The sequence below is a fragment of the Paenibacillus sp. JCM 10914 genome (assembly GCF_001315105.1).
Lineage (GTDB): Bacteria > Bacillota > Bacilli > Paenibacillales > Paenibacillaceae > Paenibacillus_AQ.
Map to the genome: position 1 here is coordinate 1 of NZ_BAZR01000018.1, position 100,837 is coordinate 100,837.

Consider the following 100,837-nt stretch of genomic DNA (forward strand, 5'->3'; position numbering starts at 1 on the left):
TCTTGACCTTTACGGCAATCGGGACAAAGAACATGTACCATAAAACAAAAAAAGCCGCTAAAATAGCGACTTTTAACGGGATGATGTTCCGTCCCTCGACCACTGCCTCTTTCATTTAACCTACTTATTTTTCATCCTCGATTGGATATAAATCATTTAAACTCCCCATTTCTTTGCTTCCAAGTATCGTCTTATTTCCATTACTGGAAATGTATCCATACTGGGACTGCCCTGAATGTCCCGAGATGTTATAAAAAAATAACCGTTCATTGATTGTAGGTCGTTGTCCTACTTCACTTGATATGCCGCTATTGGTTACCCAAAATTTATTTTGATTTCCACCGACTTTTCCACTCCATATAAGCCATGACGCATTTGATTTAACCTCGTAATAATTGATAATACCGTTCTCTATCGTAAAGAATGCATTTGATTTTCTTTCAGGAAAAAGCAATTGAAAGGAACCAGCACTACTTTCTCCCGAAGTAAGCTCTTTTAAAGTAGAAATTTTCGGAATATTAATCGCAGCAACACGGGCCTTAGTTAAGTCCTCTGAATCCAAATCAGCTTTAGTCTTGTCATTTATCTTGGCTACATGGACAGTTTTTGTATTAGGATTCCAAGCTACATCACTATTAAAATTCTCTGCAATAAAGCGAATGGGAACCATTACGCGATTATTTCTAATTAGCGGTGACTCCGATTGATTTTGGTTATTTACACGAAACGTCATGGACTGGCTAGGATCTGCAATAACAAGTGTTTTAGTTTGGTTGTTCCAGCTTTTTATCGCAAGTCCTTCAATCTGTTCAATACTTCTCAACGGAACAAACGTGGTGCCATTTTTAACAAAAGGAGCAACGTCTGTTTTAACCATATTGCCATTAACAACTATTGATATTGGTGTGGCTGCTTGTACCGTTGGCACTACAAAAAAACATGGTAATAAAACAAGTGAGAAAAACGGATCTCCACTTCAAATGGATCAACCTCCTTGGTTAATTTCAAATTTCACTTGATTTACTATAGACGTAAGATAAATGTAAAAAGTTTCTTCTAATGTCGAGCTCACGATGGATAGTTGCCATAGCACCGTTAGATTCTACGTCAATAATAAAAAGACACGGACATTCCTTTCCGTGTCTTGGATCTGAATTTTATAGCTCCTAGTGCCAGATCCGATTTATCACATCGCACATCTACTTCTTAATTAAACTGATTGAATGTCGATGGACATGCGATAAATTCATTTGATTCCCTCCGCCAATCCCCAAATACTTCCCTCTGGCCCGCGACAATAGCAATACCTTGGTTTCAGTTAGACCTTCTGGAGCAGGTGGTAGCTTATGATTCGTCCGCGCTCGGGCCGTATATCCCCGGAACCGGTAATCCGAGCAGGCGGAGATAGACCGTCAACTGTCCCCGATGATGATAAACATGATTGAACATCAGCGTGCGGGCCATCTCGATCCGAGGCGTTTCCAAGACGGTCTCCCCCATGCTGACGAGCCTCCAGGTATCTCTTAAGGCGTCTTCCCCCCATGCCCGAAGCTTACTCTCAGCGAGTGATATGCTCCTTTCCAGTGCATCGAGCAATTCTTGACGGTTAGTCGGCTCTGGCAATGGTACGACCGGGACTTCGCTGACCGAATCGTCCAACAATAGGGCCAGCCCTCCGGGTACTCCGGCAACATGCAAGGCTAGCTGCCCCAATGACATCGATATCGGATGCGGTCTCCAAGAGAATTTGTCTTCCGGGAGCTGTTCGAGAAGCGCCCGCGTCGATTCTGCTTCCCTCTTCAACTCGCTGATCCAATCTTCAATAACACTCATGGTGATCTCCTCCTCCGGCCAATGCCGTTCATCTCCTTCACCTTATCATCCCAAGCGCGTAAACGTTTCTTACGGATTGCTGAAAATGCGTACAACGGCGTTCGAGATGATATGATTGTCTTTAAGATCGGCCACTCCATAAAAGATATTCACTGACACCATAAGCGAAACAGCGGTGAACTAAATTTAAGAATGCCGCTGTTTTCTATTAATCTAAAGTTACCCGTTGGAGCGTAACTACTGGATGGTCTTAGCGACTTCGTATGGGACCTGCTAGCCTCTGGCGTCCGCTTCATTATCTTGGCTTTCATCCGACTTTGTTCGAAAAACAGTTTGGTTAAGGATGATTAACCCGATCAGCAGCACCGCACTGACCACACCGACGACTTGGATTCCTGCAGAGAAAGCCTCTCTCGCCGCCTCCATCAGGTAAGGATAGCTTGGATCGGTAAAACTTTCCGTCGCCGCAACAGCTCCAGCCAAGGAGTCACCGACCGCTTCCGCCATCTCCGCAGGGGTGTTCTCCGGAATAGCTCCGGCAATTAGACGCCGGTAGGTGGCAGTCCCTACGGTTCCCAAGATGGCTATCCCCAGCGCCATCCCCATTTCACTGCTCATTTCCGACAAAGAGGAGGCAGATCCGGTCTGCTCCGGCGGAACCGAAGCAACGACTCTATCTGTACTGAGCACCATTAACGGACTGAGACCAAGCATGATGAGAATGCTTCCACTAACCATAACCGCAAGTCCGGGCAGCGACAGCCAGACTGCAATGTTGTAGAAAAGAAAGCCAAAGCTGGCCAATGCCAAGCCAAGGGCGATCAGCTTGGAAGCAGACATCCGGTTCGCCAAACTCGGTGTCATCATCGCACCGACAATATTAGCGAGGGCATACGGGATCATCCATAGGCCTGCCTTCAACGGGGTCAAGCCTTCCACCAGTTGCAAGTACTGTGCAAAAAACAACACGAAACCGCCAAGCGCAAAAACGGAGATCAACAGACCGATTAACGCGCCGTTAAAAGTCCGGTTGCGAAAGAAGGTCAGATTCAAGAGCGGCTCCTGCACAAGCTGCTGCCGGCGGATAAAGATATACCCGGATCCAATACCAAGAATAAGCATAGCGATGGGGAAGGGTTGAATGCCGTAGCTGGCTATTTCCTTCAAAGCATAGATGACCGACAATACAGCCACTAGCGAAATAACCACGCTCGGTAGATCCAATTTCCCGGCTTGCGGGCTGCGAAATTCCGGCAGCAAAAAAGGAGCGGTCAGCAGTAGCACAAGCATAACCGGAACACCTAATAGGAAAACAGAGCCCCACCAAAACCACTGCAGCATCAACCCGCCAATCAGTGGGCCAATCGCGCCTCCTGCTGAAAAACAGCTGAGCCATACGGCTATGGCTATTCCCCGCTGTTTCGGCTTGCGAAACATATTTCCGATTAACGATAAGGTAGATGGCATCAAGGTTGCTCCTGCCATCCCCAAGAGCGCTCTTGTGATAATAAGCATCTCGGCCGACACCGAATATGCTGCTGCAATGGAGCAGAGTCCAAACAAGGCCGCACCAATCATCAACAGCCTTTTGCGCCCAATCCGGTCGCCGAGCGTCCCCATCGTAACGAGGAAACCAGCGAGCATAAACCCGTAAATGTCCAAAATCCATAACTGCTGAGTACTGCTAGGCTGCAGATCGGCAACCACATGTGGAAGCGCTAGATGCAGGACGGAAAAATCCAGCGCAAGCAGCAGAGTAGCAAGCGCTAAAACACCTAACCCCAGCCATTGCCGCATCCCTGCCGTTTCAGGTACAACGGCCTCTTGATGATGTTCTGACATATTCCTCACCTCATTGATCCAATCGGACTTGATGTCAACACTTTGCATAAGTTCAAGCGAAACATGTAATATGCAAAATGCTCGATTTGTATAGCTCCAGCGTAATACAAATCCTGTGGCAAAGGATCAATCGAGTGTCTGAACTTCAAGGTAAGACTTTAGTCGTAAGAAAGCTAAGACTCAAACCATTTATTTCTTAGCGCATAGACCGCTGCCTTTGTACGGTCCGGTAGCTCCAGCTTGCCAAGTATAGAGGTGATATGGGTTTTGACTGTCTTTTCCGATATAAACAATCGGTCGGCAATTTCTTTGTTACTCTCCCCTAACGTGATATGGTAGAGCACTTCTTTTTCTTTTGCCGTCAACTGCTCCAATTCATTGACCGCTTCCCTTTCTCCTCGAACATTAAGCACCAACTGGTTGGTCGCTTCCGGATGAAAAGTACGATTGCCCTGCATGACCGCTATCATTGTATCCACCAGCACATCTGGTTCCACATCCTTAAGCTGATAGCCCACCGCCCCCTCACGAATAGCGGGGATTACGGAATCCCGGTCCGAGAAGCTGGTCAGCATAATGACTTTGACTTCCGGATATCTCTCCGTAATCTGTCTTGTCGCCTCAATGCCATCCATACCAGGCATCTGAATATCCATCAGCACAACATCAGGCATAAGCTGCTCTATCTTCTGTAAAGCCTCTGCTCCATCACGGGCTTGTCCGACAATTTCAATCTCATCATGAACCTCGAGAAAGTACTGAAGTCCTTTCAGTACAACCAAATGGTCATCAACCAGCAATACTTTAACTACCATCCTCGCTTATCCCCTCCTTGCAAAGGTAGCTTCACCTCAATGACTGTTCCCCGGTCTTCTTCACTTGCAATTTCCAGACTGCCGTTCAGCTGCCGGACCCGTTCCCGCATTCCAATCAGGCCCAGTGTGCCAAAGGTGGGAGCAGATAGTTTAAAACCGCGGCCTTTGTCTGCTATTTTCATCCTAACTTTGTCCTGTTCATTGATGATTTCGAATTCCACATGTTCCACCCCGGCATGCTTTTTCACGTTATTCAGAGCCTCCTGGCCAATTCTCCAAAGAGCTTCCTCTATACGGGGAGAAAAACGCATGTTCTCTCCCCGCTTCATATTCATGCTTAAGCCAAGCTTACCGGCATAGTCCTTTAGCAGTTCAGCAACTGTTCTGTGGTCTTCCTCAGGACGTAGCCCCCAGATGAGCGATTTCATCTCAGCCAAAGCCTCCTGGGCAAGCCCGCCAATTTCGAGAAGCCCCTCCTGGGCAACCGAATTATCCTTGTCTACCCTCATCCTTAAGCCTTGTGATACCAAGGAGAGGGAAAATAGCTTCTGATTCACCGAATCATGCAGGTCTCTCGCCAAGCGGCGACGTTCTTCCTCCAGCACCAACTGCTCGTTCTCTTCATAAAGCGTTACGTTATCGATCGCTAACGCTACGTGCTCTGCCAGGTCATGGATAATCCCTATTTCACAAGAATCAAAGGCCTCATCTGCTCTACCGATGAGCAGCACACCGATGATTTCATCGCGATTGGTTAGGGGAATGGCGAGCCAATGGAGCCGTTGAAACGAGTGAACTGTCTCGGCCGAATTGTTTAAAACGGGGAAGCTGTGCAGCTTTCCTTCGTTTTGCACGGCTTTCTGCAGCTTTAAAGCGTCTGTAACGACATCAGCTATTGTTGCTTTTTGGCTGGGTACCTGATCTTTATTTGCAGCTCCTTTTATGTCGTCCAGATTAATCGACTCATCCACATAGTGGAGCTCTTTTTGACTATAAAAGGTGTTCAGATGAAGGAAGTGGTTCCGTTTAAGGAGAATTGCGGCCGTATTCCAGCCAAAATGAAGCCCGATTTGTTCAGCGAAGGTTTGTAGCAGCTCGCCCGTTCCTCTAATTCTCCATGTACTACGAATAACTCTCCCGATTGTGGCATAATATTCCGCTACTCTTTTTTCCTGCTCGTACAGGTCCATGTTCCTTTCCTCCTTTTACACCGCGGCAAATGACTTCGTTGTCTCATGTCGTCATCGCTTCTTTGAACGATTGTTATAAGATTCAAAATAGAGAGCGGCGCTACTTGCCCGCCTGATGGGGTGAAATCGTACTGCTAAATCATAGAATGAACATTTATTAATTGAGCTTATGAAGTGTACCGTTCTTATGTTCCTCGAGCAGCTTTGAGAAAAGCTTGCTAGAGTAATCAATTCTACGTTCAGGAAACTCGCCTGTAAGTACAATTTTTAACATATGAAGCAGACGTTTACCCTTTAGTTCAGTAGGCCCGAGAGACCATTGTCTAATGCTGGGATATAAGTATATCAACCCAGAGTAACGAAATGCTGCCCTCAATCTTTCATAAAAATCATCATAGCTAAGTGATACACCGTTGGCTATTAATTCGTTGTAATAAAGTTTGGCATCCTCAAAGTTAAAATAACTAGCTAGGTCAATATAAAATGGCGCATAATAGCACCACCCGAAATCAATAAAATAGGGTTTTTCATTATAATAATGTATGTGCGAGCCATCGACCGACTGCAAGTCTCCATGGGTGAGAGTCAAGCTGTTCTTCTCATCGTACAAAGCCGCCATATCATCTGCGAATGCGTTGGCTTTTTCACGTAGTGTGGGTAGATAAGCGCGAAATTCCCTGCAAAATTCGGGGGTTTGCTCCATAAACGTTTCAAAATGGTCCACAGACACTTTGGTAACTAAATAATCTTTCCAATAATGACGGTCAGCATGGGGGAGCCACGGCATCTGCGAACCTCTACGCATATTACGGGCATGGATTTTGGCTAATGCCTCTGCAATCCTGGGTGACCAATCTACACCAGGCGGAGGAAATTTAACACTTCCCAAATCTTCTATCGCCATCCATCTAGGCTCATCTGTTTCTATATCCAATGAATAAGTGGCGGGCGTGTTCTGATGGCCCTGGTCAGTTAACGTTTTCATCGCCATACGCTCTTTTAGAGCAGCTTCTTTAAATATCACGCTCTCCTTTTGACCATTTTCATAAGTAACTTCTATACGACGTACATCCGCACCAGACCACCCACGTTCAGCATCTGTCATAAAGCCTTGCTCTAATTGACATACCTTTCCGCGTTGAAGTACGTCGGCTAAACCTTGAGCAATGATTATCATATTGTGTTCCAAATTAATCTACCCCCGTCTATTGTCGAAATAACTGTTCACAAATCGGTCAAGTAATAGTTTTATTTAATAAACTTGAAATCGCGTTCAATTTTACCCATATTAAGACAAATTCCTAAATATTGTTGACAAATATTCCATCTCTATATTATCCTTAATTTAACATAGATTCCAAAGAATTTAACCCTGCAGCATCAAAACTTACCCTTACATACGCAGATGAACATCTGTTATATAACTCCCCACCCTATGTACTATATAGCTGCCAATCATTGTTCCGACCGTACTCCGCCGCTTACGTTTCCCTCTTCTAGACATACAACCTTCTACCATGATCGCATCAGCACACTAGCCAATCCATTCCCAACAACTAGATTTCTTTCTATTATACCCTCCATTTTGTCTACTCTATGGTTTTTTTGGTTTAGTTTCACATGGCTCTGGCCATCATATTCATTTTGCTAGATTGGAAGAACTTCGCGAATATAATAGAGAACGCTTACAACATATGTAACAAAATAAGACTGAAAGGGGGTGATCCGCCTGCTGGTTGCAAGTTATGAATAGGGTCCTAGATTTAAAAATTTAAACTAAAAAGGAGATTTTGTGATGAACAACCATCGTGCTCGCTCTGCCCCTTCGTTTGGAAAGATCGTACTGCTCTTCTTCTTGTCCTTCCTCCTCATCGCTTCAAGCCTTGTAGTTGGACCCGCTAAGCAGGCTGATGCCGCCCCACTCCCTAAGAAAATCATGCTTATGTAGCCGGCTGGGCCAACTTAACCGCGAATGATATTAAGGCAGAGCAATTGTCCCATATCAATTATTCCTTTGCCTTGATCTCCAACGGCAGAGCCACTATTACGAACAATGATCGTACGAAATTGCAGACTATGGTGGGGCTGAAATCCAGAAATCCGGATCTAAAGGTGTTATTATCTGTCGGAGGCTGGGGTGCGAATGGTTTTTCTGACGCAGCACTTACAGACGCTTCCCGCACAATTTTTGCAGACAGTCTTGTGCAACTGGTGACCGCCAATAATCTGGATGGCGTGGATCTGGACTGGGAGTATCCGACTAACCCAGCCGGAGGGACAACAGCGCGTCCGCAAGATAAGCAGAATTTCACGCACCTGCTCGCCAAGGTTCGCGAGAAGCTGAATGCTCAAGGACAAATCAACGGCAAGCAATACCTGCTGACCATTGCTGCCGGAGCTAACAGCGGATATATTAATGGAGTTGAGCTCAATAACATCACGCCTTTGCTGGATTGGATTAATATTATGACCTACGATTTCCATGGTAGCTGGGATTCCACTACAGGCCATCACTCCAATCTGTCTGGTAGAGATATCAGCGTAACCTCTGCGGTTAATCTGTTCAGAAATGGCGGCGTTCCAGCGAGCAAGCTGGTCATTGGCGGCGCTTTCTACGGTAGGGGTTGGACAGGCGTTCAGAACGGGAATAACGGTCTTGATCGGCCAGCTTCTGGCGGCTTTGAAACCGATTACAATACGATTGTTGCCCAATACTTGAACAAAAACGGATATACACGGTACTGGGACAGCAGCGCACAGGCTCCTTACCTGTTCAATGGCAATACTTTTATCACATATGATGACCCGCAATCCCTCAGCCTCAAAGCCCAATATGTGAAAAACAATAATCTGGGCGGCATTATGTTCTGGGAGTACAGTAATGACAGATCCGGCGCATTGCTTCAGTCTATTTATACAGAGATTACCTCAGGTGGAGGCGGGCAACCGCCAATTCCAAGTGGCTACTCTTATCTGGTCGCCCAAGCGAATCAGCAAATTGTCTCTGCTGATAATTACGGTAATGATCCGCTAGTCGCCAATCGAACAACGGCAGGAGATTGGGAGCTTTTTGAATTGATCACGAACTCCGATGGCACCGTGTCTCTCAAGTCTAAAGTCAACGGTAAGTATGTCACAGCAGATCTCAATGCCAGTGGTGTACTGGTGGCGAGAGCCACAAGCATTCAGCAGTGGGAGAAATTTAACCGGGTGAATTTGAGTGATGGCACGATTGCACTGCAAGCACTCGCCAATAATCTGTACGTGACCTGTGAAGTCAATAACGGAGGCAGACTGATTGCCAACCGCACTGCTGTGGGCGGGGCATGGGAAGCTTTCCGGGTGCAAAACAATTAACCGCGGAGCCAAGGAGAGACAACATTCACTTTTATAAACGGTGAGTTTCTCCAGGATCTGCTCACAGAACGGAGCTGTTGTTCGCAAATACAACCAAAGCCAGCGGGTCTCTAATACACGAGACTCGCTGGCTTTATTATGACAAACGATTCGAAAGTTTGAAGTTTCCTTGGGGTAAGCCGTTCATGCCGAATTGGTCGTTCATGCTCCCCGGGTTGTCAACCTCCAGTCATGACGGAACAGGAGGTGACTATGCGGTTAACTCGTCTTTGCGAGTTTCGTGCTGCGAACCGATGCCGTAGCATATACGACGAGCGCTGTCCAGATGAGCGCGAAGCCGATGAGCAGAACCGGCGAGACCGATTCTTTGAACACAAATACGCTCAGTAACAGCATGATCGTCGGCCCGATGTATTGTACGAAGCCGAGCGTGGACAGCGACATCCGGGCGGCGGCCCGCGCAAAGAAGAGCAGCGGTAGCGCCGTTACCACGCCGGAAAGAAGCAGTACGACGAACATGGGTGTAGGCAGTGTCCATGCCGTCGTCTTTCCCACGGCGGCCAAATAGATCCAGTAGCCGAGCGCGACGGGCAGGATGATAGCCGTCTCCGATAACAAGCCTACAGAAGCGTCTTGTACGATCTTCTTCTTCGCGAGGCCGTACAAGCCAAACGAAACGGCCAGCGAAATCGCGACCCATGGGAAGCGCCCGTAGTCGATGGCGATAATGAGCACCGCGGCGCCAGCGATGGCAATCGCGAGCCATTGCCCCCTGTTTGGTTTCTCACGAAGGAAGACGACCGCTAGCAGAACGTTCAGCAACGGGTTCAAATAATAGCCGAGACTTGTCTCGACAACATGGCCGTTGTTGACAGCCCAGATAAAGATGAGCCAATTAGCCGCGATCAGCAGTCCACTGGCGGCAAGTGACAGCAGAAGCGAGCGGCTAGCCGCAATCCGCTTCATGTCACCCCACCGGTGCTGGACGGCGACGAGAATCCCCATGAAGACAAACGACCAGACAACCCGATGTGACAGAATTTCGCCTGCCGGCACATCGTCAAACAACTTCCAATAAAGCGGGAGAACCCCCCACATGATATACGCGATAATAGCGTTAACCAACCCATTGTTCATAATTATTTTCCCTCTTCTCGCTCTGATGTCTGAATGGATTATACGCCTGGATCCTCGCATAGTAAAGGATTATAATTGAACCGCTGGCTGGCAGTCATGCTTTGTTCGGCTGTCGTAGTATTTGAAGTTATAGTTCATCAATCGCTTGTATAGTTAATTCCAAGGATTTAATTCTTCGTTCTAAAAGCGTTCTTTGGGGACTACCAGCCTTTAATTTGAAGTAACTGTTCTCAATTGACGGAAGTAAACCAGTAAGAACACTGTGAGCTTCTATTAAATCTTCCTGAGTGAAATGGTGGGGTCTTTGATTCCAAACATCCTCTAATACAGCTAAGCCTATGCAAGCGGCTTTGAGTCGTTTCTTTACCAAGGTAGTAGTTGCGCCTTTCTCAGTCATCTGGGACAAGGCCTTTTCGAGTTTACGGATTGTAGATTGTAAAGATGTGATGGATTCCAATTTATCTACATTTGATAAGTGTTCCATATTAGTGATGTCCCTCCTGCCTCGTTTCCCTTCATACGAACTTTAACTACGCTCGGGGTCGTTTCTTATGTTCAACAATATGAGGTTAGGTGAGGAATCCCATGAGCCTAAGCCATGATTTTTTGCCACTTGCGATTATTCAAATGATTGGAATTAGAAAATATAGAAGATCAGACCTTTGCCCTCGGATACGGTTTGGCTGTAGAAACGCCGGATTTCGTTAAAATGCTGAAGCATGTAGGCAAAGAATGCCTCCTCATCTTTGTCTGAAACAATGTCAGGCTCAAGAGGATATACTTCGTCCTTGATCATGGTCGGGAAATCATACCGCAAACGGAGCTGCGCCTCATCCAGCTCAGACATAGCCTGAAGCGCTGCTTCAACTTGCTCGGCGCGTAAGGAAAACGCCCCGAATGAGCCAAAATCGATGCCTTTGTCTGACGTTAGCGGAACAACATAACCAAGAGGAGGCTCTCCATCGGAAATATCTCCACAAAGCAAGTAATGAATCGCCTCCCAGGTTCTATCAATGTCCAGTCCGGGATAATCGTCAATTTTCAAACTCTTTAATGCAATGTCGCCTGCTGCGATTTGCTGCACCAGGTTGTCTTCCATAGCAACGTAATATCCACGCATTCCCATGTTATCAGCCTTCTTTCCATTATATAGAAGAGACTATACAGCCCTATTAAAATGTAACATCTGGGAATTGTATATTTCAAGGAACATTAAACAGACCTTCTCGTAAATAATACGACAAAGGTCTGTTTGTTCTCTTTCCTGGATCGTCGAACTAATCGTTGTTGGTCTTCAACCAGAATTTCATTCTATTACTTGGCAATCTGCCATAATCTCCGGTTTAAAACACATACTGTCCGCTCCCGTAATTTTTCGAATTACCTTACATGGTACGCCTGCTGCCAACGAATCCGGCTCAATGTCATGGGTTACGACGCTTCCGGCCCCAATTACACATCGATCTCCTATGGTAACGCCGCCGCATATCGTTACGTTAGCTGCAATCCATACATCGTTTCCGATTGTAACCGGCTTAGCATAGCACAGAGACTTGGGATGACCGTGCTGATCCATCATGAATCGACGTTCTGAAGCAACCAGTGGATGAACAGGAGTTACGATGGTCACATTGGGACCAAAACTTACATGATTCCCGATCTTCACCTTGGCATCATCCTGTACGGTGAGGTTATAGTTTCCAAAGAAGGAATGGCCGATCTCGGTATGAATACCGTAATGAAAGAAAACAGGACCCTGTATGAAGCAATTCTCTCCCTTTTGACCAAGCAGATCCTTCAGTATGGCTTCTCTCTCTTCCGTTTCATCTTCAAGTGTACGGCTGTATAAACTGCTAAGATTGTGAGCCTTCTGCTTGATTTCACGCAGTTCAGGATCAGCCGGACTAAACAAAATACCCTTAAATATCCGTTCTTCCTCTCTCATTTGCGCCTCTCCTTATGCTTGCAATATTAGGCCGAATCCGTCACCACTCTACCTGGTCAAAACGCATCGATTTGTAATAATATTCTTTGTCATGACTGGTAATTTCACGAAGGACCCTGCACGGATTTCCGACAGCAATAACATTCGCTGGGACATCTCTGGTTACGACGCTTCCGGCACCGATAACGCTCCCTTTTCCTATCGTCACGCCAGGCACGATAATGGCTCCGCTGCCAATCCAAACTCCGTCCTCAATGACAACGGGCAAAGCAAACATTCCACCTTCTTTACGCATTTCCGGATGTACTGGATGATTGGTTACGGCGATTGTGACGTTTGGCCCAAACATCACATCATTGCCAATCGTGACCTTATAATCGTCTACTACGGTCAAATTGAAATTGATGTAAACGTTGCTGCCGACAGTCGTATTCGATCCATAAGACATCCGAATGGGAGGTTCCATCCATACATTTTCACCAATACTCGCAAATAATTCCTTCATTAAAACCTTGCGTTTGTCTAAATCGTCAGGATGCAAGTTGTTGATTTCGTAACATAGCACCTTGCCGCGTTGACGCGCACGTGCCAACGTGGCCGCTTCTTCAGGATAATTGGCATCACGATCGGTAAATAATTGACGACTTGCCATTCTCTCTTGGATATTCATTCATCATTCTCCTCGTATTTATTTAGTCAGTAAAATTTCTTGTAATATTGTTCAGCCATTTATATTGGCGATACCGGATAAACGCCAGAGGCAGTTTAATCAGCTCATCCAGCTAATAACGGCATACAATAATATTGGCGGTATACGCCAGACAAAAGCGCAGAGATAACTCAGCGGCAAGATAATGCCCCACATGACAACAGTATCGCACCAGAATCCGAACTTGGAATCTCCTCCAGCAGGAAATATGCCCGCGATGGTAGCGGCATTTATGGACTTGGCAATGCAATAATAAGCGCAAATTAAAAGCATCCCATCAAGATAACTTTGGGCATCTGCATTTAAATTCACAACGGAGAAGACTAGCGGCTTTATCAGCAAAATCGTAATGCCTGCCAGCGTGCCGAAAATTAATGCGTATACCGTTATTCGATTGCCTGCTTGTTTAGCTTTCTCCATTTCGCCATTCCCTAAATATTTACCGACCAGCACGGCCCCTCCGGTAGCGATGCCTCCGCACAGTACAATCGCTAAGTTTTTTACCACTGCGGCAACAGAGTTAGCTGCAACCATATCCACGCTTACATGTCCGATAATGGCTGCTGATGCAGTCAAAGCACCCCCCCATACGATAAAATTGCCCAAGACAGGCATCGTATACTTCAAGAAATCTTTTAGCAAATTGAGCTGAACGCTATCCCGTAGTGGCAGTTGAAAACGCACCTGACCCCGCGTAATAGAATGAACCACGCAACAACCGAGTTCGATTAAACGCGCACAAACCGTCGCAATCGCAACCGCCGTGATGGCCTGTTCCGGGTTCCCGGGAAAAAAGACAAATATGCAGAGTGCATTAAACAAAATATTCAAAATCAAGCACACCGAACTGATCCATGCGCTTAAACGGGCATTTTCCATGCTTCTTATTACGCTAAAGTACATTTGGGAAAGGCCCATTGCAAGGTATGAAAAAGAAAGCGCTTGAAGGAATCTTGCACCGTACTGTATGAGTTCTACATCATTTGTAAAAAATCGCATCAGCAGTTCCGGGTTCAAAACGGAGAAAGCAAAAAAGAGTATGGATATAAAGAAAGAAAATATGCAGGCAAGACTTAGCACGCGCTGTATCGTCCGTACATCCCGTTTCCCCCAATACTGCGCCGTAAGAATGCTTGCGCCTGTTGCCAGCCCCATATAAAACAAGGTCAACATAAATGTAATTTGACCTGCCAGTGATACGGCTGACATCGCTGACTGACTGATAAGCCCCAGCATGACAACATCTACGGAAACAACCAAAGCCGAGATCAAATTCTGCAAAGCAATGGGAATGACCAAAGAAATTAACTCTTTGTTGAAAGTCCGATTTGACGCTGTCACCTCCCGTGCATTTTTCAGCATTTCACAACTCCCTTCTTACTTTCCGCTATATAATAAAAGATCACTTTAATATAAATATAGTTAACAAATATTGTTCTATCTATAAAAATTGACTATTATAATATAAGAATCGTACATCATTGAGAAAGGCGAGTTATATGAATAATGGACTTCAATTGTTTTCTGATCTATCTGAACAGGTAAATTACAATTATTCCGGCTTTCCCCTTTATGTTCGTAAGGGACATTTGAGCCAATTTCACAATTACACCGCAGCTGCCATCGTCACCCTGATCTTGAATTTATTATGGTTCTTGATGGATCAATGAATTTTTTTATAAACGGAGATACTGTGATTCTTAATAAAGGCAATGGAATTTTTGTGAATAGCAATCGTTTACATTTTGGTTATTCCGAAGACATGAAGGATTGCACTTTCATTGTCATCGTTATTCATCCTGAGCTTCTTAGTAATAGAGCTTCACTTGCAATACAGTATTGGGATAACAAATTCGGGTCAAACAAGGATGATTATGTATTACTTACCGATCAAATGGTCTGGCAGCAAGAAGTATTGATTGCGATAAAAAATCTGTACGATGAGATGCACTCTGCCTCAAAACAAAACCCGCTTCGTCTTCTTTCACAAGCTACAGCTCTGTGTGCAATTATGGGCGATCATCTATCGGAAAAAGCTGAACAATATAACCGCGATCAAATATGGACGAACATTTGGAAGATGACCGCGTTTATTCATCAGAACTATGAATTCAAAATCACCCTCGATGATATCGCAACCGCAGGCGCTGTATGCCGGAGCAGATGCTTCCAGTTCTTTAAGGAATATGTAGGACAAACGCCAAATTCTTACTTAACTCGATACCGAATTCAAAAAAGCCGCGAGTTGTTAACAGAAACCAAACGATCCATTAGTGAAATTGCGATAGCCTGCGGCTTTCAAAGCGCAAGTTATTTCACGCTGACTTTTCGCAAAGAAACAGGGCTGACTCCACAGGCTTACCGCAAGCAACTCCTTCAAAATAGCACTCAAGTTTAGAACGTTATGTTGCTATGTACAATGAACTTAATTGAAAGCGGGGACGAGCAGTTGCCGTCCCCCTGATGGTAAATCCATTTAATCAATGAACGCATCATTCAGTAGCTTAGTTAAATCCAAAAAGTTCCCAAGATAATAACCAAGAGAATAAATAATACGAGGACGGTACCTACAGGCGATGGACGATGACAATGACTAACATGACTCATGATAATTCCTCCTTTTTGTTATTAGGTACATTCTATGTACACCAGAGGTCCTAGGGTAGTCATTAAGCCTATTTACGGTAAAATGTGCGTGTGTCTTGAGATCAAAAGAAAAAAGCACCCTATAAAGAGTGCTCAAAAATGAATTTCGTTCTTCAATCCATCATAGCGCTGTACTATTATCCCACCCGCTATCGTTGCCGTTGATGTATTTCTGAATGATGGTATTCAATATAAAGCTAAACACCATTGTGCTGCAACAGATCAAGCCGATTGCCATACAAATCCTCGAATACAACTTCTATGCCCCAAGGAACTTCGCTCGGCTCGCCATGGAAAATCACACCTTTCGCTCTCATCTGTTCATAATCTCGTCTGCAGTCGTCTGTCTCAATGACCAGACTGACATGATCCGCTACTTGGCTGCCGACTCGCGATTCCTTTTCAGTCGTGTCTGCCTTAACAAAAACAATCCCCGTCTGGCTCTCTTTGGAAGGAGCAACCGCAACCCACCGCATGCCGCCGCCGAATGCATTGTCCGCCAACAGCGCAAACCCTGCCTTCTCCGTGTAAAAAGCAATCGCTTCATCGTAGTCTCTCACCAGCAACGTAATGTGTCCGATGTGTTTCATCATCTTCGTCTCTCCTATCATCTATGGATTTCTTCCAGTGTAACCGCCGTGCTTGCTCGCGTATTGTATAAATCCGACAACAGATTCTTCTCGCGAAAATAATCCGACGGCGTCATTCCAACCATCCGCTTAAAGCGATGGATGAAGTGCGCCTGATCATAAAAGCCGGCCTGCAACGCATAGTGCAGCATCCGCTCGTGCCGAAGCTCCATCTGTTGTAGCACGAACTGCATGCGCTGAATATCTGCAAACTGCTTGGGTGTGACGCCGAGACCTGCCTTGAATGCGCGCTCCAAAGTGCGTTCAGTCATCTGCACTTGCTCCGCTACCTGCCGTACAGGGACCAAACCATGATGCCCAATGATAAATGCTGCGGCAGCCTCGGTTTCCGGGCGAAAGGTCGGCTCCGGCTGGAGCATGTTGATAAGCCATCCTTCCAGTGTGCGGAACTTGGCTGAGATACTCTCTGCATCCACTAGCCTCTCCCCTAGCTCTAACACCTGCGGTCCCAACAGCTCATCCATATTCCTGATCCCTCCGGTAATCTCATGAACCGGATTCCTCAACAGCGCAGAAAATCCGAGCGGCCGAAACATGACGCCCAACATCTCCACCTGGCCTGACCTGGCAATATCCACGTAGTCCGACTGATGTGCATTGACATGGGTTCGTTTGCTGGAGACGAGGTTACCCTCCCTATCCAGGTAGCTGTGGGCATCGCCAAGATTAATCACCAAATGATAAAGCCCATCCGGTATCATTCGTGGTGATGCAGCCGCCGCCTCATTCTCATCTTGCGCGATGTACCATAATAGTTGGACATATGGTTTGATACGCGCCGAGCAAGGAAGATGGGTTAGGTAAATCATATCGTGCCCCCCTCGCTCAGATCCATCCTAAGGTTTTAAGGGTTCTAAGAATCGCTGTTACTGCCTGCACACGCGTCACTTCCCGTTCAGGCTCAAACCTGGTTGCACTCATTCCAATCATGATCTCTTTTCGTATCATGCGTCAACACTATCGGCATAGCTTGAATTCACATTGCTTCTATCCTCATAATGTTGCAAGCCAGTGGCATTGTTTTTTCCCATATCTGGAGCATGAGCATCTCCCCACTCTACTTCTTCAAACAGTAGCCCTGCCATTTCCTGTCTAGTAAGTGGCTGATTCGATCCTTCATCATGCTTTGCGTATTCTTTGCCGAGCGCTCTAAATAACATAGCGATGAAATCCTTCTTTGTTACAGCTTGACTTGGTGCAAATTGATTCGCGCCAATACCATGAACCAGACCTTTAGCTGCAGCAAGGCGAACGGAATCCTCTCCCCAATGACCGACCATGTCATCGAAGAGTACGTTGTTCTCAGCGATGATGTTCAGCTCATTATTTGAGGACGCGATCTCCACAATCCAGCCTTCGGCATCTTTAACCTTACGGGCAGGAACAAATTCTATCGTTTTCGTTCTCTCATCATAGCTGAATGCCCCCCAGAAAATGGAGGAGTCTCCTTCTTGCTGTCGTAGAGGGATTTGTCTAATCAGAGGCTCATCGATCTTATCCACAACGGCTATCGTTTGGTCCGTGTTCATATGAATAATTTCGATCTTATATTCTACAATGCTTCCTAGTACGTGGCTGTTTGGCCACTTCTTGTTAAATTCTTCTTCGAATGCTGGTTGGCTGGATTTATCCGTTAAAGTGATCCTAAAACCCATATCCTCATGACTCAGCTTATTTGTAGTAAGAATATCTCCAAGCTTCGGAATAAATGAAGATAAATGAACGGGAATATGGTAGCTTCCATAAGGAGCTTTTATTTCAATCGTGAACTCCTCATTTTTAGCCTGTATTGCCGTTAATACTCTATCTGGTATAGTCGCGTAGACGATGTTATCTCTGGGATCCGCTTCAAGTGTTACTTCCGGCATGGAAAGATCGATAGAGCTCAGGGGTATCTTTTTACCATTAAGGTCAATGAACAACTTGCTGACAGGTGGTGTCGGCACTTTAGAGTCCTCACCACCGCCTGTATCAATGATAGGTTCTTCAATGATTGGTGCTGACTGCCTTACCACAGTAATCGTATAGATTTTTGAAACTCCATTTTGTGCCGTTACTTCAATTTCTATTGCATTATTCCCTGTCCGTAATGGAACTGGACCAAATGGAGAACCACTGTCTACGATTTCACCATTAATCGTGATCACAGAGCGTGCATCCATAACAGTAGGGGTTAGCATGATACTGCTAGTTCCGCTACTGACATTGGCCGTATAGCTAGTTGTTTCCGCTGAGAACGCTGGTCTGAGCTCTCCAGATGATAGAGTTAAACCACTTAAAATTGTATTATAAGGGAGCACCGTTGCACTTACTTCATTCGAAGGAATACTCTCCCTTCCAGGGTAATTAGCTCTGACTGTGTAGTAATGGGTAACTTCTTCCGGTTGGTTTGTGACGGTATATACAGAGCCAGTAACGGTTGCAATATCTACTCCACCCGCTAAGGGGTTTAAGCTTTGGGTAAGCGTATAGCCGGTAGCCCCATTCACGGGCTCCCAAGATAAGTGCACTTCGTTTTGCTCCACCCTTGGCGGATTCATGATGGGAACACTTGACAAACGAATCACCTGTTGAGTGTTAGTAGGGATCAGCCACACATTCAAATCGTCATATGCTGCTAGATAAGTACCATTATATTGGCTCGGTAAGTCAAAGCCTCTCATTTCACCAGTACTCGTATCTATTTTATAGAATTGGGTTGTACCAGAAGGTTTAGCCCAAAGATTCTGACCGTCGAATGCTGCTTGGTACATATGAGTATATTCATCCCGCAAATTTGTATATCCTGTCATTTCCCCTGTTTCTGCATTCATTTTTATGATTTGATTTGCACTATAAGGAACCATCCAAATATTTTCACCATCAAAAAGTCCTCCATTGAAGGCATACCCCCCCCTAGAAAATCCACTAGGCCAATTCTGATATGTAGTCATTTCTTTTGTTCCTGTATCGATTTTAAGCACTTGATCTACTCGAGAAGGAATAAACCATATAGAACCATCATGATATACAGCTCCCGAGAAAGCATTTGCTTCCAATTGAAATCCTTCAGGCCAATCTGAATACCCTTCCATAGACTCGTCTTGTGTGTCAAACCTAACAACTTGATTAGCATTAGATGGAGCCATCCAGACATATCTGCCATCATATATACCACCATTAAAAGCTGCGAATCCACTACCCCTATTAAAGTCATTAGGCCAATTATTAAACCTCGTTAAATCACCAGTACGCGTATCAATCTTAAGTACATGATCAGCAATAGCCGGAATTAGCCATAAGTTCTGACCATCATATACCCCGCCTGAGAATTGACCATTTCTAAAATTATTTGGTGGGGAATACCCATCTGCCCAAATATCGTAGCCCTGCATCTCCCCTGTCTCAGGTTCATTCTGACCACTTGGTTGGTTTCTTGAGGAATCATCCATATGTATCCATCAGCATATAACGCTTCCGAAAAGAGCGAATAGCTCCAATTAAACCCGGTGGGCCAATTGTTATAACTTGTGATCTCAATGTCTGGTCCAACCGGGCCATAACCGCTCCCCTCTGCGGCTGCCGGAAGCCACCCACATGCTAAGCAAACAACAAGTAATCCCGCTAATATCCTTCTGCGTAATTCTATTTTCCCGCTTGTTATCATACCCAAACCTACCCTTCTAACATTGCTTATTCTATTATACCTATCACGCTTAAGCGGCTAAAGCATTTTCTCGCTGAGGAGTTTGAATTCTCTCCCTTGTCTAATATGGTCAACGCGTTTGACTTGAATTATAATTTTAATAGCAGTATCTCTCAAGAACGTACTTTGGGGGGAACATAGTAACTAAATGGAATACAATCAGGAGGTGAGAGTATGGACGAAGAAATGCGTTACTGTCCTGTCGCAGAGGCTTTGGCCGTAATCAGCGGAAAGTGGAAGCCGTATATCTTTCGGCACCTTACCGGCCAAACAAAGCGCTTCGGAGAGTTACAGAGAGCATTGCCTCAAATAACACGAAAAACACTCACCCAACAACTTCGGGAGATGGAGGATGACGGAGTCATCAACAGAACAGTATATCCGCAAGTCCCACCAAAAGTGGAATATTTTCTTAGTGATTACGGCAAGACACTTATTCCAGTTATGAGCTCACTTTCAAGTTGGGGACAAGAGCACTTCAAACGGGACAATCATGATGGAGACCAATAGCATGGGAATGCCGTAGTTCCCTTTTTGGCATAGATGGACCACTTCTGAGCTTAATACCCATTAGTAGATGTTACCTTTGCCTCTATTCCCGCACAGCTTCTAACGGGTCAACATAACAAATCCTGCTTCTTCAAGCAGACGATTAAGATAAGTACAAACGCTCAAGTCATTGACGGTAACTTTATCACCATCTAATGACGTGAGCGTTTATAGTAAAGATACTTTTAACCTGTAATATTGAATTCAGCTGTTCCAATCATACGTTTATTTCTTTTCTTCACATTTAATTTAAAGATTACGGTAATCATGATCGCAGCTACGCTTGCCAATGCACAGAAAATAAAATAAGCATTATAGCCACCATGATCTCCGTATGTGTTAAAGAAGTAGATATTGACAACGGGTATTAGAATATCTGGCAAATAGCCCAAGAAAGATATAAATCCAATCGAAAGACCTAAAACTTCTTCTTTTATATTACAATCCCCTAGCAATGACCAATACAGACCTCTGATGATATAAACCATTAAACCCGTAGTGACGATCAGAATATAATAATACATATGAGGTAAAGTAATAGGTGAAAGCGCTACCGCAAATAGAAGAATGGTGGACATCCCAAGCCGCTATTAAGATGTTGCTCTTGCCAAACTTATCCCCCAGAAATCCCCCCAAAAACCCACCAATTGGGCGCATCCAAAGCATAATAACGGTCACTTGACCTACTGTAGCTGCATTAATTTTGATATTCGTTTGCAAAAATCCGCCTAAATAATAAACAGACCATGCCACAATATAGGACGTAAATATGATGCCGCCTAGCAACCATACAAATTTATTATTGAATATTTTTTTGAATATTTTAATATCAAATTTCGTTTTGTTCTTTGGATTAGATGCAGATGCTGCTTGTCTAATAGACGATTTATCTTCTTTAACAAAAATTAAAAATAGGATGGAGACCAATATAAGCACAGCTGAGTACATATAAACTACAGCTTGCAGTGCTTCTTTTTTATGAACATATTCGGAACTAGTACCCAATATACTCGAAAAAATGAATATGGCTATGCTAGCCAAAATAGCCTCAACAATGCCTTTACCTCCATCTAATGCACCAAAAAAACGTCCCTCTTCTTCTTTTTTTGAAATAAGCTTAACCAGTTTTAAATGTGCTGACCAAAAAGTGAATACGGAGAAAAGTCCCCAAATTGTAAAGATAACAATCACTATTGGATAGCTAGGTACCTGTGCAAACCAAATCCCAGTAAGTCCACAAACCAAAAGTGATATGAATATTAGCTTTTTAGAGGAGAACCTGTCTGCCAGCCAACCGCTTGGAAAATATCCTAAAATAAAAGCAACACCCAAAGCCGAAAATATACCGTTTAAGTCTGCAAGAGATATATCGAAAACTTCCAAGATCGTTTCTTGATAATTGGTTTTTAAATAAATCAAAGGATAAATGGATCCTGCTGCCAAAATAATCAGAAAAAATTGAAAGTATCTACTGAAACTTTTAGTCTCCATATTACAACTCCCTTCTATTTGAAGAGTGGATAGGTTTGTTTCAAAATTTCATCGGTATGCATTCTCACATTTTTCACGATATGATGATTTATTTGATTATAAAATTCGTGATTTTTTGCATCAGGCATAAATGTGCGTTCGGTTTTAACCATTTTACTTGCTGCCTCATCAAAACTTGTATCAACGGATAAATATTGGCTCACACATATAGCAGCTCCTAGACATGCACTGCTGCTGCCTTTACGTCTATGGACGGGTAAACCAAATAGATCAGCTATAATTTGCATAAGCAAATCGCTCCTAGAGCCACCGCCTATGACAACGACATCATGTAACTCGACCTTTACTTCCTCTAACATCTCATCGATATTATTTTTGATATTGAATGCAATCGCTTCCAATATTGAACGGTAAATATGGTATTTTGTATGGCGTTGATCAAAACCTATCATCATCCCTTTTCGATATGGAAAAGATGATGAAGGCAGCCAGTCGAGAATGGTAATCAGTCCATCACTGCCTACAGGCACATCTTCTGCTCTAACGTTCAAATATTCCTCTTCCGACACACCCATTTCCTCGGCATGAGTTACAAGCTCTTCGCCAATTAGCTTTTTAAACCAACTTACAGTCCACATCCCGCGTCGTATTCCGTTTGATTCATAGACATATTTAAATGGAATGCATGCGAGTGTGGGGAAAAAATGACGAGCACCTTCGAAGTAATCATTTCTATACAGCATAGAGGAAATAAGGGTTCCAAGTGAAATCATAATGGATCCCTCGTCCTTAATTCCGGAGCCCAGAACCTCAACGGCCTTATCATTGGCTGTCGCTATGACAGGTATATCATCCTTCAAACCAAATTCAGAAGCCAGTTCTGGGCGCAAGGATCCCAGCTTATCCCCCGGTTTTACGAGATCAAATAGCATCTCTCGTTTCAACCCGTTTGCTTTCATGATTTCATCGTCATTGAACCAATCTAATGTTTCGCGGTCTAATGGCCAATGAACCTCATAGTTTGCAGCGGTATCCTTAAATTCACCTGTCAGTCTAAAACCGAGATATCCAGAAGTTGTCGTTACATATTTGACTTGATCATCTGTATGTACATAAGGATGATTTAGTCTAGAGTCCATCCAGCTTATCACGGGATAAGCTAGATGGCCCTTTTCATTTAATAAAACACGACAACATCTTATGGTACATAAACCAATGCCAACAATAAGTTTAGGATCTCCTGTAAAATTGGCCAGACAATTTTTGATTCCTCCGTACACGCTGTCCCATAAATCATCATCAGGATGTAAGGCTGCGCCTGGCTCAGGAGATTCAATTTCTTTTAACTTATACGAACCAAAAGCAACTTCATTTCCATCCAAATCATAAATAGCCACTTTGGTACTTTGTGAGCCATTATCAATTCCCATTACATATCTACTCACAAAAATCACCTCAGTCTCTTCCTTTAATGAATTTCATACCTTCCTCTTGAGGGAAAATGGTACCGAAATTCATAATGCCGTTAGGATCAAATGCTTCTTTTAGTTTTTCTAACATATAGTAAGCTGAACCATGCTCATCTTCCGTCCACTGTGTACGATACTTACCAATGCCATGATGATGGCACATGGAGCCGCCGAGCTTTAATGTTTCCTCGATAATAATAGTATGAATGGGGTGATGATAAACTCTCAGCTCATCTTCAGGCGCACAGTTAATATTATAGTTGTATACAAAATACATATTTGTTCCATTAATATAGCTATGGGAGGAGTGTCCGCCAAGCATAGTGATGTCTTCCATTCGATCAAACTCATTTCTCACTCTATTCATAACATTGTGGTAAATCTTAATAATGTTTTCCCAGTCTGCAGATACTTCTGTTGTGAATCCATCATGTTTGCTGTGATCCATCATTTCCTGGAATTCATTATCAATGCTTTGTTGCGTCCAATTCAATTGATTAAACCAATTTTCAATGAGGCGGTCTTCCACTTTTTCAATTACATGATCTTTGAATTTAGAAACAGCTTCTTCAATTCCCTCTACAGTTGCTTTTACAATGCTCTGTGGTCCTTCTGACATGAAAATTAAAACACACTTATCTTTATAGAAATGCGCAAAGTGCTGTCTTGCATCTTCTTCAGAATAGACGCGAGCAACCGAAGGTCTAAATCCGTTTACCATCACTTCTCTCAAAATATGGATACCCGTATCAATATCTTTTATTAGATACCCATGGAAACCATTGTTCTCAGGATAATATTTGAAGATTTTGACGGTAACTTCGGTTATATAGCACAGCGTACCTTCATTACCAATGGCAATATGCCTAATATCTGGCCCGCCAGCTCTTCTTGGAACATTTTTTATTCTGGAAATGTGTCCGTTAGGAAATACACATTCTAAGCCTATAACCATATCTTCAATAGCGCCGTACAAAGTTGAAAACTGGCCAATACTTCTAGTTGCTAATAATCCGCCATATTGTGCCACCGGTTTGGACTGTGGAGAGTGACCGGTAGTATAACCCATTTTACGAAGCTCATCCTCTAACGTTTGCAGGACTACACCCGCTTGTACCGTTGCTTGCATATTATAAGGATCAATTTTAATAATATGATTCATTTTCGATCCATCAATGACTAAAGTTTGATCTTTCCAGTTTTCAAGCCCGCCTTCTGTAGCTGTTTTTCCACTTCTAGGAATAACATTAATGTGATGCTCATTACAGAACATCAGAAGTGCTTTCACCTCTTCTGTTGAGTAAGGATATACAATCGCTAGTGGAATCGGAACGTCCAGCACTTTTTTAGCTTTTGCATATTTTTTATAACGATCTGCAGCTGCATCATAAAGGGCTTCATCATTTGTATTGATTTGCTCAACTGGAATGATAGACTCCAACGCTTGTAGTAACTGTTCTTTATTCATAGTATCTCATTCTCCTTTGTCTAACTCTTTTGTCTTATCTCACCAAGTATCCGCCATCAACATTTACTAAAGTGCCATTTACATAGTTTGAAGCATCTGAAGCTAGGAAAACGACCGTACCCATTAAGTCCAAAATGTTTCCCCATCTATTGGCAGGAATATGATCTAAAATACGTTGATTAGCTACATCGTTTGATCTTGTCGCCGTTGTAAGTTCAGTAGCAAAATATCCAGGAGCAACACCATTCACTTGTATATTAAATTGAGCTAATTCATCGCAGTAGGCTTTGGTAAACCCGGCCAATCCGTGCTTACTTGCAGCGTATGCCGGTGACCATTGTCCCCCAAGGTAAGAGAACAAAGAACAGGTATTAATAATTTTTCCGCTATTTTGTGGAATCATATACTTAGCTGCCTCATGCGATAATTCAAAACAAGCTGTTAAATTAAGCGCAATCATTTTATCCCATTGAGTTCTTGTAACTTCGTTACATCTGGTTCATTAATACCAATACCGGCGTTATTCATGAGAATATCTATTTTTCCAAAGGTTCGAATACACGCTTCCACAACTTCGTTGCAGACACCATCTTGCGTAATATCTGCAATCATAAGATGGTACTTAACTCCCTCTGCTTCAATCATTGTTCTAGTTTCATCGTGATCATCAGCAATACTAACTGCAAAGATATCTGCTCCTGCTTTCGCAAGTGCCAGCGCAAAGCCTTGCCCGAGTCCTGAATTTCCTCCTGTAATAACTGCCGCCTTTCCTTTTAGGCTAAAAAAATTCAGCGAGAAATCTTTAATCTCATTCTTCAAGTTCACACCTACCTATCGTCGTTTGATTTCTCACTCAGATTATCACATAAGAAAAATAGAATCAATGAAATTTTCTTATAAAATAATATTTAATGCTATTATAAAGAAAATTTCACATCATAATGAGGTTTGATATGAAAATATATGGTAATAATATGGCGTAAAGGGTAAGGGAATTGCATAAAATCCATCGCTTATATAAGTAAAGAAAAGCTGTCTACTCACTTGACAATCATGGCTGCTACTTTAAAATTTGTAATATAAGATGGAACTGAAAACGACCATCATCTTAATTTTGAATATTTGGAAAGAAGGACATATGTTAAATATAAATATAAACAAATTGAGTCAACTGGAGCTTTCTGTTCATAACAAAATTACTGAAATACTTAAACAAAATAACAATCTTAGAATATTGGAAGCCGCTCATTTAGGTAATGTTTCTCCATCCCAAATATCGAAATTTGTAAGAAAGTTAGGGTTCGAAAATTTCAAACAGTATAAACAGCATTTTGGAGGACAGCAAATTGTTCCAACAAGTATGAAAAAGTCAACGGAGCTTGAACGACTTCTTAAAATTATAGAAAACTTCAATCCTGCTTTGATCGATAATTTTTTGAAGATTTACAATAAATACAATAAAATTGTTCTGTACGGACTAGGACCATCATTTATTTGCGCAGAATATTTCTCATATAAGCTCGCTCTGGTTTCGGAAAAAAGTATTTATGTATCACAAAGTGAGACGTATACCAAAAATTTAGTTGATAAAGACACCCTGCTAATCGTTTTTTCAGTAACCGGAAAGTTTGCTTCTTTTAACGATTTGTTCAATTCAGTAAAGCCATACGGAACTGAAATAATGCTAATCTTAGAAGAGTATGACAACTCTTTAGCTTTAGAGATTGATAACATATTTTATTTAACGAAATATAATCAAAGCAATCACTTATTACCTTTTGAAAAAACTCGGACTGTCTTCTTTATTTTTATAGAGGAGGTTATTACTAGATTAATGGCAGAACGAAAGGCTGAAACTGAGGACTGAAACCATACATAAGGTGCAAAGCTGCCGCATCCCAGATTGTATTTGTTCAACCACATAGTCGTTTGATTTCTGGCCAGATCATACTGTTCAAAGCGATGTGAATAAGCACCTGTTTCCTGCGGAACAAAGTGTTTATTCACAAATGACTTCTGGTAGAATTCCACGATTATTCGATTGGTTTATTTGAATGATTGTGTTGTTTGCAAACGCTTTCGATTTGTTGTACATAAAAACGCCGCCTGACGTTCGGCCGCGTCCTTCGTGAACTTCAAATCGGTCATGTTAGAGGGTTATGGTGAAGGACGAGCCTTCTCCCCATGTACTGTCGGCTGAAATTTTCCACCCGTGTTTCTCAATGATCGTCTTTACAATGGATAAACCGAGTCCAACACCGCCCGTTTTGCGGGAACGCGATTTATTCACCCGATAAAATGGTTCAAAAATCTGCTGCAACTCATCCGAAGGAATGCCATTTCCTGTGTCGGAGATGATGATCTGGCCCACTCCTTGCTCCACTTTGGTTTCTATGCGGATGGTCCCCCCTTCTTATTGTATTTCGCCGCATTTTCCAGCAGATTGAAGAATGCCCTGTATAATAAGATTTGATTGCCTCTCACAGTCCGGAGCTCGCAATGGAGTTCAGTTCTAATCTGTCCCTCTTGAAGTTGGGGATGAAGCTCACTGCATATGGATTCGAACATCTGCTGCAAGTGAATGGAAGTGGTTTCCAATCCCTCCTGCTCGTCATAAAGGTTCAGCAGATCATCTACTACCGCCATCAGCCGCTTCACATTTCGTTCTGTCGTCGCAAGTGTCTCTTCGTAATGGGATAGGGTCGGTTCTTCCTCCAAGCGAAGCACCTGTATTCCTGCATGAATGGTGGCTAATGGGGTCTTTAGCTCATGGGCAACATTCGCTGAGAATCGTTTTTGTCTCAAGAACGATTTTTCGATGCGATCGAGCATGATGTTAAAGGAATGCCCAAGCACACCAACCTCGTCGGTTCGTTGTTCGTTCGGAACGCGCTTCTGTAAATCATCCTCAGTGATGGTGGAAATCGTATCGCTCAATTCATGAATGGGACGTAACGATTTCCCTGCGACGATATATACCATAAACATACCGAGTATGGATACAATCACCAGGATAATCATATTGGTTATATCAAAATTGCTTTTGGCTTTGGTAACTGCTGGAGTAAGTGTTGGTTCTCGAACCGGATCTAGCTGTAGACTTCTTCCTTCGACAATTTGAACTGGATGAGGAGATGCGATTCCAGGTTGGGCTGTCTCAAAATTAATAAATTGCGTGCGTGCATTATAGGATGCGGCTAATGTCAGGATAACCGAACAAAGTATTAATATTGCTCCTGCAAGCAATGTGATACGCATTCTTAAGGATATTGTGCTTGCGAATTTCATTCCTTATCCTCCTCAATCTTATACCCCATGCCGCGGACATTTCTTATGAGCTCTTGGGTACACCGAGGCTGAGCATTCGCTAGTTTCTTTTTAATGGAATGAATGTGATACTTAAGCGTATCCGGAAATAAGTCTGTATCGCTATCACTCGTGTGGTTTAACAGCCGTTCCGTGCTGATCACTTGTCCTTTATGAAGCATCATATATTCTAAAATGGCATATTCCTTTTTGGTAAGAGGCAGTTTTGCATCATGAAAGGAAACCATTTTCGTAGCCATATTTAATTGAAGTCCGCCACAGGTTAGTTCGTTCCCGTGATGAATATAAGTCATGCGTAACAAGTTTCGTAATCTTGCCTGCAATTCCAAGAAGTCAAACGGTTTTGACAAATAGTCATTGGCTCCCATATCCAGCCCTATAACTCGATCCTCTATGGCATTTCGTGCCGATAAAATCAATATTTTGGTTTCCTTGTCCTTTTCCCTAATGTATTTCAACACCTTTAAACCATCGATTTCGGGTAAATTCAGATCGAGGATAATCACATCATATGCGTTAACGCTATAGTAGCTTAGAGCTTCTTCTCCATCGTATGCTTTATCGACAGCATAGCCGCTTTTACGAAGCCCGCGGTCCATGATTTCTGATAGTTCCTCTTCATCTTCCACAAGCAGAATCTTCATAACGCCTCCGTTTCTTTAATCAAGAGGCGGGCATGGAATGCCCGCCTCTTTTCAATGCCCTATTTTTTTGCAGATGTTGTTTTGCCGGCAGACTGTTTTTGCACCGACTCCGGAACTTCACCAATAGCTTTTGCTTCTCCTTTGATGGCTTTGCTAAAATCGATTTCCACGCCTTCGACTTCAACGAGGGAGACTTGCTTATTTCCTGCCTTAACTTTCGTTTTGCCGCTCAACCCTTTCCGGGCGGACTCTGGAACTTCACCAATAGCTTTCGCTTCTCCTTTGATGACATTGCTGAAATCAATCTTTGCGTCTGGAACCTCGGTAAGTGAAGTCCCGCCTGTACCCGCAAATACGGAAGTTCCACTTAAAGCTAACATTCCTACAAGACCCAATCCAATGATCTTTTTCTTTGAAATTCCCATGGTTCATATCTCCTTTGAGCTTATGTTTTTTAATAAGGCTGCGCAACCTGTAAATAAAGTATAGCAATCCAATGGTTGAGAAATCGTTAGTTTTTAACTTACATCGTGGATAAAACCGATTAATTACTAAAGAGCAGTTGCTTGGGGGCAACTGCTGTTCATGTCGCGTAGTTATGGCAAAGATAAAAAGCAGCTGGAGTAATAGCTTTCCAGGCTGCTTTTTCGACTACGAATGGCTTAAATTATACAAGTAAAAGGCATAATCTGTTGGTGTTCCGGGATGCCCTAATTGCCGGAGCATCGCCGTCACATTACCACGATGATAAGTTCCGTGGTTCACCATATGTTGGATATAGTCCACGCATCTGGCGTTGAATGTTCCTGACGGATATACAACCTCGATATCCTCATGTTACTCGATAAATGACCGGAATTGAACTGCCAGCTCACCTTGCATCTGACCCAGTTCTTCCATACTCTTGCCATTGGTTTCTGCCACTATAACCTCAATCGAGTTCTTCAAGTGCTCAAAGTATTCCTCTGACAACTCGGAGACGCCGCCTTTAGTTAAGAAAGTCAACCAACCTCGATCAATAATATAAATATGGACGATCGTGTCGTAGATGGTTGGAAACACACTAACGATTTTCTTGCGGTATACCTCATCCGAAAGTTTCTGAAGATGCTTGCAAACCTGCTGGTTTGCCCATACATGATAATCAAATTGCTGCAAAGCATATTTTTTCAACTTTGTTCCCCGTTTCTAATAGGGGAGCCCGCAGTTTAAGGGCGATTATGCGTCTAGCCCCTTAGTGGATTGCCCGGGAATGAATGTCATTTTCATTACAAACGCCTCCTTGCGGTAATATGACCTACAATATTATATAGGGGTAGATCAAAGATATTTCCCCTGTTTCAACTATATCAAAATCATTAAAGAAAAACAGAGAATGTTAGACTATAATCAAATTTTCCTGCTGATTAGACATACAGCCATGCGAAGTACCTTGAAAGCTAGTGTTTTGATATGAAAGATAGATTCTCTTCTAATAATTTTCCTACATGTCTGGCTACATGTTCACAGTCAGAATTGAGTTCATCCATAACAAAGGATTCCACAATACCTAGAACGGCTGTGCTAAGGAAACGAATCGTAAGGTCTCGATCTGGAGTGGCATCTACAATTGGAATTTCTCCACCGATTTGTTCCATGAGACAATGGAGAAGTTGTTTTCTAAAAGATACGGTGCTTTCACTTTTAAATAAGGCGTAGAAGAAATCTTTCTTCTGTTCAAAGTAATGAAACCAAATGATGGTACTTTCTATAAAATCAGTTGCTTTACTTTCGGCGCAAGTAGATTTGAGTTCGTTTATTTGTTCTTGAACGATAGTGTCTAACAAGTCATATTTATCAGTGAAATGCAAGTAAAATGTTTTTCGACTGATATCAGCTTGATCAGTAAGAGTCTTCACCGTAATACGATCAAATCCATCATGAAGTAAAAGCGTCAAAAATGTGGATTGAATTGCTTTTCTAGACTTTTTGGCTCTTCGATCTAATTTCTCTTCCATATCAAACTCCATTTCATACACAGATTAGAATAATTGAGTATTACTACATGAATTAATCAATGTGGTCATTGTTTTGTCCATCATTCTATTTTAAATTAAATATACAGCAGAGTATTAATACACACAAGGATAAAAATCGATTTTCAAGGAGAGAAAAATATGAAAAGACCTCATGTTATTTGCCACATGATGACATCTTTAGATGGAAAAATAATCGGGGATTACATGGATACAGAAGAAGCAAAATCCTTGTTTTTGAAATATGTAGAAATCCAGGAAAGCTATAATCCTAAGGCTTGGATGTGCGGTAGGGTTACGATGGAGGAGTCATTCGCTTTTGGAGAAAAGTTGGAATTTAATGAAGGCATCACCTTGTCCGTACCTAGAACAGATTTTATTGCGGATGCTCATGCCAAAAGGTATGTCATTGCAGTAGATCCTAAAGGAAAATTGAGATGGACCCAAAGTACCGTACCAACCTCGTTTCAGTTAAAAGTGGAATCGCATATTGTAGTGGTTCTCACGGAGGTTGTACCAGATGATTATTTAATATATTTGCAAGAATTAGGAATATCTTATTTTTTCGGCGGTAAAGAGCAACTGGATTTACATGAAGTATTAAGAAAGATTAATACCTTGCTGGGTGCCGAGGAAATGATGTTGGACGGAGGAGCTTATTTGAATGGTACTTTTCTAAATGAAGGACTCGTTGATGAATTAAGCCTGGTCATTACTCCAGCAGCCGACGGGGATACAAGTACACCAGCATTATTTGCCAAGCCAGATTCTCTTGTGAAACAACCAGCGGCACGATTTGTATTAAGAGAAGTTCAAAAATTAGAGTCTAACGGTATATATCTGAATTATACAATTAATAGATAAAATTCATAGCAAAAAAGACATTTGAGGATAGATGTTCAATAACTATATCGTGAACCTTGTGAGAACACCTTGGTCCCAACTGACGTCGGTACTCTACCGGCGTCAGTTGGAGAACAATTGGTTTCTCGATGTTTTTTTTCGTATCGGCGGAGAACACGATTAGTGCTTTGTTCCACCACCTGCATCTCCACATCAGTCCTCAACCAATACAAGAAGGTGCAACATTTGTTTAGCCGCAAGACTTAATTCGATCGTGTCGTTATGAAGACAAGTTATTTCCGTTTGAATTTCTTCAAGAACATTCGTGTTATAAGCGGCTTTAATGCGTCTATTCGGAAAATGAATTCGTACATCTACATACTCATCCATGCAGTTGCCTAGGCGCAATACAATTCCTGTTCGATCCTCGGCCGGCTTAACATCGAACACCTGGACTCCGTTGCCACTGATCTGCATAAACTGTCCGGTTTCCTCTTTATTGCAGGCGATGACCGGGACAGTGACAACAGGGGATACGGCCTCGACAGCCGTCTCCATTGTAAACACAGGGTCAAATGAGCGAAAAGTAGTCAACATATAAGTGAACGATACCCCCCCGGTTGACGCGCCCGAAAATTGGTATCCCAATAATTATTCATTGGCCAAGTCAATAGAAGCGGATTCGGATCCCTTGCGATACTCTTGTGCTCCTTACCAAAGTTAAAATCCCCTACTTGCACCAGCGGTGCATCCGGGCAAACAAGCGTTATCCCATGTAAGTCGTCATAGACCGAAACACTCTTATCTACGGTAATGTAGTCTCTGCATACACCCGGCAGTTGTTGCGCGTCCAATTCGACGAATTGTCCGGCCGTATCATAATGGCATCGCATGGTTTCAAGTTTAGCGGAATCGCGAAATACGTACCTTCTGGTGTTGTAATGTCTTGTTTATAATAGGAGACTTTCATTTCGATATCCGGGCGATAGCTAAAAAATGTAAATCTCTGCTCTAGATCGTCCACGCCGGGCGCAGCGAACTGAAGAACCAATGTGGCTGAATGCGCACTGCGCTCTACGTGGCATGACTTCATTCCAGTATGCGTTAGCCTCCTGGCCTTCCAACTGTGATTCCATACGCTGATGCTGTTGTTCCCCTTCTCCACATCTCTAGGAAAAATAGTGCTGCGATGATTATGCTGGCAGGTCGGATCGATCGATTCCTGCACATATTGAAATAAACTCCAGGGACTGGATACATCAAGCACCTCCCAATCCGCCCGCTTATCATACAGACTTAATATCCTTCCTGTTGAAGGGTCGAAGAAGCACTTATGATAGGGGGTTTCTATGCTCCCTGCGTCAACCGTAATATCCTTTGACCACGCTGCTTCTTGCAGTCTGTGCAAGGGAATCTTTCGCCAACTGAATGGGGGCAGCTCAATGATTCCATAACTTGTCGCCGAATGGTCAGCTTCAATATTCATCAGTGTCTGACGCATTCGATCGGCGCTAAGATGTCTTCCTCTCATGGTGAAGCTGGAAGGAATGCGAATTTCCTGTTTTACAGGAACGGAAGATGAATTCAACAACAGAATCCCTTCGGGTTCTTCCGATTGAAGCGGATTACCTGCTAATTTCTCCATTTGTACTCCCAGCAAATAACCAGTCAAGCTGTTTGCCAAGTATGCATAGTGCGCTTTATGCATCCACTGAATGTCCACATTCAAATGGTCCGGCTCTGTGACGGAATTGAAAGCTCCCCATGTGTGTTCATCGTATAAATGAATTTGTTCCCAAGCTTGCTTCTCCATTCGCATATAGGACGGATCATGTTCTACCTGAAAAGCATTTAGAAACTCCGCTGTTTTCATTCCTTGTTTCGTGTGGCGGCTCAGCTTGGTTTCTTTGGCCGAGCTGCCTGAACCAAAATTCCAATAATCCGTCCAGTCGCCCGAATAAATGGGTAATTGCTCCTCCTGTTCTCTGATCCTTGCATATAGTTGCTCCGGTGTTACGAACGATATCGTCTGTTCCCGGTTTTCTCCGTTCCATCGCTTGATTAAACCGGCCAATTCCTGGTCGGGAGGATTATTGTCATAGAGCGGTATGTTCGTTGCGGTCAAGTAAATAAAATCAAACGGATAGTCCGGGTTCGCGTCGATTTTCTCCAAATATCGGGCAAGTCCCGCGGCCATAATATTCGTATCTTGGGCGTTCACATTACAGATTTGGCTAAAGAGCGAGTAATGCTCGCCGTTAAAAGACAGCAGCTTTCTTTTATCCGGCGTTTCCCACTGAAAAGCCATCGGTCTCGTCAAAGGGATTCCCCCGAAGTGAATATTAATGCCCATTATGAAAAACTCCACGCCTGCATCCAGCAGAAGTTGGCTATAAGGCCAAGGCTGGCCATTTACATCATGGTGGATAGCGGTCTTAATCTCAAAACCTAAGCGGCTGCGAATCTCCTTGATCGGTTGGAGCATACGAGCCGCTTGCTCAGCTGTCACAAGCGGGGTCGTATGCATGAACGAAGCGGAGATACTCATTTGTCCGTTCTGCAAGTAACGTTTAATTTGCCGTAGTTGTTGCTCACTTGCTGTCTCCAGCCAGCGAAGTACCGGATAGCTGGACTCACACGTCCAACGAAATTTATTTTCCTCCGCCCAATCTTCAGTCAATTCGCACAACTGCAATGCTTGATCGATATATTTCTTTTGCAGCTCAAGCAAGACAGGCTGTGAGTGTGTGTAGCCAACATCCAAATGACTATGATGGAGAATAAGTACGTCTTTAATTTTTGACATTAAATACACAACCTCTATATTTATATATTATTTAGTGTCGACGGTTTCATTGCTGCCTTTCGGGACCTAAGATATAACTCTTGCCTGCTTCAGTAGTAAAAGAAACGATGTCACCGGATAATTGCACCTCGATTTTCTTATGAATATCTCCGTATTTTTCCATAACCACAACGTCTTCCATTGGCCATGGGTTAACGATTGTACATGTTCTGCCTTTCTCGCTAATAATGTCTACGTTAATTACGTTGTCATCTGCTAGCTCGCTCGACACCATAAATGCGCCGACGGCTCTTAAATTTGTAAAGCGGGCGTTTCTTCCACGGGGCCAGGTGGGAAATAACTTGATTACATGCTCATGGCTTTGCATTAGCATCTCGTTGATTGCCGAAGGTACGCCGCTGCAGCACTCAATGCCGCCTCCACCGAAGAAAATAAATAGATTGGGATAGCTATGTTCAAGACACTGACGACGCAACTCATGCAAGATGACTTCGGGATCGTATCCGACCCGGGCTGCGGCTGTAAATATCGTTGGAAATCCATTATAATCCGTCCAACGGTTCAAAACCGTAATCGTATCTTTGGCTATATCAAGCAGCTTCGGATCCGAGCCAAGTCCAATCGCTCCGGCAGGCCATATATGTTGAATGGCCAGCGTATTATCATTGCGCCAGTCGCGCCCTTCTTCCGTTAAGCGAAATATCGTTTTTCCATCGCGCTGAAACGTTGGAAAATGGCTGATATGCTCCACAATATGCGACCATTTATCCCGCCGGTTCAAATCGAGGTTCAATTCATGGGACATATTCAGCAGCCCTTTGAATACTGCCCGAATTAGCGCTAACGAGAGGATCGGATTCTTCTCTTCGAGTTCCTTCAGCCATTCATCGTCAGGATGCGAATCCGTAAAAGTAGGGACTTCGTGAACCGCATCGCGATAGATGACATATCGGTTTCCTTCGAACTTCAAATAATCCTCCCAGAAATCAGCAACTTCAAGCAGGAACGGATACGCCTCCTGACTCGCGTATTGCATATCATAAGAGTAGTAATAACGCATCAGCATATTGATTGCGCAATACGCGGCATTGCTTTTTTGTCCCAAAAATAAATGGCCGTTCTCATATTTTATGCTTGCTTGCGAGGAGGATAGAGCAGTCGGTAATCCTTTAGGTCCTATACCGACATCATAATAGATTCCTTTAACGCCTAAATATTGCTCGGCATACTTACGTCCGTTTGGCATATATTCCCGCAACGGCGTATCGTAGGGTTCGCTCAATTCGATATGATTCGACGAATACACTCCCCACCAAGGGGCTTGGTAATTGTAATTCAAGTGATAATCCCCCGCCCAGGCAGGGTCGTCCGTCGTAATCCAGTTGCCGAATAAACCAGGTGGAAACGCCTTGTTGCGGCTGCAACAAGCCATGATGTAGTGAGAGCCATACCAATACTTCTCCAGCACATCATCGCCGATTTCAATCTCGGATTTTGCCCAAAACCGACTCCACCATTGTTTATGCTCTGAACGAAGCAGCTCCATTCGATTTTCATCCATAAGTCCGGCTTTTCCAACCGACTCTTGCTGATATTCTTCAACATTATGATTCGTCAAAACATAGGCCACGATATAGGTTTTGATTCCCGGCTGCAATGAAATTGATTCGCGCCCGCCGCCCAAGCAGCGCATGGCAATTGCACCTTCTGTCGGCCAATCGAGGTCGGCGCCGTTAAACTTTCGAGACACCCAAGCAATATCGTCCTGCCGTCCCTCTTCTGTCTTGGATTCATTTCCTTCCTGAACCCACAAGTCAACCGTAATCGGTACGTCGGCATCGCCCTCACATGAAAGCTCAACGATTACCACATTTTCACCGGCTGGAACCCAATAGTTTATGGAGACCGATGTCGTGTCATGATGAAAGACCGATGCAACTTCCGCTTCAAGCAACCTCTGTTCACTATAATACGAAGCTTTTGCCAAAGCAGGTATATGTATATCCATGCCTCCGAGCAAGCATGGACTGCCGTTCGGATAAAGCCGCTTCGCTTTCCAAAAGTCCGTCTTCGATATCCATAAACGTTGCCGTTCTGGCGATCCGCTGATGACTACTCCGACATCACCGTTTCCAATTAAAGGGCCATCCACTACTTTGTCCGTAGGTATGTTTTTAGGTGGCTCCGTGAAGATTCCGTTATACTTGGCCATTCGCTCTTTCCATTCAAATTCGCTTTTCAACCATCGTCACTCCTATATTTGAAATTAATTAAATTACCCGCAATGTCACCATCAATAAGGAATATTGCGGCTCGTTCATTCCGCTATTGTATTACTCTGTCTTGGTATCTCTTCAGAGCATCGGCATAGATCTGAAGAACTTTATCAATATCACCGGTCTTTTTCAATCGATCTTGGAACGCTGACCAGTTATCTAAGCTCTCTTTGCCGTTGATAAATTTATTTTGCATCTCCGCTACGAAAGTGTTAATTGGCGACATCACCGAAGTAATTTGTTCCCGTTCGTCATCGGTAAACTCAAGAAAAGGTTCATTCACCATAGGAGCGTATAATCATTAGGGAACGGCATATCCGCGAAAGCTGTTTCCCATGGTTTTTCAATTATACTGCCATTCACGAAACCAAAATCGTTCGGTGCAAAATCGACGAATGCCTTGGTATCGATTGCCATTTGTAATCCCGGGCGGTACGAGCTGCTTGCTCTCATACCGTATTTGTCGCCTTCTTCCCAAGCATTTTCGGCATTTTTAATCGAATCGACAAACGTAGGGTTGCCATCGGCAGTTCTCGTATATGTCGTTCCTTCTAAGCCCCATGTCACCAATTCAATGATTTCGGGTTTATATTGCAGATCCATCAACTGGACTAAATCTTTCGCATTTTTTGCTTTGGAATTCACGACCATCACCGCACCTTGATCCACGCTTACAGTGCTGTAATCGTTAATACTTTGCCAAGCTTTCCCGTATTTCGGGTTATCCGGAAATAATGAGATGATAAATTTCTCCTCTCCTGTTGCCAAACGGTTCCAATCTGCAGCAGAGTTAAACCAGCTTTGCAGTAATATGAAATTGGTTCCATTCATTATTTTTTTCTTGATAGCATCTTCTTTATCCGAGAACGCTTCCGGATCCAGTAGTTTCTCGGAGAACAGTTTGTTCGCAAACTGCAGAGCTTCCCTATATGAATCTTCCATCGGTCCAAATACATATTTCTCACCGTTCCAGTAAACTTGAGATCCGCCGTTATGGTGAGCTAAGAAGAGCGAATCAAAGGAATTCCATATTGTATTGACCGGAAACGATTTAGGATAGAGTTCCTTTAGCCTCTTGGCCGCTTCGTATAGATCGTCTATCGTGTTTGGAATCTTAATGCTATTCTTCTCCAAAATATCGTATCGGTACGTTGCCGGAGTGTATACGCCCATTCCTTTATCTGGGGCCTGTCTTGGTAAGTTCATGTTCCACAATCCATAAAATGTACCGTCCGATCTGATTGCTTTAATTTCACCGTTTGTCGCCTGTCTAACCAAATCCAAGTAATTAGGCAGCAGCTCTTGATATGGGCTAAGATCCATAAATAGACCGTCTGCTTCATATTGATTATACAAGTCCTTGTTCATTATCAATACTAAGTCCGTAATATCACCGCTTGCGAGCAAAAGTTTCGACTTATCGCTATATTCGCTTATAGGTATATAATTAAATTTAACGTCAAGCTTTTTACCGGTCAGGGACTCCATCTCGGCTACCCATTCTTTTTGCACCATGGAATCTTCCATTATCTTACCGAAAGAAGGCAAAGTAACGGAAAAACTTAGGGTGTTGCCGGATTGAGCATCTTCGTTTATAGCGCCATCTTTTGATTTGTTATCGAAGCTACAACCCGCAAATATTGTTCCCGAGACGAATAAAATCGTGAGAATAAGTGATAAGAACCCTTTACTTCGTTTCATACTTACCCCTCCATTATTTTTCTGAACTACCCGTAACTCGTCACTGTTCTTTTCATGCTCGTCTATGTCTATTTGCAGGAAATCCCCTCCCTTAAGTCACTAACTATATGGTGATGGTTAACCTTTAACAGCTCCAATCATGACGCCTTTCACAAAATATTTTTGCAGAAACGGATAGATTAACATGATGGGAAACATCGCAATGACAACAATCGCCATTTGAATATTTTTCGGATCCATTTGCATTTGCGACAGCATCGCTTGCATGGCCGCCGTCCCCGAGCCAGCTTCAAAGGAAAGTGTAAACAAATACTTCCTGAGGATTAATTGCAACGGATATTTAGTCTCGTCGTTCAGATAGATCAGCGCCTCAAACCAACTGTTCCAGCTGCCCACAATCCCAAACAGCGCAAAGGTCGCCAATAATGGTTTTGAAAGCGGTAAAAAAATTCTCCACAAAATTTGAACGTCATTGGCGCCGTCAATGACAGCTGATTCGCGTAAATCGGCCGGTATGGATTGATAAAACGACCTGAACAACAATACATTAAAAGCAGATATACATCCCGGTATAATCATTACCCAGTAAGTATCAAGCAAGTTAAGGCTGCGAATAAGTAAATATGTTGGGATCAAGCCGCCGCTAAAGAACATCGTTATGACCAGGAAAACCGCAAAAAACTTTTTGGCAACAAAATCGGTAATTGTAAGCGGATACGCCATGAGCGAAGTAAAGGTCAACATAACCAATGTAGATCCCGCCGCATAAATTATCGAATGAGCATAGCCCGAATATAGAAAAGGGTCTTTAAAAATGTAACTATACCCGCTTAAATTAAATCCTTTAGGAAAAATAGTAATATCGCCTCGGAGGATATGTTCGGAACTGCTTAATGACACTGCGATTACGTGTAAGAACGGGTAAAGCATGACCACACACAGAAGCAGCATGAGACATATATTTAGAAGGTCAAATATTCTCGAACCGATACTCTCTTTGCCAACCATCCCCAATTCCCCCTACCAAAGACTTGTTTCCGAAACCTTACGACTTATCAAATTAGTCACAATAAGCAGTATAAAAGCAATTAATGACTGGAAGAGTCCAATTGCCGTCGTATACTCAAATCTTGCTCCGATAATGCCTTCCCGGTATATAAATGTACCGATTACGTCGGCGACTTCGTATGTATCCGGACTGTACAACAACAGCACCTTTTGAAAATCTGTGCCCAATATGCCGCTTACAGAAAAAATCAGTAATATAATCGTCGTCGGTTTAATATGAGGCCAATTGATGTTCAGCACTTTTCTCCAACGGCTGGCCCCATCGATATTTGCGACATCATATAGGGTAGGATCAACACTACTTAATGCGGCCAAGAATAGGATTGTACCGAATCCGATGCCCTGCCATATATTTGTACTTATGAATATAGTCCTAAACCAGCTGGGTTCCGAGAGAAACACGATGGGATCGACACCAAATAGTGAGACTATTTTGTTAAATAGCCCTTCTCTCTCAGTAAACGTCCTAATAATCCCTACGATGATCACAGTTGATATAAAGTGAGGCAAATAGGAAATCGTCTGCACCACTTTTTTGAATATGGAGTTTTTGATTTCGTTAAATAACAAAGCCAGTATGATCGGAGCCGGAAATGCCCACAGCAATGAGTAGATCCCCAATAGTAGCGTGTTCTTAAGAACTCTCAACGCGGTCGGGTCATTAAAAAACATAATGAAGTATTTAAGACCAACCCAATCGCTGCCCCATATCCCTTGCATCGCACTGTATTTTTTGAATGCAATCTGTATGCCGTACATAGGAAAATAGCTGAACACCAACACAATGAGAAAACCGGGTAATACCATTAAAAATAAGTAGCGCTGATTCCAAGATTTAAGCAAAAAATGACGTAGACTTACCATCTCGCTAATTCCCCCTCTAGAACATTAACATGTCAAAGAAAGCGCTTTATTCACTTCGATAAGTCAGATATTATAATAAACAGACATCTGTGTCAATAATATGTTTAATTAAATTCATTTAAATGATACAGAAGTAATACAGGATTGATTGATAACAAAGTGGATAAGTATAAAAGATATTCATTATGAGGGGTGGGTGTTTTAAAAAGTTATAAAACGGAACCTTGGGCTTGGAGACAGCAAAAAGACGACGATGATCCCAGATACTTGGAATCATCGTCGTCTTAATTTTAGCAACCAGGTTAGCTATGACTCGATCGACTTTACAGATTCTCCAATGTCGATCTTCGATTTGCATACTTGTCCGATATTATATGGTTCTCCTTTTCCATCAATTAAATTGAGCAATAATCTAGCGGCACTCTGTCCCATTTCATAGAAGGGTTGTGAAATTCCGGTTACATTGAAATTTATTTTTCGGGATAAATTGTCAGCATCATACGTCACAAGCGATACATCCTCGGGAATACTATAGTTTAGTTTATGGAAGGCATGGATTGCCGCTTCCCCAATCTGATCATTCGCTGTCAATACAGCCGTGAAACTCAATTGTTTCATTTTCTGCTCAATTACATCACAATACCAATCAAATTCATTGGAGAAATCCTCCATTTGTGTCGGTATAATGACATCAAATTCATCGGAATATTCTAAATTTGAATCGATCATCGCTTGTTTAAATCCCACTAAGCGTTCATTCATTGTGCTTATGTTCGAATTTCGGATAAATAATATACGACGATGGCCATGATCGATTAACAACTTCGTTAAATTATATGCCCCTGTTATATTGTCGCTTGTTACGTAAGGAATATTGCTGTTATATACTGTTCGATCCAGACAAACAACTTTAATGCCATGATCTTGAAGGAGCGAGAAAATCCGATTATTGATATCTTCATGCCCATGACTCAAAATCGGACATAATATGACTCCTTCGACTTTTCTTGCTACCGCCCCTTTTGCAAGCACTTCCAACTTCTCCAAGTTTCGATCATTGCTTGAACTCATCAGTTGATATCCTTGTACATATAATACATCTTCAATTCCTCTCAATGCAGCGGACCAAAGCGGATTTTCAATGCCAAAAACGAAAGCAGCCACCAGATGAGTGCTGCCTTGAACAGTAAGTTTGCTTTTATCTATAAAAGTTCCTCTGCGGGTATCCCGAATTAACCACCCTTCTTCGGCTAATTCTTTGATGGCTTTCTCCACCGTATTCACACTGGATTCGTAGTATTCAGCAAATTCTCTACTGGAGGGCAGTCTAAAGCCTTCCGCCCACTCCCCATTCATTAGTCTTCTATGAATGTCTTGTTTAAGAATAATGTACTTAGCCACAAAATGATGTCTCCCTGTTTTTATTACCACATTAACTTTTTGCTTTTGCTGCGTCAAGTTTTTTGATACAGAAAATACAAGTGCGTTGTTTTTTGAGTGGTAATGTGATTTAAAAATATGACATTCCTTTCATCGGCTCAACCCATCCATCCATGTTTCTAGTGCCATAACTACTTTTTCCAACTGTTTCTCCTCGGTAATTGTGGGTTTATGATCTCCTTTTTGCATGCCGTAAGACCCGAATTGCCCGTGATTTCCACCCTCAATACTGACATATGTCGTATTTTCCGGAAGATTTGATCTGGCATTTTCCCACTTTTCTCCGTTAAGCACTCCGTCATCCGTGCCTGTAATTTGTAAGACAGACAAGTCAGCGTCCTTCAAGCTCCCATCGCCATCGGCATAAGAAGCCAGGAAAAAGACACCTGCTAACTTCTCGCTGTGTTGCGCAGCATATCGTGAAGCCATGACCCCACCTAACGAATGCCCACCGATTACATGCTTTTCGTTAGGATGTTCTTCGATAAATAAATCAGCTCTATTTTGACCGAAAACGGCCAAGTTTAATGGCATTTCTGCTATATATACTCGGTGGCCCTGCTCTGCCATTGTCCTGGCCATCGTTGAGTAACTTTCCGGTTCCACTAGTCCGCCCGGATAAAAGATCACATTCGGCTCCACTGGCTCTGTATGCTCAGGTTCGAATCGATATCCATGTTTGATCTTTGTGACCTTGATTTGATCATCACTTTGCAACGCGGCTTCAGCTCGTTCAGAGGGGCTATACGTGACGAAATTGAGGTACACGAGAAGCCCGGCCACCATCATCACAATAAACATACTTGCCCATATTGCTATTGTTCTCCATTTGTTTCTACGTTGTATTGTCAATGCTGAACCACCTTTGCATTAGGGTTGTCTCTCCCGGAGTCATTGCTTAATAAACCGACTGTCGTAAAATTTAGATAACGTATCTCAATAGCAGCGACAAAATCGCATATTCTATTATAAACTATCTTTCCTCTAGGGGTTAAATAGGCATCGAATAAGAATTGCTCCTAACCATCACCTATAAGGTGTAAATAAGTTTGCCTTTCGAAAATTAATCAATGCATCATAGGTCTCATCTAAATTCATGTCAATGTAATAATTGTCTATGTTACGATGGTTTGGATCATTCAAATCAACTCCATTAAGACTACCGATATGAGGCATTTTCAACTCATTTTTAGAGATGAACCGCTGTAATTGCTTATCTTGCTTAGCAAGATCAAAGTCTAAGAAATATGCATCCTCTGGCAACTGTGTGAATGAATTCAGTAATATGTTGTCACTACGAGCGATTAATGTAGGCGGATTTTCATCATATATTATATTTGAGTCTGCCGCTAATTCACCCTCATTAAACGAGGTACCAATTGAATAATAAGCATCCCCATTCTACCATCGTCGATTCATATCCTCCCCCGCTGATTTGCCATGTACCGTCTAGTCGATCCAGTGTTTGAAGATTCGCCATATTGCCATCCTCCTTAACGTTCGAAGTCCACTATAGCATTTGCCACTACCTCAGGGGCCATTATAACCGCGGAATGGTCTTGACCGGGGAGTGAATGCGTAGCAGCCTTTGGTAAAAGCTCGACAAGCGCTTGTGCTGCGTCATGGAAAAGCGGTTCGCTGTTTTCTCCTGTGATAATCAAAGTAGGAATCGTAATGTTCCATCTGTCGACTGGCAGCGGGTTCCCGGATTGCGTTGTTCCCATAATCATTCCATCATAAGCAAGCGTATGCGCTAGGGACTCCATCTTGTTCCAGGAAGGATCGGCTTTCATGTAGCGATATACTCTTCAGGAATACCAAGGGCCTCGGATGCGAAATATTCAACGGCTTCGGATCTCTTCCCGGCCTCGATGAGTGCATTTAAATGTTCTACGTAGTCACCAGGCACAGGTTTACGGCTGTCATTGATAATGAACGGCGGTTCGTACAAATAGAGCTTCGCGACCGAGTCCCCTAGCAAGTTTGCCGCCTCAAGCGCTAATACGGCTCCGGACGAGCTTCCGAACAGCAAAGCTTGTCCACCAGCGGCTGCGATTAAAGCCTCGATATCTTCCACTTCTCGAGCGGGTTCGTAAGGCGCGGTATCCGTACTTCGGCCTCGTCCGCGACGATCGTAATTATATACGGTGAAATTTGTCGACAAGTGCTCGGCTATTGATGAAGCATCCTGCTGGTCAGCCGCTGCCGATGAAACCAAGATAAGGGCTGGACCGGTCCCTTGTTTGGTATAAGCAATCTGTGTCCCATCTTTTGAAATAACAGTTTCCATCGTGTCATTGCCTCCTATTAAAGTTTCTAAGTATTCTTCCAGTCGATCATAGGCATCGGTAAATCCTTCAATCATGCCCATTGCTTCTGCATTGTCCAATTGTTCGTTGGTAGCGAATCGCGTCACGATCCTAATCCGCGTTCCTGCGTTTTTTTCCTCAAACAACACAGTGGTGTGCATTTCGCTGTCCGGAACCAAATTCCACTCGTTGTCGGCAAAAGTGTCTATGTATACCAGTTTGCTCGGTGCCTCTACTGTTTCATATATGGCTCTGCAATAGGCGACTGCGCCGCTATTGTCATCCGCTTTGAGACTATACCGCCACACTCCGCCTGACCGCACATCCATTTCATAGACGGTTGTCGTCCAGCCTTTTGGCCCCCACCATTTTGTAATATGTTTAGGCTCCGTCCAACCTTCCCATGCAAGCTGGGCAGGCATCGCAAAGCTACGCTCGACAGTGAGTTCTCTGCGTTCGCTGTTTTTACGAATGGTTGTTTTTCTTTTCATCTGCAGTCATCCTTTTCAGGTAGTTTTCAAGCGAATTCAGCCTTTTGTTCCAGACGTCGCCTAACGGTTAATACCTGTCATTGATCCTCCTTCTTCTTGTATTCCTGCATATACTCCTCAAAATTGTCGAGACGTTCTTCCCATAGAATACTGAAGGAATCAAACCATTCATCCAGCTCCTGGAACGGTCCGGCTTCAAGGCTATATATGCGCAGCTGAGCTTTGCTGCGTGAGCGCACCATCCCGGCCTCGCTCAAGATGCGCAAATGACGGGAAACATGCGGCTGGCTAATACCTAGGGCTTGGACGATTTCTCCTACCGATTTGGGCCCATTTCTTAGCAACTCAACGATATTGAATCGATTGGGTTCGGCAAGAGTAAGTAATGTTAACTGCAAGGTTGATGATCTCATGATCTTAATATATATTTAAGTGTATATACATGTCAATATATATTAAAGAAAAGTCTTCTCCGACATTTTAGAGATACTGTTGCTGCTTTATTAAATTTTAAAGTTCCCCCTTCAGCCTGTATATTCCGCACTGGTGCATTAGTTTATGACATGGAATCCAGCCGCGCGAATCGACCCTGAAAAATAAGCCCGCCGCTCATTACAAGCGGCGGGCTTCCTACTCTTCTAAAGCCATCGTTTACGGTTGTAGCTGCCAGAGTGCGGGCACGTTGCTCGGTTCCCAACCTGGCAAGGAAGTATGGGCCTGGATGCATTTGTACACCTTGCCGTTATAGGATACGAGCGCATTGACCGCATAAGCGGTATTTGGCGACCATGGCGTTGCACTCGGACCGTTAGGCGTTGTCACCGTCACGGCGTTGCTGTTGCCAGATTCGTTGTTCGATGGGTCGTAAGCGCGGACCGTAAACGTATATTGTGTGTTCGGCGTTAAACCGGTAACGACCTTCTCGGTTGCCGTTCCAGTGACGGTAGCAATCACCGTGTTGCCGTTGTAGATCCGGTAACCAGCGATGCCCGAAGCATCCGTGGATGCATTCCACATCAACGTGACTGACGTTGACGTAGGGGTGCCCATTACATGCAGGCCAGTCGGATTGGTCGGCGGCGTCACGTCGACCGGGAGCTGCGTGGTCGTAAACTGGACACTATTGCTGGCCGGGGAACGATTGCCGGAAGCGTCAAACGCCTTCACGGCTAGGTTATATGTCGTGCCTGCCAATAGATTGGTGAGATTGGCGCTTGTCTGATTGGCAGGCACCGTGGCGATGACATTGACTCCGTTGTACACTTCATAACCCGTGACGGCAATATTGTCCGTCGAGGCCCCCCAAGTTAATCTGGCCGTCGTTGTGCCAACGTTGCTGACGGCCAGATTGGTCGGCGCCGTAGGCGCAATGCTGTCACCAGGCCCGAATTGGGCATCGATGACGATGTACCAGGCATTTGGGGTATCCGCGATATCCCACACGCCGAGGATGACATGGTAACCGTCTCTTTGTGGTACGTTGCACGTATGGGTTAACGTAGCCGGTGGCTGCTGGCCATTCCCGTTTATCGTGCAGAACGGAGTTAGATCAAACTGGGCGCGGGTCAACGGCGCATTGGGATTCCAATCGGGTTTGGTGATGAAATAACGGTAGCTTGTCGTGGCATGGCGAGCGGTAAAAATCCAAGTAAAGTTGTTGGTGCCGCTCGTCATGTTCACCTTGTTCCAGCGCGTAGCTAACTGCTGGTCAAGCTGAGCGAACGCGGCAAGGCCGGCGCTGGCGATTTTACCGTCAGGGGGTCCGGCAGCAGGAAAACCTTTCAGCCCTTCCAGGCTCTGGGCTCATAGATGATCGGGCCGCAGTTGGTATTCAATCCATTTTTACACTGGATCGCGCGGCTGGCCGGATCATTAATATATCCGTGGGCCGACACGTTCTTTGAGAACGCGAACATACAAGCGAATACGAGTAGCAATCCTCCGCCAATCAGCATTAATCGCAAAATGAAACGGGTTTGAAACATCATCACAATACCTCCCATGATTTGGTTTGGTTTGGTCATGATGTGCCTTTCGCTTTTCGACACCTTTTTTGCCACGATCGTTTAAGTTTCTGCCTCCTCTCTTCTTGAAAATAATTCTGCCAAACCTGTGCACAACCGTTAACCTTGCGGGCATCCACTCCCTTTTAAGCCGATTTATATAAACTCCTTAGAGCCTATATACTCGTACAAAGTCATGAGAAATAATGCCTTGTCGCATTGTGAGAAGCGTAAATAAGCGGGCTGGAAATCTTCGTGGGAAGGGGAAATTAAGCGTGAGCAACTCTGCTCTATATAGAATCAGCTATGTAAACTGCTGATGAATGCTGACATCCATAGCGCGCAAGTATGTAGGGATCATAACCGATGAAGTACGCCTAAGGGTAAAGCATGAGGGGGATGGAGTCATGTCTAAACATGGAGGAATCTATATAATCAGGCATAATAGAGTTTCGTCACAATAGGAGTCTTATTAGCGGAGTGTCATGAAACAGAGTGAAATTGATGTATGGGTCAGACAGAAACGAAAGAGGGATTACCAGTAATTGGTTGTCTATATTATTGAACAATAACCATTTCTTGTCAAGGGTGTAATTTATCCATTCTTTGATCCGGCAAACCTGTTTTGAGCTTGTTCTTTGCCGCAATCGGGACGAGAATTTGTACCGATACAACAAAAAAGTCGCTATAATAGCGACTTTCATGGGAAACCCAATTCTTCTCCCTCGACAAGGATAGCCTGATTTCAGACTTTTTCGAATTTATAAATGTGTGTGGGCTTATCTTACTGAGGCAGGCCGCTTGCCCGCTTTGGCCGACAAGGAAAAATAACTCATCTCAACGGGTGAGACCGGCTTTGGTTTCGGTTCTCCCATCCTTTTCTCCAATAAGTCATTTAGAGGTTCGTCCGAGCAGTCCCGTCGGTATCTCCCCTCCTCCAACTTCATGTCGATAAAATCGAGACCTGCTGTAGCGAAGCGATTTGGCTGACCATATTACTCCGATGGCTCCTTAAAAGTTCCACCAGTTCGGGATATTCCGCGGGATCCGTATCGGTGGAGACTGCCAGAAAAGGCCGCATTTCCTCTAGCCGCATCCCCGTTTTTTTCAGGCATGCTACCAGCCGGATCGTATGGATGTCCGCCTGTCGGTAGATGCGGTGCCCGTTGTCCTTCCGCTCTGCACGAGGCAGCAGCGCAATCTTTTCGTAATAACGGATCGTATCCTCAGTAATTCCGGTTTGCTCGGCGGTTTGTTTTATCGTGTATAAGCTTACAACAAAAAAATGGCAGCTTGTGCGAAAGACTAATGATTTTATCATGGGGAATGTGCAATATTCTTAGTTCCCTTCAAAATGATATATTAGCTGTACAACGCCTGAGGAAAACGATCTTGTATTCACCATTGTTAAATTCAACCGCTTTTTTATATCCACAAACAGCGGTTTCCCTTCTCCTAATACAACTGGGTGAACAGATAATCTGAATTCATCAACAAGTCCTAAATTGATAAAAGTTGCAATAAGCTCTGCTCCACCATATAGCCAGATGTCTTTACCAGGCCTATTCTTTAATTTATTTGCTTCTTCAAGAATACCATCATTAATGAAGATGGCATTATCGTTCGTTCCCTTTTGCGTCCTGGAAAACACATATTTCTCTTTACTATGAACCAAATCCCAGAATTCTTTTTCAGAATCCGAATGTTTCAATTCCGGAGTAAATTGTCCCCATAAATCATAGCTTTTTCTTCCATACAAAATGGTATCCACTTGATTCAAAAAATGATTAAACTCCAGCTCATCGTCCATAATGCACCAATCAACTTCACCATGTTTGCCTTCAATAAAACCATCTAAAGTAACCGCTAAATCTAAAATTATTCTTCGTTTCATGATATGGTACTCCTTTCGCTAATCTACCACCCATTATAGATCTCAAATACGTCACCTTATGTCATATTAATAGCGATTCCCTAAACCGTAATAGCAAATACAAAATTGATCATAGTTCGAATAGCTTGTTGAACAGGTTATTTCAAGCCTTTTAATATTGCTGCTTTACTTGATCAGTTTGGTCTGATAAACTGTTCACATTCTATTGTAAACCAAATATATTAAATATTAGGTTTACAATAGTTATGAAAGACACATCAATTTAATTTATGGGGATGATAACAATTAAAACGATAGAAAAGAATTCATGGCAGTTGTTTGCACATAAAGCATTACGTGGGGAGTGTTTAACGCTAGAAGAAGGATTAACGGTTCTCGAAGCCGATAATGATGAAGTACTTCCGCTGATGCAAGCTGCTTTTCAAGTTAGAAAGCATTTTTATGATAAAAAAGTGAAACTGAACATGATCATAAACGCTAAAAGTGGACTCTGTCCTGAGGACTGTGGGTACTGCTCGCAATCGATTGTTTCGACATCGCCTGTGAAGAAATACTCACTACTGGATAAAGGTACCCTTCTTGCAGGGGCACGCGAAGCTATGGCCCGCAAGGCAGGGACATATTGCATTGTTGCTTCAGGGAAAGGTCCCACCGAAAAGGAGCTAGATCAAGTGGTGTCTGCAGTCAAAGAAATTCGTGAAACAATGCCACTAAAAATCTGTGCATGCTTGGGCATTTTAAAGGACGAACAAGCCCAACGTCTCGCTGAAGCTGGTGTTCACCGATACAACCACAACTTGAACACTAGTAGAGCCAATTACCCGTCGATTACGACAACTCACACCTACGATCAACGCGTAGAAACCGTCGAACAGGTGAAAGTGAGTGGTATGTCTCCTTGCTCCGGCGTCATTATCGGAATGGGCGAGACAAATCGTGAGATTGTGGAAATGGCTTTCGCACTTCGAGAACTTGATGCAGATTCGATTCCAATTAATTTCCTCAATGCGATTCAGGGAACCCCGCTTGAAAATGCGGGCCGCACATCGGCTATGAAAGCTTTAAAGGTATTGGCGCTGTTCCGCTTTATCTGCCGTCCAAAGAGATTCGTGTGGCAGGCGGCCGCGAGATTAGCCTGCGTACACTGCAGCCCCTGTCTCTGTACGCAGCCAACTCACTCTTCGTAGGTGATTATTTAACCACATCAGGCCAAGAGGTATCCACTGACCATCAAATCATTGAGGATTTAGGCTTTGAAATTGAGATAAACGCCTTGTAAGAGGTTGACCAATGTGGAGGCGCTCTGGAGGTTCGCTTCTGCTGACCGGACACCAGAGCTGCTCACGCACATTATAGAACTGGATTTGGCAGGGGCGGTCAGTTAACGTTTTGAATGCTTTGGGACTACTATCTAAGGCATCGATTAATAGTTCTAATATTGAATATGCAATTAGATTGTGATTTTGAGTGAGTTACTGCTTGAATTAAACTCAATCCCTGCTCCAAGTCCTCTAGCAAACACCTGCACAGGAACGTATGTAACACCATCAATCACTTTTGGGGCTACACTTGCTGTCTCAGATTTTCCATTGTAGAATACAGTTTTACTCCCAATAGTTAAAGTGATTTTACGATTGTTTTTAGTAACTCCGATTGTGCCGCTAGCTTTGTCGTAGGTAACTGTCGCACCCAAACCTTCTGCAATTTCGCGTAAAGGAACTAGGTTTGTATTCTGATAAAATATCGGTTCACTGCCAAAACTGATCTTTTGGTCGTTTACATATACCTTAAGTCCCGAAGCCTTGTATGTAGGTGTTGCTGGTTTTGAAGGAGTACTTTTTGGAGTTGAGTCGTTTTTTGTACTTGGCTTAGAGGACGATGATCCTCCTGAAGAAGATCCTCCTCCATTGTGGTAGTGATACTCTCCATATTCTAATCCCCATTTAGAACAATTCGTCCAGCACCTGTGACCTCCATTGGCATCTGTTCTACCTGGATGGGCAGAAACTATTGACGCGCTAGAAAACACTAAGAGTAATGCTAGAGAACCAGTAATAATTCTTTTAGTCAAAGCCGAACAACCCCTTGTTAGTATTTTGTACCTATAATGATAACACATCCCAAAATAATAGGCAGAGCAAACTTCATTTAATCGATAATACAAAAAGCCGCTAATTTAGCGGCTTTCAATGTCCCTCGATATTTTTGTCGGAGGGATCATAGTTCATTCCTTATCTCATAGATCTTTTGCAGGGTATGGATGTGCAGCGTTCTTTCATCATCCGTTTCTTGGAGTTTGTTTCCCGATCCTGCGTCCATATACCACTCTATAAGCCTGTATCCGAACATAAGTAGAATCAACTCATAAACGCAGTTATCCGTTATGTGCGAGATATCCGCAGATTCCGAAAAACCCTTGTAATACGCCGGGATACATCTACGGTAGTATTCAACCATGTGTTCAATATCGGCTTCGTCCGCGATAAGACTTGCCATATCTTCACCTAAATAGCCCCACCCTGTGGTATCCCAGTCGATGACCATAGTTTTACCGTCTGAATAGAATATGTTTGCTACCCAAAAATCCCTGTGGCACAGCACGATGGGCAGCTTTTCAATACGGTTGAATATGTCGTCTGCGTTTTCATCAATGTCGATGAGCATTTGACATATGTGCTTCGGGATTTCGCAATCGTCGGAGCGTATATAATCGTACACTCTATTCCATGAGCGATAATGAAGATAGAAGTTCTTCATATAATCCACTTTGCCCAAGTTGGTCAAGTTCTGTAAAACAGCTGGCTGTTCGGCATATAACTTGCCTTGGAACCGTCCTAATTCCTCCGCTGCGCGTTCATACATTTCGCCGGTCAAGTCTAAACCCGATATGCTGTCGATATATTCCATCCATATCTGCGTTTCGTTCTCTTCTTCGTTCATTTCGGCGTGATAGCATACAGGCCAACGGAATGACTCCGAGAACAGAGCGTCGAAATTGGATTTATACAAATCATATTCCCGACGCCAGGAATCGGGATCGCTGTAGCGTTCAAATTTTTTCTGCGTTTTCAAAACAATGTTATAGGGTAATATTCCGCCGTTAGTAGTTTTGGCATTGCCGGTTATAAGCTGTACATTACCCACTGTACCGCCATGTAATGGTTTGGTTTGGAAATCGTCGCAGATAATTTCTGTACCGAGCATTGTCCTTAAGACCTGTGTCAGAATTTCGTATTTGATTTCGCTCATTATGAAGTCCTCCAATCGTTTTTTTAACAAGGTGAAACATGGTTGTGCTTCTTGTTCGCCGTTCATATTTACCCACAAGAACCGGTAATTTGGGCATAAAAATACCGCGAACAAGCAGCCTCCTAGGAAGCTGCTGTTTCGCGGCAAAAAGCCAAATAAGTCGGCTTATAATCAAAGATGAGATACGAACTTCATCGTATCGGCGCTAACAGCAGTATTCACGAAAGGTTACGGTTTACGGCATAGCCAAAAACACGGTTGAAATCTCCGCTTTCTCTCATTCCAAGCTATATTGGAATTAACTATGCCCGATATTCGGTTAAGATAAAACCACCAATACCATATAAGAAGTCATTTAATAAACATCTCCTTTCGCGGAAAAAGTTGAATTAGCATTTCACTTCTACAGTTAAGCATAAGCCTTTGCAAGAAATCCATGGAAAATTTGATTATAAGCAAATTATATTGGTCAGCAATCTCTCCCACTCAACCCTCCAACCGTTGCATATAAACAAAAAAGCCGCTAATTTAGCGACTTTCAAAGGGATGCTTTTGTCCGACATTTCATAACAAACAATCAATTATATTTCTTCTTGTTTTATCCGTTGAATTAAGTCCTTAAGCCAATAAATGGTGTGTTCGGTTTTAGTCGAAATATAGCCTGTCATAAACTCTCTAAGTTTCTCGTTATCTCTATCTACCTCAACCTTCTCTCCTAACCCACTTACTTGCTCCCAACGAGTGTTTATATTGTTTAATTTTTTTTCAAGGATTTCTACTACTTTTTCACGATCCACATATTTGATGGCTGCTAAACCAACCACCATTTCCTCAATTTTTCGAGCATTTTCAAACAACTTGTAAATTTGTTTTGGTAGTTCTTCACGACCCTTAGCTGTAATTGCAAATACTTGCTTATCAGGTCGATGTTCCTCTTGGATAATTTCAACGATCTCAATTAAGCCTTTTTTGGCTAAGGAATCAAAATTATAGTACAGTTTACTTTCCGTCAACCCAACTAATTGATCCAATGGTATCGGTTCTGAAAGCTGTTTCTTCAATTTATAAGGATAATTGTTTTCCTTCATGAGTTTACTCAATATAAAAATCTGAATAGACATTGTATGGCTCCCTTCAAGAAAAACTCATCCTTATTGTAACAAAAACTATACTGTAGCTTCTGTTCCATTATTTATTTTTTTCATTTCAGTATCTGATACCTTGTCTTCCACTTGCATTGGTTTGTGAATAAAAGCGACAATACTAATGTTAATCAAAATCGCAACCGCACCAACTGCAACCATGGACCAGATATATGGACTTGGACTAATGCTTCCAAATAGACTAGCATAATAGGCTTGTACAGAATAATACATTGGAGAAATATGACTAATCCATTCATACGGCAAGTACATCATATCACGTGGAATGGTTGCACCGTTTGCTAATGTTTGGAACAACAAAATTGGTAAGTTTAAAATCATTCCACCTTCACCAACCAGGAAGATTAAAACAGCTGTGAAGTTAAAACACACCATATATATTAATATTTGTTGACCTACTATACTCAAGAACAGGCCACCACTCGGCTCATTAATGAAGTAAGCTATCCCCGTTCCAGCGAGTGATGATACAACTGCAACTAATAAAGCAGTTAATTGTACGTAGCTGAATAAACGTGTCTTACTTGCTTTACCACGGCTTTCTTTAAATGCAGCTACTAACTGCATAGCTCCGATCATTGCACCCGTATAACCAGCCATCGTTAAGAACATTGGCAACATATTTTGATTCATACCGTCTGGTATTTCATTTATTGTTATTATGTTGCCTACATAAGTTGTTTCAATCATGTTAGCTAACTCAGCAGCCTGCTCTTCTGGTACATTAAAGTTCATTAATACACCTTGGGCCGTTTGTTGTGAGAATTGTGCTCTTAACTGGTTATTAATCTCCTTTACAACTGCATTCATAGTTGAAGACACGGTTGTTGCTCCTGCTTCATTAATTGTAAAGTCGATACTGGAGGCCGTTTCACCTTTTTCCATATCCTCAGAGAATGTTGCTGGAATGTGTACGACTAACGCTAACTCATTATGTTCTAAATCGTTTAAAGCTTGTTTACTAGTTAAATTCGTCTCTATTTCCTTAAACGGCAATTGTTCTTGTAACTGCTCGGCAATCATAGCTCCGTATTCACCAGCGTCATCATTAATAATAGCAATTGGCAATTTATCAACATTTCCTGGAATTGATGAATAGCCAGGCAAGAAAATGCCTAACATTGCAACGGCATAGAATATCCCCATAAAGATTGCCGCTATTGCACCTTTTGTTTTTAAGAATTGAGTAAATTTCATTGGATGTACCCTTCCTTTTGTTATTTAATTTGATTTAATACTCTAATTAAAGTACTTTTATTAGAGTATTTTTGTAGTTTAAGTTATTCTTGATGCAAAGTCAATCGAAATAGTAGTCTGGGGTGTACTCTTTAACACGTCTACATTTTCTGTTAGATCTGTTTAGCATTCATCTAAGCGCTCCTTAATACAAAAAAAGCCGCTAATTTAGCGACTTTCAAATTTACTTATGTAGTTGGTTGATCACTAGACATGAATGATGTCTCTACCTTTCTTCTTTGCTCAGTTGAATTTCATGCTCCTCAACATAATTGCGATAATGTTCACCATTATAGTAATCAACAATATCCTTATTAATCTCAGGATATAGTTGAATGGAATATAACTCACATCCTATTAGAATAATAAAGCCGATCGGCTGCCATCCAAGTATAAATGAAAAATCCCTTAGGAATAAGGGGTTTTTGCTAACTTTATTGAAGTTCTTACTACACAGGATTTATACCTTGAAATTGTGGATCGGACATATTCTTGTCCTAAGCCGAAAACAAACTTATAATAAAATTGCTGAAAATCTAGGAACCGTTGGTATATATAATGCAAGGAGGAGCGCCATGAATATCACCCAAGATTTTATTGATGAACGTTTCAAGGCATTTGTACTAGACAATTTTTGCGAAAATCGTGAATGGATTCAGACAAGTGATGTGGATCGAATCGTTTCGCTGCAGCTTGCGAATCATACATATTCAAGCCTGAAAGGGATTGAACATTTCGCGTCTCTTGAGGAACTTGATTGCTCGTACAATAACATAACGGAGCTCGACATCAGCAAGAACATAAACCTGAGAACGTTGGATTGCGGGGCGAACCAATTAACTACTCTGGACACGGGTAATAATCCGCTATTGGAGAAGCTGTCTTGTTCATACAACGAGCTGGCCCAACTGGATATCAGTCGCAATCCATTATTGAAAGAGCTGAACTGTAACAAAAATGAGTTTCGCTCTTTGAATCTGACGGACAATGAGAAGCTGGAGCTACTAGATTGCGGCTTTAACCGAATTCGGAATTTGGATATTAGTCAAAATGCCATGCTCGCCAAGCTGGTCTGTTATTGGAACATCATTACGGAACTGCGTGTAGATCAGAATAAGAATTTACAAGAACTTAACTGCGGTTACAATTCCATGTTTGATTTGAATCTGGATCATAACACGCGCTTGACCCACCTCGATTGCGGAAACAATTATCTAATCAGCTTGAATGTAAAGGGCTGCTCGGACTTGATTGAAATCCGATGCAATCACAATCATCTTACGAATTTGGATGTGAGCGGAAATCCAGCATTGCAAAGCTTAAGATGTTTCAATAATCACATCGCAAAGTTGGATCTCAGCCATAATCCGCATTTAGTCGAGATCTATTGCTCTGAGAATAAAATCTCGGTGCTGGATACCAGTCATAACCCAAATCTCGAGCGATTGGATTATGTCAATAATCTCATCGTTGAGCCGGACCTAACCCTTGAAGGGATCGGCACTTTTCAATACGATAGCTCGCGATCTTTCTATAAAACGACGGTACATTATATGGGAAACGAGATTCCTGTCTCAGCGGAAGTCTCCAACGAATCAGATATGAAACGGCTGTCGCCCATCATCATGAAAGCATGGGAGCGCTTTGAAGAGCTGAGCGATCAAGCACTGAACCTAATTGCCACAACGCATCCGGACGAAGATGTGACCCAGTTAGCTATTGCTGAGCTTGAGTTTAATAGAGACAACACATTTCGGTTGGGTTACGATGCAGGCGAAACCCCTGCCGGACAACTATGCATTTATGTGGCTTTTAATATAAATCTTGAAATGAGCAGCGATCTCGTTTACGAAACGTATTAACTCGAGTTTCAAAGAGCTATCGATTACAGGGTAAATAAAAAAAACGACAGCCGATTGACCGGTCGTCGTTTTCTTTATTTACCGACTATGGTTCCCCCATAGACGACTCGTGTTTCATCTGCAATAAACCTTGTAAGATGACTTCGAGCCCCCAGTGAAATCGCTCTCTGGATCCTGTGTCTCCTGAGAACATCTCATGATTCATTGCAGCAATCATTGGGAATTGTGCAGGATCGAGAGACATGAAAGTGTCCTTAATTGAAGTCAAATGCGTCGTACCGTGCATTTCCCAAGTGGATTTTTCGAATACCACGGATGAAACGTAGAATAAAAACAAGTCTACTCCCCATGCAGCCGATCGGGACGATATTCCGGCCTCATGTAAAGCCGTTAGAATATACTCAATCAGCCTAAATGAGTTCGTACCTACCGAGAGTGTAGTAAGAGATAATTCAGCGAGACCTGGTTGCGCATGTAACAATTTGAAATATGCGTCAAGTGCGCCGAACAGCCTCGTCTTCCAGGAACCTTCATCATAGGGTGGCAATTGGAGTTGTCCCAATGCGTAGTCCATCACATAAGCGTTTAACTCTTGGACGTTCTTTACGTAAACGTACAAGGAAGAAGGTCCGGTATCTAATGCTTTCGCGATCTTGCGCATGGTCATTCCTGACATACCTTCTTCTTTAATCAATGAATAGGCTGTTTTGATGATCTCCTCATGGCTTAACGGATCTTTAGCCGGCCGTGCCCTGCGACTTACTATCGTACGTTTTGAATTATTCATTATGCATCACCAATATTACTATTACCATATCTGAAGCCACGAGTAAATAACTCATTACACATCATGCTGTGTCTGATCATGCAACTGTTTCATGAGCGTAGCCATCTTAGCAGCCGCATCGTCAGAGAAGCATAGTACTAAGTTGTCGTAAGACTCCTGGGCCATATCGGAGGAATATCGGTACATCTCGCGCTCGTACTCTTCAATAGCTGACCCAGAGTCTTGATGCCGGGCGATGGCAAGGGCCAATGTATAGGCATCCAGCATGGCCAGATTCACTCCTACTCCTGCAAAAGGAGACATGACGTGAGCGGAATCGCCAATTAACGTAACCCCCGGATTGTGCTTCCATCGATAGCCTACCGGCAGCATGTAGATTCGTCTAGGTTGTATAGCACCATCGGCATATCGGATATAATTTTTGAGATCGTCGTCCCAATCCGAGAACAGTTCCAATAGCTTGTTTTTCGCTTCCGTTGGCTGATCAAAATCAATTCCGCAAGTATCCAGCCACTCTCTTTCAACTTCGAAGCTGGCATATACTTTAATTCGTCCATCTCCGTTTAACTGCCCCAGAATGCCCTTCCGATCTCCAAGTGCAAACATCTTGCCCCTACTATTTAGTTCGAGAAGATCAGGATGATTATTCTTAACATCCAATACGTTGAGCTCCACCATGGTTAGTCCGGAGTATTCAGGCTGTAAATCAGAGAGCAACGGTCGGACACGCGAGAAGGCACCGTCAGCTCCGACTAGAAGATCAACGGTGTCAACCACCCCATTCTCGAAGTGGAGCTCGGTCATCCCATGATCGAGAGCGATCGCTTGTTGAAGCTTATGACCGTATCGAATACATCCCTTATCGAGTGAATCGAGTAATAATTGGCACAAATCGCCGCGATCGATCTCTGGACGGGTACCATGATCGTCCTCAACGGCTTCTTCATCCATATATACATTTTTATGTTTGTCAAACAGTCGAAAATCCTCTCCCTCATAGCGAGCGAGTTCCTGGAATTTCTCAAAAAGTCCTGCTTCTTTAAGTGCCAATTGTCCGGATTCCTCATGAATATCTAGTGATCCGCCGCGATCTCGATTCGTATCTTGAACTTCCCGTTCATAGACAACGGGGTTAAAACCATGCCGTTGAAGTAGTAAAGCTAGTGTTAGTCCCCCAGGACCGGCCCCGATGATGGCAATGCGTTTAGATGCTATAGCCGAATGTGTCATATCATTTCACTCCTTCAATTAGTTTTGCTCAAAGCAAAGTTTGTATTCATATTAGAATGGCTTTTCGAGCTGTTTTCAAGAACAAGCGCAATAAGCCTTAACATCAGTGAAGCTGCAGCTGCATATATAGTTATAACATAACGAACACTGTTCGTAAAGAACAATGTTCGTTATGTCATTTTAAGGAGCCAGCTTAATAAGACTGCACCTGTTGTTAATGAACAAAGGCAGCCGGTCATTATTTGACGGCTGCCTTTGTTCATTTAACTATATGTCCTTTTCGATTCAATTATTTATTGAAAGTAATCTTCTCCGAACCGTCCTCAAGAACGATCGACGTATCCCGCGGCTTTGTTTCCGCGATTAGGCGGCCGCCTCTGAACGAATAAAGCACTCCGACCTGTTTGCGTATGGCCTCATATTCGTTTTCTGCTTCAAGAACGATGAAATTCGCAGGCTTCCCTTCTTCAATACCGTATACATCCTCAATATGCAACGTTCTTGCGCTATTTTTCGTAATGAGATCGATCGAATTTACAATCTGATCATAACCGAGCAACTGTGAAGCATGGATGCCCATGTGCAGTACCTGAAGCATGTTGCCTGTGCCTAACGGATACCATGGATCAAAGATGTCATCGTGACCGAAGCACACATTGAGACCAGCTTCCTGCAGCTCTTTGACGCGAGTCAGTCCTCTTCTTTTTGGATACGTGTCAAAGCGACCCTGCAGGTGGATGTTAACCAGAGGATTGGAGACGAAATTGAGGTCAGCCATCTTCAGCAATCTGAACAATTTGTACGTATATGCATCATTGTATGACCCCATCGCCGTCGTGTGACTTGCCGTCGTACGGGAGCCCAGCCCGCGTTCATAGGCTTCTGTCGCAACGACTTCAACGAAACGAGATTGCTCGTCATCGATTTCATCGCAATGGATGTCGATGAGACGATCGTATTTTTCGGCGAGGTCAAACGCAACCTTCATCGAATCGACGCCATATTCCCTTGTGAATTCGAAGTGCGGAATGCCGCCGACCACGTCAACGCCCATTTTCAGCGACTCTTCCAGCAATGCCGCGCCGTTCGGGTAGGAGTGAATGCCCTCCTGCGGAAAAGCGACAAGCTGGATGTCGATGTATGGTGCCATTTCTTCTTTCACTTCAAGCATCGCTTTAACTGCGGTCAAACTTGGATCGGTGACGTCCACATGCGTCCGCACATGCTGGATACCCTGCGCTATCTGCCACTTCAGTGCCGTTTTGGAGCGCGTTTTGACGTCTTCATGCGTCAGGAAGGCCTTGCGCTCTGACCAACGCTGAATGCCCTCGAACAGCGTTCCGCTTAAGTTCCATTCCGGCTCGCCCGCCGTTAACGTTGTATCCAGATGAATATGAGGTTCAATGAACGGCGGCAGCACAAGCGAGCCGCCCACGTCAAGGACTTCCTCATTCGCAGTTACTTCCTGTGACTGCGTAATTAGCTCAAACTTTCCTTCTTTCACGACGATATTCCACAAACCTTCTTTACCCCGCAATTTTGCGTTCTGTATAATCATTGTTCTTCCCCTTTTCATTGGATTCTTTCGCAGGATTGATCAGCATCAACACGATGTAGGCGACCGCCGTACCAATTAGTGCGTTTAACGGCGTTACTCCTGGAGCAAGCTGGGCGAACGCCACGCCGATCGCCCAAGCCACCATCGCTATCCAGTTTACCTTTTTAAAACTCATTTCAGCAAACGATTGATAGTTTCCGCGCTTCACAAAGAAGTAGTCCGCGATGATGATGGCCCCGATGGACGGTACCGCCGCGCCCAGCACATTCAGGAAACCGACGAAATTGTTGTACATCCACATGGCAAATACGGTACCCACGATGCCGTTTACAATAACGAAGAATTTTTTCGAAATTTTGGTGATGTTGGCAAATCCCAGCCCGGAAGCGTAAAGGGCGTTATCATTGGTCGTCCAGATATTCAGCCCCAGTACGATGATCGCGGGAAGGATCAACCCTTGCAGGAACATGACCTCCGAGATATCTGCCAGGTTATAAGCCATTGCGCCGACGGCACCGAACAGGAACATGAGCGAATTCCCAAGGAAAAACGCAATGACTGTAGCGGTAACCGCCTGGCGGGATGTCCGGGAGAACCGTGCAAAATCGGGCGTTAAGGTTCCACCGCTGATGAATGAGCCGATACAGATGGTTAGTGCCGCTGCCGCGGTGATTGTCTGTGTCGGCGTGTAATCGAGCAATCCTTGCAGACCGCCCAGCGTATCTGCACCTTCGAACATGGAGTAACTGCCGAGAATGGCAATGGCCGGAACCGCGATATACCCCAGAATCACCAGCGACTTCATACCGAAGATGGCCGATGCCGTCATGGCGAGGCCAAACAACAAGATCAACAGGTACACGTTCCAACCCATCGCTTTGGCGACCGGGATCGCGAACATGGCCACGCCGACGCCGAACCATCCGACCTGCGTGAAGCCTAGCAGGAATGAAGGCAGGTAAGATCCTTTCTCACCGAATGCATATTTTGCCAGTAAATGCGTAGACAGACCCGTCTTGGCGGCGATATGCGCCAGTGCTCCCGTATAGATGCCGAGCACCAAATTTCCCGCAAGTACTACGCCAATGAACTCCAGGAACGTCAAGCTGATGCCCAAAGTCCCCCCTGCCAACATGCTTGCCGAAAAGAAAGTGAACCCCAACATGACAGATAACGTCTTCCAAAAATGGTTTCTCTGCGTTTTCGGTACCTCTTGCCACGAAAACTCTTGATCTTGTTTGCTCATCAGAATACCTCCAGCTTAAAGTGTCCTGATACCAAAAAAGCAGAAAAAAGAGGCTACTCGTCAAGTCTCAACCTGACAAGTAGCCTCTTTTAATTACTTCATAATCCGCACGAAGACGCAGAGCATCCCCTGATGGAAAATGCACTGTTCACGCGTGATTATAAAAATCCGCTGTCCTTGCCAGCCTCTCTGGACTGAATTAAAGGTACCAGTATTCAATTACATTCTATTATTTTGGAAAAACCAATGGTTGTCAATGTTATTATTATCCAATGATAATAATCCTCCTATCCTTGCTACTCTACCCCAAATTAATCTCCCGGATCTTTTCCAGGTCCACTTTCGGTTTTCGGTCTTCGTTGAGTAGCCCGTTAACCTCATGCTGCACGTCCGTAACCTGCGTATAACAGTAGCCGGAAATGAACGGAATGGCTTTAATCGCTCCGGTTATACTGCCAAATCGCTTCAGGAAGTCCTCCTCATTGTCAACCTGATCGCCATAACCCCAGCCATGCTCGCTCTTGTAAGCAATCCCTCCAAACTCGCTGATGATTATCGGTTGGCCTTTATAACTGTAGCCATTTGCGAACGCAAATTTCCACTCGTTGTACGTACCGCTGCTACCCGTGATTGAGTTTTTATCCTTGTATGTTTCATACAAATCCTCGCCCCGCTCCACATAATCATGAAGAGTCAGAATATCAGAAATGGTGTGCTCCCATCCATCATTGGTGATGACTGGACGATAAGGATCGATGGATTTGGTCAAATGATAAATGCCTTCCGTAAATTTTTGCTGCCGTTCGTCATGGATAATATTCTGAATGCCCCATGACTCGTTAAAAGGCACCCACGTAATAATGCAGGGATGATTGTACTGCTGCTGCACAACCTCCATCCATTCCTTGGTAAAACGCTCCACTGCTTCATCGTTATATTCATAAGCAGCCGCCATTTCGGACCACACCAGCATACCTTTGACATCACACCAGTATAGGAACCTGGCATCTTCAATTTTCATATGCTTGCGCAAACCGTTGTAGCCCATCTCGGCGATCGCTCGATATCTTCGATCAGCGCTTCCTCAGACGGAGGCGTCAGATGACTATCGGTCCAGTAGCCCTGATCCAGAATCAATCTCTGGTAAAGGGGAATATTATTCAGCAGGATTTGGCCGTCTCGGATCGAGATTTTGCGCATGCCGAAATAAGAGCCCACCCGGTCGATCTCTCGTTCTCCATCATATAGTACAAACTCCACATCAAACAGATTTGGATTTCCCGGAGACCACAGGTTTTGCAGCCAAGGTCCGTTGATGCCATTCATCATGCTGGTTTCCACTGTCAGCCAGGCTCTGTCCACCGAAAGGCTTAGCTTTCTTACCGTTTCGCCCTTAAGTGTAATTTCAGTCTCCAGCCGGAGATCATTTTTGTTTTTCGTACCGTTAAAGCGGAAGTCAAACCGAATCATTTGGCGGTCAATGTCCGGCGTCATTTTCACCGTATCCAAGCGGGTATCGTGGACATGTTCGAGCCAGACGCTTTTCCAAATGCCTGTGGTCTGCACATAAAACGAATCATGATTCCGTCCGGACCAGCGCTGCTTGCCCCGAGGCTGCAGACAGCTATCGCTGTCTTCCACTTTCAACACAATTTCATTTTCGGCGTCTTGCCCCAGCAGGTCGGTAATATCAAAGGAAAACCGAGCATACGCCCCTTCATGCTCCCCCGCAAAACGACCGTTCACCCAACAGGAGGCTTTATAATCGACACCTTCGAAATGCAGAATCGTTTGTTTCCCTTCCGCCTCTGGGGAAAGTATCAATTTTCTGCGATACCAGATCTGCGCATGGAATATCTCTTCGCCGATCCCGCTCGCTTGCGTTTCATAGGTAAATGGAACATTTATTTTTTGGGCGACCGGAAAATGGTCCATCCAACGTTCTGCAACACCGGCTTTATCATCATCGAAACTGAAATCCCACTCCCCGTTCAGATCCAGCCACTGGCTCCGGACAAATTGGGGTCTCGGATAGTTTTTCATATAAAATTTCGTAGCTGCTGTGGACACTTAAACACCTATCCTCTCTCTGCTCACTGAAGTATAATCTGTATTTCTAATCACAGATTACTATCTTGTCCAGAGAAAGAAAATGATTTATCCTATCTAATGACTGATCTATTATCCTTTATAGGAGTGGGATTTATTGATACATCTAAAGCGATGCGGATATAATGTGATTCATCCAGAAGGCTTTACTGTCGACCGTCCGGAGGGCTCTGGGGATTACGTCTTTTTATTCTTCCGGAGCAAAATGGAGCTTCGAATTCAATCACAGGTTATGTTTGTTGAACCTAATGCCTTCATTATTTTTAACAAGAATAGCCCATATTTCTACCAGGATGCTGAGCAACCGCTGGTTCATGACTGGTTTCACTTTGAAATGGAGGATGCAGATGCTTTTTTTGATCGGCTGAATCTCCCTCTAGATACCTTAATTAAAGCATACGACCCCTTTTATATTTCCAGAAAAGTGAATGATATTCATTGGGAGAATCTGCAGAACGGAACCTTCCGAAAGGAGATCATCGATTATACTATTCGTTGCCTATTCATGAAGCTTAGCGATATTCGAAGTCATCTGGAGCCACACCATCAGATTAGTAAATACTATGATCAGTTCCTGAACTTAAGAAATGAAGTCTTCAGTTCTCCTTCGACTTGGTATACGGTCGAGTCCTTGGCGGACAAGATGAATATGAGTCGGTCTTATTTTCAACATATGTACAAACAAATCTTTGGCATATCGGTCATTAACGATATCATCCTGAACAGACTAGGATATGCCTCCTATTTATTGCAGAACACCTCATATGCGATCAGCCATATTTCTGGAATTTGCGGTTATGAGAACGATGTACATTTTATGCGGCAATTCAAAAAGTTCGTAGGACGAACTCCTAGTGAATACAGAGGAAGATAAAAAAAGCCTGGTTTATCAGGCATCATTCACTCACATTATGTAGGTAGTAGTAACCTGTACTCTGACTTTTTCATGAAATTCGCTACTTGTGTCATCATCTGAGCACCTATGCAAATGCGAGACAAAACTTGTAACTTAAGTTTTGTCTCGCATTTTTACGGGAGCCTATTCAGGGGACTATTTCTTGAGAAACCCATCCGGGAAATAACTAAGATGTTTTCCTTACTGCGAACCATAGCTCAACGAAATTAAGCCCATCCCTATTTCCAGTAATCTCAAATTCCATTCCGTTGACCTGTTCATATCCTGCAGTAGGAAGCCACTCAGAGAAGAATCGTCTATATAATGTCTCCATTGTTTCATCGAATTTATCCCATGTGAATGGATCAGATGAAAAGATAGCCCACGTTTGTGCTGGAATCGTAATACTGGTGTACCTATCGGTTTTACTTGAATCACTTTTAAATGCACACAACATGTATGGAAAAGTATCCTCTTCAGTTTTTTTGTAGCTACAAATCGCATGTACTTTATGATAGTCCTGATTTAAAAATTCTGGTTGCTCACCTGCATTGGCCGCAAGTTTTTCAACCTCACCGTTTGCATGGCTTTGCTTCCATAATCCTGCTGGAGTGTCTACGCCGTTTAATTGAAACACTTTTTCGATTCCAAATACTTGGAAGGTTTCTTTGGTTTCGATACGATAGTTCATTGCTTTTTCTCCTTTAATTGAAATAAGGAAGGAAAGCCGAGGATAGGCTTTGAGCGCAGTCCCTTCTTGGCGGGCCATTGCTGGATTAACACCATGCAACGATTGAAAAGCTCTTGCGAATGAAACCGGTGATTCATAACCATACTTTATGGCAATATCAACAACTCTCATATCGCTATTCTGCAATTCAATGGCTGCGAGGGTAAGTCGTCTTCGCCTTATATATTCCGCAAGTGACACATTAGTAATGAATGAGAACATTCTCTGGAACTGATGTGACGAACAGCAAGCACATTGAGCCACTTCCTTCAATTCGATTTCTCCGGTTAGATTCATTTCGATGTAATCCAATGCCCGATTCATTCTTATAAGCCAGTCCATCTGAATCCCTCCCCCTAATAGAAGTATAGTAACGCTATGGCTTCGTATCGCAACTATTTGTGCCCTATTAAGTTTCGAATTCATCCGTTTTAAAAGTTATTTATACGCCAGATCTGAGATGTACATTTACTCAGCCAATGTTTTCGTCATCTCGCCGTTCTTCTAATCATCCTAAGTTTTATAAGCTATCGTTTCATAACCATATACATCAAAATGAACAATTCGAATCCCATCACTTGGTTTTATATTAAAAACCACTCTCTCATCAATGTCCTTAGCCACACATGTTATTGAATTCGCTTGATCTGATACCGGGTAAATTTCATACTTAAACCATGCGCCATGATTCTTCCGCATAAAAATATACAATTGGCCATCTTCATAGGTTACTATTATGGTCGAGTCAGGACGTATCCCATATCCCTGAAATACCTTATAGAATTCACCAGTTGTTATTTGAGGAACATCCATTTGGGTTAATTTAGCTAAGGCTTCGTTCAGATTTCTCACTACGTACGGATCTTGCTCTATGGTTTCTCCATACGCATAAATGCCCTCGAGTTGCTTCAGTATAGATTCGTTAATTTTTATAGGAGTTGTTATCTCTAGTTCTTGCAACTCTCTCCCAAATGCTATCTCAGCTAGATACTGGCTAATACGTTGGACAGGTGTTAACTCAAAATTGCTCAGTACGATAATGACAAGGTCATCGTGAACAAATCGATTGAAGTCTGACCAAAAACCGTTCATACTTCCAAAATGTCCAATTCGTAACCCAGCCATAACTTCCACAGTACGCCGTGCATTGGTCAGAAAGGATCTTAAGCGAATCTTTGCTGACCAACGTATCGGTGTAGAGAGCACGATCCCACAAGTAAAGATCTTCAACCGTAGAATACATTGCACCAGCACTGAGGTGAAGAGTCATATCTACATATTCAGCATGAATTTGCTCTTTGCACACGGAATATCCAGAAGCAAGGTTTTTAATGATCGACCTACAGTCCTCAACTCCTGTATGTTCTAAATACAAAGGCCGAAAAATTCTTTCTTTGATATATTCTCCATGGGAAATCCCCGATATTTTTTCGATGATGGCGCTCAGTAAAATATAGGGAGAGCTGCTGTACCTATGTTCTTCCCCCGGCATAAATTCCAAAGGTTTATTCTTTATCATTTGAACGGTGTCTTCAAGTGTTGAATAAAGCCTTTGTGTTTGTTCCCAGTATCTAGGGAAACCCGTAAGATTTTAATTTTAAGCTCGTTTTGATTACTCATATTTATATTTCCTCCTATTATCTTTACGATTTTAGAAGGAACGCAAGCATACGGGGAGTAGGAGACAGTATTTAGAAAATAAAAAAAGCGGAATACCCTACCTAAGGGTTCCGCTTCGGCTCATCAAAATAAAACGATGCCTTGCGTTCCCGTAATGGTCAAAATAGGCAGACGTATCTCTTGGTTAAAAAGAGGGATTTTCTGCACTAACTAATCGGATCGACCATTACAGGTTAGCTGGCATTCAACAATTGCTCCTTCCAATATCTCCTATTTTAAAGATACATGCGAATTTTTTCCAAGTCAATAAATTTATGATTCCACTGTTCTACAAATAAGCGGATTTATCATAACTAGTCCTCCATTTGTCAGTGAACGGACGGATAGCTCAAAAGCCATTAATATGTAAATCGGGATAGTTCGCTATATTGATAATATTGCCTGAAGGGTCTGTAACGTTGAACTCAGGAAATCGATCAATCCCCCAAGTATACGTTATTTCGGTTACCTCTTCACCTGCGTCGACGAATCTTTGGTAACATTCAAAAACATCAGATGTTTTTATACAAAGTACCGCATAGGGTTTTCCGTCCGATACAATATGGATTGGAACAGGTTGTTCTACTCGTTTAAAAAACAAATAGGGTCCTGGTTCAAGCTTCAGGTCTGATTCGTCTTCGGTTTTCCAGCAATGTTTAAAGCCGAAATACTTTTCGTACCATGCAACGGATTCATCGATATTTCTGACTGGCAGTCGAACCTGAACTACAGTATGAACAAGCGCTCTACTCTTTGATGTGGTGTTCATTTGAAACCCCTCCTCAAGAGAAATCATTCAATGCCTTCCATAATACCTGCGTATCATGCGACTTTTTCCTAACTCTTGTCGATACTCCGAATGAATGAAGTGACATTACCCAAACAACAGGCTCCTTGAGGGTTATTAACCTCGCACCCACAACGATTAGCTTGAACTTGTTCTCGTATATGATCAATAGGACGCTGATTTTGCTGATCAGTTTCTATTAAGCGTTCTCTTGTCCATCCAAAGCAATAACAAACAGGAACATCCAGCGCAGCGTTTTTTTGGAACACCGAGACTTTGAGCATATCCTTGCCAAAGGTCTGTTCACCACTAAAATACACAATGTCGCAAGACGCATTAGCGCAAAAAGTGTAATTCATTTCAGGATGAATAGTTTCTAACGCTGGTGGCTTAAGCAATGCCTTGAGCGTGATCAACTGAATACTTTTGCCCTTTTGTTGACAAACAGGACATTGAGTAAGTGTCGTTGGTTTTACGGTGGTAATTTGACAGCAGCTATCCATTTTTATCGCTCCTTATGCAGTTTTGAATGTGCGAACTGGTGTGAAGACAATTATCCCGTAATATCCACTCAGAAGAAATCAGCTTCTTTTTATTTTAGATCCGTTAATTTGCTAAGCTCTAATTGATAATAACACAGAGTCATACTAATTATGATAATAACAATTCAGATCATTCTTCACCAGATGCAACCTGAAACCTAGACTGGATATAGGTATCATCAAATCATGACGGGATGTTAGAGCTTGGATTTTGAATGTGGAATTCTTCCGCTAACTGTTGTGTAACCTTCAAAGTAGTGATAATGTCCTCCATTAGATAGGGGAACTGCGGGGCCTGTCGTTCCTTTGATAATGTGAAAGTGTTGGTCATCAAACGAGGTTTTAACATGGTAATTGTGAACATGTGGGACACCGCTTGGTGCAGGTTCCTTGAACAAGTGGCACTACAATCAACTCCTCTTTTGTTATCTTGTTCCTTCATTATAATGGAATGATACTGCGGACCTCTTCTACAATCTGATTGATGATCGCCTCTGCTGATTGGTTAGATGTGAGCATTCGAGTTCCTTGACCTGCCCAAAGCGCCATGTATGCTGGATTGTTTTGGCGTGCAGAAGCATTTCTGATCTCTCGAGTTAATGTATTTTGGGTCGGGAAAGGTAGAGGCTTGATATGGGATGCTTCCCATTGTTGTATAAAGTCATTCCTTATTCCCCGTGCTGGCCGTCCAGAAAATGCATTGGTCATGACCGTGCTATTCTCGGTACTATCAAGCAGAGCGCGTTTGTATACCTCATGTGCACCGGACTCCACCGATGTCAAAAACCGTGTTCCCATCTGCACACCTTGTGCTCCTAAAGCGAGTGAAGCCACGACCCCTCTACCATCCATAATTCCGCCAGCAGCAATTACTGGAATATGGACATGATCTACGATTTGTGGGACGAGTGCCATAGTTCCGATGTTGGCCCCATTGGGCTGAGAGGTTACATCGAAAGTTCCTCTATGCCCTCCTGCTTCGCTACCTTGTGCAACGATGACATCACATCCGCGCTTCTCCGCTTGAATTGCTTCCTCCACTGTCGTTACAGTGCCCATTATTTTAATACCTAATGATTGGGCCTGTTCCATATGATGCTCAGAAAGCAATCCAAAAGTCGTACTGATAACCGGAACTTGTTCATCCAATAAAATGTCAAACTGTTCTTCAAAATCATGGGGTGTACGTATTTCATCTATAGCACGGCGTTTCACACCCAGCGACTCTCGAATGGAATCCATCTCTTTGTTTACGGCATCAAAATTTATATACTGATCAGGTTCAACATGAGCAAATATATTTACGGCAAACGGTGCATGAGTATGCTGTTTGATCTCGCGAACGGCTTCTCTTAGTTCTTCGGGGTTCATATAAGCAGCACCCAGGGTACCCAATCCGCCTGCATTAGAGACAGCCGTGACGAGCGTTACCATGTTTGCAATACCTGCCATTCCCGCGAGAACGATAGGATAACGGATATTGAAGCTTTCACAGAACTTACTGTTTAATTGAATAGACATCAAGCGTCCTCCTCATCAAGTCAGATTCCATTCTGTATAAGTTTACATCGAGTTTATCCATCCTGTATAATCCATAAATCAGATATTACATATCATGATTTCAGATAGATTGGATTCTAAAGGAGGGTCACCCTTGGATATTCACCTGTTGGAGATTTTCATTCAAGCCGCCCATGAGGGTAGTATTTCCAGAACAGCAAAAAAACTGAATTATGCTCAATCCAATGTTACACATAAAATTCAACAGTTGGAGGCGGATCTCCAGGCGACGTTATTTTATCGTCACAAGAAAGGGATTACGCTAACGCCTTCTGGACAAATTCTAGTCACTTATGCTGAAAAAATTATAAATTCGATGAACGAAGCTAGAGCTGCAGTAGGGAGCAGTTCCACTCCTTCCGGTCCTCTGGCGATTGGTTCCATGGAAACAACAGCAGCCGTCCGGCTCCCTTCTGTTTTGACACAATACCATTTAAAATATCCGAATGTAGATTTTTCTTTAATTACTGGTCCCACAGAAAAGCTGCTTCATAACGTCCTTCATTATGAATTGCACGGGGCCTTTGTTTCCGGCCCTATAGAACACCCTGATCTCACGAGTAATAAAGTGTTTGAAGAGACGCTTGTTCTTGTAACTTCTCCAAAGCACCCCCTAATACATTCGATTCATGATGTACAAAATCATACGATGCTCGTTTTCCCTAAAGGATGTTCCTACCGCGCGAAGCTTAACACTTTTCTGCAAGAAGAAGGATTGTTACCTGCGAAATTAATGGAATTTGGAACGCTGGAAACGATCATTGCTTGTGTCAGTGCAGGATTGGGTATTACGTTACTGCCTTATTCTATCATTGCTGATTATGAATTTAGGGGAAAAGTTACTTGCCACTCATTACCGGACAAGCACTCGTCAGTAACAACCATGTTCATTAAACGAAAAGATACCTTGATTACGCCGGCCTTATCCGCTTTCTTGGATGAGACTGTACATGGTTTGAATTAACGATTATTGAAAGGCAGGACAAAAATATGGTGATATCTATCCGAAACGCTAACAAAAGTGATTACGATTCTCTATTGCCTTTATTCAGGAAGGTTCATGAATTACACGTTTTTGAAAGACCAGATTTATACAAAGAAAACCCTACTCCAGTCGGTCAAGAGTTCTTTGAAAGCCAAATAGATGATGTCAAACAGCATATTTTTGTGGCAATCATGGGGATTGAAATAGTCGGAATCGTTGTTATGAAGGAAGAAGAAATCATTGAAAATTCATTTGTGAATGCGAGGAAGATATTATATATAAACAGTTTATGCGTTGATGAAACGAAGAGAAAGAAGGGTATCGGAAAAAGACTTTTGCAATATGTCTTTGATTTTGGGAGAAGCCTAAATGTTGATAGTGTTGAATTGGGGGTATCAGAAAATAATTTTTCTGCAATTGAATTTTATGAGTCCATTGGTATGACAACAAAGAGTAGGAAAATGGAGATTATATTGAGCTAACACCGTCTATATAAGATAATGCACGATTTAAACAGTGAAAAGGGCCAGCCGGAAGAATCTGGCTTGGTACCCTTTCAAATCATTATCAAAACGATTTTTATTTTTTAAATCAAGCGAACGATTATCATACTTAAATCAGAAATGTGCGTTTAGAGCGCTTCTTATGTCCAAGCTACTTCCCTATTATTTCATATGATGAGTTAATAGGAGGTGAAACTTATGGCTCGATTTTTAGATTCAAAAACTTCGCAAAATGCCAGTTATGCCAACTCTATCGCCGTCCCAATAACTGCTATCAATACGCCGGAATTAATTGCGCAACAAACATTGAATTTATCCGGGGGCACAGCTAATCTGACGGTGGTGTCATTTACGGGAATCGTTGCCACTCAACTGCCTTTGGTTCCTTTGGTTACCAACATACTCATAACTGTCGTCAGAGGCACCACTCCCTCGGGTCTCATTGTCTTTTCCGCATCTCAAAATCTCGATTTGAGTATCGTAGGGCCTCAACTCATTAACTTTGCAGGTTCTGATTTCAATGCACCGAACACTGCTAACGTAGTGTACTCGGTCTATATTCAATCCTCAGCCCTTGGCACTGTCAGAGTTGGTCCGGAAAGCTGCAACTTGATTGGAGTATCTGATTAATGCCTACTCCAACATTTGCTGTAACTTGAGTAGATAAACTTCTACTCAGTATGGTGTACAGGTCATTGTTCTTTTAAGAAAAGTACCCAACTTCTTGTATTTAAGCTTGGACAAGAAGTTGGGTACTTTATTTCTGAGCACTAGATCAGGGGGTTATATTTTTCGCGAGCCAGCCTGGCTGCCTCAACCATATTTTGAAGCGAAGCAACGGTTTCTTCCCGGCCGCGCGTCTTCAAGCCGCAATCCGGGTTAATCCAGAACCGTGCCGGTTCGAGGACGCGCAGGCGCGATCGATCATACTGCTCATTTCTTCCACACTAGGCACACGCGGGCTATGGATATCGTATACCCCTAGACCGATGCCCAGCCTGTAGGTGTGTTCCTCAAAGCTATGGATCAACTCGCCATGGCTGCGGGAAGTCTCAATCGATATGACATCTGCATCCATCGCTTCAATCGAGTCGATCATGTCATGAAATTCGCAGTAACACATATGGGTATGAATTTGTGTCGTATCCTGCACGGTGCAAGTTGCGATCTTGAATGCTTTAACGGCCCAAGCCAGATAATTGGCCTGCTCGTTTTCCTTCAATGGCAGCCCTTCACGAACAGCCGGTTCGTCAACCTGAATCATGCCAATCCCTGCCTTCTCCAGTGCCTCCACTTCTTGTCTGAGCGCATAGGCAAGTTGATAAGCAACTTGTTCACGCGAGATATCTTCACGTACGAATGACCAGTTCATAATCGTAATCGGGCCTGTCAGCATCCCTTTCACCGGACGATCCGTTTGTGATTGGGCATAGACTGTCTCCGCTACGGTCATGGCAACGTCAAAGGCGACATCTCCGTAGATGATCGGCGGCTTCACACAGCGTGAACCGTAAGACTGTACCCATCCATTCTGAGTAAAAGCAAAGCCCTCCAGTTTTTCACCGAAAAACTCCACCATATCGGTTCTTTCAAACTCCCCATGGACGAGGACATCGATACCAATCTCATGTTGCAGCTTCACCCATGTGTCAATCTGTTCGCGAATGAAGGCATTATATTGCGAGTTTGACCACTCGCCCTTACGCCAGAATTGACGAGCCTTACGTACTTCTGGGGTTTGCGGGAAACTGCCGATGGTTGTTGTCGGGAACATTGGCAACTGCCAGCGTGCCTGTTGATCGATATGACGCGCCTCGAACGGCTTATTTCGCTGAGGCTCTGTTTCTGACACAACCGCTACAGCCTTTTGGACATCATGGCGATTGCGAGCTTCGGAAGACTTCAATAATCCAAGCGCCTCGTCCGCGGCGTTTAGCTGATCATGGACGGTATTCGCTCCCTGTGAGATGGCTTTTGTCAGCAGGACAAGCTCATTTAACTTCTCATCCGCAAAAGCCAATGCTCCCAAGAGGTCCGCCCCAAGCTTAGTCTCTGTTTCTTTCGTTACTGGCACATGCAGCATGCTGCATGATGACTGTACGATCAAACGATCATGAGATACCGAGCTGATCAACTCATGTAACACATCATACTGCTCACTTAGATCAGCACGCCAGATGCTTCTGCCATCAATGACGCCAGCCCCAAGAACCTTATCGCTGGGGAAGCCATGTTCCCGGATCGAAGCCAGGTTGACGCTGAGGCCGTGTACCAAGTCAAGTCCGATCCCTTCTACTGGCAGTGACACGATGTCGAGGTAGTTATCAATCGATTCAAAGTACGTTTGCAACATGACGTTAAGGGACGGAACGGCTTCGGCAAACGTCGTATAGATCTTCTTCAGCCGGTCTATATCTGCAGCCGGAAGTTTCGTAACCACGATAGGCTCGTCGATCTGTACCCATGTTACGCCTTCATTCTCAAGTTCGCGCAGAATCTGTACGTAAATAGGGACCAAACGTTCAAGCCATGCATCCGTTTCACTTACCGTATAACCTTTCGATAATTTCAGAAACGTAAGCGGTCCGACGATCACCGGTTTACCCTCGATGCCAAGCTTCTCCTTTGCCTCCCTATAAGCCTGCAAAGGGCGGTTCTCGGTCAAGACAGGGTCCGCGTCGCTTAGTTCAGGCACAATGTAGTGGTAGTTTGTATTGAACCACTTTGTCATTTCACATGCTGTCGCGTCCTTAGTGCCTCGCGCCATTCCGTAGTAAATCGATAGGGGAACAATACCGCCTTGATATTGGAAGCGTTTTGGAACGATACCAAGCATAACAGCTGTGTCTAAAATATGATCATAATGACTGAAATCATTGACAGGAATGAGTTCGATTCCTTTTTTCTGTTGCTTTTGCAGATGATTCAGGCGAATTTCTTGTTGCTGCTGCTGAAACGTTGTCTCGTCGATTTTGCCAGCCCAGAATGCTTCTAGTGATTTTTTCCATTCCCGTTCAACCCCAATTCGTGGGTAACCCAGTATACTGCTAATCGCCATGTGCCATTCTCCTTTACTCGTTGGTATAATCTTGAGATTTGCCATTCGGCTGTAGAATCCTACTCCCTGCAAATCTAACAAAGCATCTTACGCAGTATCTTCCGCCAACGGTCTTGTGTGTCCAATGATGTATATTCCAGATGATGAAGCAGGTTACCATATGCATCGGCATTTAGATTGTTAATGACGTTAATCATCGTTTGTTCATCATTTACATGAGACAAAAAATGAACTAATTCATGCTGCATCAGTGGAATCCCCCTCAAAACACACATCCTTGTGGACAACTGAACTCATTTCATCTGCAGACAACCAGAAAAGGCGTCTTTCCCGTAAAAATACATAGGGAAAGACGCCTCCATAATTGTGCAAATTATGACGGTTCATCTAACACCTCCCTATCTCCCGTAGGTACAGTAGTGCTGTCAGAACAGGCAGGTCTCCTGGCTCCGGTATCGTCACATGACAGCGGCCTTCCCGATCGATCTCAATCAGTGGCTGAATAGGCTGCCTGCTCCTCCGTTACAGTGGCGGGACCGCGTCGGTATCGCACCGACTTCCCTTTTAAGTCTGGCCAGCAAGCATTATTGCAGCCAGACACCTGTTCCCGATATGCAGTTCGGGTATTTTATATCAATTTACATCTTACTAGACAATGAAAGGTAAACACAACTATTTCAATGCATAACTATGCAATACGGGGAAGTTCCGTATGTCACTGATCCTCAGTGAGAGAAAGATTTTTTTGGCGACAACCGCTCTAAAAATGCATTGACAATTTTAAACAATCACTGTAAATTAAATTTGTTATTGTTATTCCTATAAAAACGCTTGGTTTAGGAGGTTTATTGGTAAGATGGACAATGTTGAGAACAATTTATTGCTTGCCATCCAAACGAACTGGTTCAGTTTTGTAACTGCTGTGCTTGTTTTCGGCATTTTGTATGTACTGGCACGCAAGCGGGTCAGCTTTGGCGCCCGGGTGCTGATCGGACTTGGGATCGGCCTGCTTGTGGGCATTCTTCTTCAGAGCCTTGATCTGGATACGAAAGGAATTACCACGTTCGGCAGTATTTACGTCAGTCTAATCCGTATGCTCGTTATTCCGCTAGTATTCGTGCTCGTTCTAAACAGCATCGCATCGTTGACGAGTCTCGATTATTTACGAAAGATTGGCTTTAAGACGTTCGGCTGGTTTCTAGCCACAACGGGTATAGCATCAATAATCGGCCTGCTTGTCGCCCTGCTGTTCAACCCGGGAGCCGGTATTCAGCAGCAGACGCCGGAGGGTTTCCAAGCACGTGAAATTCCGACCTTCTCGCAAGTTATTCTGGACCTGGTTCCTTCCAACCCGATTAATGAAGCGGCGAATGGTAAAGTGGTGCCTCTGCTTATATTCGCATTATTCCTGGCCGTTGCCATTATTAAGGTCGGCTCCAAGAACGCCGATGCCGTCAAGCCTGTGCGCGACCTTATCCATTCGTTGACCCAAGTGCTGCACCAGGTTGTGAAATACGTTATCCGGCTCACGCCGTACGGCGTGTTCGCGCTAATTGCCGGCATCACGGCGCGCTATGGCTGGGACACACTGCAGGAGTTAGGCAGTGTAATCATCACTTCGTACGTCGCACTTATTATTCACTTTGTGTTCGTATTCGGAGCGCTCGTGCTGCTGGTGGCAAAGGTGAATCCGATTCGCTTCTTCCGGAAAATTTACCCGATGCTCGTCGTCGCGTTCACAACCCGCAGCAGCTATGCAACACTGCCCGTTAATCTGGAGGTTATTACGAAGAGGCTGCATGTCTCTCCGCGAATTGCGAGCTTCGTTGCTCCGCTGGGTGCCTCCGTCAACTTCAACGGTTGCGGTGGCGTATGGCCGGCGATTGTAGCTGTGTTTACAGCTGAAATCTTCAATATTAATCTGACCATAACCGATTACATCATTCTGGTGCTCGTCAGCATTATCTCATCGATCGGCGTTGCCGGCGTTCCCGGACCCGCCGTCATCTCCACAACAGTTGTGCTCACCGCAATGGGCCTGCCACTCGAAGGCATAGCCATCGTAGCGGGTGTAGAAGCGCTCATTGATATGGGACGCACCGCCGTCAACGCTACGGGAACGACCGTCACCTCGCTGCTCGTGGCGAATTCCGAAGGCGAATTCGACCGCGAGAAGTTCAACAGCGATGATGATGACGAGGAGCTTGCCATAAGCCCTGTGTAACAGGCGGCATGCACCTGCTGCGTCACACTCCTTGCTCACGACCGGGCACCGGGATCGGTTACACTTTGCCGCCCCGGCGTCCGCTCCACGCTATAACCTCCGAACGCTTGCTTTTGGCAGCGGTCCGGAGGTTTTTTTCAATTTTTTCAATGCAGCAGCTCCCACGATCCATTAAACCCAAGATGCCATCTTCTTATTTCGCGCGTACTCATAACTGTTTGAAATAATCTTGAACAAATTCCTTGAATTTTATTGCGACCTTCGTCATGTACCGGTTGCTATACCATGAGATCTCGATGGTTCTGGTGCTTATTGGTTCTTCGATGGGAATGAGAACGACCGAAGATCCCTGAGAGCCGCCCCACGTAACAGATGGGATAAAGGAAACGCCCAGCCCCGAATGGACTAGGCTGCGAACCATTGAAGGTTCGTCGCATTCATATATAATTCGAGGCGTAAAGCCAGCCGCTCGACAGAGAGAATCCGTCGTTTCGCGGAGTTGTTTGCCGGGCTTTAAACTAATAAAACCGTCTTCTGAAAGTTCGGACAGTCGAATGCTACCACGATCAGCCAGCCTATGGTCACTTGGGACGGCGAGCATGATCTCTTCCGTTAATAAAGAAATCGACTCGGTTCCCGGCATGCTGAACGAAGATGAAGAAATGCACAGATCAAAAGCTGGAGGTTTGTAGTGATCCTGATCATGCTGTAGCAGCTTGAACTCGGTTTCCGGGTATAGCTGCCGAAATAAAGTGATCATATCTGGAAGCAAATAGGAAGCCACTTGAATGAATATAACGACGGTTCCTGTCGGTCTTTCGGCCAGATCGAGAAGCTCCGATTTTCCATCCTCTAACGTTTGAAGCGCCAAGTCTACCTTTGCAAGAAACCGTCTCCCATATTCATTTAATCGAATGTATTTCCCCGTGCGATCAAATAATCTGATTGTTAATTCTTTTTCGAGATTCCCGATCATTTTACTTAGTGCAGGTTGAGAGACTTGCAGCATTTCGGCCGCTTTGGTCATATTCTCTAGTCGCGCAACCGTTTGAAAGTACCGAAGTGAAAGTAAGTCCATCGTGATCCCCCTCTATTTATAACCGTTTGGTTATAAATTCTATACAAAACAATATATTTTTCATTATTATGGCAGAACCCTATAATAAAGAGAAGTAAGAAGTAAAGCGGAGGTAGTTATATGAACACGAAAGAAAAAAGGGATGAAACGATAACAATTGCTAGCGGGCAGCTTAAAGGCATACGGCAGACAGAGATTGACGCGATTGCATGGTTAGGGATTCCTTATGCTTTACCTCCAGTGGATAAACTACGATGGAAAGCGCCTCGCGAAGTTAAACCATGGACTGGCATATTGCCTGTACGCGAATTTAGCAATAGTAGCTTCCAGATGATTCAAGGGGTACCAAGCGGCAGCGAAGATTGTTTGTATGTGAACATTTGGCGACCCGATCATACCGATTCCGGCCTGCCCGTTTTCGTCTTCCTGCACGGGGGCGGTAACACAAATGGTTCAGGTAGCGATTTCCAAGGCGGGCAATTGGCTTGTGAAACGAACAGTATAGTCATCACCGTGAATTATCGTCTGGGTGCGATGGGGTTTTTCCGACATCCTGCGCTTCGAACCGGCGATCCTTTGGATGACTCGGGGAACTACGGTCTTCTCGATATTATTCATGCTCTGAAATGGGTACAGACGAATATCGTTGCCTTCGGCGGAAATCCGGAAAATGTTACGTTGGCTGGTCATTCTGCTGGTGCAAGAAATGCATTAGCCGCTTATCTTTCACCTCTAAGCGAAGGACTTTTTCACAAGCTGTGTGCGATGAGTGGAGGCTTAACGACGGCAACCCCAGAACAAGGAGAAGCAAAGGCAAACGATATCCTAGCCTCATTATTAATGGAAACTGGGTTGGCCAACAATATCGAAGAAGCCATAGACTGGATTTCAACGCAATCTGCAGCTGCCATTTCTGACTACCTCATGGGTCAAAAGGCCATTCTCTTTGCAGCAACAATCGGCGAGACCGGTCTAAGAATGGCTGCATTTCCTCATTTGTTCGAAGATGGCACGGTCATTCCAAGAGAAGGCTTCGAAAATCTTAAACACCGAATTCAACCTTGCATGCCGATTATCCTAGGGAGCACTGCTAGCGAATTTTCCGGATTTGCATCGATGGACCCGTATCTCCTGCACCAAGTACAACACGGACAATTAGCCGAAAATGCGGAGCAAAAAAAGTTATACGAAGCTGTCGTTCAATATGGAAGCGAACTGTATGCGGCGTTTAATGTAGAGCAAGTTGCGGAGAAATTAATACGCTCGATCCCCGAATTGCCGATTTACGCTTACCGTTTCGGCTGGGGGTTGCATGACGCGTTATCGATCCCGCCATTCGTTCTCTGATTGGAGCTCCTCATGGAGCGGATATCCCTTCTATACGGGTGACTTCTCAGGTGTCATGCAAAACTTTCCCGAAGGCGTCATTTCTGAACGTAACAATCCTGGGCGTAAAATGCTCTCTTCCCTCATGCGTAGTTATTTACGATGTTTCTTATATTCGGGAGATCCTAACGGTAAAGAACTGCCTGATTGGCAACGGTGGACCAACGGTTCTCGGTCTGCCGAAATCCTCTCTCTCGATGCAAGCGAGGAACAAGCGATTGTTCAATTGATCCAGAAGCTTACATCAAACGATATCCTGGCTAGAATGGAAGAAGACACCCGGTTCACGGAAGAACAGCGCATCTGGCTTAAAAAGTATCTATTTGCAGGTCGCTTCTTCTGGAAGGATTAACTGAATTCGGTCACTGGAAGGGACGTGCTACGTGCTAACTTACTTACTACTATTGGGCATCGGACTAATGGCCGGCATCTCTGGATCATTGGTCGGACTAGGCGGCGGCTTCATCGTTGTGCCTGCTCTCGCCTTCTTATTTCCTGATATGCCACCGGCACAATTAGCGGGTACATCCATGGCGATGCTCCTATGTAATTCCATCTCAAGTACTTATGTGTATGCCAAGCAGAAGAGAATTGATTATCAAGCAGCCATCCGATTCGCTGCCGCCTCCATTCCCGGTTCGGTCATAGGCGCTGTTTTTGCGGAGCATGTGAAAGGGAAATTCTTTTTCATAAGTTTCGGCATTATTCTGATTTTTATGGCCTTAGTGCTCCTATTTAAGCCCAATAAGCCGATTCATTGGCCATTTAAACCAACGGTGAACCGGAGCTTTATCGATAGTAACGGCGAACGGTTCGATTATGCCTACCACATGCCTACCGGCATCATCATCAGTTTTCTTGTCGGCTTCATGGCAAGCTTGTTTGGGATCGGGGGCGGCAGTTTCATGATTCCGACGATGACATTGTTGCTCTCCTTCTCACCTCATATTGCTGTTGCCACTTCCATGCTTCAAATTTTTCTATCTGCTATTGTAAGTACGTCGGTGCATGCTGTCTTATTGAATATTGACTGGTTTATGGTGTTAGCCCTAGCCCCGGGTGCTATAATCGGTGGTCAAATCGGCGCGCGACTTGCCAAACGCCTCCCTGCCAGGCTGCTCCTAAAAATATTAGCGCTATTTCTAATCGTGGTTTCGATCCGGCTGATGATGAAGGGTTAGGAGATTGGCACAATAAGTACATTCACCGGAAATTCATGTATTTGTTTTGATTAAAAACATAAGAATGAACCAAGGGAGGAAACGGATATGCACGCAAACGAGGAAATCAACGCGGAAGAAGGAATGGAAGACATTACAGGTATTACTTGTATTTATGTCCCAGTAAATGATGTTTACGATTCTATGAAATGGTACCAAAAGAATTTAGGGTGCCAACCTGCAAACAACGACCGTGTTGAACCTGGAATGGAGATGGCTGTTTTGAATTTTCCCGATCGGAATGGAAACCTGCCCTCACCTGGTTTAAGGCAAGTCGTACCTGCTCTGCTCCTTGACGGTAACATATGGGAAGTCTGGCAACCCTAATTGCTATTTTAATAACCTCGTATATACGACTAGTCTCTTTTCATGTTCGCCCTTTACACGATTGTACTTTCCTGTACATGTTATTAAATTTAATTGTTCCATATCAGTATCGCCGAATATTCTTTCGATTGGCGCTTCGGCTGTAGGATAAGATTCAACAGCCACGACTTTGAAGACGAGGTAATTTCCTTCATTGTCTGATAACACCACGGGTTCCCCAGGTTTTATCTTTTTGAGCGGGTAAAAAACCGCGGGGCCCGTATAGTTGTCTACATGCCCTGCTAAAATAGCATTTCCTTTTTGTCCAGGCAAAATGCCATCTACAAATACTCCAGCAACTTTGCTTGATACGGGTACTTCCATTTGCCCGTTCTCTAACAGTCCTACGGGTTCAACAGGGGCCTTAATACCAACCGATGGAATCCAAATTTGCTTCGGTTTTATAAATACAGATTGGTCATTTAATAAGTTCTCCTCTTTTTCCTTTTCTGAATTCTTCACAGTTATACCTTGTTCTATTTTACCCTCTGGAATTTCTCTGGAAGAAGACGATCCGGATTGAGGCAATGGAGATTGAGCAGTATTCTCCCTCAGTTCAATAGATTGCAACGCATGATATTGATATCCTGAGAACAATAGAACAGGAATGGAGATAATTATTAATAACGTTAATTTTCGTTTATCATTCACAAGGATCATCCTCTGTTAAAAGAAAAGAGGAAAACATAATTCTCCTCTTTTCAATCATAATCTTATTCGCTTACGCCGCCATATCCCGTTTTGGGTAATGCTTTTGGCTTAATGCTCTTGGTGTGCACTTTATGTGCTTTGCTTTTAGCTCGCATCTTGTGTTCTTTAGCTTCGTGTTTCTTAACATGTGCTTTGTGTTCTTTAGCTTCATGTTCTTTGACATGCACTTTGTGCTGATGTTTTTCCACAGGTGCTGCGGATGCAGTTAATGCCGAAGATGAAAGAAACAAACAAGTTGACAAGGCAAATATTGTCGCTTTTTTCATTGTGAAATTCCTCCCTTTTTTTGTTTTCCCCGATTTAATTATCTACACTGTTGTATCAAGTTATTGATGGTAATTTACACCTTTATAGCCTATTAGCCATTGCAACGTAAATAAGATGGCCTCTGACAAGATCAGAGGCCATCTTATAAAAATGTTAACTAAGACTGCTTTATGGGAGACTTAAGACTGATTTTTTTGTTTTTCACCATCTTTTGCTTTTTCGTTGATATATTTGTTGAAGTACTCTTCTTGCTTTTTGGGGGTGATGATAAGCCTCGATTATCTAGATACTGTAACTCATTAAAAAGACTACTTATTTTTTTCATTTGTTTTCCCCTCTCCATGAACCAAAACGATTATGGTGTACTCTCATTCTCTAATGTAATGTATTCATGTCAAGGCAACGAAGTTCTAAACCTTTATGACTATTTGGTAATGAATAAGTCCGTATATCAAAAAAGCCGCTAAATTAGCGACTTTCAATGGGACAATGTTCTTGTCTCTTCACATTTTCATATCGGGATTTCAGGTTTGTATTTGTATCGAAGACCATTTTATTTTGGATGATCCAGTTGTTTCAATTGATTTTCCGCTTCCTTTACTAGAAATCCATATTCTTTGCTATCTTGGTAGGAGTTAATTACATGATGAAGAGCAAGTTTGTATGCCGTTTCATATGCTTCACTTTGAGATGTCTTAACATCAGGCGTCACGCCAGTTCCCTCCCAATTGGTTTGAGTAATGGGATTAATCGCTCGTCCATCAGGAACAAAGACGCTAATGTGTTTCGTTAATTGATGAATGTCACCTGGGTTGGCTCCTCCAGCCGAAACCTCTCCGACGATGGTTGCCCGCTTTAAGTTTTTCAGATTATATGTAAATTCTTCAGCAGCGGAAAATGTTCTGTGGCTCGTTAAAATAAATACAGGTTTGTTTGCATAACGTTTCCCAGGAACATAAGCTAGCGTCCAAGACTGGCTTAAATCATCATTCGCTCTCGAATAGAAACTGTTTAAGTGGAAAGGTTCGGAATCATATAAATAACTGGTTATCAAGGCGACCATCGCAGGACTTCCACCGCCGTTGTTTCGTACATCAAAGATAAGGGCGTCCGTATTAGCCACCAAATTCATTGCATTCACTGCGGCCTCCCCTGCAAACTCAGGATCGTGAAAACCTCGCAGATCAATATAGCCGATATTCCCTTTAAGCCGTTCAATTCTGTGAAATCCAAAATTATCAATCTTTGCATGAAGAAAATCTTCCGCCCTTTGTTCTTTCTCGCTAATCTTGAGATCGATAGATTTCTCTTGTTCCGTGTATCGCAATTTCAAATGCTTATCGTTGCTTATTTCCCAAAGATCTTTCGTAATTTGTTCACAAAAAGCTTCGGGGGTTTCAATCTCCTCATAATCTTTTCTCATTAACTTTTGTTCCAAATGAATCCCCAATTCTTTGGCAATATCGGGAAACACATAATAATGATTTAATGTTTTGGCTAATGAACGTATAACCTCTTCATGAGTCCAACCGCTCGTCTTATTCACTTGCATAAGAATCATTCCCTTCTAATTGATAACACTATTAAATCTGACATCACGAGATAATTCATCACAATTCGTCACCACTCGCAAAAATCCATATACAGTAATTTATACCATCAAAATTATCATAGCGCAACGAACAGAAGTTGCCTGCGTCTAATAGTTGGTTGAAATATGAAAGGAGTTGAATGAGAAAGATGACAACATCATTTTCACATAAGCCCGAAGGATACGAATGTCCGTTTTGTCGCATTTCGGGTATCGAGCGACCTAATCAGGGAACAAAACAGAGGGACATTATCTATCAGAATGAAAAGGTAACGGCATTTATAGCGAGTAAATGGTGGCCAAACAATAAAGGACATGTTCTTGTTGTTCCAAATCAACATTTCGAGAACATCTTTGAACTTCCTGCGGAGTATGCTGCTGAAATTCACCGCGCGGCTCAGCTTACAGCGTTTGCAATGAAAGGTGCATATGGATGTGATGGGATTTCTACGCGGCAACATAATGAGCCTGCTGGCAATCAAGACGTGTGGCATTATCATCTTCATGTTTACCCTAGATATGTGGATGATCAACTTTATCTGACAAAGGGTTCTCCATCCGATCCAGATGAACGCTCTGTCTATGCTGATAAGTTGCGTTCCTGGATAAAGAAAACCTGAGATTACGAGAGACTATAGTTTTCTCCCCAATGCCAGAAAGCGGAGTTGGTTGTCTATTCGGCGACAACACACTTTGATAATTTGTGTATCGTTTTCATCATAAATCGTACTCCCTTTCTCTCATAAGAGGCGTCATTAAAGGTTCCAATTAAATATGCCTCTGTTTGCGGATGATAGAACATAAACGCTCCTGTTGCACCGGCATGCCCCCATGCATTAAATACCTTGGGCATCAGTAACGGCACGGTTATAAACTGCATGACGCCGTAGCCGTAGTCTATGCCTATCCCGTATTTAGCTCGGTCACTCATCATTTGTTCAATCGTTGCTCTTGTCAATAATGTATGGTTAACCAGAGATTTCATGAATTTTAGCAAGTCTTCATTTGGCGCTACGACACCGCCGCCGGCATAATCAAGACCCGCATAGCCCTTGTATTCATTTAACTTATGACCCCGAAAGTAAAAGTCCGCCATTGGATACGGACAGGGTGCCATAGAATCTGAATAGTGAAGCATGGAGGAATGCAGCATGCCTACGGGTTCGAAGATATATTGTTTGAGTGCAACATGAAACGGCGAATTCGTAACGCTTTCAATGATGAGTCCTAGAAGGTGATAGTTTGTATCTGTATACTTAAACCCTTTTCCTGGAGGGAAATGTGAGGTCAGATGCTCCTTCCCCCAGATGATGGCTTCCCTTGGACTTATATCGAATGCCGGATTAGCAATGAGTTTATCAAGCAGCGGCCAGAAATTATCAAATAGTCCCGATGTTTGATTTAGTAGATGTCTGATATTAATTTCATGCGTATAATCCGTATCTTTATAAATATGAAGCTTTTCCAGTAATAGAGTGTCCAAATAATCTGCAATGGGATCGTCAAAAGATAATGTTCCTTGTTCAACCAAAATGGCTACCAGCACCGAAGTGAAAATTTTGCCTACGCTCGCCATGTAATTGGGCTGCTGTGGATAAGCGGAAGTGCCATGATTCTTGGAGCCCTCCGCGATATTAAGATGAATCCCCAATTTTTCGGAATGAATGAGTAAATAAGCGCTCCTTAACTTGGAATCTGTTTGTACTTGCTTTCGAAAAGCATTTTCAATCGACAATGTAACCTGCTCAGCGGATTGTCGCAATAAAATTACCCTCCTTATCAAGTTCCCCCATTATCCTTGCCTCATTATCATCTATATTAAACACTTTCCAATGGCATTCTACTTTGGCACCGAATCCGTAGCATGGGTACTTTAACTGCATCATCATCTAAAGTAGTTTTTTCTTCATAAATTCACACAACAAGCCGTAGATGAACGAATGTCCATTTACGGCTAATAGCATGAATACAACCTTTGAGGTTCATGTTTGCATAGCTATAATTAAATTAACCAAGCAGATTCCTTCAGACCAGGCTCACGTTCCCACCTCTAAAGCTTGCAGCTGGATGGGAATCCGACAGTAGCCTCGCGCCGGTTCCGAACAATCGCTCACGCATCGTCCCTTCTTCGTAATCCTTGCGATAAATACCTCTACGCTGCAGCTCGGGGACAACCCCTTCCACGAAATCTTCCAGTGTTCCAGGAGAGAGAACCTGCATGATATTAAAGCCGTCAAGGCCGATCTCATCCGCCAGTTGCTCCAATCGGTCAGCAACTTCTATCGGTGTTCCTACAGCCATAAACCCCATGCTGCCGACGCTGCTTAGCGAAGAAATGATATCCTTGACCGACTTGGGATTCAGCGCCTTCTTGGAGAAGCGCTCGGATATGGATTGCACAAAATTGTTACCTGTACCGTCGAAGTAATCTTGGGCATATGACGCCAGATCATAGCCGGAACTGGAACTAAAATGAACCAGGCCGCCTTCGTGCAAATAGTAGGAATTGAGCTCAGCGAGCTTACGCAGCGCCTCCTCGTGGTTGATCCGACAATCGGTGTGATACCGGTGAAAAACTTCAGCAATGCCGGATCGCGGCCTTCTTGTTCCGCTTGCCGCCTGATATCGCCGATCTGCTTTTTCATCAAGGTAGTATCCGTACCTGTAATAAATACACCTTCGGCATGGCGGGCAGCGAACACTTTCCCCCTCTGCGAAGTTCCTGCTTGATAGAGCACCGGGGTCCGCTGTAAAGAAGGCTCACTCAAATGTGGGCCCTGCACATTAAAATACTTTCCTTTGTGCTGAATCGAACGGATCTTGGCGGGATCGGAATACATACCATTGTTCCTATCAATCACAACGGCGTCATCCTGCCAACTTCCTTCCCACAGTTTGTAGACGACTTCAAGATACTCGTCAGCCATATCGTATCGTTCATCATGACCGACCATCGTATCCAGTCCGAAATTTTGCGCCGCATTGGGAAGGTAGGAGGTGACGATGTTCCATGCCATGCGGCCCTTGGTCAAATGGTCCAACGTCGACATTCTCCGCGCAAAAGCAAAAGGAGATTCATATGTTGTGGCTGATGTCACAACAAAGCTCAAATGTTTCGTAACGGACGCCATCGGCGGGATCACCAGAAACGGATCATTCGCCGGAATCTGCACGGCATTGCGGACGGCCGATTTCTTACTTTCGCCATACACATCATAGATGCCTAATACATCGGCCATAAACACCGCGTCGAATTTACCTCGTTCCAGGAGCACAGCCAGTTCGGTCCAAAAGGATAAATCCGTATAACGCCGCCGTTGATCGGCAGGATGCGCCCATAATCCATGGGACAGATGCCCTAAACAATTCATCTCAAACAAATTCAGGTGCAGCTTTTTGCTCATGATCCGGCTCTCCTCTCTTCACAAATTGAATTGACGTTCAGGCAGCACTCCGTTTAAATACCAGTTGCCCACGTGATACTCTTTCCAGCGCACGGGATCGTGCAGCGTATGGATACGTGCATTTCGCCAATGGCGATCGTAATTGTACTTCTCATCCATTGAGGAGGTCCCCGCCAGTTCAAAAAACGCGTTCGTCAATTCGATAGCCGTATCGGTAGCCACTACTTTCAGTGAGGCGACAAGCAGTGACGTATGCTGGACCATCTTCGTAATTTGTTCCTTCTTCTGCTCCAGCTCATGGCGGATCAGTTCATTCTCCCGATCAATGGAACGCGCACACTGCTCCAGAAGCGCCTCAGCCGCGTTCAGGCGGATTCCGAGCTCGCCGAAGCGGTGCACGAGATAAGTGTCTTCAATCGGCTCCGATTCATCGCCGTTCAGGTTCCTTACGTACTCTGCCGCCTCCTCTAATGCTGCCCTTGCAATGCCCACATCTACCGCAGCGTGCATAATCTGGCTAAACGCTCCGGAATAGTAAGACATGTCGAATCGTTTACCGTGTGCCAATACCCACTCTTCCGCAACCTCGACTTGATCAAACCGTACCGTGCCGCTCGCGGTTGTTCGTTGGCCGATGCCTGACCAATCGTCGATCACCGTAACGCCGGCGGCATGGCGGGGAACGAAGGCAACGATTGTTTGTTCATCTTCATTGGCGGCCAGCACCGGTATCCATGCTGCGAACAGAGCGCCAGTAGCGTAGTATTTTCTCCCATCCAAGAGGTATCCGCCTTTGTCGTTCTTCCGCAACCGGGTTTGCATCCGCAGAACGTCTTTCATCTGCTTCACGCCCTTCACGCCCCGCTCCGACATCGCATTACCGAACTGCGTGCCTTCCAGAACCTGTGAGAAGAAAAACGTCTTCTGCTCTTCGGTTCCTAACATCTCCAGCATCTGAATGCACATATGATGATTTTGCGGAATTTGTCCGATCGAGGAATCGGCCTGCGAAATGATTCTGAATATTTCCGTCAAGGTGACGACGGAGACTCCGGGCCCGCCATAAGCCTTTGGCACAAACACTCCTAGCAGCCCGCTCTCAACGAGCAGTCGTATTTCATCAAACGGCAGCCTGCGTTCCCGATCCCGTTGCGAAGCTTCCATACCGATGATCGTCGCGTACTCCCGGGCCACCTGCAATGCCTCTTCGTCAGTTCTTATTCTTCTTGCGGTTACACTACTTGGATTGAGGTATTGCGTCATGGCCGAGTTCCCTCCTTGATATATGGATTGCCCGATGCTCCGCCGGCAGCTTCCCATCCTGTCCGCCGAATAAACGTTGGCGAAGCGTCGACTCCGTCCCGTACTCCCGGCGATAGATGCCTCTTTGCTGCAATATCGGTATCACTAGTTCTATAAAATCCTGAAGTGTGCCAGGAGTGACAACCTGCGTTAAATTAAAACCGTCAAGCCCCGTCTCCACCATCCATTGTTCCATCCTGTCAGCGACCTCTTCTGGGTCTCCGACGATAAGCAAGCCGCGGCTGCCAATGCTGCTTAGTGCCTTTTTAATCTCTCCTACGGTCTGTGGCTTGACGGCATCCTTCGTGAACAGAGCGGCGAGCGATTGACCGTGGTCAGTTGGAACATACTCTAAATACTCGTCGTCGGAATAAGCGGACAGATCGTACCCGGTATTGGCGCTATAGTGCAAGAGTGCGCCTTCTTCGCTGAAGTAGGAAGAATAGTCGGCAAACTTTCTCTCAGCCTCTTCCTTCGTTCGTCCGGTGACCACGGTTAACAACCCATACGTCTTCACCTGCTCGGGTTGTCTGCCAAACGCTACCGCTTTCCTGCGGATTTCTTCCACATCGCGTCTGATGACGTCCGGACGATGGCCGCCGATAAATACACACTCCGCATGTTTTGCCGCAAACTCGCTGCCCTTGGCAGACGTACCTGCCTGATAGAGCAGCGGCGTACGCTGCGGGGAAGGCTCGCTCAGATGAGGCCCCGCGACGCTGAAATATTTCCCTTTATGATCGATGAAATGTACTTTGTCTGGATCGGTATAAAGATGGTTGTCCCAGTCTTTAACCACCGCGTCATCCTCCCAGCTCTGTTCCCACAGCTTGTAGCATACCTTGAGAAATTCGTCAGCAACTTCATAACGGTCATCATGCCCGACGGGCTTGTCGAGTCCATGATTGTTCGCAGCGCTTCGCAGCGTCGAAGTCACGACATTCCAGGCAATCCGTCCTTTGGTCAGATGATCAAGAGTAGACATGCGACGCGCAAAAGCAAAGGGCTGCTCATACGTCGTTGAAGCCGTCAGTGCAAAGCCCAGATGCTGCGTGACCGTTGCCATCGCGGGAATGATCATCATCGGGTCATTTGCCGGTATCTGCACGCCACGGCGGATGGCCGGGTCGTTCCCATTCCCATATACATCGTACACGCCAAGAACATCGGCTAGAAACAACGCATCGAACTTGCCTTTTTCAAGCAACTGCGCGAGCTCCAACCAGTAAGTAAGATCTTTGTACCGAGTACGCTCATCCTCCGGGTGTGCCCATAAGCCGTGCGCAAGGTGACCCGGACAATTCATTTCGAATGCGTTCAAATGAATTTGCTTTTTCATGTTTGGTGCCTCCTTGCTTGCGGATTCATCATCCGCCGTTTTATTCTTTCTTCCAAGTGAAGGCATCGCTGTAATCCTTCTCGATCAGAGTCTTCACATCCGTACTCTGGAACGCCTTCGCTACTTTTTGAATGTTGACGTCATTTTGATTATCCTTACGGGCTGTCAGGACAACGAAGAAATCGGAGCCGTGGATGTTGTTCTCCCTAATCAACGTATCCTTGGAAGGAACCAGCTTCGCCTGCAGCGCATAGGTGCCCATCATGGCAGTGAGATCAGAGTCGTTGTATGCTTGCGGCAGAAGCATCTGGTCGACCTCAACGATTTTATATTTTTTCTCATTCTCCACAATGTCTTGTTGTGAGCCGTGAACGCCGACGCCGTCCTTCAGCTTGATCAGCCCATGCTCGTGAAGAAGCGCGAGTGAACGCCCGCTGTTGCCGGGATCTGCCGGTATGGTGATGGTTGAGCCATCCGGCACTTCATCCATGCTTACGTATTTTTTGGAATACAGCCCGAAAATTCCGGTGAAAGTGTCGGCAATAGGCACTAAATCCATGCCGTTGCTGACGTTGAATTGCTCCAGATAGCTCAGCGACTGAAAGTAATTCAGGTCGATTTCCTTGTTATTTAGCGCCTGGTTCGGTATCGTTACATCGGTGAACGCCTTGATTTCGAGATGGATGCCTTCCTTCTTCAAATTTTCCTTTACCAGATTGACGATATCTCCGTAAGGGGGAAGATCGACGATCCCCAATTTGATCGTAACCGATTCATGTATCGTGGCTTCCTTGCCGGAATTTGCTTTGCCGCAAGCTCCGAGCACCATCATCGATAGGACAAGCAACGAGATCAGACCAACTCTGAGTTTCATTTAACACGGCTCCTTATCATTTACTGCTAGGGGTTCATGACTTGTATCGCGAAAGAAATTCATTATGAATAACTTGAAGGCTCCGGCCCCTTATCGTTCAAATGCCAATTCCCAACGGTACGAAGCTTGTAGTCTGCCGGATTGTGCAGCGTATGCGTTCTGACATTTCGCCAGAATCGGTCGAATCCATAGCTTTGCGCGGCTGAACGAGCCCCCATCACTTCGAAAAATCGGCTCGTGACCTCCAGGCTAACTTTACCTGCGAATACATTGGCCGCTGCTGCAAGGGCAGCAGCTTCGCCTCGTTCTTCCCAGGTCAGTAATTTGCCCTTCTCCCATATCTGATCGATGTTCGATAGAGAACGGTCAGCCAAACTCGCTGCCGCTTCGGTCTCTGTCCAATATTCGCCATAATGGCGAAGAATATATGGATCTTCGAAGGCGGAATCTACCCCCGACGTTCCCCAGGCTCGCGTCTTCTCGCGCGTGTAGCGTTTCCCTTCTTTCAGGGCTCCAAGGGCACACCCGATGAATATTTGCGTAAGCACGCTCTGTGATAAAATCGGCCCGATCGTACTAGCCGGAATATCTGGGTGAAAGGGTAGCGGCGATATTTCATCAGGATGGATGATGACATTATGGAATCTGACCGTGCCGCTGCCGGTCTGACGCTGTCCGATATGATCCCAATCGTCGTGAACCCTAACGCCTTCTCGTGCCGTGGGGATATTCGCTAGATAGCGTCTCTCTCCGTCAGAATCGGTCCATATCAGCGTAAGCACGTCGGAATCCGGCGAACCGGACGCGAACGACTTTGATCCGTTCGCGATGAAACCTTCATCCGGGAGATTCCGCTGCACAATGGCAAGACCTTGATCCAGGGGGTTGGCGGCATTGCCCCAGAACCAATCATTCGCTGCCGAGCGTTCCAGCAAGCGCTGGGCGTAATTCTGATCGGAGCCAAGCAGCGTATAAGTGATTGCCAGATTATGATAGCCAAACAAATGACCAAGCGATGAATCCGCTGTCGATAATACACGCGAAATAGTCATTACGGACGACCAAGGCAGACCCAAGCCGCCCCATTTTTGGGGAATCAGCGCATTTAATAATCCGCTTTTTCTCAGAGCATCTCTCTGTGCTTTCGGCGTTCCTCCCTTCTTGTCGCGTTCAGACGCATCCTCTTCGAAGTAACGGGCCAGTTCCTCCGCCTTATATATAAAATCCTTGCCTGCCGTCAGTTGACTCATCTTATATCCTATCCTCTCATCTATGGATTTACCGCTGCGCCACCTGTCGCTACAACCTTTTGTCCAGCTTGCGAACCAAATAGTTACCGATGAATTGCAGTAGCTGCACAAACACGACAATGATAATGATGGTGAAGGCCATAATATCGAACTGATATCGGTAATAACCGTAACGGATGGCAAAGTCGCCGATCCCGCCGCCTCCGACCATGCCGGCCATAGCCGAATACGATAGAAAGCTTACCGTGATAATGGTTATGGCACCCGCGATGCCTGACCGGGCTTCGCCGTACAGTACCTTCCATATGATCTGCACATGTGTCGCTCCCATCGATTCGGCAGCTTCGATCGTCCCCCGATTCACTTCAAGGAACGTCTGCTCAACCAGACGCGCAAAATAAGGAACCGCGCCCACGATCATCGGCACCGTGGCAGCCGTTGTGCCAATTGAAGTCCCCACGATAAACCGGGTTACCGGGATCAGCGCGACCAGCAGAATCAGGAACGGAAATGAGCGGACCAGATTCACGATGCCGTTCAGAACGAAGCTGATGAACGGTGCTTTGATCAGCGACCCAGGGCGGCAGTAGTACAGCAGCGTTCCAAGCGGGAGGCCCAGGACGATGGCGAACCCGACGGTAACGAACAGCATATAGAGCGTTTCGACCAAAGCTACCCGTATTTCGGGGAGGACGGCCACAATATTATCAAACATAGGCGAACTCACCTTCCACTACGGGAACTTTCTCTGCATGCAATATTTTCGCAATCGAACTCTGCGGCTCGTAATTTACGTCACGCATACTGAATTGCTCAATGATTCGACCATGCTCCATCACCGCCACCTTTTGACAGATCGACTTGACGACGTTCATCTCATGAGTCACCAGGACGATGGTTATGCCGAGCTTCTCGTTGATCTGCTTGAGATAGTAGAGAATGCTGCCTTTGGTTTGCGGATCGACGGCTGATGTCGGCTCGTCGCACAGCAACACCTCTGGGTTATTGGCAAGCGCTCGGGCAATGGCTACGCGCTGTTTCTGCCCGCCGCTCAGCTTGGCAGGATAAGCGCTTGCCTTATCCCGCAGATCGACGATGTCAAGGCACTCCAGAATGCGCTGGCTTCGCAGCTTCTTCGGAAATCCGGAGATCTCCAAAGGCAGCGATACATTCTCATACGCCGTTCGATTTGTCAGCAGGTTAAAGTGCTGAAATACCATAGCGGTTTTCATTCGCGACTTAAGCAGTCGCTTGCGAGAAAGATTCGTCAGATCCTCTCCGTCCAGGAGCACACTTCCGCTGTCGGGTTTCTCCAGAAGATTTATCGTACGCAGCAATGTCGACTTGCCAGCTCCGCTGAAACCGATAATCCCGTAAATATCGCCTTTCTCAATCTGCAAGGAAGCGGATGAGATGGCAGCTAGCGGCCCATCGGAAGTATTAAATGTCTTGCTTACGTTATTCAGGACAATCATGAATTCTCACACTCCCTTACTTGAGAAATAGGAACAAAAAAAACCGTATCTCCGATGAAGAAACGGCTGATGCCCGCTCACCGGAAAAACCTTGCTTCAATAGACTGAAGTCTATTGTTGCCTCCAGTGATCTGGTGAGCACTTCTTATGATCAACCTGCACCAAGCTCAGGACTTGGCTACAGGGATTTGACTATTGGCGATCATTTCACCGAATGGGGAAATGAACGAGGGTTCCTTATCTTTGCTTAACTTGTCATGAAGCGGCAGCTTCGGAAACAGCAGTTCAGCCGTACGGTATGCTTCTTCGAGATGCGGATAACCCGAGAGGATAAACGTTTCAATGCCAATGTCAGCATATTCGCGCATCCGTTCCGCTACGATGTCCGGCGATCCCACAAGAGCCGTTCCCGCACCGCCGCGTACAAGGCCCACGCCCGCCCATAAATTCGGACTGACCTCCAGCTTGGACCGATCTCCGTTATGCAATTGGGACATCCGTCTCTGTCCTTCGGAGTCCATACGTGCAAAGACGGATTGTGCCGAGCGGATCGTCTCGTCATCCAGGTGCTGGATCAGCTCGTTCGCCGCCTGCCAAGCTTCTTCCTCTGTCGGCCGTACGATGACATGAAGTCGAATGCCAAAACGCAGCGTGCGCCCTTTGCTGGCAGCGGCTTCGCGCATGCGGGCGATCTTCTCTGCAACCTGATCGGGCGGTTCGCCCCAGGTAAGATAGACGTCGACATGTTCGGCCGCCACTTCAATCGCCGCATCTGACGAGCCGCCGAAGTACAGTGGCGGGTAAGGCTTCTGCGCGGTCGGATAGAGGACTTTGCCACCGTCTACCCTAAGATGGCCGCCATCAAAATGGACTTCTTCGCCCTGAAGCTCCCTGCGCCATACTTCAAGGAACTCTCCGGTCAGCGCATACCGATCGTCGTGGCTGAGGAACACGCCATCTCCGGCAAGCTCCGACGGATCACCTCCGGCGACGACATTGATGAGCAGCCGCCCTTCCGAGAACCGATCCAGCGTGGCGCTCATGCGTGCCGCGAGTGTAGGCTGCATGAGCCCAGGACGCACAGCCACCAGAAACTTGAGGTTTTTCGTTACCGGCACGAGTGTTGAAGCCACCACCCAGGCATCCTCGCACGATTTACCTGTCGGGAGCAATACTCCACTGAAACCAAGCTCGTCTGCCGCGACCGCAATTTGCTTGCAATACGCATAATTTACGGCTCGGGCCCCTTCACGCGTCCCCAAATATCTACCGTCGCCATGGGTAGGAATGAACCAGAAAATTTCCATGATACCGTTTCCTTTCTTTGATATATTTTGAATGTAGCAGTTACGGATTTGAATGCAGGCTTGAAACGCCGCGCATGCTAGCTTCCTTCAACAATTTCCAAATCGGATCAGTTAGCAGCTCCTTATCTCTGTTCAAGTATTGATTGGCATAGGCCCGCACTGGATCGCCAGCATAGAAACGTTCATAGAGCTCATGTCGCGAACCGAACGGACTGCCGAGCAAATCCCAGGCCAGCTTGAACAGTTGGACCTTCTTTTCGGCGCTAACCGATGAGCCTTCAAAGTATAGATGCATCTGCTTGGATATCGGCCCGTAAAAGTCCTCCATACTTGAAGGGGTTTGGACAAAACCGCCGCCGCCAACCTGCTGCAAAATTTCAATCGCTCGCGGATAATACTTCGTCCCGATGTTACGTGCCGAATCAATATATGACAGTTTGGGTGCGTATACACCGGACTCATCGATCTGCCCTTCGATCTCTGATGCCAGAATTAGTCCCTTCATGACGTCGATCTGGGTCAACAGCTCTCCGAGTTTCTCTTGAACGTGCAGAAAACCGTCTACTTTAATCGCATCCGCCACGGCGAACGTAATTCCCGTAATAAACTCCAGCTTCGCTACGTAACGAACCACATTTTGATGAAATGCAAGCGCGTTGGCCGTTTTGTTCTCTCTTAATGCCAACACTTTGGCGGGATCACCATACAGCAGCACACGTTCCCAAGGCACGAGAACGTCGTCGAGGAAAAGAACGGCATCCATCTCTTCATAATTTGCGCTTAGAATGTGATCCTGACCGCGGGCATCGGCAAACGATTCCCGACAGACAATATGAAGCCCCGGCGAGTTAGCGGGAACAATCAAGACATGAGCATGTTTCTTATTGCGGCTTTCAAATTTCAAAAAAGAAGAAATGATGAAATCATGCGTATAAGGAGCTCCAGTCGCGATCATCTTCGCTCCCCGGACAATGATGCCCTCACTCGTTTCTTTCACGACATGGAGAAAGCGTTCTGCGATTCTGGCATCATCCAAACCCTGTGAACGATCAATCTGAGGATCAATGATGGCGGTAGTCAAGAACAAATCGTTATCACGGGCTTGCTCGTAATAAGTGGAAATCTTCTTGTCGAAATCCGGATCCAATCGTGATAGTTGATGTCGGGCAGCATACCAGCCCGTCACCATGGAGCGAGCATAATCCGAGAGTCGGCTCATCATACCAAACGTCGACTTGGACCAGTAGGCGAATGAAGCACTCCGCCGTTGCAAGTCTTCGAGACTGCGTGGAACAAGAAACGAGCTATGCGAGAACCGATCGCTATGATTCGGTTGAAATCCTACGATTTCCCTTGTAGCCGGTTCATCCAGTTGATTAAATAAACCGCGTATCGTTTCCAGAGTGCCTGTAAATGCAGGATGCTTCGGAAGCTCTGTAATTTTTTTCCCTTCCAACCATACGGATCTTCCGTCATTCAAACTATGCAGAAACTGATCACCTCGCATGCAAACAAAAAACCTCCTTTAAACCATTTTCCATTAACCCTATTGAAGAAGTTGGAATTGTTCTTTATTATAGCTAGTAACTTATGTAACACAACAAACAAAATACGCGAAAATGACGTTTATCTAACACGAACCCCTTGATGGATTCGTTATTATGGAAATAATCCTATATCTGGACTTCAACTGTTTACTTAACTTTCAGCTCTCGAATCGAATTCGTATCGCTTTTTATGTTGCTTAAACAACAAATGATAATCATTTGTTGCATTCAAAAAAATGGGAGTGATTATATGAAGAGCTTGTCCTTAACGGATCGCCGCATTGTGCGCACACGCCAAATTATTACCAACGCTTATTTGGAATTACTGAAGGAGAAAAAAAACGAGGACATCATCATCAAGGATATTACGGAACGCGCCAACGTCAACCGCTCTACCTTCTACTCGCATTACAAGGACAAATATGATTTACTGGACAAAATCACGACCGAAACACTAACCGCTCTTACACAGGAAATGAATGGTTTGCCACTCGATATTCGCCAGCATAACGAGTCGGCAACAGATGTCGTCGATCCGTATTTTGTCGTGTTTTTTAACCATATAGCGAAGCATGAAACATTTTATCGCATTATGTTCTTTATCGATCCATCCGGAAATTTCTCCGATACCATGCTGGCCGAAATCCGTTCGATTTTTTACATTCGGGTAGCGGGCATTAGTAAAGAGAAGAAACTTTCGGTGCCACTGAGTATCTTGCTGGATTATTTGTGCTCATCTTTGTACGGCGTAAGCAAGCGATGGCTGGAGCAAAATTTGACCTATTCCTCCAACCATATGGCGCTGCAAATGACCCGTTTGTCAAATTTGGGCGTATACGGTGCCATGGGTTTGCAGGAAGCCGACGGTCTAACATAAGTTAAATCAAATCCTGAGCGGATGATTTAACTCTGATATAAATAGGAGGTTTAATGAAAGTTTACATAATCATTATTATGACGTATCAAAAAGGCATCTCATAAGATCTAGGATCTTTGAGACGCCTTCATGAAATCGTACATTGCATGGTTCACTACTCTATGTCATGAAGAGTTTCTTCCACCAATATCGTGTTGGAATTTATAACAGTTGTAACCTCACTTATATTCGTAACTTCAAAAGGAGTTAGCGCCCCTTTTATTTTTTTATTTAATATTATTTTTGTTAATGCTGCAGTTACCATAGCTGTTGTCTGATAATCAGAATCTGTACGCAGAGATAAATATTTTACAACCTCACGATTCTCCATCATCCCTTTTACCTCAACAGTTAAAAAAGCGTACTCATCTTTATGAGCATTATGTATCATCAATTTGGATAAAACACCTTTGTTTAACTTGTCGATCTTCTTCGTAAGACCAACTTGTCTTAATATGGATACGAGTGTATTGAAAGAGCTCGAATTCCAGGCGGTCCAATAGTTTAAACGTTTTGTTGAAATTATGTCGTTGAGCAGGCTTTTCTCAGCGTGGTCTATAAGCCTTACTTCCTTCTCCCTCAAATGATCTAGAAAATACATTTTTCTTTTTTCTGTAAAGCCAGATATGTCATTGTTTTTATAATACACGTTAAAGTCTATAATCTTCATCTTATCCAGGATCCCAGATATGCCTGCTGTAGCATTCGTATTTTGCAACAATGCCACGTTGACTTCTGTTACTTCTTCAAACTTTAAAACAGCTTCTTTTACCATAAGACCCGATAATCCAGGAAAAAAACCAGCCATGACAACAGAGGCTGTATTATTGATCTTAGCACTTTGATCTAACTGTTTAACTTCCTTTACAAAATCATAGAATGGCGTAACATCTATACATAAAATGCCACGCTTTATGCAGATACGCTGTATAAGCGGCGTCCTCTGCTTCACAACGACGACGACCACATCAATTTCCTTAATACTAGTTTCCACGCTTTCTTGATCATTTATATCTACATGTTGAAATTTAACTTCACTGTTCAAAGAGTTTGCTAATTCTTCCCCTCTTTCAGTTCGATAGTCGGTTACTATTAGCTCTATATGATTTTTATATATTCTTAATAACTCATGGCAAATCAACTTGCCAAGGACACCCGATGCCCCCACAACCATAATTTTTGTCATTAGTTAAGTCCTCCCTTACAACTCTCTAAATACTAGCATTTAATTATCTTTTGACACAATCAACTGTTGTGAGCATTCATTCCACCCCATACCGTACAAACAACTTGACAAGTAGAGTTGTATCATTTAGATTACGAGTTAGTTGTTTAACTAACTTACTTTAGAGGTGTGGGAATTATGGCGAAGCCAAATGTAATTACTAAGGAAGAACTACTTGAAGCTGCTCAACAGTGCCTTGCCGATAAGGGAATTGATAAAACAACACTTAAAGCAGTCGCAGAAAGGGCAAATGTAAGCCAAGGAACGGTTTTTTATCATTTTCGAACAAAGGAACAATTGATGTTTGAGTTAGTTCAGAGCTTGTGTGACGCCTCATGGAAATCACTTCAAAAAGACGATAAGACAATTGAAGTAGCATTACATAATGCCAAAGAAAGATGCGATTATCATTCTACGTATCATCGATTATTTTATTCTTCTTTAGCTGTAAGTCTTCAAACACAAGCAAATCGTCTACAAATGGGTTCGATGATTCAGAAAGAAAATGAGTATCTGACTGAAATTCTTACCTCCCGCTGGGGCGAGTCACCATTAATCGAGGTATCCATGGATCATTGGGGTATCATGATTAATGCGTTAATAGATGGGTTAGCAGTTCAAGCTTTGCTTGATGAAGAGTTCCCGAAAGAAGACATATTCAAGTCACTACAATTGCTTCTTGAATTCATTACCAAGGATGTGGATAAATGAAGATCAGCCTGACAGAAAGACAGCGCATCGTTTATTCTCTCTTGTGGGGATTTCTCCTCTGGTTGGTAGCAACATTGATCTTTCATTTTTGGGGCAACTGGTTGATTGATGTTAGAAACATCTGGAGAACCGCCATAAGTTTTATTATCGCCGTACCGTTAATTTATGGATGTGTTACTTTTTTGTTTTCTTTACTTGATGTGCCAACATCAGAACGTTCTCGACTATCTATCTTTATTGCATTGCCTGGCATGCTTCTGGACATCTTCTCGTTGCTCTTCCACTCTGTGGTATTCTCAGTCATATCCGAGCAGAGCATTCCCGTTTTGGCGGCATGGTTATTTTGGGCGTATGGCTTAATATTTGTAACAGGCTTGAAACCGGTTGTTGATACAACGAAGTGAGTGTCCCCGAAGGATGGGGTGTCTTGTTGCTTTTCTCCACAGGAGAAACATCACCCTTCCACGATATCTGCCCGAAAATCAGTTGCAATTTCGATCATGAGCGGGATGAGTTCTTGATGGGATACGGCTACATACAACTCCCCCATATAGTGTCTGAATGGAATAAATGCTTCTCCATGGTTCCATATAAAGAAATCCCCTTCTATAGACATGGTGCTCTCTTCCCCTTTCACAGTCAGCACCGTCTGATAAGTAAAATCAGCTTTGGAAGAAAAATAAACGTGGCACTCTTCCAATGAGATTTCTTGAGCACTCGCGTCTGGTTGCATGGATCTTGTAATTCGAAAACGTTGATTCATAAATATCCTCCAAAAAAATATTGATCTTATAGCTGCTTCATTTATGCCAGTGTACCACACAAGTGAGAGGGATATATCAGCGGTGAAATAACTAGAGGAGGGAATATGTGATCCTATAAGAAAAACAAAAATCGGCCCTTTCGCAACATGCGCACCGTGGCCGATTTCAATTGTGACCCTATCAAAAGGAGGTATTCTATTGTGCGGTCAATATCATCGGGCCATCCGCGGTAATGGCGATCGTATGCTCGTATTGTGCGGAAAGCGAGCCGTCAGCGGTTCTGGCGGTCCATCCGTCGGCATCTATCGTCATTAATGCTGTCCCGGCATTTAGCATGGGCTCGATCGTGAACACCATCCCTTCCTTCAGGCGGAATCCTTTGCCCGGTTTCCCGACATGGGGATAATTAGGTTCCTCGTGCATCTCCCTTCCTACACCATGACCGAGCAGATCGCGCACCACCGAGAATCCGTTGCGCTCGGCGTGGGTTTGAACCGCGTGCATCACATCGCCGATCCGGTTGCCGACGACAGCTTTTTCGATGCCAAGATCTAAGCATTCTTTCGTTACCCGCATCAGATTACGAGCATCTTCCGACACCTCGTCAACCGCATAACACCACGCGGAATCGCCGATCCAGCCATCCGCTTCCGCGACGATGTCAATGGTGACGATGTCGCCCTCCTTGAGCGGCTTCCGGTTCGGAAAACCATGTGCAATGACATCGTTGACAGACGCACATGTCGCAAACGGATAGCCGTTGTAGCCGATCGTATACGCCTTGGCCCCATTCTCCTTCAGGAACCGCACCGCGAACGACTCGATATCGAGCGTCGTGATGCCCGGCCGGATCATACCTGCGATGGCTTTATGAAAAGCAGCAACGATTCCGCCAGCTGTTCTCATTTCTTCAATTTCCGCTCTTGATTTCAGGGTGATCATTCCATTTCTCTCTCCTTCAACTGCATGCCTGAAAAAATCATATCGATGATTCCTTCCATATCCATCTCGTCTCGCAGATCGTGGTGAATATTCAAGGTGGTGTAACCGACAAGCGAGCCGAAGATCAGATTGGCAGTTTTCTCTGGTGTTGTGGATCCGGTTCCTTCACGAATCATGTGTACAACCGGCAAATAAATCCGTTCCTGAAACTCAGCATACAGCTTATTGAACCGATTGCCCGAAAAGTGGTGGAAATTATCGGATACGGTCTTAAGTAGAATAAAAACGGAAAGATCCTGGGTGCATTGCTGTAGGAGCAACCTGGCGAACAACTCCGCCTTAAGTAAAGGGTCGTCGTCCCCTGTCAAAGCGGGTTGTACTGCCAATTCCGCTCGATTCAGAGCATCCCACAGTAAATCCTCTAAGAGCATCTGCTTGTTCTTGTAGTAATGATACACGGTTCCATAGCCTAGCTCTGCCTTCATGCTACATCGCGTATTTCCAATTGAATGCCCTTCTCCAAATATACTTCCGCTGCCGCTTGCATGATTTGATTCATCCGCATCTCCCGGATCGCGTCATTCTGCTCTTTGGTTCGTGGTGACATGGCTCCTCCTTTTTTAGACCTGCTCATATGTCAATATAAAATCAATATACATCAATTGGAACTAAGGAGCAAGTGCCTCGACCAATTAGCCACGCATAACGTCCATTGCATTCATAGGGGCAGCGCATTAATATTTTAGTTAATACATAATCTAGGAGGCTCATTTCATGATCAATATCAGTCCTCTACCGTGGCAAGAAGTTCTGACAGACGAGTCTAATCACACGATTACAGGCGATGTTCGGATATACGAGGCTTTCCCTATTCCACAACTACAGACGGAGCGTAGAGTTTGGATTTATTTGCCGAAGAGTTATCGCGAAGGCGATCGCAGCTACCCGGTCTATTACATGCAAGATGGGCAAAACGTGTTTAATCAGGTGACCTCTTGGGGAACCGAATGGGGTGTTGATGAGACGTTGGAACAGATGGCATTGGAGGATCCGGCACTGGAGGTGATTGTGGTCGCTGTTGATAACGGGGGGAACGAGCGTAACCATGAATATAATTTTACGATCAACACGGAACATGGGTTCGGAGGCAAGGGCGAGGCATATGCTGCTTTCCTGGCGGAAACACTTAAACCTTATATCGACATTCACTATCGGACGCTCCCAGAACCAGAACATACGATGATTGCTGGAAGTTCGTTTGGTGCGTATGTCTCTTTGTATACGGCTATTCGCTATCCCGATCAGTTTGGGG

Annotated in this window: 92 protein-coding genes, 9 pseudogenes and 1 riboswitch; of the genes and pseudogenes, 22 read left to right on the forward strand and 79 right to left on the reverse strand. The window is 44.2% G+C overall.

The annotated features are described in order from the left end of the window. Positions 1-124: 124 nt before the first annotated feature. The 6 genes from JCM10914_RS18090 to JCM10914_RS18115 all read right to left on the reverse strand — a co-directional run bounded on the left by JCM10914_RS18090 (position 125) and on the right by JCM10914_RS18115 (position 6,869). The gene (locus tag JCM10914_RS18090) at positions 125-928 is read right to left on the reverse strand and encodes a copper amine oxidase N-terminal domain-containing protein (protein ID WP_023963544.1); all 804 of its coding nucleotides are present in this window, start codon (positions 926-928) and stop codon (positions 125-127) included. 416 nt (positions 929-1,344) lie between these two features. After that, positions 1,345-1,833, reverse strand: a complete 489-nt coding sequence (locus tag JCM10914_RS18095; RefSeq protein WP_023963545.1) for a DinB family protein — start codon at positions 1,831-1,833, stop codon at positions 1,345-1,347. 273 nt (positions 1,834-2,106) lie between these two features. Further along, positions 2,107-3,675: an MFS transporter gene (locus tag JCM10914_RS18100; protein ID WP_023963546.1), complete on the reverse strand. Its 1,569-nt coding sequence runs from the start codon at positions 3,673-3,675 to the stop codon at positions 2,107-2,109. A gap of 173 nt (positions 3,676-3,848) precedes the next feature. Continuing rightward, on the reverse strand, positions 3,849-4,490 hold the full coding sequence (locus JCM10914_RS18105; protein WP_023963547.1) for a response regulator transcription factor: 642 nt from the start codon (positions 4,488-4,490) through the stop codon (positions 3,849-3,851). After that, a complete protein-coding gene (locus tag JCM10914_RS18110; protein ID WP_023963548.1) occupies positions 4,484-5,680 on the reverse strand; it encodes a GAF domain-containing sensor histidine kinase in 1,197 nt (398 codons plus the stop codon). The genes JCM10914_RS18105 and JCM10914_RS18110 overlap by 7 nt, the downstream gene beginning before the upstream one ends. A 157-nt stretch (positions 5,681-5,837) precedes the next feature. Next, the gene (locus tag JCM10914_RS18115) at positions 5,838-6,869 is read right to left on the reverse strand and encodes a phosphotransferase enzyme family (protein ID WP_023963549.1); all 1,032 of its coding nucleotides are present in this window, start codon (positions 6,867-6,869) and stop codon (positions 5,838-5,840) included. Positions 6,870-7,475: 606 nt separating this feature from the next. Here JCM10914_RS18115 and JCM10914_RS28970 point away from each other — a divergent pair. Both JCM10914_RS28970 and JCM10914_RS18120 read left to right on the forward strand, forming a co-directional pair. Beyond that, positions 7,476-7,628: a hypothetical protein gene (locus JCM10914_RS28970; RefSeq protein WP_156332328.1), complete on the forward strand. Its 153-nt coding sequence runs from the start codon at positions 7,476-7,478 to the stop codon at positions 7,626-7,628. A 44-nt stretch (positions 7,629-7,672) separates the two neighbouring features. Further along, positions 7,673-9,037, forward strand: a complete 1,365-nt coding sequence (locus JCM10914_RS18120; protein WP_023963550.1) for a glycosyl hydrolase family 18 protein — start codon at positions 7,673-7,675, stop codon at positions 9,035-9,037. Positions 9,038-9,295: 258 nt separating this feature from the next. Here the strand turns inward: JCM10914_RS18120 and rarD are convergent, their stop codons facing one another. From rarD to JCM10914_RS18150, 6 genes are all read right to left on the reverse strand, one after another. Beyond that, positions 9,296-10,174, reverse strand: coding sequence for an EamA family transporter RarD (gene rarD / locus JCM10914_RS18125; RefSeq protein WP_023963551.1), 879 nt, complete (start codon positions 10,172-10,174; stop codon positions 9,296-9,298). 127 nt (positions 10,175-10,301) lie between these two features. Then, positions 10,302-10,658, reverse strand: a complete 357-nt coding sequence (locus tag JCM10914_RS18130; RefSeq protein ID WP_036718878.1) for a hypothetical protein — start codon at positions 10,656-10,658, stop codon at positions 10,302-10,304. Positions 10,659-10,811: 153 nt separating this feature from the next. After that, entirely contained in the window at positions 10,812-11,300 is a 489-nt protein-coding gene (locus tag JCM10914_RS18135) for a YfbM family protein (RefSeq protein WP_023963552.1), read from the reverse strand. A 180-nt stretch (positions 11,301-11,480) separates the two neighbouring features. Then, complete coding sequence (locus JCM10914_RS18140; RefSeq protein WP_023963553.1) at positions 11,481-12,119, reverse strand: sugar O-acetyltransferase; 639 nt, start codon at positions 12,117-12,119, stop codon at positions 11,481-11,483. Between the two features lie 40 nt (positions 12,120-12,159). Beyond that, positions 12,160-12,789 (reverse strand): DapH/DapD/GlmU-related protein, encoded by a 630-nt coding sequence (locus JCM10914_RS18145; RefSeq protein ID WP_023963554.1) that lies wholly within the window; start codon positions 12,787-12,789, stop codon positions 12,160-12,162. A 99-nt stretch (positions 12,790-12,888) separates the two neighbouring features. Further along, positions 12,889-14,190: an MATE family efflux transporter gene (locus tag JCM10914_RS18150; RefSeq protein ID WP_023963555.1), complete on the reverse strand. Its 1,302-nt coding sequence runs from the start codon at positions 14,188-14,190 to the stop codon at positions 12,889-12,891. Between the two features lie 304 nt (positions 14,191-14,494). Here JCM10914_RS18150 and JCM10914_RS18155 point away from each other — a divergent pair, with 304 nt between their 5' ends. Next, positions 14,495-15,226, forward strand: a complete 732-nt coding sequence (locus JCM10914_RS18155; protein ID WP_231638701.1) for an AraC family transcriptional regulator — start codon at positions 14,495-14,497, stop codon at positions 15,224-15,226. Between the two features lie 445 nt (positions 15,227-15,671). Here JCM10914_RS18155 and JCM10914_RS18160 read toward each other — a convergent pair whose 3' ends face one another. The 3 genes from JCM10914_RS18160 to JCM10914_RS18170 all read right to left on the reverse strand — a co-directional run bounded on the left by JCM10914_RS18160 (position 15,672) and on the right by JCM10914_RS18170 (position 19,555). Further along, complete coding sequence (locus JCM10914_RS18160; RefSeq protein ID WP_023963558.1) at positions 15,672-16,067, reverse strand: VOC family protein; 396 nt, start codon at positions 16,065-16,067, stop codon at positions 15,672-15,674. Between the two features lie 14 nt (positions 16,068-16,081). Beyond that, entirely contained in the window at positions 16,082-16,933 is an 852-nt protein-coding gene (locus JCM10914_RS18165; RefSeq protein WP_023963559.1) for an AraC family transcriptional regulator, read from the reverse strand. Between the two features lie 135 nt (positions 16,934-17,068). Continuing rightward, positions 17,069-19,555, reverse strand: a complete 2,487-nt coding sequence (locus JCM10914_RS18170; RefSeq protein ID WP_023963560.1) for a cadherin-like beta sandwich domain-containing protein — start codon at positions 19,553-19,555, stop codon at positions 17,069-17,071. Positions 19,556-19,983: 428 nt separating this feature from the next. On the opposite strand from JCM10914_RS18170, the gene JCM10914_RS18185 reads away from it, so the two are divergent. Continuing rightward, on the forward strand, positions 19,984-20,319 hold the full coding sequence (locus JCM10914_RS18185) for a helix-turn-helix domain-containing protein (protein ID WP_036718891.1): 336 nt from the start codon (positions 19,984-19,986) through the stop codon (positions 20,317-20,319). 477 nt (positions 20,320-20,796) lie between these two features. Here the strand turns inward: JCM10914_RS18185 and JCM10914_RS18190 are convergent, their stop codons facing one another. From JCM10914_RS18190 to JCM10914_RS18205, 4 genes and pseudogenes are all read right to left on the reverse strand, one after another. Beyond that, complete coding sequence (locus JCM10914_RS18190; RefSeq protein ID WP_023963562.1) at positions 20,797-21,849, reverse strand: MFS transporter; 1,053 nt, start codon at positions 21,847-21,849, stop codon at positions 20,797-20,799. Positions 21,850-21,863: 14 nt separating this feature from the next. After that, entirely contained in the window at positions 21,864-23,294 is a 1,431-nt protein-coding gene (locus JCM10914_RS18195; protein ID WP_036718960.1) for an FGGY-family carbohydrate kinase, read from the reverse strand. A gap of 10 nt (positions 23,295-23,304) precedes the next feature. Further along, complete coding sequence (locus JCM10914_RS18200; protein WP_023963564.1) at positions 23,305-24,786, reverse strand: FAD-binding oxidoreductase; 1,482 nt, start codon at positions 24,784-24,786, stop codon at positions 23,305-23,307. Positions 24,787-24,820: 34 nt separating this feature from the next. After that, positions 24,821-25,605, reverse strand: a pseudogene (locus tag JCM10914_RS18205) (SDR family NAD(P)-dependent oxidoreductase). 265 nt (positions 25,606-25,870) lie between these two features. Between JCM10914_RS18205 and JCM10914_RS18210 the strand changes: the two are divergent. Beyond that, complete coding sequence (locus JCM10914_RS18210) at positions 25,871-26,653, forward strand: MurR/RpiR family transcriptional regulator (protein ID WP_081739835.1); 783 nt, start codon at positions 25,871-25,873, stop codon at positions 26,651-26,653. A 282-nt stretch (positions 26,654-26,935) separates the two neighbouring features. Here JCM10914_RS18210 and JCM10914_RS18215 read toward each other — a convergent pair whose 3' ends face one another. The 7 genes from JCM10914_RS18215 to JCM10914_RS18240 form a co-directional block, all read right to left on the reverse strand. Then, positions 26,936-27,157: a cell wall metabolism sensor histidine kinase WalK gene (locus tag JCM10914_RS18215; protein ID WP_023963568.1), complete on the reverse strand. Its 222-nt coding sequence runs from the start codon at positions 27,155-27,157 to the stop codon at positions 26,936-26,938. A gap of 20 nt (positions 27,158-27,177) precedes the next feature. Then, a complete protein-coding gene (locus tag JCM10914_RS18220; protein WP_023963569.1) occupies positions 27,178-28,074 on the reverse strand; it encodes a histidine kinase dimerization/phospho-acceptor domain-containing protein in 897 nt (298 codons plus the stop codon). Further along, entirely contained in the window at positions 28,071-28,757 is a 687-nt protein-coding gene (locus tag JCM10914_RS18225) for a response regulator transcription factor (RefSeq protein WP_023963570.1), read from the reverse strand. Before JCM10914_RS18225 ends, JCM10914_RS18220 begins: the two co-directional genes overlap by 4 nt. Positions 28,758-28,816: 59 nt before the next feature. Beyond that, the gene (locus JCM10914_RS18230) at positions 28,817-29,182 is read right to left on the reverse strand and encodes a hypothetical protein (protein WP_023963571.1); all 366 of its coding nucleotides are present in this window, start codon (positions 29,180-29,182) and stop codon (positions 28,817-28,819) included. Between the two features lie 226 nt (positions 29,183-29,408). Continuing rightward, on the reverse strand, positions 29,409-29,525 hold the full coding sequence (locus tag JCM10914_RS31450) for a DinB family protein (protein WP_269433906.1): 117 nt from the start codon (positions 29,523-29,525) through the stop codon (positions 29,409-29,411). 69 nt (positions 29,526-29,594) lie between these two features. Then, positions 29,595-29,930, reverse strand: coding sequence for a DinB family protein (locus JCM10914_RS30620; RefSeq protein ID WP_023963573.1), 336 nt, complete (start codon positions 29,928-29,930; stop codon positions 29,595-29,597). Positions 29,931-30,196: 266 nt separating this feature from the next. After that, positions 30,197-30,754: a TetR/AcrR family transcriptional regulator gene (locus tag JCM10914_RS18240; protein ID WP_036718895.1), complete on the reverse strand. Its 558-nt coding sequence runs from the start codon at positions 30,752-30,754 to the stop codon at positions 30,197-30,199. A gap of 159 nt (positions 30,755-30,913) precedes the next feature. Between JCM10914_RS18240 and JCM10914_RS18245 the strand changes: the two genes are divergently transcribed. After that, complete coding sequence (locus JCM10914_RS18245) at positions 30,914-31,636, forward strand: RibD family protein (protein ID WP_023963574.1); 723 nt, start codon at positions 30,914-30,916, stop codon at positions 31,634-31,636. 192 nt (positions 31,637-31,828) lie between these two features. Here the strand turns inward: JCM10914_RS18245 and JCM10914_RS30625 are convergent, their stop codons facing one another. From JCM10914_RS30625 to JCM10914_RS18315, 16 genes and pseudogenes are all read right to left on the reverse strand, one after another. Beyond that, positions 31,829-32,212: a glycosyl hydrolase-related protein gene (locus JCM10914_RS30625; RefSeq protein WP_036718899.1), complete on the reverse strand. Its 384-nt coding sequence runs from the start codon at positions 32,210-32,212 to the stop codon at positions 31,829-31,831. A 208-nt stretch (positions 32,213-32,420) separates the two neighbouring features. After that, positions 32,421-34,421, reverse strand: a complete 2,001-nt coding sequence (locus tag JCM10914_RS18255; RefSeq protein WP_023963576.1) for a hypothetical protein — start codon at positions 34,419-34,421, stop codon at positions 32,421-32,423. A gap of 46 nt (positions 34,422-34,467) precedes the next feature. After that, complete coding sequence (locus JCM10914_RS18260) at positions 34,468-36,663, reverse strand: glycoside hydrolase family 95-like protein (RefSeq protein WP_023963577.1); 2,196 nt, start codon at positions 36,661-36,663, stop codon at positions 34,468-34,470. Positions 36,664-36,746: 83 nt separating this feature from the next. Then, on the reverse strand, positions 36,747-36,983 hold the full coding sequence (locus tag JCM10914_RS30630; protein WP_023963578.1) for a hypothetical protein: 237 nt from the start codon (positions 36,981-36,983) through the stop codon (positions 36,747-36,749). After that, positions 36,977-38,398 carry an extracellular solute-binding protein gene (locus JCM10914_RS18265; protein WP_023963579.1) on the reverse strand — a complete coding sequence of 474 codons (1,422 nt, stop codon included), beginning with the start codon at positions 38,396-38,398 and terminating at the stop codon, positions 36,977-36,979. Before JCM10914_RS18265 ends, JCM10914_RS30630 begins: the two co-directional genes overlap by 7 nt. A 117-nt stretch (positions 38,399-38,515) precedes the next feature. Then, on the reverse strand, positions 38,516-39,406 hold the full coding sequence (locus JCM10914_RS18270; RefSeq protein ID WP_023963580.1) for a carbohydrate ABC transporter permease: 891 nt from the start codon (positions 39,404-39,406) through the stop codon (positions 38,516-38,518). A 12-nt stretch (positions 39,407-39,418) separates the two neighbouring features. Beyond that, on the reverse strand, positions 39,419-40,330 hold the full coding sequence (locus tag JCM10914_RS18275) for a sugar ABC transporter permease (RefSeq protein ID WP_023963581.1): 912 nt from the start codon (positions 40,328-40,330) through the stop codon (positions 39,419-39,421). Between the two features lie 306 nt (positions 40,331-40,636). Beyond that, complete coding sequence (locus tag JCM10914_RS18280; protein WP_023963582.1) at positions 40,637-41,731, reverse strand: GntR family transcriptional regulator; 1,095 nt, start codon at positions 41,729-41,731, stop codon at positions 40,637-40,639. A 129-nt stretch (positions 41,732-41,860) separates the two neighbouring features. After that, positions 41,861-42,622, reverse strand: coding sequence for an alpha/beta fold hydrolase (locus tag JCM10914_RS18285; RefSeq protein WP_023963583.1), 762 nt, complete (start codon positions 42,620-42,622; stop codon positions 41,861-41,863). Between the two features lie 174 nt (positions 42,623-42,796). Then, complete coding sequence (locus tag JCM10914_RS28505) at positions 42,797-43,150, reverse strand: hypothetical protein (protein ID WP_148300230.1); 354 nt, start codon at positions 43,148-43,150, stop codon at positions 42,797-42,799. A gap of 113 nt (positions 43,151-43,263) precedes the next feature. Then, entirely contained in the window at positions 43,264-43,563 is a 300-nt protein-coding gene (locus JCM10914_RS30635) for an alpha/beta fold hydrolase (protein ID WP_023963584.1), read from the reverse strand. Beyond that, on the reverse strand, positions 43,560-44,570 hold the full coding sequence (locus tag JCM10914_RS30640) for an alpha/beta fold hydrolase (RefSeq protein ID WP_023963585.1): 1,011 nt from the start codon (positions 44,568-44,570) through the stop codon (positions 43,560-43,562). The genes JCM10914_RS30635 and JCM10914_RS30640 overlap by 4 nt, the downstream gene beginning before the upstream one ends. Positions 44,571-44,647: 77 nt before the next feature. Beyond that, entirely contained in the window at positions 44,648-44,968 is a 321-nt protein-coding gene (locus JCM10914_RS18300) for an ArsR/SmtB family transcription factor (protein WP_370570265.1), read from the reverse strand. A 253-nt stretch (positions 44,969-45,221) separates the two neighbouring features. Then, positions 45,222-46,555: pseudogene (locus JCM10914_RS18305) on the reverse strand (lytic polysaccharide monooxygenase). Between the two features lie 797 nt (positions 46,556-47,352). Then, a pseudogene (locus JCM10914_RS18310) lies at positions 47,353-47,894 on the reverse strand (MerR family transcriptional regulator). A gap of 18 nt (positions 47,895-47,912) precedes the next feature. Then, on the reverse strand, positions 47,913-48,467 hold the full coding sequence (locus JCM10914_RS18315; protein WP_023963590.1) for a dihydrofolate reductase family protein: 555 nt from the start codon (positions 48,465-48,467) through the stop codon (positions 47,913-47,915). 275 nt (positions 48,468-48,742) lie between these two features. Between JCM10914_RS18315 and bioB the strand changes: the two are divergent. Further along, a pseudogene (bioB, locus tag JCM10914_RS18320) lies at positions 48,743-49,746 on the forward strand (biotin synthase BioB). 171 nt (positions 49,747-49,917) lie between these two features. Here bioB and JCM10914_RS28510 read toward each other — a convergent pair. The 4 genes from JCM10914_RS28510 to JCM10914_RS18335 form a co-directional block, all read right to left on the reverse strand. Further along, a complete protein-coding gene (locus JCM10914_RS28510) occupies positions 49,918-50,538 on the reverse strand; it encodes a copper amine oxidase N-terminal domain-containing protein (RefSeq protein ID WP_081739837.1) in 621 nt (206 codons plus the stop codon). Between the two features lie 146 nt (positions 50,539-50,684). Further along, on the reverse strand, positions 50,685-51,716 hold the full coding sequence (locus JCM10914_RS18325) for an aminoglycoside phosphotransferase family protein (protein ID WP_052019872.1): 1,032 nt from the start codon (positions 51,714-51,716) through the stop codon (positions 50,685-50,687). Between the two features lie 581 nt (positions 51,717-52,297). After that, positions 52,298-52,837, reverse strand: a complete 540-nt coding sequence (locus JCM10914_RS18330) for a PadR family transcriptional regulator (RefSeq protein ID WP_023963594.1) — start codon at positions 52,835-52,837, stop codon at positions 52,298-52,300. Positions 52,838-52,882: 45 nt separating this feature from the next. Next, a complete protein-coding gene (locus JCM10914_RS18335) occupies positions 52,883-54,076 on the reverse strand; it encodes a YhgE/Pip domain-containing protein (protein WP_023963595.1) in 1,194 nt (397 codons plus the stop codon). 614 nt (positions 54,077-54,690) lie between these two features. Here JCM10914_RS18335 and JCM10914_RS18340 point away from each other — a divergent pair. Continuing rightward, on the forward strand, positions 54,691-55,977 hold the full coding sequence (locus JCM10914_RS18340) for a leucine-rich repeat domain-containing protein (RefSeq protein WP_036718908.1): 1,287 nt from the start codon (positions 54,691-54,693) through the stop codon (positions 55,975-55,977). Between the two features lie 85 nt (positions 55,978-56,062). On the opposite strand, the gene JCM10914_RS18345 is transcribed toward JCM10914_RS18340, so the two are convergent. The 5 genes and pseudogenes from JCM10914_RS18345 to JCM10914_RS18365 form a co-directional block, all read right to left on the reverse strand. Then, the gene (locus JCM10914_RS18345) at positions 56,063-56,764 is read right to left on the reverse strand and encodes a TetR/AcrR family transcriptional regulator (protein WP_023963597.1); all 702 of its coding nucleotides are present in this window, start codon (positions 56,762-56,764) and stop codon (positions 56,063-56,065) included. Between the two features lie 54 nt (positions 56,765-56,818). Then, positions 56,819-57,994, reverse strand: coding sequence for an NAD(P)/FAD-dependent oxidoreductase (locus JCM10914_RS18350; protein WP_023963598.1), 1,176 nt, complete (start codon positions 57,992-57,994; stop codon positions 56,819-56,821). Positions 57,995-58,283: 289 nt separating this feature from the next. Next, on the reverse strand, positions 58,284-59,552 hold the full coding sequence (locus tag JCM10914_RS18355) for a cytosine deaminase (RefSeq protein WP_023963599.1): 1,269 nt from the start codon (positions 59,550-59,552) through the stop codon (positions 58,284-58,286). After that, entirely contained in the window at positions 59,521-60,798 is a 1,278-nt protein-coding gene (gene codB / locus JCM10914_RS18360) for a cytosine permease (protein WP_036718911.1), read from the reverse strand. Before codB ends, JCM10914_RS18355 begins: the two co-directional genes overlap by 32 nt. Before the next feature lie 301 nt (positions 60,799-61,099). Then, positions 61,100-62,841, reverse strand: a pseudogene (locus JCM10914_RS18365) (glycoside hydrolase family 2 protein). Between the two features lie 163 nt (positions 62,842-63,004). On the opposite strand from JCM10914_RS18365, the gene JCM10914_RS18370 reads away from it, so the two are divergent. Next, the gene (locus tag JCM10914_RS18370) at positions 63,005-63,781 is read left to right on the forward strand and encodes an AraC family transcriptional regulator (protein ID WP_023963603.1); all 777 of its coding nucleotides are present in this window, start codon (positions 63,005-63,007) and stop codon (positions 63,779-63,781) included. Positions 63,782-63,989: 208 nt separating this feature from the next. Here the strand turns inward: JCM10914_RS18370 and JCM10914_RS18375 are convergent, their stop codons facing one another. The 7 genes and pseudogenes from JCM10914_RS18375 to JCM10914_RS18400 all read right to left on the reverse strand — a co-directional run bounded on the left by JCM10914_RS18375 (position 63,990) and on the right by JCM10914_RS18400 (position 69,041). After that, positions 63,990-64,874, reverse strand: coding sequence for an AraC family transcriptional regulator (locus JCM10914_RS18375; protein WP_023963604.1), 885 nt, complete (start codon positions 64,872-64,874; stop codon positions 63,990-63,992). A gap of 171 nt (positions 64,875-65,045) precedes the next feature. Beyond that, on the reverse strand, positions 65,046-65,624 hold the full coding sequence (locus tag JCM10914_RS18380; protein ID WP_081739838.1) for a hypothetical protein: 579 nt from the start codon (positions 65,622-65,624) through the stop codon (positions 65,046-65,048). Next, positions 65,581-66,081, reverse strand: a pseudogene (locus JCM10914_RS28520) (serine hydrolase domain-containing protein); the annotation flags it as partial. The gene JCM10914_RS18380 and the pseudogene JCM10914_RS28520, both read right to left, overlap by 44 nt. A 459-nt stretch (positions 66,082-66,540) precedes the next feature. Next, positions 66,541-66,960: a VOC family protein gene (locus JCM10914_RS18385; protein WP_036718915.1), complete on the reverse strand. Its 420-nt coding sequence runs from the start codon at positions 66,958-66,960 to the stop codon at positions 66,541-66,543. 68 nt (positions 66,961-67,028) lie between these two features. Next, complete coding sequence (locus tag JCM10914_RS18390) at positions 67,029-67,481, reverse strand: copper chaperone Copz family protein (RefSeq protein ID WP_023963606.1); 453 nt, start codon at positions 67,479-67,481, stop codon at positions 67,029-67,031. A 236-nt stretch (positions 67,482-67,717) separates the two neighbouring features. After that, positions 67,718-67,909, reverse strand: a pseudogene (locus JCM10914_RS18395) (YmaF family protein); the annotation flags it as partial. Between the two features lie 52 nt (positions 67,910-67,961). Then, positions 67,962-69,041: a nitronate monooxygenase family protein gene (locus JCM10914_RS18400; RefSeq protein WP_023963607.1), complete on the reverse strand. Its 1,080-nt coding sequence runs from the start codon at positions 69,039-69,041 to the stop codon at positions 67,962-67,964. Between the two features lie 133 nt (positions 69,042-69,174). On the opposite strand from JCM10914_RS18400, the gene JCM10914_RS18405 reads away from it, so the two are divergent. From JCM10914_RS18405 to JCM10914_RS18415, 3 genes are all read left to right on the forward strand, one after another. After that, positions 69,175-70,044, forward strand: coding sequence for a LysR family transcriptional regulator (locus JCM10914_RS18405; RefSeq protein ID WP_023963608.1), 870 nt, complete (start codon positions 69,175-69,177; stop codon positions 70,042-70,044). A gap of 26 nt (positions 70,045-70,070) precedes the next feature. Beyond that, a complete protein-coding gene (locus tag JCM10914_RS18410) occupies positions 70,071-70,547 on the forward strand; it encodes a GNAT family N-acetyltransferase (protein WP_036718920.1) in 477 nt (158 codons plus the stop codon). 219 nt (positions 70,548-70,766) lie between these two features. After that, on the forward strand, positions 70,767-71,198 hold the full coding sequence (locus JCM10914_RS18415; protein WP_036718923.1) for a hypothetical protein: 432 nt from the start codon (positions 70,767-70,769) through the stop codon (positions 71,196-71,198). 140 nt (positions 71,199-71,338) lie between these two features. On the opposite strand, the pseudogene metE reads toward JCM10914_RS18415, so the two are convergent. Both metE and JCM10914_RS28975 read right to left on the reverse strand, forming a co-directional pair. Further along, positions 71,339-73,626 (reverse strand): annotated as a pseudogene (metE, locus tag JCM10914_RS18420) (5-methyltetrahydropteroyltriglutamate--homocysteine S-methyltransferase). Between the two features lie 74 nt (positions 73,627-73,700). Beyond that, on the reverse strand, positions 73,701-73,874 hold the full coding sequence (locus tag JCM10914_RS28975; protein WP_023963610.1) for a hypothetical protein: 174 nt from the start codon (positions 73,872-73,874) through the stop codon (positions 73,701-73,703). Positions 73,875-74,041: 167 nt separating this feature from the next. After that, positions 74,042-74,246, reverse strand: a riboswitch (cobalamin riboswitch). Between the two features lie 236 nt (positions 74,247-74,482). On the opposite strand from JCM10914_RS28975, the gene JCM10914_RS18425 reads away from it, so the two are divergent. Further along, on the forward strand, positions 74,483-75,850 hold the full coding sequence (locus tag JCM10914_RS18425; protein WP_023963612.1) for a dicarboxylate/amino acid:cation symporter: 1,368 nt from the start codon (positions 74,483-74,485) through the stop codon (positions 75,848-75,850). A 208-nt stretch (positions 75,851-76,058) separates the two neighbouring features. Here JCM10914_RS18425 and JCM10914_RS18430 read toward each other — a convergent pair whose 3' ends face one another. Continuing rightward, the gene (locus JCM10914_RS18430; RefSeq protein WP_023963613.1) at positions 76,059-76,928 is read right to left on the reverse strand and encodes a LysR family transcriptional regulator; all 870 of its coding nucleotides are present in this window, start codon (positions 76,926-76,928) and stop codon (positions 76,059-76,061) included. A 120-nt stretch (positions 76,929-77,048) separates the two neighbouring features. Between JCM10914_RS18430 and JCM10914_RS18435 the strand changes: the two genes are divergently transcribed. From JCM10914_RS18435 to JCM10914_RS18450, 4 genes are all read left to right on the forward strand, one after another. Next, complete coding sequence (locus JCM10914_RS18435; RefSeq protein ID WP_023963614.1) at positions 77,049-78,275, forward strand: carboxylesterase family protein; 1,227 nt, start codon at positions 77,049-77,051, stop codon at positions 78,273-78,275. Then, positions 78,241-78,666: a hypothetical protein gene (locus JCM10914_RS18440; RefSeq protein ID WP_052019868.1), complete on the forward strand. Its 426-nt coding sequence runs from the start codon at positions 78,241-78,243 to the stop codon at positions 78,664-78,666. Before JCM10914_RS18435 ends, JCM10914_RS18440 begins: the two co-directional genes overlap by 35 nt. 31 nt (positions 78,667-78,697) lie before the next feature. Further along, on the forward strand, positions 78,698-79,495 hold the full coding sequence (locus JCM10914_RS18445; protein ID WP_052019870.1) for a sulfite exporter TauE/SafE family protein: 798 nt from the start codon (positions 78,698-78,700) through the stop codon (positions 79,493-79,495). Positions 79,496-79,582: 87 nt separating this feature from the next. Beyond that, positions 79,583-79,861 carry a hypothetical protein gene (locus tag JCM10914_RS18450; protein ID WP_036718926.1) on the forward strand — a complete coding sequence of 93 codons (279 nt, stop codon included), beginning with the start codon at positions 79,583-79,585 and terminating at the stop codon, positions 79,859-79,861. A gap of 3 nt (positions 79,862-79,864) precedes the next feature. Here JCM10914_RS18450 and JCM10914_RS18455 read toward each other — a convergent pair whose 3' ends face one another. The 3 genes from JCM10914_RS18455 to JCM10914_RS18465 all read right to left on the reverse strand — a co-directional run bounded on the left by JCM10914_RS18455 (position 79,865) and on the right by JCM10914_RS18465 (position 82,430). Next, positions 79,865-80,551, reverse strand: coding sequence for a class F sortase (locus JCM10914_RS18455; protein ID WP_231638699.1), 687 nt, complete (start codon positions 80,549-80,551; stop codon positions 79,865-79,867). Positions 80,552-80,613: 62 nt separating this feature from the next. Beyond that, positions 80,614-80,877 carry a hypothetical protein gene (locus JCM10914_RS18460; protein WP_023963617.1) on the reverse strand — a complete coding sequence of 88 codons (264 nt, stop codon included), beginning with the start codon at positions 80,875-80,877 and terminating at the stop codon, positions 80,614-80,616. A 554-nt stretch (positions 80,878-81,431) separates the two neighbouring features. Beyond that, on the reverse strand, positions 81,432-82,430 hold the full coding sequence (locus JCM10914_RS18465) for a S41 family peptidase (protein ID WP_023963618.1): 999 nt from the start codon (positions 82,428-82,430) through the stop codon (positions 81,432-81,434). Between the two features lie 188 nt (positions 82,431-82,618). Between JCM10914_RS18465 and JCM10914_RS18470 the strand changes: the two genes are divergently transcribed. Then, positions 82,619-83,089, forward strand: a complete 471-nt coding sequence (locus JCM10914_RS18470) for an HIT family protein (RefSeq protein WP_036718932.1) — start codon at positions 82,619-82,621, stop codon at positions 83,087-83,089. Between the two features lie 53 nt (positions 83,090-83,142). Here JCM10914_RS18470 and JCM10914_RS18475 read toward each other — a convergent pair whose 3' ends face one another. From JCM10914_RS18475 to JCM10914_RS18520, 11 genes are all read right to left on the reverse strand, one after another. Continuing rightward, a complete protein-coding gene (locus JCM10914_RS18475) occupies positions 83,143-84,204 on the reverse strand; it encodes a serine hydrolase (RefSeq protein ID WP_231638700.1) in 1,062 nt (353 codons plus the stop codon). Between the two features lie 290 nt (positions 84,205-84,494). Next, entirely contained in the window at positions 84,495-84,869 is a 375-nt protein-coding gene (locus JCM10914_RS31955; RefSeq protein WP_023963621.1) for a putative nitrilotriacetate monooxygenase component A, NtaA/SnaA/SoxA/DszA family, read from the reverse strand. Then, positions 84,830-85,873, reverse strand: coding sequence for an NtaA/DmoA family FMN-dependent monooxygenase (locus tag JCM10914_RS18480; RefSeq protein ID WP_023963622.1), 1,044 nt, complete (start codon positions 85,871-85,873; stop codon positions 84,830-84,832). The genes JCM10914_RS31955 and JCM10914_RS18480 overlap by 40 nt, the downstream gene beginning before the upstream one ends. 18 nt (positions 85,874-85,891) lie before the next feature. Then, a complete protein-coding gene (locus tag JCM10914_RS18485) occupies positions 85,892-87,136 on the reverse strand; it encodes an SfnB family sulfur acquisition oxidoreductase (RefSeq protein ID WP_023963623.1) in 1,245 nt (414 codons plus the stop codon). Further along, positions 87,111-88,514: an LLM class flavin-dependent oxidoreductase gene (locus tag JCM10914_RS18490; RefSeq protein WP_023963624.1), complete on the reverse strand. Its 1,404-nt coding sequence runs from the start codon at positions 88,512-88,514 to the stop codon at positions 87,111-87,113. Before JCM10914_RS18490 ends, JCM10914_RS18485 begins: the two co-directional genes overlap by 26 nt. Before the next feature lie 40 nt (positions 88,515-88,554). Further along, entirely contained in the window at positions 88,555-89,388 is an 834-nt protein-coding gene (locus tag JCM10914_RS18495; protein WP_023963625.1) for a MetQ/NlpA family ABC transporter substrate-binding protein, read from the reverse strand. A 62-nt stretch (positions 89,389-89,450) separates the two neighbouring features. Further along, on the reverse strand, positions 89,451-90,638 hold the full coding sequence (locus tag JCM10914_RS18500; protein WP_023963626.1) for an acyl-CoA dehydrogenase family protein: 1,188 nt from the start codon (positions 90,636-90,638) through the stop codon (positions 89,451-89,453). Between the two features lie 49 nt (positions 90,639-90,687). Beyond that, positions 90,688-91,353: a methionine ABC transporter permease gene (locus JCM10914_RS18505; protein ID WP_023963627.1), complete on the reverse strand. Its 666-nt coding sequence runs from the start codon at positions 91,351-91,353 to the stop codon at positions 90,688-90,690. Continuing rightward, positions 91,346-92,113, reverse strand: a complete 768-nt coding sequence (locus JCM10914_RS18510) for a methionine ABC transporter ATP-binding protein (RefSeq protein ID WP_023963628.1) — start codon at positions 92,111-92,113, stop codon at positions 91,346-91,348. Before JCM10914_RS18510 ends, JCM10914_RS18505 begins: the two co-directional genes overlap by 8 nt. Positions 92,114-92,280: 167 nt before the next feature. Continuing rightward, a complete protein-coding gene (ssuD, locus tag JCM10914_RS18515; protein ID WP_023963629.1) occupies positions 92,281-93,420 on the reverse strand; it encodes an FMNH2-dependent alkanesulfonate monooxygenase in 1,140 nt (379 codons plus the stop codon). Between the two features lie 40 nt (positions 93,421-93,460). Beyond that, complete coding sequence (locus JCM10914_RS18520) at positions 93,461-94,927, reverse strand: 4-hydroxyphenylacetate 3-hydroxylase family protein (protein ID WP_023963630.1); 1,467 nt, start codon at positions 94,925-94,927, stop codon at positions 93,461-93,463. 290 nt (positions 94,928-95,217) lie between these two features. On the opposite strand from JCM10914_RS18520, the gene JCM10914_RS18525 reads away from it, so the two are divergent. Continuing rightward, positions 95,218-95,844: a TetR/AcrR family transcriptional regulator gene (locus tag JCM10914_RS18525; protein WP_023963631.1), complete on the forward strand. Its 627-nt coding sequence runs from the start codon at positions 95,218-95,220 to the stop codon at positions 95,842-95,844. Between the two features lie 154 nt (positions 95,845-95,998). Here the strand turns inward: JCM10914_RS18525 and JCM10914_RS18530 are convergent, their stop codons facing one another. After that, positions 95,999-97,069 (reverse strand): saccharopine dehydrogenase NADP-binding domain-containing protein, encoded by a 1,071-nt coding sequence (locus JCM10914_RS18530; RefSeq protein WP_023963632.1) that lies wholly within the window; start codon positions 97,067-97,069, stop codon positions 95,999-96,001. A 177-nt stretch (positions 97,070-97,246) separates the two neighbouring features. On the opposite strand from JCM10914_RS18530, the gene JCM10914_RS18535 reads away from it, so the two are divergent. Both JCM10914_RS18535 and JCM10914_RS28980 read left to right on the forward strand, forming a co-directional pair. Further along, positions 97,247-97,819, forward strand: coding sequence for a TetR/AcrR family transcriptional regulator (locus tag JCM10914_RS18535; protein ID WP_023963633.1), 573 nt, complete (start codon positions 97,247-97,249; stop codon positions 97,817-97,819). Next, complete coding sequence (locus JCM10914_RS28980) at positions 97,816-98,223, forward strand: DUF5367 family protein (protein WP_036718940.1); 408 nt, start codon at positions 97,816-97,818, stop codon at positions 98,221-98,223. The genes JCM10914_RS18535 and JCM10914_RS28980 overlap by 4 nt, the downstream gene beginning before the upstream one ends. Before the next feature lie 50 nt (positions 98,224-98,273). Here JCM10914_RS28980 and JCM10914_RS18545 read toward each other — a convergent pair whose 3' ends face one another. The 3 genes and pseudogenes from JCM10914_RS18545 to JCM10914_RS18555 all read right to left on the reverse strand — a co-directional run bounded on the left by JCM10914_RS18545 (position 98,274) and on the right by JCM10914_RS18555 (position 100,132). Continuing rightward, on the reverse strand, positions 98,274-98,582 hold the full coding sequence (locus JCM10914_RS18545; protein WP_023963634.1) for a hypothetical protein: 309 nt from the start codon (positions 98,580-98,582) through the stop codon (positions 98,274-98,276). Between the two features lie 196 nt (positions 98,583-98,778). Further along, entirely contained in the window at positions 98,779-99,525 is a 747-nt protein-coding gene (gene map, locus JCM10914_RS18550; protein WP_023963635.1) for a type I methionyl aminopeptidase, read from the reverse strand. After that, positions 99,522-100,132 (reverse strand): annotated as a pseudogene (locus JCM10914_RS18555) (TetR/AcrR family transcriptional regulator). The gene map and the pseudogene JCM10914_RS18555 overlap by 4 nt, the downstream one beginning before the upstream one ends. 167 nt (positions 100,133-100,299) lie before the next feature. Here JCM10914_RS18555 and JCM10914_RS18560 point away from each other — a divergent pair. Beyond that, on the forward strand, positions 100,300-100,837 hold a 538-nt coding region (locus JCM10914_RS18560; protein ID WP_036718944.1), incomplete at its 3' end, for an alpha/beta hydrolase.

What these genes read in the sequence shown, in the direction of transcription:
- rarD (WP_023963551.1), bottom strand. Translation starts at nt 10,174, where the DNA reads ATGAACAATGGGTTGGTTAACGCTATTATCGCGTATATCATGTGGGGG.
- JCM10914_RS18160 (WP_023963558.1), bottom strand. Translation starts at nt 16,067, where the DNA reads ATGATGAAACACATCGGACACATTACGTTGCTGGTGAGAGACTACGAT.
- JCM10914_RS18355 (WP_023963599.1), bottom strand. Translation starts at nt 59,552, where the DNA reads ATGATTATACAGAACGCAAAATTGCGGGGTAAAGAAGGTTTGTGGAAT.
- JCM10914_RS18230 (WP_023963571.1), bottom strand. Translation starts at nt 29,182, where the DNA reads ATGGGAATTTCAAAGAAAAAGATCATTGGATTGGGTCTTGTAGGAATG.
- JCM10914_RS18430 (WP_023963613.1), bottom strand. Translation starts at nt 76,928, where the DNA reads ATGGACTTACTTTCACTTCGGTACTTTCAAACGGTTGCGCGACTAGAG.
- JCM10914_RS18425 (WP_023963612.1), top strand. Translation starts at nt 74,483, where the DNA reads ATGGACAATGTTGAGAACAATTTATTGCTTGCCATCCAAACGAACTGG.
- JCM10914_RS18465 (WP_023963618.1), bottom strand. Translation starts at nt 82,430, where the DNA reads ATGCAAGTGAATAAGACGAGCGGTTGGACTCATGAAGAGGTTATACGT.
- JCM10914_RS18110 (WP_023963548.1), bottom strand. Translation starts at nt 5,680, where the DNA reads ATGGACCTGTACGAGCAGGAAAAAAGAGTAGCGGAATATTATGCCACA.
- JCM10914_RS18490 (WP_023963624.1), bottom strand. Translation starts at nt 88,514, where the DNA reads ATGAAAAAGCAAATTCATTTGAACGCATTCGAAATGAATTGTCCGGGT.
- JCM10914_RS18380 (WP_081739838.1), bottom strand. Translation starts at nt 65,624, where the DNA reads ATGAACGGTTTTTGGTCAGACTTCAATCGATTTGTTCACGATGACCTT.
- JCM10914_RS18415 (WP_036718923.1), top strand. Translation starts at nt 70,767, where the DNA reads ATGGCTCGATTTTTAGATTCAAAAACTTCGCAAAATGCCAGTTATGCC.
- JCM10914_RS18440 (WP_052019868.1), top strand. Translation starts at nt 78,241, where the DNA reads ATGACGCGTTATCGATCCCGCCATTCGTTCTCTGATTGGAGCTCCTCA.
- JCM10914_RS18340 (WP_036718908.1), top strand. Translation starts at nt 54,691, where the DNA reads ATGAATATCACCCAAGATTTTATTGATGAACGTTTCAAGGCATTTGTA.
- ssuD (WP_023963629.1), bottom strand. Translation starts at nt 93,420, where the DNA reads ATGGAAATTTTCTGGTTCATTCCTACCCATGGCGACGGTAGATATTTG.
- JCM10914_RS18325 (WP_052019872.1), bottom strand. Translation starts at nt 51,716, where the DNA reads ATGAGCGAAATCAAATACGAAATTCTGACACAGGTCTTAAGGACAATG.
- JCM10914_RS30640 (WP_023963585.1), bottom strand. Translation starts at nt 44,570, where the DNA reads ATGAAAAGAAAAACAACCATTCGTAAAAACAGCGAACGCAGAGAACTC.
- JCM10914_RS28970 (WP_156332328.1), top strand. Translation starts at nt 7,476, where the DNA reads ATGAACAACCATCGTGCTCGCTCTGCCCCTTCGTTTGGAAAGATCGTA.
- JCM10914_RS31450 (WP_269433906.1), bottom strand. Translation starts at nt 29,525, where the DNA reads ATGGTGAACCACGGAACTTATCATCGTGGTAATGTGACGGCGATGCTC.
- JCM10914_RS18500 (WP_023963626.1), bottom strand. Translation starts at nt 90,638, where the DNA reads ATGAGTCAACTGACGGCAGGCAAGGATTTTATATATAAGGCGGAGGAA.
- JCM10914_RS18165 (WP_023963559.1), bottom strand. Translation starts at nt 16,933, where the DNA reads ATGATTTACCTAACCCATCTTCCTTGCTCGGCGCGTATCAAACCATAT.
- JCM10914_RS18210 (WP_081739835.1), top strand. Translation starts at nt 25,871, where the DNA reads ATGGAACTGAAAACGACCATCATCTTAATTTTGAATATTTGGAAAGAA.
- JCM10914_RS18145 (WP_023963554.1), bottom strand. Translation starts at nt 12,789, where the DNA reads ATGAATATCCAAGAGAGAATGGCAAGTCGTCAATTATTTACCGATCGT.
- JCM10914_RS18150 (WP_023963555.1), bottom strand. Translation starts at nt 14,190, where the DNA reads ATGCTGAAAAATGCACGGGAGGTGACAGCGTCAAATCGGACTTTCAAC.
- JCM10914_RS18545 (WP_023963634.1), bottom strand. Translation starts at nt 98,582, where the DNA reads ATGAATCAACGTTTTCGAATTACAAGATCCATGCAACCAGACGCGAGT.
- JCM10914_RS18240 (WP_036718895.1), bottom strand. Translation starts at nt 30,754, where the DNA reads ATGGAAGAGAAATTAGATCGAAGAGCCAAAAAGTCTAGAAAAGCAATT.
- JCM10914_RS18385 (WP_036718915.1), bottom strand. Translation starts at nt 66,960, where the DNA reads ATGAACACCACATCAAAGAGTAGAGCGCTTGTTCATACTGTAGTTCAG.
- JCM10914_RS18255 (WP_023963576.1), bottom strand. Translation starts at nt 34,421, where the DNA reads ATGTCAAAAATTAAAGACGTACTTATTCTCCATCATAGTCATTTGGAT.
- JCM10914_RS18135 (WP_023963552.1), bottom strand. Translation starts at nt 11,300, where the DNA reads ATGGGAATGCGTGGATATTACGTTGCTATGGAAGACAACCTGGTGCAG.
- JCM10914_RS18225 (WP_023963570.1), bottom strand. Translation starts at nt 28,757, where the DNA reads ATGAAGATTCTGCTTGTGGAAGATGAAGAGGAACTATCAGAAATCATG.
- JCM10914_RS18520 (WP_023963630.1), bottom strand. Translation starts at nt 94,927, where the DNA reads ATGCGAGGTGATCAGTTTCTGCATAGTTTGAATGACGGAAGATCCGTA.
- JCM10914_RS18435 (WP_023963614.1), top strand. Translation starts at nt 77,049, where the DNA reads ATGAACACGAAAGAAAAAAGGGATGAAACGATAACAATTGCTAGCGGG.
- JCM10914_RS30625 (WP_036718899.1), bottom strand. Translation starts at nt 32,212, where the DNA reads ATGTTGACTACTTTTCGCTCATTTGACCCTGTGTTTACAATGGAGACG.
- JCM10914_RS18510 (WP_023963628.1), bottom strand. Translation starts at nt 92,113, where the DNA reads ATGATTGTCCTGAATAACGTAAGCAAGACATTTAATACTTCCGATGGG.
- JCM10914_RS30630 (WP_023963578.1), bottom strand. Translation starts at nt 36,983, where the DNA reads ATGGTGAATGAACCTTTTCTTGAGTTTACCGATGACGAACGGGAACAA.
- JCM10914_RS18505 (WP_023963627.1), bottom strand. Translation starts at nt 91,353, where the DNA reads ATGTTTGATAATATTGTGGCCGTCCTCCCCGAAATACGGGTAGCTTTG.
- JCM10914_RS30635 (WP_023963584.1), bottom strand. Translation starts at nt 43,563, where the DNA reads ATGAAAGCCGATCCTTCCTGGAACAAGATGGAGTCCCTAGCGCATACG.
- JCM10914_RS18470 (WP_036718932.1), top strand. Translation starts at nt 82,619, where the DNA reads ATGACAACATCATTTTCACATAAGCCCGAAGGATACGAATGTCCGTTT.
- JCM10914_RS18535 (WP_023963633.1), top strand. Translation starts at nt 97,247, where the DNA reads ATGGCGAAGCCAAATGTAATTACTAAGGAAGAACTACTTGAAGCTGCT.
- JCM10914_RS18130 (WP_036718878.1), bottom strand. Translation starts at nt 10,658, where the DNA reads ATGGAACACTTATCAAATGTAGATAAATTGGAATCCATCACATCTTTA.
- JCM10914_RS18245 (WP_023963574.1), top strand. Translation starts at nt 30,914, where the DNA reads ATGAAAAGACCTCATGTTATTTGCCACATGATGACATCTTTAGATGGA.
- JCM10914_RS18155 (WP_231638701.1), top strand. Translation starts at nt 14,495, where the DNA reads ATGAATTTTTTTATAAACGGAGATACTGTGATTCTTAATAAAGGCAAT.
- JCM10914_RS18105 (WP_023963547.1), bottom strand. Translation starts at nt 4,490, where the DNA reads ATGGTAGTTAAAGTATTGCTGGTTGATGACCATTTGGTTGTACTGAAA.
- JCM10914_RS18400 (WP_023963607.1), bottom strand. Translation starts at nt 69,041, where the DNA reads ATGTCTATTCAATTAAACAGTAAGTTCTGTGAAAGCTTCAATATCCGT.
- JCM10914_RS18410 (WP_036718920.1), top strand. Translation starts at nt 70,071, where the DNA reads ATGGTGATATCTATCCGAAACGCTAACAAAAGTGATTACGATTCTCTA.
- JCM10914_RS28980 (WP_036718940.1), top strand. Translation starts at nt 97,816, where the DNA reads ATGAAGATCAGCCTGACAGAAAGACAGCGCATCGTTTATTCTCTCTTG.
- JCM10914_RS18100 (WP_023963546.1), bottom strand. Translation starts at nt 3,675, where the DNA reads ATGTCAGAACATCATCAAGAGGCCGTTGTACCTGAAACGGCAGGGATG.
- JCM10914_RS18190 (WP_023963562.1), bottom strand. Translation starts at nt 21,849, where the DNA reads ATGGAGACTAAAAGTTTCAGTAGATACTTTCAATTTTTTCTGATTATT.
- JCM10914_RS18170 (WP_023963560.1), bottom strand. Translation starts at nt 19,555, where the DNA reads ATGGATGATTCCTCAAGAAACCAACCAAGTGGTCAGAATGAACCTGAG.
- JCM10914_RS18200 (WP_023963564.1), bottom strand. Translation starts at nt 24,786, where the DNA reads ATGAATAAAGAACAGTTACTACAAGCGTTGGAGTCTATCATTCCAGTT.
- JCM10914_RS18220 (WP_023963569.1), bottom strand. Translation starts at nt 28,074, where the DNA reads ATGAAATTCGCAAGCACAATATCCTTAAGAATGCGTATCACATTGCTT.
- JCM10914_RS18390 (WP_023963606.1), bottom strand. Translation starts at nt 67,481, where the DNA reads ATGGATAGCTGCTGTCAAATTACCACCGTAAAACCAACGACACTTACT.
- JCM10914_RS18375 (WP_023963604.1), bottom strand. Translation starts at nt 64,874, where the DNA reads ATGGACTGGCTTATAAGAATGAATCGGGCATTGGATTACATCGAAATG.
- JCM10914_RS18095 (WP_023963545.1), bottom strand. Translation starts at nt 1,833, where the DNA reads ATGAGTGTTATTGAAGATTGGATCAGCGAGTTGAAGAGGGAAGCAGAA.
- JCM10914_RS18350 (WP_023963598.1), bottom strand. Translation starts at nt 57,994, where the DNA reads ATGACACATTCGGCTATAGCATCTAAACGCATTGCCATCATCGGGGCC.
- JCM10914_RS18530 (WP_023963632.1), bottom strand. Translation starts at nt 97,069, where the DNA reads ATGACAAAAATTATGGTTGTGGGGGCATCGGGTGTCCTTGGCAAGTTG.
- map (WP_023963635.1), bottom strand. Translation starts at nt 99,525, where the DNA reads ATGATCACCCTGAAATCAAGAGCGGAAATTGAAGAAATGAGAACAGCT.
- JCM10914_RS18275 (WP_023963581.1), bottom strand. Translation starts at nt 40,330, where the DNA reads ATGGTAAGTCTACGTCATTTTTTGCTTAAATCTTGGAATCAGCGCTAC.
- JCM10914_RS18185 (WP_036718891.1), top strand. Translation starts at nt 19,984, where the DNA reads ATGGACGAAGAAATGCGTTACTGTCCTGTCGCAGAGGCTTTGGCCGTA.
- JCM10914_RS18345 (WP_023963597.1), bottom strand. Translation starts at nt 56,764, where the DNA reads ATGAATAATTCAAAACGTACGATAGTAAGTCGCAGGGCACGGCCGGCT.
- codB (WP_036718911.1), bottom strand. Translation starts at nt 60,798, where the DNA reads ATGAGCAAACAAGATCAAGAGTTTTCGTGGCAAGAGGTACCGAAAACG.
- JCM10914_RS18315 (WP_023963590.1), bottom strand. Translation starts at nt 48,467, where the DNA reads ATGAAACGAAGAATAATTTTAGATTTAGCGGTTACTTTAGATGGTTTT.
- JCM10914_RS28975 (WP_023963610.1), bottom strand. Translation starts at nt 73,874, where the DNA reads ATGCAGCATGAATTAGTTCATTTTTTGTCTCATGTAAATGATGAACAA.
- JCM10914_RS18330 (WP_023963594.1), bottom strand. Translation starts at nt 52,837, where the DNA reads ATGTCTATTCAGATTTTTATATTGAGTAAACTCATGAAGGAAAACAAT.
- JCM10914_RS18265 (WP_023963579.1), bottom strand. Translation starts at nt 38,398, where the DNA reads ATGAAACGAAGTAAAGGGTTCTTATCACTTATTCTCACGATTTTATTC.
- JCM10914_RS18525 (WP_023963631.1), top strand. Translation starts at nt 95,218, where the DNA reads ATGAAGAGCTTGTCCTTAACGGATCGCCGCATTGTGCGCACACGCCAA.
- JCM10914_RS18460 (WP_023963617.1), bottom strand. Translation starts at nt 80,877, where the DNA reads ATGAAAAAAGCGACAATATTTGCCTTGTCAACTTGTTTGTTTCTTTCA.
- JCM10914_RS18485 (WP_023963623.1), bottom strand. Translation starts at nt 87,136, where the DNA reads ATGACGCAATACCTCAATCCAAGTAGTGTAACCGCAAGAAGAATAAGA.
- JCM10914_RS18495 (WP_023963625.1), bottom strand. Translation starts at nt 89,388, where the DNA reads ATGAAACTCAGAGTTGGTCTGATCTCGTTGCTTGTCCTATCGATGATG.
- JCM10914_RS18270 (WP_023963580.1), bottom strand. Translation starts at nt 39,406, where the DNA reads ATGGTTGGCAAAGAGAGTATCGGTTCGAGAATATTTGACCTTCTAAAT.
- JCM10914_RS18480 (WP_023963622.1), bottom strand. Translation starts at nt 85,873, where the DNA reads ATGAGCAAAAAGCTGCACCTGAATTTGTTTGAGATGAATTGTTTAGGG.
- JCM10914_RS18450 (WP_036718926.1), top strand. Translation starts at nt 79,583, where the DNA reads ATGCACGCAAACGAGGAAATCAACGCGGAAGAAGGAATGGAAGACATT.
- JCM10914_RS18140 (WP_023963553.1), bottom strand. Translation starts at nt 12,119, where the DNA reads ATGAGAGAGGAAGAACGGATATTTAAGGGTATTTTGTTTAGTCCGGCT.
- JCM10914_RS18335 (WP_023963595.1), bottom strand. Translation starts at nt 54,076, where the DNA reads ATGAAATTTACTCAATTCTTAAAAACAAAAGGTGCAATAGCGGCAATC.